The organism is Microlunatus capsulatus (assembly GCF_017876495.1).
GTDB classification, from domain to species: domain Bacteria; phylum Actinomycetota; class Actinomycetes; order Propionibacteriales; family Propionibacteriaceae; genus Microlunatus; species Microlunatus capsulatus.
In genome coordinates this window covers 3,689,599-3,803,549 of record NZ_JAGIOB010000001.1, presented here as the reverse complement: position 1 = coordinate 3,803,549, position 113,951 = coordinate 3,689,599, and the positions used below count along the sequence as shown (strand labels likewise).

The 113,951-nt window shown below is 74.2% G+C and carries 107 protein-coding genes and 1 pseudogene (2 of these 108 only partly in view); 50 read left to right on the top strand and 58 right to left on the bottom strand.

What is annotated here, in order from left to right; genetic code table 11:
• From infB to rimP, 4 genes are all read right to left on the bottom strand, one after another.
• Window positions 1-2,163: the 5' portion of a translation initiation factor IF-2 gene (infB, locus tag JOF54_RS17670; RefSeq protein WP_210058198.1), read on the bottom strand. 849 nt of this gene lie to the left of the window's left edge; 2,163 of the gene's 3,012 nt are visible here — the first part of the coding sequence; it begins with the start codon at window positions 2,161-2,163; its stop codon lies beyond the left edge, outside the window.
• A gap of 222 nt (window positions 2,164-2,385) precedes the next feature.
• Window positions 2,386-2,649: a YlxR family protein gene (locus JOF54_RS17665; RefSeq protein WP_307804329.1), complete on the bottom strand. Its 264-nt coding sequence runs from the start codon at window positions 2,647-2,649 to the stop codon at window positions 2,386-2,388.
• A gap of 58 nt (window positions 2,650-2,707) precedes the next feature.
• Window positions 2,708-3,691, bottom strand: coding sequence for a transcription termination factor NusA (nusA, locus tag JOF54_RS17660; RefSeq protein WP_210058196.1), 984 nt, complete (start codon window positions 3,689-3,691; stop codon window positions 2,708-2,710).
• Complete coding sequence (gene rimP / locus JOF54_RS17655; RefSeq protein ID WP_210058194.1) at window positions 3,691-4,245, bottom strand: ribosome maturation factor RimP; 555 nt, start codon at window positions 4,243-4,245, stop codon at window positions 3,691-3,693. Before rimP ends, nusA begins: the two co-directional genes overlap by 1 nt.
• A gap of 117 nt (window positions 4,246-4,362) precedes the next feature.
• On the opposite strand from rimP, the gene JOF54_RS22040 reads away from it, so the two are divergent.
• The gene (locus tag JOF54_RS22040; protein WP_210058192.1) at window positions 4,363-5,394 is read left to right on the top strand and encodes a DUF4439 domain-containing protein; all 1,032 of its coding nucleotides are present in this window, start codon (window positions 4,363-4,365) and stop codon (window positions 5,392-5,394) included.
• A gap of 13 nt (window positions 5,395-5,407) precedes the next feature.
• Here JOF54_RS22040 and JOF54_RS17645 read toward each other — a convergent pair whose 3' ends face one another.
• From JOF54_RS17645 to dxr, 6 genes are all read right to left on the bottom strand, one after another.
• The gene (locus JOF54_RS17645; protein ID WP_245360588.1) at window positions 5,408-6,190 is read right to left on the bottom strand and encodes a sulfite exporter TauE/SafE family protein; all 783 of its coding nucleotides are present in this window, start codon (window positions 6,188-6,190) and stop codon (window positions 5,408-5,410) included.
• Between the two features lie 30 nt (window positions 6,191-6,220).
• Entirely contained in the window at window positions 6,221-8,032 is a 1,812-nt protein-coding gene (locus JOF54_RS17640; protein WP_210059680.1) for a proline--tRNA ligase, read from the bottom strand.
• 141 nt (window positions 8,033-8,173) lie between these two features.
• Window positions 8,174-9,052, bottom strand: coding sequence for a GNAT family N-acetyltransferase (locus JOF54_RS17635; protein ID WP_210058188.1), 879 nt, complete (start codon window positions 9,050-9,052; stop codon window positions 8,174-8,176).
• Window positions 9,053-9,063: 11 nt separating this feature from the next.
• Window positions 9,064-10,233 carry a flavodoxin-dependent (E)-4-hydroxy-3-methylbut-2-enyl-diphosphate synthase gene (ispG, locus tag JOF54_RS17630; protein ID WP_210058186.1) on the bottom strand — a complete coding sequence of 390 codons (1,170 nt, stop codon included), beginning with the start codon at window positions 10,231-10,233 and terminating at the stop codon, window positions 9,064-9,066.
• A 40-nt stretch (window positions 10,234-10,273) separates the two neighbouring features.
• A complete protein-coding gene (locus tag JOF54_RS17625) occupies window positions 10,274-11,572 on the bottom strand; it encodes a M50 family metallopeptidase (protein WP_210058184.1) in 1,299 nt (432 codons plus the stop codon).
• Window positions 11,573-11,583: 11 nt separating this feature from the next.
• A complete protein-coding gene (dxr, locus tag JOF54_RS17620) occupies window positions 11,584-12,840 on the bottom strand; it encodes a 1-deoxy-D-xylulose-5-phosphate reductoisomerase (protein WP_210058182.1) in 1,257 nt (418 codons plus the stop codon).
• A 95-nt stretch (window positions 12,841-12,935) separates the two neighbouring features.
• Between dxr and JOF54_RS17615 the strand changes: the two genes are divergently transcribed.
• The 3 genes from JOF54_RS17615 (at window position 12,936) to JOF54_RS17605 (ending at window position 16,677) form a co-directional block, all read left to right on the top strand.
• On the top strand, window positions 12,936-14,333 hold the full coding sequence (locus JOF54_RS17615; protein WP_210058180.1) for a serine hydrolase domain-containing protein: 1,398 nt from the start codon (window positions 12,936-12,938) through the stop codon (window positions 14,331-14,333).
• A 115-nt stretch (window positions 14,334-14,448) separates the two neighbouring features.
• Window positions 14,449-15,369 (top strand): DUF805 domain-containing protein, encoded by a 921-nt coding sequence (locus JOF54_RS21620; protein ID WP_210058178.1) that lies wholly within the window; start codon window positions 14,449-14,451, stop codon window positions 15,367-15,369.
• A gap of 102 nt (window positions 15,370-15,471) precedes the next feature.
• Complete coding sequence (locus tag JOF54_RS17605; RefSeq protein WP_210058176.1) at window positions 15,472-16,677, top strand: S1C family serine protease; 1,206 nt, start codon at window positions 15,472-15,474, stop codon at window positions 16,675-16,677.
• 21 nt (window positions 16,678-16,698) lie between these two features.
• Here JOF54_RS17605 and JOF54_RS17600 read toward each other — a convergent pair whose 3' ends face one another.
• Window positions 16,699-17,691: an aldo/keto reductase gene (locus tag JOF54_RS17600; RefSeq protein WP_210058173.1), complete on the bottom strand. Its 993-nt coding sequence runs from the start codon at window positions 17,689-17,691 to the stop codon at window positions 16,699-16,701.
• A gap of 61 nt (window positions 17,692-17,752) precedes the next feature.
• Here JOF54_RS17600 and JOF54_RS17595 point away from each other — a divergent pair, with 61 nt between their 5' ends.
• The 16 genes from JOF54_RS17595 (at window position 17,753) to JOF54_RS17520 (ending at window position 38,917) form a co-directional block, all read left to right on the top strand.
• The gene (locus JOF54_RS17595) at window positions 17,753-18,844 is read left to right on the top strand and encodes an LOG family protein (protein ID WP_210058171.1); all 1,092 of its coding nucleotides are present in this window, start codon (window positions 17,753-17,755) and stop codon (window positions 18,842-18,844) included.
• 158 nt (window positions 18,845-19,002) lie between these two features.
• The gene (locus JOF54_RS17590; RefSeq protein WP_210058169.1) at window positions 19,003-19,599 is read left to right on the top strand and encodes a hypothetical protein; all 597 of its coding nucleotides are present in this window, start codon (window positions 19,003-19,005) and stop codon (window positions 19,597-19,599) included.
• Window positions 19,600-19,760: 161 nt separating this feature from the next.
• On the top strand, window positions 19,761-25,391 hold the full coding sequence (locus JOF54_RS17585; RefSeq protein ID WP_210058167.1) for a DUF4082 domain-containing protein: 5,631 nt from the start codon (window positions 19,761-19,763) through the stop codon (window positions 25,389-25,391).
• Window positions 25,392-25,435: 44 nt separating this feature from the next.
• Window positions 25,436-26,494 carry a Gfo/Idh/MocA family protein gene (locus JOF54_RS17580; protein ID WP_210058165.1) on the top strand — a complete coding sequence of 353 codons (1,059 nt, stop codon included), beginning with the start codon at window positions 25,436-25,438 and terminating at the stop codon, window positions 26,492-26,494.
• Window positions 26,491-27,507: an NAD-dependent epimerase/dehydratase family protein gene (locus JOF54_RS17575; protein ID WP_210058163.1), complete on the top strand. Its 1,017-nt coding sequence runs from the start codon at window positions 26,491-26,493 to the stop codon at window positions 27,505-27,507. Before JOF54_RS17580 ends, JOF54_RS17575 begins: the two co-directional genes overlap by 4 nt.
• On the top strand, window positions 27,504-28,640 hold the full coding sequence (locus tag JOF54_RS17570; RefSeq protein WP_210058161.1) for a DegT/DnrJ/EryC1/StrS family aminotransferase: 1,137 nt from the start codon (window positions 27,504-27,506) through the stop codon (window positions 28,638-28,640). The genes JOF54_RS17575 and JOF54_RS17570 overlap by 4 nt, the downstream gene beginning before the upstream one ends.
• A 1-nt stretch (window position 28,641) precedes the next feature.
• Entirely contained in the window at window positions 28,642-29,286 is a 645-nt protein-coding gene (locus JOF54_RS17565; RefSeq protein ID WP_210058158.1) for a NeuD/PglB/VioB family sugar acetyltransferase, read from the top strand.
• Complete coding sequence (locus tag JOF54_RS17560; protein ID WP_210058150.1) at window positions 29,283-30,335, top strand: glycosyltransferase family 2 protein; 1,053 nt, start codon at window positions 29,283-29,285, stop codon at window positions 30,333-30,335. Before JOF54_RS17565 ends, JOF54_RS17560 begins: the two co-directional genes overlap by 4 nt.
• Complete coding sequence (locus JOF54_RS17555; RefSeq protein WP_210058147.1) at window positions 30,332-31,795, top strand: oligosaccharide flippase family protein; 1,464 nt, start codon at window positions 30,332-30,334, stop codon at window positions 31,793-31,795. Before JOF54_RS17560 ends, JOF54_RS17555 begins: the two co-directional genes overlap by 4 nt.
• On the top strand, window positions 31,792-32,964 hold the full coding sequence (locus JOF54_RS17550) for a DegT/DnrJ/EryC1/StrS family aminotransferase (protein ID WP_210058145.1): 1,173 nt from the start codon (window positions 31,792-31,794) through the stop codon (window positions 32,962-32,964). Before JOF54_RS17555 ends, JOF54_RS17550 begins: the two co-directional genes overlap by 4 nt.
• An 82-nt stretch (window positions 32,965-33,046) precedes the next feature.
• On the top strand, window positions 33,047-34,228 hold the full coding sequence (locus tag JOF54_RS17545; protein ID WP_210058143.1) for a rhamnosyltransferase WsaF family glycosyltransferase: 1,182 nt from the start codon (window positions 33,047-33,049) through the stop codon (window positions 34,226-34,228).
• A 1-nt stretch (window position 34,229) separates the two neighbouring features.
• The gene (locus JOF54_RS17540) at window positions 34,230-34,994 is read left to right on the top strand and encodes a hypothetical protein (RefSeq protein WP_210058142.1); all 765 of its coding nucleotides are present in this window, start codon (window positions 34,230-34,232) and stop codon (window positions 34,992-34,994) included.
• On the top strand, window positions 34,991-36,478 hold the full coding sequence (locus tag JOF54_RS22035) for an O-antigen ligase family protein (protein WP_210058141.1): 1,488 nt from the start codon (window positions 34,991-34,993) through the stop codon (window positions 36,476-36,478). The genes JOF54_RS17540 and JOF54_RS22035 overlap by 4 nt, the downstream gene beginning before the upstream one ends.
• Window positions 36,475-37,428 carry a glycosyltransferase family 2 protein gene (locus JOF54_RS17530; protein ID WP_210058140.1) on the top strand — a complete coding sequence of 318 codons (954 nt, stop codon included), beginning with the start codon at window positions 36,475-36,477 and terminating at the stop codon, window positions 37,426-37,428. The genes JOF54_RS22035 and JOF54_RS17530 overlap by 4 nt, the downstream gene beginning before the upstream one ends.
• Window positions 37,429-37,445: 17 nt before the next feature.
• Window positions 37,446-37,943, top strand: coding sequence for an acyltransferase (locus tag JOF54_RS22030; RefSeq protein WP_210058139.1), 498 nt, complete (start codon window positions 37,446-37,448; stop codon window positions 37,941-37,943).
• 185 nt (window positions 37,944-38,128) lie between these two features.
• A complete protein-coding gene (locus tag JOF54_RS17520; protein ID WP_210058138.1) occupies window positions 38,129-38,917 on the top strand; it encodes a hypothetical protein in 789 nt (262 codons plus the stop codon).
• Window positions 38,918-38,930: 13 nt separating this feature from the next.
• On the opposite strand, the gene JOF54_RS17515 is transcribed toward JOF54_RS17520, so the two are convergent.
• Together JOF54_RS17515 and JOF54_RS17510 are read right to left on the bottom strand one after the other, a co-directional pair.
• On the bottom strand, window positions 38,931-39,593 hold the full coding sequence (locus tag JOF54_RS17515) for a polysaccharide deacetylase family protein (protein ID WP_210058137.1): 663 nt from the start codon (window positions 39,591-39,593) through the stop codon (window positions 38,931-38,933).
• Window positions 39,590-40,453: a glycosyltransferase family 2 protein gene (locus JOF54_RS17510; RefSeq protein WP_210058136.1), complete on the bottom strand. Its 864-nt coding sequence runs from the start codon at window positions 40,451-40,453 to the stop codon at window positions 39,590-39,592. The genes JOF54_RS17515 and JOF54_RS17510 overlap by 4 nt, the downstream gene beginning before the upstream one ends.
• A 148-nt stretch (window positions 40,454-40,601) precedes the next feature.
• On the opposite strand from JOF54_RS17510, the gene JOF54_RS17505 reads away from it, so the two are divergent.
• Complete coding sequence (locus tag JOF54_RS17505) at window positions 40,602-41,477, top strand: hypothetical protein (protein WP_210058135.1); 876 nt, start codon at window positions 40,602-40,604, stop codon at window positions 41,475-41,477.
• Window positions 41,478-41,531: 54 nt separating this feature from the next.
• On the opposite strand, the gene JOF54_RS17500 is transcribed toward JOF54_RS17505, so the two are convergent.
• From JOF54_RS17500 to JOF54_RS17445, 12 genes are all read right to left on the bottom strand, one after another.
• A complete protein-coding gene (locus tag JOF54_RS17500) occupies window positions 41,532-43,052 on the bottom strand; it encodes a DUF4082 domain-containing protein (protein ID WP_210058134.1) in 1,521 nt (506 codons plus the stop codon).
• A gap of 179 nt (window positions 43,053-43,231) precedes the next feature.
• The gene (locus JOF54_RS17495; protein WP_210058132.1) at window positions 43,232-44,971 is read right to left on the bottom strand and encodes an asparagine synthetase B family protein; all 1,740 of its coding nucleotides are present in this window, start codon (window positions 44,969-44,971) and stop codon (window positions 43,232-43,234) included.
• Between the two features lie 33 nt (window positions 44,972-45,004).
• Window positions 45,005-45,268 (bottom strand): acyl carrier protein, encoded by a 264-nt coding sequence (locus tag JOF54_RS17490; RefSeq protein WP_210058130.1) that lies wholly within the window; start codon window positions 45,266-45,268, stop codon window positions 45,005-45,007.
• A gap of 94 nt (window positions 45,269-45,362) precedes the next feature.
• Complete coding sequence (locus JOF54_RS17485; RefSeq protein WP_307804326.1) at window positions 45,363-46,589, bottom strand: pyridoxal-dependent decarboxylase, exosortase A system-associated; 1,227 nt, start codon at window positions 46,587-46,589, stop codon at window positions 45,363-45,365.
• Window positions 46,586-48,163 (bottom strand): acyl-CoA ligase (AMP-forming), exosortase A system-associated, encoded by a 1,578-nt coding sequence (locus tag JOF54_RS17480; RefSeq protein ID WP_210058127.1) that lies wholly within the window; start codon window positions 48,161-48,163, stop codon window positions 46,586-46,588. The genes JOF54_RS17485 and JOF54_RS17480 overlap by 4 nt, the downstream gene beginning before the upstream one ends.
• A 23-nt stretch (window positions 48,164-48,186) precedes the next feature.
• The gene (locus JOF54_RS17475; protein ID WP_210059678.1) at window positions 48,187-49,485 is read right to left on the bottom strand and encodes a UDP-glucose dehydrogenase family protein; all 1,299 of its coding nucleotides are present in this window, start codon (window positions 49,483-49,485) and stop codon (window positions 48,187-48,189) included.
• Window positions 49,486-49,580: 95 nt separating this feature from the next.
• A complete protein-coding gene (locus JOF54_RS17470) occupies window positions 49,581-50,996 on the bottom strand; it encodes a glycosyltransferase family 4 protein (protein ID WP_245358178.1) in 1,416 nt (471 codons plus the stop codon).
• A complete protein-coding gene (locus JOF54_RS17465) occupies window positions 50,996-51,148 on the bottom strand; it encodes a hypothetical protein (protein ID WP_210058125.1) in 153 nt (50 codons plus the stop codon). The genes JOF54_RS17470 and JOF54_RS17465 overlap by 1 nt, the downstream gene beginning before the upstream one ends.
• 71 nt (window positions 51,149-51,219) lie before the next feature.
• A complete protein-coding gene (locus JOF54_RS17460; protein ID WP_210058123.1) occupies window positions 51,220-52,230 on the bottom strand; it encodes a TolB-like translocation protein in 1,011 nt (336 codons plus the stop codon).
• On the bottom strand, window positions 52,227-53,531 hold the full coding sequence (locus JOF54_RS17455; RefSeq protein ID WP_210058121.1) for an MFS transporter: 1,305 nt from the start codon (window positions 53,529-53,531) through the stop codon (window positions 52,227-52,229). Before JOF54_RS17455 ends, JOF54_RS17460 begins: the two co-directional genes overlap by 4 nt.
• Window positions 53,532-53,537: 6 nt before the next feature.
• Window positions 53,538-54,119: an acyltransferase gene (locus tag JOF54_RS17450; protein ID WP_210058119.1), complete on the bottom strand. Its 582-nt coding sequence runs from the start codon at window positions 54,117-54,119 to the stop codon at window positions 53,538-53,540.
• Window positions 54,120-54,333: 214 nt separating this feature from the next.
• Complete coding sequence (locus tag JOF54_RS17445; RefSeq protein ID WP_307804325.1) at window positions 54,334-55,317, bottom strand: cation diffusion facilitator family transporter; 984 nt, start codon at window positions 55,315-55,317, stop codon at window positions 54,334-54,336.
• Between the two features lie 178 nt (window positions 55,318-55,495).
• Here JOF54_RS17445 and JOF54_RS17440 point away from each other — a divergent pair, with 178 nt between their 5' ends.
• Window positions 55,496-56,050, top strand: a complete 555-nt coding sequence (locus JOF54_RS17440; protein WP_210058117.1) for a hypothetical protein — start codon at window positions 55,496-55,498, stop codon at window positions 56,048-56,050.
• An 84-nt stretch (window positions 56,051-56,134) separates the two neighbouring features.
• Here the strand turns inward: JOF54_RS17440 and malQ are convergent, their stop codons facing one another.
• The 7 genes from malQ to JOF54_RS17405 all read right to left on the bottom strand — a co-directional run bounded on the left by malQ (window position 56,135) and on the right by JOF54_RS17405 (window position 62,452).
• Window positions 56,135-58,270, bottom strand: coding sequence for a 4-alpha-glucanotransferase (gene malQ / locus JOF54_RS17435; RefSeq protein WP_210058115.1), 2,136 nt, complete (start codon window positions 58,268-58,270; stop codon window positions 56,135-56,137).
• 63 nt (window positions 58,271-58,333) lie between these two features.
• On the bottom strand, window positions 58,334-59,449 hold the full coding sequence (locus JOF54_RS17430; protein ID WP_210058113.1) for a S24/S26 family peptidase: 1,116 nt from the start codon (window positions 59,447-59,449) through the stop codon (window positions 58,334-58,336).
• A 6-nt stretch (window positions 59,450-59,455) separates the two neighbouring features.
• Complete coding sequence (locus tag JOF54_RS17425) at window positions 59,456-60,019, bottom strand: SipW-dependent-type signal peptide-containing protein (RefSeq protein WP_210058111.1); 564 nt, start codon at window positions 60,017-60,019, stop codon at window positions 59,456-59,458.
• A complete protein-coding gene (locus JOF54_RS17420) occupies window positions 60,009-60,785 on the bottom strand; it encodes a hypothetical protein (protein ID WP_210058109.1) in 777 nt (258 codons plus the stop codon). Before JOF54_RS17420 ends, JOF54_RS17425 begins: the two co-directional genes overlap by 11 nt.
• Entirely contained in the window at window positions 60,782-61,348 is a 567-nt protein-coding gene (locus tag JOF54_RS17415; protein ID WP_210058107.1) for a signal peptidase I, read from the bottom strand. Before JOF54_RS17415 ends, JOF54_RS17420 begins: the two co-directional genes overlap by 4 nt.
• Window positions 61,345-61,914, bottom strand: coding sequence for a hypothetical protein (locus JOF54_RS17410; RefSeq protein ID WP_210058105.1), 570 nt, complete (start codon window positions 61,912-61,914; stop codon window positions 61,345-61,347). Before JOF54_RS17410 ends, JOF54_RS17415 begins: the two co-directional genes overlap by 4 nt.
• Before the next feature lie 7 nt (window positions 61,915-61,921).
• Complete coding sequence (locus tag JOF54_RS17405; RefSeq protein WP_210058102.1) at window positions 61,922-62,452, bottom strand: alternate-type signal peptide domain-containing protein; 531 nt, start codon at window positions 62,450-62,452, stop codon at window positions 61,922-61,924.
• A 250-nt stretch (window positions 62,453-62,702) separates the two neighbouring features.
• On the opposite strand from JOF54_RS17405, the gene JOF54_RS17400 reads away from it, so the two are divergent.
• Together JOF54_RS17400 and JOF54_RS17395 are read left to right on the top strand one after the other, a co-directional pair.
• Window positions 62,703-63,215 carry an EVE domain-containing protein gene (locus tag JOF54_RS17400; protein WP_210058100.1) on the top strand — a complete coding sequence of 171 codons (513 nt, stop codon included), beginning with the start codon at window positions 62,703-62,705 and terminating at the stop codon, window positions 63,213-63,215.
• Between the two features lie 8 nt (window positions 63,216-63,223).
• Window positions 63,224-63,703 (top strand): metallophosphoesterase family protein, encoded by a 480-nt coding sequence (locus tag JOF54_RS17395; protein ID WP_307804324.1) that lies wholly within the window; start codon window positions 63,224-63,226, stop codon window positions 63,701-63,703.
• Between the two features lie 216 nt (window positions 63,704-63,919).
• Here JOF54_RS17395 and rlmN read toward each other — a convergent pair whose 3' ends face one another.
• From rlmN to rpsB, 6 genes are all read right to left on the bottom strand, one after another.
• Complete coding sequence (rlmN, locus tag JOF54_RS17390) at window positions 63,920-65,122, bottom strand: dual-specificity RNA methyltransferase RlmN (protein WP_210058081.1); 1,203 nt, start codon at window positions 65,120-65,122, stop codon at window positions 63,920-63,922.
• The gene (locus JOF54_RS17385; RefSeq protein WP_210058078.1) at window positions 65,119-66,027 is read right to left on the bottom strand and encodes a phosphatidate cytidylyltransferase; all 909 of its coding nucleotides are present in this window, start codon (window positions 66,025-66,027) and stop codon (window positions 65,119-65,121) included. Before JOF54_RS17385 ends, rlmN begins: the two co-directional genes overlap by 4 nt.
• A gap of 41 nt (window positions 66,028-66,068) precedes the next feature.
• Window positions 66,069-66,623 carry a ribosome recycling factor gene (frr, locus tag JOF54_RS17380; protein WP_210059675.1) on the bottom strand — a complete coding sequence of 185 codons (555 nt, stop codon included), beginning with the start codon at window positions 66,621-66,623 and terminating at the stop codon, window positions 66,069-66,071.
• A 76-nt stretch (window positions 66,624-66,699) separates the two neighbouring features.
• On the bottom strand, window positions 66,700-67,452 hold the full coding sequence (pyrH, locus tag JOF54_RS17375; protein WP_210058076.1) for a UMP kinase: 753 nt from the start codon (window positions 67,450-67,452) through the stop codon (window positions 66,700-66,702).
• Between the two features lie 98 nt (window positions 67,453-67,550).
• Window positions 67,551-68,372 (bottom strand): translation elongation factor Ts, encoded by an 822-nt coding sequence (tsf, locus tag JOF54_RS17370; RefSeq protein WP_210058074.1) that lies wholly within the window; start codon window positions 68,370-68,372, stop codon window positions 67,551-67,553.
• A 57-nt stretch (window positions 68,373-68,429) separates the two neighbouring features.
• Window positions 68,430-69,362 carry a 30S ribosomal protein S2 gene (rpsB, locus tag JOF54_RS17365; protein WP_210058072.1) on the bottom strand — a complete coding sequence of 311 codons (933 nt, stop codon included), beginning with the start codon at window positions 69,360-69,362 and terminating at the stop codon, window positions 68,430-68,432.
• Between the two features lie 263 nt (window positions 69,363-69,625).
• Here rpsB and JOF54_RS17360 point away from each other — a divergent pair, with 263 nt between their 5' ends.
• From JOF54_RS17360 to JOF54_RS17330, 7 genes are all read left to right on the top strand, one after another.
• Window positions 69,626-71,470: a glycoside hydrolase family 2 protein gene (locus JOF54_RS17360; RefSeq protein WP_307804323.1), complete on the top strand. Its 1,845-nt coding sequence runs from the start codon at window positions 69,626-69,628 to the stop codon at window positions 71,468-71,470.
• Window positions 71,471-71,531: 61 nt separating this feature from the next.
• A complete protein-coding gene (locus JOF54_RS17355) occupies window positions 71,532-72,527 on the top strand; it encodes a LacI family DNA-binding transcriptional regulator (protein WP_210058070.1) in 996 nt (331 codons plus the stop codon).
• Window positions 72,528-72,683: 156 nt separating this feature from the next.
• On the top strand, window positions 72,684-74,213 hold the full coding sequence (gene arfA / locus JOF54_RS17350) for an arabinosylfuranosidase ArfA (protein WP_210058068.1): 1,530 nt from the start codon (window positions 72,684-72,686) through the stop codon (window positions 74,211-74,213).
• A 186-nt stretch (window positions 74,214-74,399) separates the two neighbouring features.
• Window positions 74,400-75,773, top strand: a complete 1,374-nt coding sequence (locus tag JOF54_RS17345; RefSeq protein ID WP_210058066.1) for an ABC transporter substrate-binding protein — start codon at window positions 74,400-74,402, stop codon at window positions 75,771-75,773.
• Window positions 75,773-76,735, top strand: coding sequence for a carbohydrate ABC transporter permease (locus JOF54_RS17340; protein WP_210058064.1), 963 nt, complete (start codon window positions 75,773-75,775; stop codon window positions 76,733-76,735). The genes JOF54_RS17345 and JOF54_RS17340 overlap by 1 nt, the downstream gene beginning before the upstream one ends.
• Complete coding sequence (locus JOF54_RS17335; RefSeq protein WP_307804321.1) at window positions 76,732-77,631, top strand: carbohydrate ABC transporter permease; 900 nt, start codon at window positions 76,732-76,734, stop codon at window positions 77,629-77,631. The genes JOF54_RS17340 and JOF54_RS17335 overlap by 4 nt, the downstream gene beginning before the upstream one ends.
• A 119-nt stretch (window positions 77,632-77,750) precedes the next feature.
• Window positions 77,751-78,695: a glycoside hydrolase family 43 protein gene (locus tag JOF54_RS17330; protein ID WP_210058061.1), complete on the top strand. Its 945-nt coding sequence runs from the start codon at window positions 77,751-77,753 to the stop codon at window positions 78,693-78,695.
• 52 nt (window positions 78,696-78,747) lie between these two features.
• Here the strand turns inward: JOF54_RS17330 and JOF54_RS17325 are convergent, their stop codons facing one another.
• Window positions 78,748-79,500 carry a metallophosphoesterase family protein gene (locus tag JOF54_RS17325; protein WP_210058059.1) on the bottom strand — a complete coding sequence of 251 codons (753 nt, stop codon included), beginning with the start codon at window positions 79,498-79,500 and terminating at the stop codon, window positions 78,748-78,750.
• Between the two features lie 118 nt (window positions 79,501-79,618).
• Here JOF54_RS17325 and JOF54_RS17320 point away from each other — a divergent pair, with 118 nt between their 5' ends.
• Window positions 79,619-80,635 (top strand): peptidoglycan DD-metalloendopeptidase family protein, encoded by a 1,017-nt coding sequence (locus JOF54_RS17320; protein ID WP_210058057.1) that lies wholly within the window; start codon window positions 79,619-79,621, stop codon window positions 80,633-80,635.
• 17 nt (window positions 80,636-80,652) lie between these two features.
• Here the strand turns inward: JOF54_RS17320 and JOF54_RS17315 are convergent, their stop codons facing one another.
• Window positions 80,653-81,699, bottom strand: coding sequence for a tyrosine recombinase XerC (locus JOF54_RS17315; protein ID WP_307804319.1), 1,047 nt, complete (start codon window positions 81,697-81,699; stop codon window positions 80,653-80,655).
• A 105-nt stretch (window positions 81,700-81,804) separates the two neighbouring features.
• Here JOF54_RS17315 and JOF54_RS17310 point away from each other — a divergent pair, with 105 nt between their 5' ends.
• Entirely contained in the window at window positions 81,805-82,887 is a 1,083-nt protein-coding gene (locus JOF54_RS17310) for a lactonase family protein (RefSeq protein ID WP_210058055.1), read from the top strand.
• 9 nt (window positions 82,888-82,896) lie between these two features.
• Window positions 82,897-83,499 (top strand): peptide deformylase, encoded by a 603-nt coding sequence (def, locus tag JOF54_RS17305; protein WP_210058053.1) that lies wholly within the window; start codon window positions 82,897-82,899, stop codon window positions 83,497-83,499.
• Here def and JOF54_RS17300 read toward each other — a convergent pair.
• Window positions 83,436-84,314, bottom strand: coding sequence for a TrmH family RNA methyltransferase (locus JOF54_RS17300; RefSeq protein ID WP_210058051.1), 879 nt, complete (start codon window positions 84,312-84,314; stop codon window positions 83,436-83,438). The two genes, def and JOF54_RS17300, sit on opposite strands and share 64 nt — an antisense overlap.
• A gap of 1 nt (window position 84,315) precedes the next feature.
• Entirely contained in the window at window positions 84,316-84,801 is a 486-nt protein-coding gene (locus tag JOF54_RS17295) for a precorrin-2 dehydrogenase/sirohydrochlorin ferrochelatase family protein (RefSeq protein WP_210058050.1), read from the bottom strand.
• Window positions 84,802-84,901: 100 nt separating this feature from the next.
• Between JOF54_RS17295 and JOF54_RS17290 the strand changes: the two genes are divergently transcribed.
• The 3 genes from JOF54_RS17290 to JOF54_RS17280 are packed head-to-tail and all read left to right on the top strand — an operon-like array spanning window position 84,902 to window position 86,630.
• Window positions 84,902-85,504 carry a hypothetical protein gene (locus JOF54_RS17290; RefSeq protein ID WP_210058047.1) on the top strand — a complete coding sequence of 201 codons (603 nt, stop codon included), beginning with the start codon at window positions 84,902-84,904 and terminating at the stop codon, window positions 85,502-85,504.
• The gene (locus tag JOF54_RS17285; protein WP_210058045.1) at window positions 85,501-86,058 is read left to right on the top strand and encodes a hypothetical protein; all 558 of its coding nucleotides are present in this window, start codon (window positions 85,501-85,503) and stop codon (window positions 86,056-86,058) included. The genes JOF54_RS17290 and JOF54_RS17285 overlap by 4 nt, the downstream gene beginning before the upstream one ends.
• A gap of 26 nt (window positions 86,059-86,084) precedes the next feature.
• Window positions 86,085-86,630, top strand: a complete 546-nt coding sequence (locus JOF54_RS17280) for a YbaK/EbsC family protein (protein WP_210058042.1) — start codon at window positions 86,085-86,087, stop codon at window positions 86,628-86,630.
• Here the strand turns inward: JOF54_RS17280 and JOF54_RS17275 are convergent.
• The 4 genes and pseudogenes from JOF54_RS17275 to JOF54_RS17260 form a co-directional block, all read right to left on the bottom strand.
• Window positions 86,614-87,375 (bottom strand): annotated as a pseudogene (locus JOF54_RS17275) (sulfite exporter TauE/SafE family protein). The gene JOF54_RS17280 and the pseudogene JOF54_RS17275 sit on opposite strands and share 17 nt — an antisense overlap.
• Window positions 87,376-88,557 (bottom strand): SPFH domain-containing protein, encoded by a 1,182-nt coding sequence (locus tag JOF54_RS17270; protein WP_210058040.1) that lies wholly within the window; start codon window positions 88,555-88,557, stop codon window positions 87,376-87,378.
• Window positions 88,558-88,612: 55 nt separating this feature from the next.
• A complete protein-coding gene (locus JOF54_RS17265; RefSeq protein ID WP_307804318.1) occupies window positions 88,613-89,089 on the bottom strand; it encodes an NfeD family protein in 477 nt (158 codons plus the stop codon).
• A 99-nt stretch (window positions 89,090-89,188) separates the two neighbouring features.
• Window positions 89,189-89,971 carry an ABC transporter ATP-binding protein gene (locus tag JOF54_RS17260; protein ID WP_210058038.1) on the bottom strand — a complete coding sequence of 261 codons (783 nt, stop codon included), beginning with the start codon at window positions 89,969-89,971 and terminating at the stop codon, window positions 89,189-89,191.
• Between the two features lie 97 nt (window positions 89,972-90,068).
• Between JOF54_RS17260 and JOF54_RS17255 the strand changes: the two genes are divergently transcribed.
• From JOF54_RS17255 to cphA, 3 genes are all read left to right on the top strand, one after another.
• On the top strand, window positions 90,069-90,779 hold the full coding sequence (locus JOF54_RS17255) for an Rv1486c family protein (protein WP_210058036.1): 711 nt from the start codon (window positions 90,069-90,071) through the stop codon (window positions 90,777-90,779).
• Between the two features lie 102 nt (window positions 90,780-90,881).
• Entirely contained in the window at window positions 90,882-91,829 is a 948-nt protein-coding gene (locus JOF54_RS17250) for a cyanophycinase (RefSeq protein WP_210058034.1), read from the top strand.
• 85 nt (window positions 91,830-91,914) lie between these two features.
• Window positions 91,915-94,752, top strand: a complete 2,838-nt coding sequence (cphA, locus tag JOF54_RS17245) for a cyanophycin synthetase (RefSeq protein WP_210058032.1) — start codon at window positions 91,915-91,917, stop codon at window positions 94,750-94,752.
• Window positions 94,753-94,921: 169 nt separating this feature from the next.
• Here the strand turns inward: cphA and JOF54_RS17240 are convergent, their stop codons facing one another.
• From JOF54_RS17240 to JOF54_RS17225, 4 genes are read right to left on the bottom strand one after another with little or no spacing between them, the layout of a single operon-like run.
• Entirely contained in the window at window positions 94,922-95,197 is a 276-nt protein-coding gene (locus JOF54_RS17240; protein ID WP_210058030.1) for a DUF4235 domain-containing protein, read from the bottom strand.
• 28 nt (window positions 95,198-95,225) lie between these two features.
• A complete protein-coding gene (locus JOF54_RS17235; protein ID WP_210058028.1) occupies window positions 95,226-95,552 on the bottom strand; it encodes a DUF3618 domain-containing protein in 327 nt (108 codons plus the stop codon).
• A complete protein-coding gene (locus JOF54_RS17230; protein ID WP_210058026.1) occupies window positions 95,549-96,013 on the bottom strand; it encodes a phage holin family protein in 465 nt (154 codons plus the stop codon). The genes JOF54_RS17235 and JOF54_RS17230 overlap by 4 nt, the downstream gene beginning before the upstream one ends.
• Window positions 96,014-96,045: 32 nt before the next feature.
• Window positions 96,046-97,047, bottom strand: a complete 1,002-nt coding sequence (locus tag JOF54_RS17225) for a YihY/virulence factor BrkB family protein (RefSeq protein ID WP_210058024.1) — start codon at window positions 97,045-97,047, stop codon at window positions 96,046-96,048.
• A 200-nt stretch (window positions 97,048-97,247) separates the two neighbouring features.
• Between JOF54_RS17225 and JOF54_RS17220 the strand changes: the two genes are divergently transcribed.
• Complete coding sequence (locus JOF54_RS17220; RefSeq protein ID WP_210058022.1) at window positions 97,248-97,511, top strand: hypothetical protein; 264 nt, start codon at window positions 97,248-97,250, stop codon at window positions 97,509-97,511.
• A gap of 27 nt (window positions 97,512-97,538) precedes the next feature.
• Here JOF54_RS17220 and JOF54_RS17215 read toward each other — a convergent pair whose 3' ends face one another.
• From JOF54_RS17215 to fabG, 3 genes are read right to left on the bottom strand one after another with little or no spacing between them, the layout of a single operon-like run.
• A complete protein-coding gene (locus tag JOF54_RS17215; protein ID WP_307804317.1) occupies window positions 97,539-99,278 on the bottom strand; it encodes a Mur ligase family protein in 1,740 nt (579 codons plus the stop codon).
• A gap of 7 nt (window positions 99,279-99,285) precedes the next feature.
• A complete protein-coding gene (gene fabI, locus JOF54_RS17210; protein WP_210058021.1) occupies window positions 99,286-100,056 on the bottom strand; it encodes an enoyl-ACP reductase FabI in 771 nt (256 codons plus the stop codon).
• 51 nt (window positions 100,057-100,107) lie between these two features.
• Entirely contained in the window at window positions 100,108-100,848 is a 741-nt protein-coding gene (gene fabG / locus JOF54_RS17205; RefSeq protein ID WP_210058019.1) for a 3-oxoacyl-ACP reductase FabG, read from the bottom strand.
• Window positions 100,849-100,903: 55 nt separating this feature from the next.
• Here fabG and JOF54_RS17200 point away from each other — a divergent pair, with 55 nt between their 5' ends.
• The gene (locus JOF54_RS17200; protein ID WP_307804316.1) at window positions 100,904-101,377 is read left to right on the top strand and encodes a DUF3099 domain-containing protein; all 474 of its coding nucleotides are present in this window, start codon (window positions 100,904-100,906) and stop codon (window positions 101,375-101,377) included.
• Window positions 101,370-101,633: an acetone carboxylase gene (locus JOF54_RS17195; protein WP_307804315.1), complete on the top strand. Its 264-nt coding sequence runs from the start codon at window positions 101,370-101,372 to the stop codon at window positions 101,631-101,633. Before JOF54_RS17200 ends, JOF54_RS17195 begins: the two co-directional genes overlap by 8 nt.
• Before the next feature lie 48 nt (window positions 101,634-101,681).
• Here JOF54_RS17195 and moaA read toward each other — a convergent pair whose 3' ends face one another.
• Entirely contained in the window at window positions 101,682-102,734 is a 1,053-nt protein-coding gene (moaA, locus tag JOF54_RS17190) for a GTP 3',8-cyclase MoaA (protein ID WP_210059667.1), read from the bottom strand.
• A gap of 511 nt (window positions 102,735-103,245) precedes the next feature.
• On the opposite strand from moaA, the gene JOF54_RS17185 reads away from it, so the two are divergent.
• The 3 genes from JOF54_RS17185 (at window position 103,246) to JOF54_RS17175 (ending at window position 108,496) form a co-directional block, all read left to right on the top strand.
• Window positions 103,246-105,861, top strand: coding sequence for a right-handed parallel beta-helix repeat-containing protein (locus JOF54_RS17185; protein WP_210058017.1), 2,616 nt, complete (start codon window positions 103,246-103,248; stop codon window positions 105,859-105,861).
• Window positions 105,862-106,055: 194 nt separating this feature from the next.
• Window positions 106,056-107,789, top strand: a complete 1,734-nt coding sequence (locus JOF54_RS17180) for a sensor histidine kinase (protein WP_210058015.1) — start codon at window positions 106,056-106,058, stop codon at window positions 107,787-107,789.
• The gene (locus tag JOF54_RS17175; RefSeq protein WP_210058013.1) at window positions 107,771-108,496 is read left to right on the top strand and encodes a response regulator; all 726 of its coding nucleotides are present in this window, start codon (window positions 107,771-107,773) and stop codon (window positions 108,494-108,496) included. Before JOF54_RS17180 ends, JOF54_RS17175 begins: the two co-directional genes overlap by 19 nt.
• A gap of 45 nt (window positions 108,497-108,541) precedes the next feature.
• On the opposite strand, the gene JOF54_RS17170 is transcribed toward JOF54_RS17175, so the two are convergent.
• Together JOF54_RS17170 and fdhD are read right to left on the bottom strand one after the other, a co-directional pair.
• Entirely contained in the window at window positions 108,542-109,090 is a 549-nt protein-coding gene (locus JOF54_RS17170) for a DoxX family protein (protein ID WP_210058011.1), read from the bottom strand.
• A 53-nt stretch (window positions 109,091-109,143) separates the two neighbouring features.
• A complete protein-coding gene (gene fdhD, locus JOF54_RS17165) occupies window positions 109,144-109,980 on the bottom strand; it encodes a formate dehydrogenase accessory sulfurtransferase FdhD (protein WP_210058010.1) in 837 nt (278 codons plus the stop codon).
• A gap of 92 nt (window positions 109,981-110,072) precedes the next feature.
• On the opposite strand from fdhD, the gene JOF54_RS17160 reads away from it, so the two are divergent.
• The 4 genes from JOF54_RS17160 to JOF54_RS17145 are packed head-to-tail and all read left to right on the top strand — an operon-like array spanning window position 110,073 to window position 112,860.
• Window positions 110,073-110,330 (top strand): DUF6457 domain-containing protein, encoded by a 258-nt coding sequence (locus JOF54_RS17160; protein WP_210058008.1) that lies wholly within the window; start codon window positions 110,073-110,075, stop codon window positions 110,328-110,330.
• A 39-nt stretch (window positions 110,331-110,369) separates the two neighbouring features.
• Window positions 110,370-111,173 (top strand): SURF1 family cytochrome oxidase biogenesis protein, encoded by an 804-nt coding sequence (locus tag JOF54_RS17155; RefSeq protein WP_210058006.1) that lies wholly within the window; start codon window positions 110,370-110,372, stop codon window positions 111,171-111,173.
• A 50-nt stretch (window positions 111,174-111,223) separates the two neighbouring features.
• A complete protein-coding gene (locus JOF54_RS17150) occupies window positions 111,224-112,006 on the top strand; it encodes an SDR family oxidoreductase (RefSeq protein ID WP_210058004.1) in 783 nt (260 codons plus the stop codon).
• Window positions 112,003-112,860 carry a putative RNA methyltransferase gene (locus JOF54_RS17145; protein ID WP_210058002.1) on the top strand — a complete coding sequence of 286 codons (858 nt, stop codon included), beginning with the start codon at window positions 112,003-112,005 and terminating at the stop codon, window positions 112,858-112,860. The genes JOF54_RS17150 and JOF54_RS17145 overlap by 4 nt, the downstream gene beginning before the upstream one ends.
• Before the next feature lie 7 nt (window positions 112,861-112,867).
• Here JOF54_RS17145 and JOF54_RS17140 read toward each other — a convergent pair whose 3' ends face one another.
• A complete protein-coding gene (locus JOF54_RS17140) occupies window positions 112,868-113,617 on the bottom strand; it encodes an enoyl-CoA hydratase/isomerase family protein (RefSeq protein ID WP_307804313.1) in 750 nt (249 codons plus the stop codon).
• Between the two features lie 44 nt (window positions 113,618-113,661).
• A protein-coding gene (locus tag JOF54_RS21225) for a helix-turn-helix domain-containing protein (RefSeq protein ID WP_307804312.1) crosses the window boundary here: on the bottom strand, window positions 113,662-113,951 show its final stretch. The gene runs 322 nt beyond the window's last position; 290 of the gene's 612 nt are visible here — the last part of the coding sequence; its start codon lies off the right edge, out of view — the gene reads right to left on this strand; the stop codon is at window positions 113,662-113,664.

Sequence of the window (113,951 nt, the reverse complement as noted above, 5' to 3'; positions counted from 1 at the left end):
GGCGCGGACACGTCCGTACCCGGTGCCGGCCACGATCGAGTCGCCGACGTGCAGCGTCCCGCGCTGGACCAGGACGGTGGCGACCGGGCCGCGGCCCTTGTCGAGGTGGGCCTCGATGGCCACACCCTGGCCGTCCATGTCCGGGTTCGCCCGCAGGTCGAGCGCCGCGTCGGCGGTCAGGATGACCGCCTCGAGCAGCGCGTCGAGGCCGACGCCGGTGATCGCGGAGACGTCGACGAACATCGTGTCGCCGCCGTACTCCTCGGGCACCAGGCCGTACTCGGTCAGCTGGCCGCGGACCTTGGTCGGGTCGGCGCCCTCGCGGTCGATCTTGTTGACCGCCACGACGATCGGCACCTCCGCCGCCAGCGCGTGGTTCAGGGCCTCGATGGTCTGGGGCATCACGCCGTCGTCGGCCGCGACCACCAGGACCGCGATGTCGGTCGACTTCGCACCACGGGCACGCATGGCGGTGAACGCCTCGTGGCCCGGGGTGTCGATGAAGGTGATCTTGCGCTCCTCGCCGTCCACCTCCGTGGCCACCTGGTAGGCGCCGATCGCCTGGGTGATGCCACCGGCCTCGCCGGCGACCACGTTGGTCTTGCGGATCGCGTCGAGCAGCTTGGTCTTTCCGTGGTCGACGTGACCCATGACGGTGACGACCGGCGGGCGCGCGGCCAGCTCGTCCTCGCCGCCCTCGTTCTCGCCGAACTCGATGTCGAAGCTCTCCAGCAGCTCGCGGTCCTCGTCCTCGGGGGAGACGACCTCGATCTTGTAGTTGAGCTCGGTCGCCAGCACCTGGAGCGTGTCCTCGGACACGGTCTGGGTGGCGGTGACCATCTCGCCCAGGTTGAACAGCACCTGGACGAGGTTCGACACGTCGACGTTGATCTTCTCCGACAGGTCGGTCAGCGACGCGCCACGGGCCAGGCGGACGGTCGACCCGTCGCCCTGGCGGACACGCACGCCACCGATCTCCGGCGCCTGCATCTGGTCGAACTCTTGCCGACGCTGACGCTTCGACTTGCGACCACGACGGACGGGCCCACCGGCGCGCCCGAAGGCACCCTGGGTGCCGCCGCGACCGCCACGGCCACCGCGACCCGCGGGCGGCGGACCGCCACCGGGACCACCGGTACGACCAGGAGGACCACCGCCACCGGGACGGCCACGACCACCCGCGGGTGCGCCGCGGCCACGGGGGCCGGCCGCACCGGGAGCGCTCAGCTGGCCGGAGCTCTGCCGGGGCATCATCGCCGGGTTGGGCCGGGGCATGCCCGGCACACCGGGACGCGCGCCCGGGGTGGGGGCGCCACGGCCGGCCGGGGGCCGGGGACCACCCGGACGAGCGGCCTCAGGAGCACCGGGAGCACCCGGGGCCTGACGCGGCGGACGGGCCTGCCCCATGCCCTGGGAGGGCGAGAAGGGGTTGTTGCCCGGACGGGGGGCACCACCGGGACGCCGGGCGCCGGGAGCGCCCGCACCGGGGAGGCCACCCGTGGAACCCGGGCGGGGACGGGGGCCGGGGGTGCCGGCCTGGCCGTCGGTGCGCGGGGCGGAGGGCTGACCGGTGCGCGGGGCACCGGGCTGGCCGGTGCTCGTGCCACCGGTCTGACCCGCGCCGGGTGCGCCGGACTGCGGGCGGGCCGGCGGCTGGCCGGGTGCCCGCGGCGTGCTCGGACGCGGACCCGGGGCCGGGGTGCGGCTGGCCGGACCGGGGGCGGGCGTGCCGGTGCCCGGACGGGGCGTCGTGCGCGGCGCCTCGGTCGGGGCCGGGGTGGAGGCGGTCGGCGCCGGGGTCGCGGGAGCCGCCGGAGCGGGGGTCGACGCGGTCGGGGCGGCCGGGGCCGGGGTGCTCGGCCGGGCCTGGGCAGCAGGTGCTGTCGAGGCCGGGTTCGGCCGGACGGGGCCCGGGCTGGGCACCGGCGGACGCCGGGTGCCGGCCGGGGCCGGGTTGCGGGTGGCGGCGGGGGCCTGACGGGCAGGCTCCTTGCCGGCGGAGGAGCCGTTGCTCAGCTTCTCCTTGAGCCGCCGCTCCACGGGGGGTTCCACCGTGGAGCTGGCGGAGCGGACGAACTCGCCCATGTCCTTCAACATCGTGAGGACGGTCTTGCTCTCGACTCCGAGCTCTTTCGCGAGCTCATAGACGCGGACCTTGGCCACTGCTCTCCTTGTTGGCGGTCCGGGTCTTGTGTGCGCCGGACCAGTTAGTTGTCTTGCATGCTCATTGAGGGGTTCTCATCGAGTGGTCATGAGCGTGAGCCCACTTTCTGGTTCGGCGCCCCTGGTCGGAGGCGCTTGACTGCGGACCCCACGGAGCGGGCGCGCGGACGCACCCCGACCGTGAAGTCAATGAAGAACTCTATCCTCGTCCGGCCCGATCGCCTAAGCGAGTTGTCCCGCTCCGGCCTCGTCCCAGCGGCGCGCGAGCACCTCGGGGTCGACACCGGTGACCCGCAGGGCGCGGCCCAGGGCCCGTCGCTTGACGGCCAGGGCCACGCAGTCGGGTCCGGGGTGCAGGTAGGCGCCGCGACCGTGCTCCCGCTGGGCGGGGTCGACCACGACGGACTGCTGCCAGACCAGCCGGACGAGCTCGGACTTCCCCGCCTTGCGGCGGCAGCCGACGCACGTGCGCACCGGCTGACTCACGGAGCCAGCCTACCCGCTCGCCGCGGCGGGCCCGACGGCGCCGGCCCCGTCCTCCCGCTCAGGCCTCGACGGGCGCGGCCTCGGTGTCGGAGCGGATGTCGATCCGCCAGCCGGTGAGCCGGGCGGCGAGCCGGGCGTTCTGGCCCTCCCGGCCGATGGCCAGCGAGAGCTGGTAGTCCGGGACGACCACGCGGGCGGCACGGGCGGCGAGGTCCACCACGGTGACCGAGCTGACCTTGGCCGGCGACAGCGCCTGCGCGACGAACCGCGCGGGGTCGGCGTACCAGTCGATGATGTCGATCTTCTCCTCGTTCAGCTCGTGCATCACCGCCCGGACGCGCTGGCCCATCGGGCCGATGCAGGCCCCCTTCGCGCTGACGTCGCCGTTGTGGCTGACGACCGCGATCTTGCTGCGGTGGCCGGCCTCGCGGGCGGTCGCCTTGATCTCGACGGTGCCGTCGGCGATCTCGGGCACCTCGAGCTTGAAGAGCTTCTCGACCAGGCCGGGGTGGGTGCGGGAGACGACGACCTGGGGCCCGCGCAGCTCCTTGCGGACGGCGACGACGTAGACCCGGATCCTCTTCCCGTGCGGGTAGCTCTCCCCCGGCACCTGCTCGGCCAGCGGCATGATCGCCTCGATCTTGCCGAGGTCGACGAGCACGGTGCGGGTGTCCCGGCCCTGCTGGACGACGCCGGAGACGATGTCGCCCTCGACGCCCGCGAAGTGGCCGTACTTCTGCTCGTCCTCGGCGTCGCGCAGCCGCTGCAGGACGACCGAGCGGGCGGTCGAGGCGGCGACCCGGCCGAAGCCCTCGGGGGTCGCGTCGTACTCCCCGATCCGCTGGCCCTCCTCGTCGCGCTCGGGCACCATCACCGCGACGTGCCCGCTCTTGCGGTTGAGCTCCACGCGGGCGCCGGGGACGGCGCCGTCGGTGCGGTCGTAGGCGGCGAGCAGGGCCTCCTCGATGGCGGCGGCGAGCACCTCGAAGGGCAGCTCCTTCTCGCGCTCCAGCAGGCGCAGCACCGAGATGTCGATGTCCATCAGTTCTCGTCCTCGGTCTCGTCGTCGTTCTCGTCGTCTTCGGTGTCGTCGTCGGCGGGGTCCTCGTCGAGGTCCTCGTCCGCAGCGATGGTGCGGGGGCGGTTGAGCTCGACCTGGACGAGGGCCTTGGCCACCTCGGCCAGCGCCAGCTCGCGCGCGCTGCCCTCGACGTCCAGGGTCACGGCCTCCTCGCCGGCGGCGCTGACGCGCCCGGTGAAGGTCTCCCCCGTCGTGGTCGTCACCGCAACCAGCCGGCCGACGTTGCGCCGCCAGTGCCGCGGGAGCTCCAGCGGACGGCTCACGCCCCGGGAGCTGACCTCGAGGGTGTACGGGGCGCTGCCGACGGCCGGCGACTCGTCCAGGGCGACGGAGATCGCCCGGGTCGCCTCGGCGATGTCGTCCAGCAGGGGGCCCTTGCCCTCGGGCCCGTCCCCGTCGACGACGACGCGGAGCAGCCGGCGCTTGCCCGCGGGCAGCACCTCCACGGCGTCGAGGTCCAGCCCGTGCTGGGCCAGGACGGGGCCCAGCAGGCCGACGATCTGGCTCTCTCTCATGGCAGGTCCCTCGATCCGGTTGTGGTGGAGCAGTTGTCGGTGGTGCGGCGCGGCACGGAGGTCGACGACCCCCGGCGCGCACCGTGATCATACCGGCGGCTGGGATACCGTCGGTCCGTGCCCGACCCGACCACCGCCCCCGCGGCGGGGCCGTGGCGCTGGTCGCGCCGGGCCGTCCTGCTGGCCGGTCTGGCCCTCGGCGGGGCGGGCTGCAGCCTCAGCGACCCGGCCGTCCGCGGCCCGGTGCCCGCCGCCGGCGGGTCCCCGCGGCCCACGCCGACCCCGACGCCGCTGCCCCCCGGGCTGGTCCGCGACGTGGCCGCCGAGACCGCGCTGGTGGCCGGCGCCCGCGCCCAGCGCCGTCGCACGGCCGCCGACGACGACCGGCGCCGCGACCTGCTGGAGCTGCTGGAGCGGACCCACGCCGAGCGGGCGACGGCGCTGGCCGCCCCCGACCCGGCGCGGCGGCCGACCACCGGACCCACGACCGGCCCGAGCCCCAGCCCGAGCCCCAGCCCCTCCTCTGGCGCGGCACCCGGCACCGCCCGGCTGGTGGCACAGGAGCGGGCCCTGGCCACGCGCTACCGGACGGCGGCGCTGGCCGCGAGCGGGCCCGAGGCGCTGCTCTGGGGCTCGATGGCGGTCGCCAGCGGCGCGTTCGCGCGGGGGCTGGGCGCCGATCAGCCGCCGCGCACGGCCGCCGTGGCCGCCCACCGCCCGCTCACCGTCGTCAGCGACACCGCGGCCGTCTCTGCGCTGGTCGCGGCGCTGCACGCCGCCGTCTGGGGCTACCAGCTGGCGCTGGGCAAGCTGCCCGCCGACGGCGAGGCCCACGACCGCGCCCTCGCGGGGCTGCGGACCCGGCGCGCGCTGCAGGACCGGCTGGTCGACCGGCTCCGCCGCGCGGGGGCCGACGTCCCCGCCGCCGCCCCGGCCTACGACCCGGACGGCGAGGTGCGCGACGCCGACGACGCCCGGCTGCTGCTGCGCGGGGTGGAGACCCGGCTGCTGCCCTTCGCCGGCCTCTGGCTGGCCGCGGCGGCCCGTCCGGCGGACCGGGCGGCCGCCCTCGACACCCTGGCGGCGACCGCGTCGACCGCGACGGCCTGGGGCGCCCCGCTGCGGGCCTGGCCCGGCTGGCCGGACTGAGCCCGGCCAGCCGTCAGGTGAGCTGGCGCACGGTGTCGTAGGCGAGCTTCACGACGAGCGCGGCGATGACGACGAGGAAGACCTTGCGGACGAAGCCGTTGCCCTGCTCGATCGCGGTGCGGGCGCCGATGAAGCCGCCGACGAGGTTGGCCGCCCCCATGGACAGGCCCAGTGCCCAGAGCACCGAGCCGTGCGCGGCGAAGACCGCCAGCGCGGACAGGTTGGTGACCAGGTTGGCGATCTTGGCCTTGGCGCTGGCTTCGAGGAAGCCGTAGCCCAGCACGCCGACCAGCAGGATGACGAAGAAGGAGCCCGTGCCCGGGCCGAGGAAGCCGTCGTAGGCGCCGACGGCCAGGCCGATCAGCGCGGTGCGGCCGTAGTGCGCCCCGCCCTCGTGCTTGCGCTCGGACACCATCCCCAGCTGGGGCCGGCGCCAGGTGTAGAGCCCGACGACCACCAGGGCCACCAGCACGATCGGGGTGAAGTACTCCTTGGGCAGGAACTTCGCCAGCTGCGCGCCGCCCACCGAGCCGGCGCCGGACGCGACGACCAGGGGCAGCAGCGTCCGCCAGTCGGGCCGGATCCGGCGGGCGTAGGTGACCGAGCTGGTCGCCGTGCCGAAGATCGAGGAGACCTTGTTGGTGCCCAGCACCGCGGCCGGCTCGGCGGTGCTGGGCAAGCCGATCAGGAGAGCGGGCAGCTGCACGAGCCCGCCCCCGCCGACGACGGCGTCCACCCAGCCGGCGGCGAAGGCGGCGAGGACCAGCAGGGCGAGGGTCAGGACCGGCAGGTCCAGGCCGTCCACCGGCTCAGCCGGCCGCGCGCGTCAGAGCTGGTCCGCGCGGTCGAACTCGGGCCGGCCGCGGACGGCGGTGACGACCTCGCCCAGCGCGTCGGCGACGGGCACGTCGGTGCGCACCCCGGTGCGCCGGTCACGGACCTCGACGACGCCGTCGGCCAGGCCGCGGCCGACGACGACGATCGTCGGCATGCCCATGATCTCGGCGTCGGCGAACTTCACCCCGGGGCTGGCCTTGCGGTCGTCGAGCAGGACGGCGACGCCGGCCTCGTCGAGCTGGCGGGCCAGGTCGGTGGCGAACTCGAGCACCTCGGTGCCCTTGCCGGTGGCCAGCACCTGGACGTCGAACGGCGCGAGCTCGCGCGGCCAGACCAGGCCGCGCTCGTCGCAGGTGTTCTCGGCCACGGCGGCGACGGCGCGGGAGACCCCGATGCCGTAAGACCCCATGGTGACGGTGACGAGCTTGCCGTTCTCGTCGAGCACCTTGAGCCCCAGCGCCTCGGCGTACTTGCGGCCCAGCTGGAAGATGTGGCCCATCTCGATGCCCCGGGCGAGCTGCAGCGGACCGCTGCCGTCCGGGGCCGGGTCGCCTGCGCGCACCTCGGCGGCCTCGACCGTGCCGTCGGGGGTGAAGTCGCGGCCGGCGACCAGGTCGAAGACGTGCCGGCCCGGCTCGTTCGCGCCGGTCACCCAGGCGGTGCCGGTGCTGACGCGGGGGTCGACCAGGTAGCGGATGCCGGTGGCGGACTCGGTCCCGAGGGCTGCGGTGGCCTGCTCGCCAGGGCCGCCGCCCAGGAGGGAGGGCCCGATGTAGCCCTTGACCAGCCCCGGGTGGTCGGCGAAGTCCTCCTCGGTGAACGGCTCCACCTCGGCCGGCTCCACCTGGGCGCCCAGCCGCTTGAGGTCGACCTCGCGGTCGCCGGGCAGGCCGATGACCAGCGGCTCCCGGGTGCCGTCGGGCTGGCGCAGCACGACGACGACGTTCTTGAGGGTGTCCGCCGCGGTCCAGGGCCGGTCGGCGCGCGGGACGCGCTCGTTCGCCACGGCGACGAGGGTCTCGATGGTCGGGGTGCCCGGGGTGTCCTCGACGTGCGCGGCCGGCAGGTCGTCGAAGGGGACCGGGTCGGGGGCCGGCGTGCGGACTGCCTCGACGTTGGCCGCGTAGCCGCCCGGGGAGCGGACGAACGTGTCCTCGCCGGTGTCGGAGATCGCGAGGAACTCCTCGCTGCGCGAGCCGCCCATCGCGCCCGACATCGCCGAGACGATGACGTAGGAGAAGCCGAGCCGGTCGAAGACCTTGACGTAGGCGTCGCGGTGCAGGTCGTAGGACTTCTGCAGGCCGGCGTCGCTGACGTCGAAGGAGTAGGAGTCCTTCATGACGAACTCGCGGCCGCGCAGGATGCCGGCGCGCGGACGCGCCTCGTCTCGGTACTTGGTCTGGATCTGGTAGAGCGAGAGCGGCAGGTCCTTGTACGAGCTGTACAGGTCCTTGACCAGCAGCGCGAAGATCTCCTCGTGCGTCGGCCCCAGCAGGTAGTCCCCGCCCCGGCGGTCCTGCAGGCGGAAGAGGTTGGGCCCGTACTCGGTCCAGCGGCCGGTCGCCTCGTAGGGCTCCCGCGGCAGCAGCGCCGGCAGGTGCACCTCCTGCGCGCCGATGGCCTCCATCTCCTCGCGGATGACCCGCTCCACGTTGCGGAGCACCTTGTAGCCCAGCGGCAGCCAGCTGTAGATGCCGGGGGCCACGCGGCGGATGTAGCCCGCCCGGACGAGCCAGCGGTGGCTGGGGACCTCGGCGTCGGCCGGGTCCTCGCGCAGGGTGCGGACGAACAGCTCCGACATACGGGTGATCACTGAGCAGGCCTCTTCCGACGACGACGGCGCCCGCGACGGGCGGGAGCCGCCGCTCACCCTACCGACGCGGGGCCGGTCCCCACGACCCGGAATCGGGCGCGGACCCGGACCGCGGGGGCGGCCGGGTGCTCAGTAGTGGATGGTCGCGAACTCCCCGACCTGGGCGAAGCCGACGCGGGCGTAGGTCGCCCGCGCGGGCCGGTTGTAGTCGTTCACGTAGAGCGAGACCGTGGGCACCACGGACCGCGCCATCTGCACGACCGCCGCCATCGCCGGCGCGGCCAGCCCCTGCCCGCGGAGCTCGGGGTCGAGCCAGACGCCCTGCACCTGGGAGACCGTGCCCGAGACCGAGCCGAGGTCGGCCTTGAACACCGCCCGGCCGCCCTCGAAGATGCCGAAGGCCCGGCCGGAGGTGATGAGCTGGCGGACGTAGAAGCGGTAGCCGGCCGGGTTGCCCTGGACCGGGGAGACGCCGATCTCCTCGGTGTACATCTTCACGGCGGCGTCGGTGTAGGCGTCCCACTGGTCGAGGGTCACCCGGCGGACGCGCGGGTCCGGCGCGACGGCCGGCTCCTGGTCGATGGCCATCACGGGCTGGTGCGGGCGGACGTCGCGGGCCTGGCTCCAGGCCGGCCCCCACCGCTCCCCCAGCCGCTGCCACAGCGACATGGCCACGTCGGACGGGCCGATGATCGACGCGCACATCCGCTGCGGACCGGCGAACTCGGTCCAGGCGGCCAGAGCCTCGGGCCCCGCCCCGACGGGGACGAGGTTCGAGCCGGCGTGGCACAGCGCCCGCAGCACGCCGTCGCGCTCGTAGCCCCAGACGGGGCAGCCGAGGCTGGCCGGGTCGAGACCGGCCGCGCGCACCCGGGAGGCGACGAAGACGTTCTCCACCGGCCGGGCGGACAGCACCCGGATGGCCGCCGGCAGGTCGGCCCGGCCGAGGACGCGGACCGCGCCGTCGTCCCGCAGCCCCGTCCCGGTCCTGCCCGCGGCCTCGGTCACCGTCGGCCCGTTCAGACCCGGGCCGGCACGGGACCGCCGGCCACCGAGACCTCGGGCCCGCCCTCGCCGGCAGGCATGGACTCGGCGAGCCGCAGGGCCTCCTCGATGAGGGTCTCGACGATGTCGGCCTCGCGGACGGTCTTGACGACCTCGCCGCGGACGAAGATCTGGCCCTTGCCGTTGCCGGAGGCGACGCCGAGGTCGGCCTCGCGGGCCTCCCCGGGGCCGTTGACGACGCACCCCATGACGGCGACGCGGAGCGGCACGGTCAGGCCCTCGAGCCCGGCCGTGACCTCCTCGGCCAGCTTGTAGACGTCGACCTGGGCGCGGCCGCAGGAGGGGCAGGAGACGATCTCGAGCTTGCGGGGGCGCAGGTTCAGCGACTGCAGGATCTGGATGCCCACCTTGACCTCTTCGACCGGCGGGGCCGAGAGGGAGACGCGGATCGTGTCGCCGATCCCCTTGGACAGCAGGGCGCCGAAGGCGACGGCGGACTTGATCGTCCCCTGGAACGCCGGGCCCGCCTCGGTGACACCGAGGTGCAGCGGGTAGTCGCAGGCCTCGCTCAGCAGCTCGTAGGCGCGGACCATGATCACCGGGTCGTTGTGCTTGACGCTGATCTTGAAGTCGCGGAAGCCGTGCTCCTCGAACAGGCTGGCCTCCCACAGCGCCGACTCCGCCAGCGCCTCGGGCGTCGCCTTGCCGTACTTGGCCAGCAGCCGCTTGTCGAGGGAGCCGGCGTTGACGCCGATCCGGATCGAGGTGCCGTGGTCGGCCGCCGCGCGGGCGATCTCCTTGACCTGGTCGTCGAACGCGCGGATGTTGCCCGGGTTGACCCGGACGGCCGCGCAGCCCGCCTCGATGGCGGCGAAGACGTACTTGGGCTGGAAGTGGATGTCGGCGATCACCGGGATCTGCGACTTGGCGGCGATGGCCGGGAGCGCGTCGGCGTCGTCCTGGCTGGGGACCGCGACGCGGACGATGTCGCAGCCGGTGGCGGTGAGCTCGGCGATCTGCTGCAGCGTCGCGTTGATGTCGGAGGTCAGCGTGGTGGTCATGGACTGCACGCTGACGGGGGCGTCGCCGCCGACGTCGACCTTGCCGACCTTGATCTTGCGCGTCTTGCGGCGCGGGGCGAGGACGGGCGGGGGCAGGGCGGGCAGGCCCAGGTCGATGCTCATGCGTTCTTCCGGGTTGGGGTGGCGTGCGGGCGTACGGCGGTCAGAAGAGGCGGATCGGGTCGATGATGTCAGCCAGGATCAGCACGACGCCGGAGACCGCGATGACGCTCCCTACAAGATAGGCGACGGGCAACATCTTGGCCGTGTCCACGTGCCCGGGGTCGGGCCGGCGGAACAGCCGGGCGAGGCCGCGGCGCAGCCCCTCGTAGAGCGCGCCGACGATGTGGCCGCCGTCCAGGGGCAGCAGCGGGACGAAGTTGAACAGGGCCACGAACAGGTTGACCGAGCCCAGCACCGTGAACAGGCTGGCCACCTTCGCCGACGCCCCGATCTGGTCGGTGCTGGCGATCTCGCCGGCCGCCCGGCTGGCGCCGAGGATGCTCATCGGCCCGTAGACGTCGCGCGGCTTGCCGGTCACCAGGTTGTAGGCGGTGAAGTAGACCTTGGCCGGGAAGGCGACGAGCGCGACCGCGGTCTGCTTCGTCATCCCCCACATGTCCTGCACGACGGCGACGGGGCCGCCGCGCTGGCGCTCGACCACCGGCTGCACGCCGAAGAACCCGGCGGCGACCCGCTTGCTCGGGTCGTAGCGGTCCGGCACCCCGGTGATGACGGTGGGGACGGGCGTCAGGTCCACCCGCTGGCCGTCGCGCAGCACGGTGATGGCGGCGGTGCGGTCGAGGTTCGCGCGGATGGCGGTGGAGACGTCGTCCCAGCTGCTCACGACGCGGCCGTTGAAGGCGACGATGGTGTCCCCGGGCCGGATGCCCGAGCGGGCCGCCGGGCTGGCCGGCTGGCCGGTGCAGCTGCGGTCGGTGGCGTCGGCGGCCACGATGCACTCCGGCACGCCGGCGACGGTCAGCGTCGAGCGGTTGACGCCGTAGGTGGCGGTGACGCCCAGCAGGATGAGGAAGGCCAGCAGGACGTTCATCAGCGGGCCGCCGGCCATGATCACCAGCTTCTTCCACCACGCCTTCTGGTAGAACAGCCGGCCCTCGTCCTCGGGCAGGATGTCGACGTACTCGGCGGCGCGGGCGTTGTCGGCCATGCTCTGGAAGAGCCCGGTGCGACCGGCCCGGACCTGGCCAGGCCGCTCCTTCGAGGGCGGGAACATGCCGACGAAGCGGACGTAGCCGCCGAGCGGGATGGCCTTGACCCCGTACTCGGTCTCCCCGCGCCGGCGCGACCACAGCGTCCTGCCGAAGCCGACGAAGTACTGGGTGGTCTTGACGCCGAAGAGCTTGCCCGGCACTAGGTGGCCGATCTCGTGCAGGCCGATCGAGGCCATCACCAGGGCGAAGAAGAGGACGGCGCCGCCGAGGTAGATGACCAGGTCCATCGGGGAGCCTCTTACTCGTCGGGGTGCTGCGCGGTCAGGGCCCGGGCGCGGCCGCGCGCCCAGCGGTCCGCGGCCAGCACCAGCTCGAGGCTGAGGTCGGACGACGGGACCAGCGACGAGCCTACGTCGGCGGTGGGAGCAGCGCCGGGCCGTGACCCGGGCGCCGGGGCGACGTGCTCCTCGAGGACGGCCTCGACGATCTCGAGGATGCGCAGGAAGCCGATCCGCCCGTCGTGGAAGGCGTCGACGCACTCCTCGTTGGCGGCGTTGAACACCGCCGGCGCAGTGCCCGCGAGCCGACCGGCCCGCCGCGCGAGCTCGACCGCGGGGAAGGCCTCGTCGTCCAGGGGCTCGAAGGTCCAGTTGGCCGCCTGGGTCCAGTCGCAGGAGGCGGCCGCCCCCGGCGTCCGGTCGGGCCAGCTGAGGCCCAGGGCGATGGGCAGCCGCATGTCGGGCGGGGACACCTGGGCCAGCGTCGAGCCGTCGACGAACTGCACCATCGAGTGCACCACTGACTGCGGGTGCACGACGACGTCGATCCGGTCGAGGTCGACGCCGTAGAGCAGGTGCGCCTCCAGCAGCTCGAGGCCCTTGTTGACCAGGGTCGCGGAGTTGGTGGTGATGACCCGGCCCATGTCCCAGGTGGGGTGGGCGAGCGCCTCCGCCGGGGTGACGTCGGCCATCTGGGCCCGGGTGCGGCCGCGGAAGGGCCCGCCGCTGGCGGTGAGCACCAGCCGGTCGACCTCGGCGGCGGTGCCGCCGCGCAGGCACTGGGCGATGGCGGAGTGCTCGGAGTCGACGGCGACGACCTGGCCGGGCGCGGCGGCACCGGTGACCAGGGCGCCGCCGATGACGAGGGACTCCTTGTTGGCCAGGGCGAGGGTCCGGCCGGTGGCCAGGGTGGCGAGCGTCGGGGCCAGGCCGGCGGAGCCGGTGATGCCGTTGAGGACGACGTCGCAGGGGTGCGCGGCCAGCAGGGTGGCGGCGTCGGGGCCGGCGAGGATCTTGGGCAGCCGGGTGTCGCCGGTGGCCCAGCCGCGGCGGCTGGCCTCGGCGTAGAACGCGAGCTGCAGGTCCTGGACGGCCGTCGCCTGGTGGACGGCGACGACGTCGGCGCCGGTCTCCAGCGCCTGCCGGGCCAGCAGCTGCACCTGGCTCCCGCCCGCGGCGAGCCCCACGACGCGGAACTCCTCCGGCCGGGCGGCGATGACCTCCAGCGCCTGCGTGCCGATGCTGCCGGTACTGCCCAGGATGACCACGTCGCGCACGGGGTCAGTGTGCCCTACCGGGGCCGGCCCGCCCGGTGCCCGCGGCGCCGCACCCGGGCCCCGGCGCTGTCAGCGGCCGCGGCTAGGGTCGCGCCATGCCCGTCGACGACGCCCCGGCCCTCCCCCGCAGCACCCCGAGCGCGCAGGGGGTGTCCAGCGCCGGCATCGGCGCCCTGCTCGACGCCGTCGAGGCTGCGCCCGACCTCGAGCTGCACAGCCTCATGGTGCTGCGGCACGGGCACGTCGTGGCCGAGGGCTGGTGGGCGCCCTACGGCCCCGACGAGGCGCACCTGCTCTACTCGTTGAGCAAGAGCTTCACCGCCACCGCCGCCGGCCTCGCCGCGGCCGAGGGCCTGCTGTCCTTCGACGAGCCGGTCGTGTCCTACTTCCCCGAGCTGGCCGACGCCGCCGTCGACGAGCGGAGCCGCGCGATGCTGGTCCGGCACGTCGCCGCGATGGCCTCGGGCCACGTCGAGGACACCCTGGACCGGGTCGTCACCCTCGACCCGGAGGAGCCGGTCCGCGCGTTCCTCGGGCTCGCGCCGGAGCAGGACCCGGGGTCGGTGTTCTGCTACAACAACGGCGCCACCTACGTGCTGGGCGCGATCGTGCAGCGGGTCACCGGGCAGACGCTGCTCGGCTACCTGCGGCCGCGGCTGCTCGACCCGCTGGGCATCGGCCCCGGCTACTGGCACCAGCGCCCCCAGGGCCGCGAGCTGGGGTTCAGCGGGCTCCACCTGCGGACCGAGGACCTCGCCCGCTTCGGCCAGCTGTACCTCGACGACGGCGTCTGGCGGGGCGAGCGGCTGCTGCCGGAAGGCTGGGTCGCCGACGCCAGCGCCGTGCACACCCCCAACCCGGCCGAGCCGAACCCGGACTGGCAGCAGGGCTACGGCTACCAGCTGTGGCGCTCCCGGCACGGGTACCGGGGCGACGGCGCCTACGGCCAGTTCTGCCTGGTGCTGCCGGAGCAGGACCTCGTCGTCGTCACCACCGCGCAGACCGAGAACATGCAGGGCCTCATCGACACCGTCTGGGACCACCTGCTGCCCGGCGTCGACGCCCCCACCCCCGACGAGGACGCTGCCCTCGCCGACCGCCTCGCCGGGCTGGCCCTGCCGGCCGACGGGGGCGGTCTGCTGGGCACGGCCGCACCCGAGGCGGCGGCCGAGGTGGAGGTCGCCGCGGTCGAGGACGAAGCCGACGGCGGCTGGACGCTGACGCTGGTGGAGGACGGCGCCCGGCTGCCCGTGCGCTGCGGCGACGGCCGGTGGGTCCGGTCCGAGGTCGCCCTGGGCGAGCGCCGGCTGGTCGTGGCCGCCAGCGGATCGCTCGCCGGCGACCGGCTGGTGGTGCAGCTGGTCCTCCTGCAGACCCCGCACCGGCTCGTGGTCGAGGTCGACCGGGCGAGCCTGCGCGCGGAGGGCCGCTGGCTCACGGTGCCCCTGCACCGGCCGGGCTTCGCCGGGCTGTCCACGGGCACCTGGGCCTGACCGCGGAGCGGGAGTCGCGCGCGGATCAGCCCTGCGCGCCCCCGCGGAGCACTACGGTGGGTGGCCGACCGGGCGGCAGGCGCCCGGGCCGACGACGAGGGACAGGACGACGGACGTGAGCCACCCAGGGCACGAGACGCACGACGGTTCGACGGGCGACGGGTCGCCGCAGCCGCAGCAGCCCCAGCAGCCGGGCGACCAGCAGCCGCACGGGGCGTACGACCAGGGCGGGTACGGGGCGCCGGGCGCCGGCCAGGGTGGGTACGCGCAGCCGTCGTCGGGCGCGACCCCCTACGGGCAGCCGGGCTCGGCGTCGTCGGCGTCCGACCCGCAGGCCTGGGGCCAGTCCCCGCAGGGCTACGGGCAGCAGCCGTACCCGGCGCAGGGCGAGCAGGGCGGCTACCCGCAGCAGGGCTACGAGCAGCAGGCCTCCGGTCAGCAGGGGTACGGCCAGCAGGGGTACGGGCAGCAGGCGTACGGGCAGCCGCAGGGCCACGGGCAGGACCCCTACGGCCAGAACCCCTACCAGCAGAACGCCTACGGCCAGCCCGACTACGGCTCCGCCTGGCCCGCGCAGCAGGGCGGCACGCCCACCCTCGACCAGCCCTGGTACGGCATCGGACCGGTTGACGCGGTCAAGCGGGCCTTCCAGAAGTACGCGCGCTTCGACGGCCGCGCCAGCCGCAGCGAGTACTGGTGGTTCACCCTGGCGTACACCATCGTGGGGCTCCTGCTCTACGTGCCGTTCCTGGTGTCGGTCGGCGTGGCCAGCGAGAACGGGAGCTCCGACTTCCCGGCCGGGGCGGCCGTCATCCTGGTGATCGGGATCCTGGTGTTCCTGGCGACGATCGTCCCCAGCATCGCGGTGGCCGTGCGCCGGCTGCACGACGGCGGCTTCAGCGGCTGGCTCTACCTGCTGAGCCTCGTCCCCTCCGTTGGCGGCATCGTGGTCCTCGTGCTCATGGTCCTGCCGTCGAAGCCCGAGGGCGCCCGCTACGACCGGCAGCCGGTCGGCGGGGGCTACTACCAGGGCTGAGGACGCGCGCCGGCTCATGGCCGGCGCACAGGCGACGCCCATCCCTCTCACCGGCGCCCGCGGTTGGCTCGAGACCTCGAGCCGATCAGCGGGAGGAACACCATGGGGCGCAGGTACGGATGGGTACGACGGGTGGCGGCGGCGACCGCCCTGACGGCGACCGTGGGGCTGGGAGGCCTCCCGGTCGCCGCGTCGGCGTCGGGGGCCGCCGCCGCTGCCGTGGTGGCGCCGGCCGGTGTCGTCGTCCCGGTGGCGTGGGGCCGCGGACCGGGCGGCGGCGGCAGCTGGACCGGCCCCGGCTCCGCGGACGGCTCCGGGACGGCTGCGGGGACCACCAGCACCGCGGTCGACTCCGACCCGGCGACCGACGCCGAGTCCACCGGGGTCGTGCTGGTCGACACCGAGCTCGGCGACGAGGGCGCGGCCGGGGCGGGCACGGGCATCGTGCTGACCGCCGACGGCGAGGTCCTCACGAACTACCACGTGGTCGAGGGCGCGACCGCCATCCGGGTCACCGTCGCCAGCACCGGCCGCAGCTATCCCGCCGAGGTGGTGGGCCACAGCGCCGTGGCTGACGTCGCCCTGCTCCGGCTGGACCGCGCCAGCGGCCTGACGACCGCCGCGTTGGACGACGACGCGCTCGCGGTCGGCGACGCCGTCACCGCCGTGGGCAACGCCGGCGGCACCGGCACCCTGACCGCCGCCGACGGCACGGTCACCGCCCTCGACGCCTCGATCACCACCGCCGCCGAGGGCTCCGTGGCCTCGGAGGAGCTCACCGGCCTCGTCGAGACCGACGCCGACGTCGTGCCCGGGGACTCGGGCGGCCCCCTGCTCGACGCCGAGGGCGAGGTCGTCGGCCTCGACACGGCCGCCTCCAGCGGCGGCGAGATCGACGGCTACGCGGTGCCCGTCGAGGACGCGCTGGCCGTCGTCGAGCAGATCACCAGCGGCCGCGCGAGCGCGACCGTGCAGGTCGGGGCCTCGCCCTTCCTCGGCGTCCAGGTCACCGACACCGCGACCGGCTACCCGGGCGCGGCCTGGGGCTGGGGCCGGGGCACCCTGGCCGCGACCGCCGGCGGGGCGTCCGTCGTGGGCGTGGTCGCGGGCTCCCCCGCCGAGGCTGCCGGGCTTGCGGCCGGGGACACCATCACCGCTGTCGACGGCGACGCCGTCGCCTCGGCCGCGGACCTGAGCAGCGCACTCGAGGGCCGCGCCGTCGGTGACCGGGTCGCGGTGACCTGGACCGGGGCCGACGGCACCACCCGCACCGCGGAGGTCACACTGGCGGCGAGCCCGACCGCCTGAGGCGGCCGGGTCCGCCGGAGCTCACCAGCGGGCGTGCACCTGGGCGCGGATCCGCCGGTCGTACAGGTCGGCGACCGCGCCCAGGAACTCCTCGGGCAGCTTCGCGAACGAGCCCGCGGCCGCGTTGCCGCGGGCCTGCTCGACGGTGCGGGCACCGGGGATGACGGTGCTGACGCCCGGCTGCTGGGCCACCCAGGCCAGCGCGGCCTGCGCCGGGGAGACCTCGAACGGCAGCGCCGCGACGAGCTCGGAGAACTCGACGGCGGCGGCCACCCCGGTCTCGTAGTCGACGCCGGAGAAGGTCTCGCCGATGTCGAAGGCCGAGCCGTCGCGGTTGTAGCTGCGGTGGTCGCTCGCGTCGAACTGCGTGTCCGCCGTGTACTTCCCGCTGAGCAGGCCGCTGGCCAGCGGCACCCGGGCGATGATCCCGACGCCGGCCTCCTGCGCCGCGGGCAGCACGTACTCCAGCGGCTTGAGCCGGAAGGCGTTGAGGATGATCTGGACGGTCGCGGTGCCCCGGCGCGAGATCGCGGTGAGCGCCTCGTCGCAGGTCTCGACGCTGACGCCGTAGTGCGCGATGGCGCCGTCGGCGACCAGGGTGTCGAGCGCGTCGTAGACGGCGTCGTGGGAGTAGACCGAGGTGGGCGGGCAGTGCAGCTGGACGAGGTCCAGCTGGTCGACCCCGAGGTTGCGCCGCGAGCGGTCGGTCCAGGCCCGGAAGTTCTCCAGGGTGTAGTTCTCTGGCACCTGGTCGACGCGGCGGCCCATCTTCGTCATCACGGTGAGGTCGAGGTCGGCGTGGTCGCCCAGGAACCGCCCGATCAGCTGCTCGCTGCGCCCGTCGCCGTAGACGTCGGCGGTGTCGAGCACGGTGACGCCCGCCTCCACCGACGCCTCCAGCAGAGCGAGGGCGTCGGACTCGCTCACCTCGCCCCAGTCCCCGCCCAGCTGCCAGGTGCCGAGGCCGATGACCGAGACCGGCCGTTCCGTCTTGCCCAAGATGTTCGTCTCCACCCGGTGAGCGTAGGTCCCGCGCGCCGCGACGGGCCACAGCGGCTGGCAGGATCGGCGCACCATGACGCGCCGCCTCGTCGAGATCGACTCGCTGACCGACTTCGACGCCCGCAGCCGCGCCGCCGCCCGGATGAGCGGCTGGGTGGTGCAGTCCCTCGACCTCACCGGACGCTCGGCGGAGCTGCTGGCGCACGACCCCCGCGGCGCCGTCCTGCTGGGCTGCGCCTTCGCCCCCGGCGTCGAGGAGGAGCTCCGCCGGCGCGGCGCCCTGCTGTTCCCCCGGCTGCCGGACCTCCCCTTCGACCCGTACCGGCCGGCGCTCTACGACGCGGCTGCCCTCTTCGGGGACGGGCCCTACGCCGCCAGCCCGGATGCCGCCGTCTACGCCTGGTCGAAGGTGCCGGCGCCCGCCCCGCTGGACCACACGCTGGCCGCCGCCCTGCACGACCACGCCGTGACCGACGCCCTCGACGAGGCGACGGCGGGCACCGACCCGCGGCGCCTGGTCGGGGTGATGGGCGGCCACGCCCTGCAGCGCGGCGAGCCGGGCTACGCGGCCGCCGCCGCCCTGGGCGCGGAGCTGGCCCGGGCCGGGCTCACCGTGCTGACCGGCGGCGGGCCGGGCGCGATGGAGGCGGCCAACCTCGGCGCCTACCTCAGCCCCTGGCCCGACGCGCTGCCGGCGGCGCTGGACCTGCTGGCCGCGGCGCCCACCTACCGGGCGGCGATGGACCCCTGGCTGTCCGCGGCCCTCGCGGTCCGCGCGCGCTGGCCGGTCGAGGAGGCCGGCCGCAGCCTGTCGGTGCCCACCTGGTTCTACGGCCACGAGCCGACGAACGTCTTCGCCACGGGCATCGCCAAGTACTTCGCCAACGCGCTGCGCGAGGACACCCTCTTGCACCGCTGCCGGGGCGGCATCGTCTACCTGCCCGGCCAGGCCGGCACCGTCCAGGAGATCTTCCAGGCCGTCACCGAGAACTTCTACGCCGCCGACGCCTCGCTCGTCGCGCCGATGGTGCTGGTGGGCGTCGAGTACTGGACGCGCACCTACCCCGCCTGGCCCCTGCTGCGGGCGCTCGGCGAGGGACGGACGATGGGTGCGGTCGTGCACTGCGTCGACACCGTCGAGGAGGCGGCGGCACTGGTGGGGTGAGGTCACCGTCACGGGGTGAAAATCGGCCCGATCACACGGGTCGAGAGTCGCTTTCCACCCCTGCGCACGAGTTTCCCGTAGTTCCGACGGGGCCCCGACGCAGGTCCTAGAGTCTGTCGCGGTCGAGGGATGCGACCGGTTCTCGGGGGGGAATGGCCATGCGCAAGGTTGTCTGTGCCGTGCTGCTGCCGGCCGTCGCCGTGCTGGCCGCCTGCAGCCCCGACCCCGTGACGGTGTCCGGGGCGGCGGAGGCCTCGTCGGCGACCACCCCGACCGCCAGGCCGACCCCGGCCGCAGCCGAGCTCGGGGTGCAGCTCGAGGACCGCCCGGTCGAGCGGAGCTTCAAGTCCGGACGCCTCACCTTCAGCGTGACCTACGCCCCGACCTCGGCTGTGACGGGGTGGACGGCCGAGGGGCCGAAGGCGGTCGAGGTGACCGTCACGGTCAACAACAACGCCGACCCGGGCCAGAAGATCTACCTGACCAGGGTCAGCCTGCGACCCGGCGTGCGCGGCGCCGACGGCGACCTGCCCGGCCCGGACGCCGTGGTGGACACCGCCAACCTCGTGCCGGGTTACCTCGTCACCTTCCCCTACAGCTACCAGCAGACCTTCGCCGTGCCGCCCGTCGACGCCTCCGCCGCCCGCATCACGCTGGGTTTCAAGTACGAGTTCGTGACGCTCGTCGACCCGAAGGCCAAGGACTACACGAAGCAGACCACCTCGGACGCGGTCCAGATCACCTTGGCTGCCTGACCTCGCTCGACGGCTCCACAGGGGCCGGACCGCCTCCACGACGCGTCCGTGCTCACCGCTGACGGCACCCCCGGGTGCCGGCGGCAACGCCAGGTTCGACGGCGGTCCGGTCGGTCCGGACCACCGCACTCCCCGCCTCGGGGAACCAGTTCGGGGGAAGCATGACCGCACAGCTGCACCTGCAGGCCGCATCGCGCCGTTTCCTGGTCGCGATGATCGGGCTCGCGCTGCTCGCCGCCGCCCTGGTCGCCGTGCCGTCGACGGCGCAGGCCGCCTGCACCGGCAACGTCGTCGTGTGCGAGAACGAGCAGCTGGGCACCGACCGCGAGATCTGGGACGTCGACGGCCGCGGCGACGACTCGATCCAGGGCTTCGCGACGAGGATCAGCGTCAACGTCGGCTCCCCCGTCCAGTTCAAGATCGACACCGACTCCCGCGACTACTCCATCTCGATCTACCGGTTGGGCTACTACCAGGGCAAGGGCGCCCGACTCGTCGACACCATCCGGCCCTCGGCACCGCTGCCCCAGAACCAGGTCGCCTGCGCCACGAACGACGCCACGCAGGTCTACGACTGCGGCACGTGGGCCGTGTCGGCCACCTGGAACGTGCCGACCAGCGCTGTGTCCGGGGTGTACATCGCCCACCTCGTCCGGGCCGACGGCAGCCGGGGCAGCTCGCACATCCCCTTCATCGTGCGCAAGGACGGGAACACCTCGCAGGTGCTCTTCCAGACCTCCGACCCGACCTGGCAGGCCTACAACACCTACGGCGGCTCGAACTTCTACTACGGCGGCCCCAACGGCCGGTCGTTCAAGGCGAGCTACAACCGTCCGTTCAGCACGCGGGACGTCGGCGCCGGCCGGGACTTCCTCTTCTCCAACGAGTACCCGACGATCCGCTACCTGGAGCAGAACGGTTTCGACGTCTCCTACGTCTCCGGCCAGGACACCTCCGTCGACCCGGCCCTGATCCCCAAGCACAAGGTGTTCCTCTCAGTCGGGCACGACGAGTACTGGTCAGCGGACCAGCGCAAGAACGTCGAGAACGCCCGTGACGCCAAGGTGAACCTCGCCTTCTTCGGCGGCAACAACGTCTACTGGAAGACCCGCTGGGAGCCGTCGCAGGACGGGAGCGCCACGCCGAACCGCACGCTCGTCTGCTACAAGGACACCTGGGCCAACAAGGACAACGGTCCGGTCACCGCACTGGACCCGGTGACACCGACCGCCACCTGGCGGGACCCGCGCTTCGGCGACCTGGGCGGCGGCCCGGAGAACAGCCTGCTCGGCACGCAGTACCAGGCCAACTCCGTCGACCTCGCCATCAAGGTCAGCGCCGAGGAGGGGAAGCTCCGGCTGTGGCGGAGCACCAGCCTCGCCTCGCTGCCGGCGGGTGATACCGCCACCCTGGCCGCCCACACCGTCGGCTACGAGTCGGACGAGGACGTCGACAACGGCTTCCGACCGGCCGGGCTGATGCGTCTGTCCACCACCACCGGTCCGACCGCAGAGCTGCTCACCGACTTCGGCAACACCGTCGTCGCGGGGACCACGACCCACCACCTGACCCAGTACCGGGCTCCGAGCGGGGCCCTCGTGTTCTCCAGCGGCAGCGTGCAGTGGGCGTGGGGCCTCGACAGCAACCACGACGGCCTCGACATCCAGCCACCCGACCCGCGGATCCGCCAGGCCACGCTGAACCTGCTCGCCGACATGGGCGCGCAGGCGACCACCCGGGCCGGCGACCTGGCCCCGGCGGTGCAGACCACCGACACGACGGCGCCGACCAGCACCATCACCTCGCCCGCGTCGGGCTCGAGCGTCGGCGCTGGAGACCTCGTGACCGTCACCGGCACGGCCAGCGACGTCGGCGGCACCGTCGCCGCCGTGGAGGTCTCGGTCGACGGCGGGGCGACCTTCCACGCCGCCGAGGGCCGGCGGGGCTTCCGCTACACCTCCGTCCAGACCGGCACCGGACCGGACGCCATCCAGGTCCGTGCCGTCGACGACTCCGGCAACATTCAGACCACGCCGACCAGGGTCGCGGTCACCACCAGCTGCCCCTGCTCGGTCTTCGGCGCCATGACGCCCACCACCACGGCCATCGCCGACGGCGGCGCGATGACGCTCGGCACCAAGATCGTGCCGGCCGCCGACGGCTTCATCAGCGGGATCCGTTTCTACAAGGGGTCCGGCAACACCGGGACGCACACCGCCACGCTCTACGACAGCAGCGGTGCCACCCTGGCCACCGCCACCTTCGCCAACGAGACCGCGGCGGGCTGGCAGACCGCCAACTTCCCGAGCGCCGTGCCCGTGCAGGGGGGCGCCACCTACCTCGCCTCCTACTACGCGCCGAACGGGCACTACGCCGCGGACAGCCTCTTCTTCTCCTACCGCGGGTACTCCTCCGGGCGGCTGAGCACCCCCGGCGGCAACAGCACCGCCAACGGGGTGTTCGCCTACAACAGCCAGCGACCCGGTGACAGCTTCCGTCAGACGAACTACTACGTCGACGCGGTCTGGAGCCCGACGGACACCACACCGCTGGCCGTCACCACGACCACGCCTCCAGCGGAGGCGACCTCGGTCCCGGTGACCTCCTCGATCGCGGCGACCTTCACCCGGTCGGTGACCCCGAGCAGCCTGGGATTCACCGTCGTCGACGGCGACGACGTGGCCGTGCCGGGCACGACCACCTACGACGACGCCACCCGGACCGCGACCTTCAACCCCGCGCAGTCGCTCACCAGCGCCACCCGCTACACCGTCTACGTCACCGGTGTCGCCACCTCCGGCGGCGGCATGCCCGCCCCTCACCAGTGGTCCTTCACCTCAGCCAGGGCACCCTCGCCCGACGGCGTCTGCCCCTGCACCGTCTTCGACGACGGCGACCACCCGACGAACCCCCCGGAGACCGAGACCTCGACCCTGCAGCTCGGCATGGCCTTCACGAGCAGCGAGGCCGGCACCATCAGCGGCATCCGCTTCTACAAGGGCCCTGGCAACGGAGGTGCCCACACCGTCAGCCTGTACGACCGCACCGGTCGCCGGCTCGCGACCGCCCCGGTCTTGTCGGAGAGCACGACCGGCTGGCAGCAGGCAGACTTCGACGCTCCGGTGGCCGTGGCCGCCGGCGCCACCTACATCGCGTCCTACCTGGCACCCCAGGGCCGCTACTCCGCCGCCGGTGGCGGCCTCGCGGCCAAGATCACCCGTGGACCGCTCTCCACCCTGGCGAACGGCGGACGCTACGTCTACAGCTCCACGGGTGCGCCGCTCAACGCCTCCTCGGCCAACTACTTCGTCGACCCCGTCTTCAACGTGGCCCCGGGTCAGCCGCCGGAGGTGGTCGACAGCAGCCCGGGGACCGGCGCGACCTCGGTACCGGTGTCGGCCCAGGTGACCGCCGTCTTCAACGGCAGCATCCAGCCAGGGACGGCGCAGATCGCGGTCAAGCGCAGCGCGGACGGACAGCCGGTCACGGGCAACATGGCCAACGAGACGGCCGGCACGACCGCCTCCTTCACCCCGGCCGGCCCCCTCGACGCGGGCACCCGGTACACGGTGACGGTCACCGGTGCCGCGTCGGCCGCGGGCACCGCGATGACGACCCCCTTCACCAGCACCTTCACCACCTCCGGCGCCGCCGCCTGCCCGTGCTCGCTGATGGACACCTCGACGACGCCGGCGCTCAGCGACTCCGGTGACACCAGCGCCGTCACGCTGGGCCTCACCTTCAGCCCGACCGTGAGCGGGTTCGTCAAGGGCCTGCGCTACTACCGCGACGCCGCGAACACCGGGACCCACACGGGACGCCTCTGGGGACCGGACGGAGCCGAGATCGCGAGCCTCACCTTCGTCGACCGCGACCCCGGGTGGCAGACCGCCACCTTCGCCGCGCCCGTGCCGGTGGTAGCCGGTCGCAGCTACACCGCCGGCTACTACGCACCGCGGGGCCACTACTCGGCGGCGAACGGCTACTTCAACGCACCCGTCACCAACGTGCCCTTGGTGGCCCCCGTCGACGGCGGGGTGTACGCGCTCGGCGACAACCGCCCCGTCCAGAGCTACCTGAGCTCGAACTACTACGTCGACGTGGTCTTCACCACGGCCGACGACGACCCGCCCGTGGTCACCACGGTCGCTCCCGCCGCAGGTGCGGCCGCAGTCCCGGCTGACTCCTCGGTCACCGCCGTCTTCGACCGCGCGATCACGGAGAGCTCCCTGGCCGTGACGGTCGCCGACGCGGCGGGCCAGCTCATCGGCGGGCAGGTGTCCTACGACGAGACGAGTCGTCGAGCGACCTTCCTGCCCGCCGCACCTCTCGTCGCAGGCAGCACCTACACCGCCTCGGCCGCCGCCGACAGCTCGTCCGGGGTGTCCATGCCGAGGGCGCGCACGTGGACGTTCAGCACGGCGTCGACGACGCCGACCGTCACGGGTGTCACGCCGGCCGACGCGGCGGTCAACGTCCCGCCCGCCTCCACCGTCACCGCGACCTTCACCGGTGACGTCGCCCCCGCCTCGGTGGCGTTGACGCTCAGGACGCCGGCAGGGGTCGCGGTCGGCGGGACGACCACCTACGACGCCGCCGCCCGCCGGGCGGTGTTCACCCCGGCCGCACCGTTGACCGGCTACACCCGGTACACGGCCACCGCCACGGCCAGCACCCCGAGCGGCGTCGCCATGGCCGCGCCGCGCAGCTGGAGCTTCACGACGGCCGATCCGACCGCCCCGACCACCACCTCCACGAGCCCGGCGGCCGGAGCCACCGGCGTCGCGGTGACTGCTGCCGTCACGGCCACCTTCGCGCGGGACGTCGACCCGGCGTCGGTTCAGGTCCGGGTGACGCGGGCCGGCGTCGTCGTCGCCGGGGCCACGAGCTACTCGGCCAGCCGCGTCGCCACGTTCACCCCGTCCTCGGCCCTGGCGGGTGCGACCACCTACACCGTCAGCGTGACGGCCAACAACACCTCCGGCGTGCCGATGGCGGCACCGCGCACCTGGTCGTTCACCACGGCTGACGTCGATCCGCCCGTGCTCACCGGCCGCTCGCCGGCCGACGGCACCGCCGGCGTCGCCGCCACGACCACGGTGACGGCCACCTTCGCCCGCGCGATCACCACGGGGTCCGCGACCTTGACACTGCGGACGGCGGCGGGCGCCTCGGTGGCCGGGACCACCACCTACAGCACCACGACGCGGACGGTCACCTTCCGTCCGACGGCGGCGCTGACCAGCTCGACCACCTACACGGCCTCGGTCAGCGCCCGGAGCGCCACGGGCGTCGTGATGCCCGCGGCGGCGACCTGGTCCTTCACGACGGCGGCGCAGAGCGTGAGCCTCTACGCCACGACGCGGTTACCCAGTGCCACCAGCGCCTCGAGCGTGCCGACCACACTCGGCGTCTCCTTCTCCTCGAGCCGCGCCGGCCAGGTGACAGCGATCCGCTACTACGCCTCGTCGCTCAACACCGGTCGCACCGTCAAGCTCTGGAACGCCAACGGCACCAGCGTGCTGGCCACCGCCTCCACCGCCCAGACCGGCACCGGTTGGCGGACGGCCACCTTCACGACGCCGGTGGCGATCACCGCCGGCACGAGCTACGTCGCGTCCTACCACGCCCCGGTCGGGCGGTGGTCGACCACGTCGTCCGGCTACGGCAGCACCTACGCCTCCGGCCCGCTGAGCGTCCCGGTCTCCGGTGGCCGGACCGCCAACGGTGACGTGTTCCCGGCCAACCCCAGCTCGACCAACTTCTGGGTCGACGTGCTCGTGCTCGTCTGAGCGCCAGCACACGACCTCTCGTCCTCACAGGAAGAACAACAGCCATGCGTTCGATCGCCGTCATCGGAGCCGGTTACTGGGGCCCCAACCTCGTCCGGAACTTCCGCAACAGCCCGGCCTGGGACCTCGTAGCGGTCTGCGACCTCGACGAGGCGCGCGCCCGCAAGGTCGTCGGGGCCCGGTCCACCGTCGAGGTCGAGACCTCCGTCGAGCGGTTGCTGGCCCGCGACGACGTCGACGCCGTCGCCATCGCCACCCCCGCCCGCACGCACGCACCGCTGGCCCTCGCCGCCTTCGAGGCGGGCAAGCACGTGCTGGTCGAGAAGCCGCTGGCCGACAACGCCGAGACCGCCGCGCTCATGGTGGCGGCGGCCGAGGCGGCCGACCGGGTGCTGATGATCGACCACACCTACTGCTACACCCCGGCGGTCCGCCACATCCAGCAGGTGGTCGCCTCCGGCGAGCTGGGCGAGATCCTCTACGTCGACTCCACCCGGATCAACCTCGGCCTGGTGCAGCCCGACGTCGACGTCTTCTGGGACCTGGCCCCGCACGACCTGTCGATCCTCGACTTCATCCTGCCCGGCGGGCTGGACCCGCTGACGGTGAGCGCGAACGGCGCCGACCCCCTGGGCGCCGGCAAGGCCTGCGTCGGGTACCTCACCATGCCGCTGGCCTCCGGCGGCATCGCCCACATCAACGTCAACTGGCTCTCCCCCACCAAGATCCGCCAGATGGTGGTGGGCGGCAGCCGCCGCACCCTGGTCTGGGACGACCTCAACCCGCAGCAGCGGATCTCGGTCCACGACCGCGGCGTCGACCTCGGCACCCAGGCCGCCGACGCCCAGCAGCGGGCCGCGGTGACGGTGTCCTACCGGATGGGTGACATCACCGTCCCCGCCCTGCCCGAGACCGAGGCGCTGGCGGGGATGGCCGCCGAGTTCGCCGCCGCCATCGAGGAGCGCCGGGCCCCGCGGACCGACGGCCGTGCCGGGCTGCGCGTGCTCTCGGTGCTCGAGGCCGTCAGCACGAGCCTGGCCACCGGTGGCGCGGTGAGCCCGGTGGACCACGCCGGCGCCGACGAGAAGGAGCTGGTGGCGTGAGCGTCGTCGACCTCCGCGGGGCCACCGTCCTGGTGACGGGCGGTGCCGGAACCATCGGCTCGACGATCGTCGACCAGCTGCTGGCCGCCGAGGTGGCCGAGGTGCGCGTGCTCGACAACCTCGTCCGCGGCCGCCGGGCCAACCTGCGCGAGGTGCTCGACGACCCGCGGCTCCGACTGGTGGTGGGCGACCTCCGCGACCGCGACCTCGTGCACGACCTCACCCGAGGCGCGGACCTGGTGCTCCACCAGGCCGCGATCCGGATCACCCAGTGCGCCTCCGAGCCCCGGCTGGCCCTGGAGGTGCTGGTCGACGGGACGTTCAACGTCATCGAGGCCGCCGCCGAGCACCGGGTGACGAAGCTGGTCGCGGCGTCGTCGGCCTCGGTCTACGGGCTGGCGGAGGAGTTCCCGACCCGCGAGGACCACCACCCCTACGCCAACGACACCTTCTACGGCGCCGCCAAGACCTTCAACGAGGGCATGCTGCGCAGCTTCCGGGCCATGAGCGGCCTCGACTACGTGGCGCTGCGCTACTTCAACGTCTACGGGCCGCGGATGGACATCCACGGCCTCTACACCGAGGTCCTGATCCGCTGGATGGAGCGGATCACCGCCGGCCAGCCGCCGCTGATCTTCGGCGACGGGAAGCAGACGATGGACTTCGTCCAGACGACCGACATCGCCCGGGCGAACCTGCTCGCCGCGACCAGCCCGGTGGCCGAGGGCACGTACAACATCGCCAGCGGCGTCGAGACCTCGCTGACGGGCCTCGCGGAGGCGCTGCTCGCGGCCATGGACTCCGACCTGGGCGTCGAGCACGGCCCGGACCGCCCGGTCAACGGGGTCACCCGCCGGCTGGCCAGCACCGAGGCGGCCAGCCGCGACCTGGGCTTCACCGCAACGGTCGGCCTGACCGACGGCCTGCGCGAGCTCGTGGCCTGGTGGCGCGGCGAGCGCGAGCGCGACGCCGCCGAGGCGGCCGGGCGCGAACCGGTCGGGGCTCCGGCATGAGCCGCGTCAACGTCATGCTCCCCTACCTCGGCGAGGAGGAGATCGAGGCGGTCACCGAGGTCCTCCGCTCGGGCTGGGTGGCCCAGGGCCCGCGGGTCGCGGCCTTCGAGAGCGCCTTTGCGACGGCCATGCAGGCCGAGCACGCCGTCGCCGTCTCCTCCTGCACGACGGCGCTGCACCTGGCCCTCGAGGTGGTCGGGGTCCGGGCCGGCGACGAGGTCGTCGTGCCCTCCTTCTCCTTCATCGCCACCACCAACGCCGTCGTCTACCAAGGCGCGACGCCGGTGTTCGCCGACGTCGACCTGACCACCGGCAACCTGACCGCCGAGACGGTGGCCGGGGTCCTGACCGCGCGGACCCGGGCTGTCATCGTCGTGGACCAGGGCGGCGTCCCCGTCGACCTCGACGCCATCCGGGCCGTCTGCGACCCCCGCGGCGTCACCGTCGTCGAGGACGCGGCCTGCGGGGCCGGCTCGACCTACCGCGGCCGGCCGGTGGGCGCCGGCGCCGAGATCGCGGCCTGGTCCTTCCACCCGCGCAAGATCCTCACCACCGGTGAGGGCGGGATGCTGACGACCTCGGTCCCGGCCTGGGCGGCCCGCGCCCGCACCCTGCGCGAGCACGCCATGAGCGTCTCCGCTGCGGACCGGCACGGCCAGGTGCTCGCCCCGGCCGAGAGCTACGACGAGGTCGGCTTCAACTACCGGATGACCGACCTCCAGGCGGCGGTGGGGCTGGTCCAGCTCCAGCGGCTGCCCGGGATCGTCGAGCGCCGCCGCGCGCTGGCCGCCACCTACGCCAAGCACCTCGAGGAGATCCCCGAGCTGCGTGCGGTGGCTGACCCCCCCTGGGGGACGAGCAACTTCCAGTCCTACTGGGTCGAGGTCCATCCCACCTCCCCCGTGGGACGGGACGAGTTGCTGGTCCGGCTGGCGGAGGCCGACATCTCGGCCCGCCGCGGGATCATGTCCACCCACCGTCAGCCACCGCACGCTCACCTGGCCGTCCCGGGCTCGCTGCCGGTCACCGAACGGCTGACCGACGGCACCCTGATCCTCCCCCTGTTCCACCAGATGGACGAGACGCAGCAGGGCCGGGTCATCGACGTCCTCGTGTCGGTCGGGACGGACTGAGGTGTCCGACAGCGTCATCCTCGTCGCGGCGGGAGGCCTCGCCCGCGAGGTCGTCGCCGCGCTCGAGACCAGCACCGACCTGAAGGTCGTCGGCCTGGTCGACGACGACCCGGTTCGGCACGGCACGACGGTCGGAGGACACCCCGTGCTGGGTGGCACGGAGGCCCTGCACGACCACTCGGAGGCGCTGCTGGTGCTGTGCGCCGGCCGCGGGCAGGGCCGCCGCGCCCTGGCCGAGCGGCTGGCCCGGGACGGCGTCTCGGCCGACCGGTGGGCGACGGTCGTCGACCCCTCGGTCCGGGTGCCGGACTCGTGCCGGGTCGGGAGCGGCAGCGTGCTGCTCGCGGGCGTGGTGCTGACGTCGGACGTGGTCGTGGGCCGGCACGTGGTCGTCATGCCGCAGGTGACGCTGACGCACGACGACGAGGTCGAGGACTACGCGACCCTCTGCGCGGGGGTCCGCCTGGGTGGCGGCGTCCGTGTCGGCTCCGCCGCCTACCTGGGGATGAGCAGCAGCGTGCGCCAGGGCGTCGAGGTGGGGGCCGGCGCCACCCTCGGCATGGGCGCCGTCCTGCTCCAGGATCTCCCCGCGGGCCAGACCTGGGCCGGCGTGCCGGCCCGATCTCTCCGGGATGCCGCCGGATGAGGTTCGTGCGCCCCCAGCCGCTGCGCAGCACGCCGACCGTCAGCGTCGTCGTCCCCTGCTACAACTACGGCCGCTACCTGCCTGCCCTGGTGCAGGGCCTGCTCGACCAGCCCCAGGTCGTCGTGGACGTCCTCGTCGTGGACGACGCCTCCCCGGACGGCAGCGGCGAGGTGGCCGAGGAGCTCGCCGCTCGGCACCCCTCCGTCTCGGTGCTGCGGCACCCGGTGAACCGCGGGCACATCCGCACCTACAACGACGGCCTCGAGCAGGTCCGCGGTGACTACGTCGCCCTGCTCTCCGCCGACGACCTGCTCCCCCCGGGCGCGCTGACCCGCGCGGTCGCCCTGATGGAGGCCCACCCGTCGGTCGGGCTCGTCTACGGCTACGCCCGCTCGTTCAGCGGGGAGGCGCCCGCACCGGCGGCCACGGTCCGCAACTGGACGGTCTGGAGCGGCTCCAGCTGGCTGCGCAGCTCGGCCCGGCAGGCGCGGTGCTTCATCTCCAGCCCGGAAGTGGTGATGCGCCGCGCAGCCCTCGACCAGGTCGGTCTCTACGACCCCCGGCTGCCCCACTCCGGCGACCTCGACCTCTGGCTGCGCACGGCCCTGCACTGGGACGTCGGACGCGTCAACGGCCCCGACCAGGCGCTGTACCGCGTGCACGAGGCGAACATGCACCTGACGACCTACAACGGCTGGCTCACCGACCTGGTGGAGCGCCGCACGACGTTCGGGCTGCTGTTCGACGAGCACGCCACCGGGCGGGCGGAGGTGGCTGCGCTGCGGCCCGTGGTCATGCGGCGGCTGGCCGTCGAGGCCCTCCGCCGAGGGCTGCGGACGCACCGCGACGGTGGCGACGCGGAGGCCGTCGCGGACTACCGGCGTTTCGCGCTCGAGACGGACGCCGGGATCGGCCGGACCGTCTGGGGTCGCGCCTTCGACCTCGGGCCGGGTCGTGGAGGGCGTTGGCCGGCGGCGTCGTCGCGCCGCTTCGCGTCCCGCGTGACCCACCACCTGGCCTGGCGCCGTGAACGGCGGTACGGGATATGACCGCCGTCGCGGTCGAGCCCACCACGGGACGCGTGGGTCGGAGCCTCGGCTGGGTGACCGCGGGCAACCTGATGCTGCGGATCGGGAACTTCGGCGTCAGCATCATCATGGCGCGGCTGATCGCTCCTGAGGAGTTCGGCGTCTTCGCGGTGGCGCTGACGGTCTGGGCCGTGCTCGGGACGCTGGCCGAGTTCGGTCTCGGGACGGACCTGGTCCGGGCCGCCGACGTCCAGCGCCGGATCCCGACGGTGACCACCCTGGGCCTGCTGACCAGTGGCACCCTGGCGCTGTCGATGGTCATCGCCGCACCGCTGATCGCGCGGGCGTTCGAGAGCCCGGACTCGACGGGGGTGCTCCGGCTGATGGCGGTCGCCATGGCGGTCTTCGGGCTGTCGATCGCACCCGCGGCGCTGCTCCAGCGGGCGTTCCGGCAGAAGGCGCTGTTCGCCGTCAACGGCACGGCCCTGGTCCTCTCGACCGCGACGATGGCGGCGCTCGCCCTCGCCGGCGCCGGGCCGGTGGCCCTGGCCGTCGGGCAGATCGTCACCCAGGTCGTCTCCGTCGTCGGGCAGCACCTGGCGGCACGCGTGCCGGTCCGCCTCGGCTTCGACCGCACGATCGCCGCCGAGTCCATCCGGTTCTGCCTCCCGCTCGCCGCCGCCAACCTGCTCTCGTGGGTGCTGCTGAGCGTGGACAACCTGCTGGTGGCACGGCTCCTGAGCCCGGTGCAGCTCGGTCTCTACGTGCTGGCCTTCAACGTGTCGTCCTGGCCCATGAGCGCCGTCGGGCAGGCCGTCCGGGTGGTCGCGCTGCCCGCCTTCGCGCGGCTGGACGAGGGACGGCGCCGCAACGACACCCTGCTGCTGGTGCTGGCACCCCTGTGGGCGGTGGCCCTGCTGCTCGGCGCCGGGTTGGCCACCAGCGCCGGCGCCGTGGTGCGCCTGCTCTACGGCGACCGCTGGGCCGCCGCCGGCGCCGCGCTGGCCGGGCTCGCCGTCTTCGGGGGCGTCCGCGTCGTCTTCGACCTCCTGGCCACCTACCTGATCGCGGCCGGCCAGACCCGACCCGTGCTGGTGGTGCAGGCGGTGTGGCTGCTCGCCATGGTGCCGGCGATGGCTGCGGGCATCCTGGTCTTCGGCCTGGCCGGCGCCGGCTGGACCCACCTCGTCGTCGCGCTCGCGGTGACGCTGCCCGCCTACCTCGTGTGCCTCCGACGGCTCGGGATCAGGCCGGCCGCCGTCCTGCGCACGGCCGTCGTGCCCGCCGCCGCCGTGCTGCCGTTCGCGCTGGCCTCCTGGTTCGCCAACGAGCGGATCGGGTCCCCGCTGGGCGCCGTCGCCGTCTCCGGCGGCCTCGCGCTCACCCTCTACGTCCTCCCGATGGCCCGCTGGTGGACACGTCGCGTGCACCAGCTGCGGGCCGCCGAACACCTCACCACCGAAGGAACGGGGAACTCATGACCACCACGACGCTGGCCGACGCCGCCCGGCACGATGACGGGCCCGCCGCCCCCGTGCCGCTGGTCGACCTGGGGCTGCAGCACCGGCGCATCGCCGCGGAGGTCCGGCCGGCCATGGACGCCGTCATGGACACCACGGCGTTCGTCCTCGGGCCCGAGGTGACCGCCTTCGAGCAGGAGTACGCGGCGTTCTGCGGGGCGGCGCACTGCGTCGGCGTCGGCAACGGGACCGACGCCATCGAGCTCGCGCTGCGGGGCGCCGGCATCGGATCGGGCGACGAGGTGCTCATCCCGGCCAACACCTTCGTCGCGACGGCCGAGGCCGTGGTCCGCGCAGGCGCCGTCCCGGTCCTCGCGGACTGCGACGAGCACTACCTGCTCGACCCCGAGGACCTCGCCCACCGGGTGACGTCCCGGACGCGGGCCGTCATCGCGGTCGACCTCTACGGCCAGGTGGCCGAGATCGAGCGCATCAGTGAGGCGGTCGGCCCGGACGTCCTGGTCCTCGAGGACGCCGCCCAGTCCCAGGGAGCCACACGTGCCGGCCGGGTGGCCGGCTCGTTCGGCACGGCAGCGGCGACGAGCTTCTACCCCGGGAAGAACCTCGGCGCCTACGGCGACGCCGGAGCCGTGGTCACCCAGGACAGGGAGACCGCGGAGCGGATCCGAGCGCTCCGCTCGCACGGCGGTCTGCGCCGGTACGAGCACACCCACCTGGGGACCAACTCGCGGCTCGACTCGCTCCAGGCGGCGGTCCTCCGGGTGAAGCTGCGGCACCTCCCGGAGTGGAACGACGAGCGACGGGCGGCAGCTGCCCTGTACACCCACCTGCTCGGCGACCTGGAGACCGTGGTCCTGCCCCGGACCCTGGAGGACAACGAGCACGTGTGGCACCTGTTCGTCGTCCGGGTGGCGGACCGTGACCGGGTGGCCGCTCGGCTGCAGGCCGCGGGCATCGGGGCGGCCATCCACTACCCCGCTCCTGTGCACAGGCTGCCCGCGTTCGCAGGGCTCCTGGCCAGCAGTCGAGGGCTCACCCGGTCCGAGCGGTACGCCGGGGAGATCCTGTCCCTCCCGCTCTACCCGGGCATCACCACCGCGCAGGTCGAGCGCGTGGCGCACGAGCTGCGCGGGGCCATCGGGGGCACGTCGGAGGTGCCTCGTGGCTGAGGGCGTCCGACACCTGCTCACCCGGGGCGCGCGTGTGCTGAGGCGTCAGGGACCTCGTGCAGTTGCACGCAAGGCCGTCACGGTGACGGCTCAGCGCTGGGGTGCCGGCAACGAGCTGACGCTCCACGAGCACCTGGTCGCGGACTCGACCGAGCTGCAGCTGCGGTGGCCCACCCATCCCGCCGCCGCTGACCAGCCCCTGACCATCGGATGGATCTGCACACCACCCACACTCGGCTCCGGCGGTCACACGACGATGTTCCGCATGGTCGAGGGCCTCGAGCGGGCCGGGCACCGCTGCCGCCTCTACCTCTACGACCGGCACGACGGGGACCTGGAGGCGCAGCGGCGCACCGTCCGGGAGGGATGGCCCGGAGTGCGGGCCGAGGTGCTCTCCAGCGACGCGCTCCCGGGAGGGAGCCGCCCGACGGGCGGCAGGCCCCTGGACGCCTGCATCGCCACCTCGTGGGAGTCGGCGCACGTGCTGGCCACCCTCGGTGCGGCTCCCATGCAGCGCTTCTACTTCGTGCAGGACTACGAGCCGTACTTCTACCCGAGGGGCACCGAGTACGCCCTGGCGGAGGACAGCTACCGCTTCGGCTTCCACGTCCTCGCCCTCGGTTCGATGGTGGCGGACTGCCTCCGCAGCCAGCTCGGGGTCCCCTCCACCGTGGTGGACTTCGGCTCGGACACCACGACCTACTTCGTCAAGTCGCCGCCGGCCGAGCGCACCGGGGTCGTCTGCTACGCGCGCCCCGGGAACCCGCGACGGGGCTGGGCCATGGCGGAGCTGAGCCTGACGCGCTTCCACCGGCGTCACCCGGACGTGCCGATCCGGATCTACGGTGCTCACCTGCGCAACCTCCCCTTCCCGGCCGAGATCTACCCCCGGTTGACACCGGCCGAGCTCAACGACCTCTACAACCGTTCCGTCGCCGGGCTCGCCCTCTCCTTCACCAACGTCTCGCTGGTGGCGGAGGAGATGTTGAGCGCCGGCGTGGTCCCGGTCGTGAACGACGCCCCGGAACCCCGCGCGTGCCTGACCAACCCCTCGGTGGTGTGGGCCGCCGGAACGCCGTCCGCCCTCGCCGACGCCTTGGGCGCCACGGTGTCCAGCGGCGCCACCCTGGACCGCCGGGCCACCGCGTCGTCGCCGACGCGAGGAAGCTGGGCCACCACTGCCGGACAGGTGGTGGAAGCAGTGGAACACCACTGCTTCGCCCGCCTGCAGGAGCCGGTGCACGCACCGGCAGGAGCGAGCTGACGTGGACTTCATCGACGCCCTGAGGGTGCTGCTGCGACGCTGGCGGGTGATGGCCGTAGGTGCCGCCGTGGTGCTCGCCGCGGCCGCCGCCGCCGTCGCGCTCGTGCCGACCCAGTACCAGGCCACCGGCCAGTTGGTGATGCTCCTCCCGCCCCAGGCGACGGGCGCCGCGACCCCGACGAACCCCTACCTCAACCTCGAGCCCGGGTTGACGGTCACGGCCTCCCTGATCGCCTCGACGCTGAGCACCAAGGACTCGGCCCGCAGCCTCGAGGCTGCGGGCTTCACCTCCGACTACGCCATCGGCCTCAGTCCCGACGCCGGCCCCGTCCTGGTGATCAGCACGGAGGACACCGACGGCGCCATGGCCGTGCGGACGCGGGACGAGGTCATCCGCAGGCTGCAGGTGGAGCTCGCGCGGATCCAGTCAGCCGTCAACGCTCCGCAGCGTCAGCTGATCGACGCCCGACCCAACAGCGCGCCGTCGGTGGCGGAGCCGCTGCCGGGGAGCAAGATCCGTGCCCTCGCCGTCATCGGCGGCGTGGGGGTGGTCACCACCCTCCTCGTGGCTTTCATCCGTGACCGGCGGCGGCCGGAGGAGGATCGGGAGGAGGTCCGGGCGGCCGCGCCGACGCCGCGCGCGACGCCGCGCTCCCGCGCGGACGAGCGGGTGCGACCTGACGCCGGGGAACGGCTGCGCCCCGCCGAGGACCGCCCGCGGGAGCGGGTGAGCGCATCAGCCGCAGCCCGGTGGTGGGACTCGTGACCGACGCTCTCCGGACGGAGGGGTCCGGTCCCCTCGGCGCCACCGTCTCCTGGGCGGCGGCGCGTCGGGCGGGCCTGGTGCGCTCCTGGAAGGACGGCTCTCTGAGCATCCCGGCCCGCGTGTTCGTGGTCGTGTACGTCTTCCTGCTGTTCTGCATCCCCTCCCAGCTCGTCATCCGGCCGCTGGGCGCCCCCGGCACCCCGGCGAACCTGTGGGGGATCCTGGCGCTCCTCTGGTGGCTGCTCGCCACGCTCGGTGGCCGCAACCCGGTCCGGGGCTTCACCCCCACCCGCGTGAGCGTCGGGCTCCTGGTCGGGGCCGTGCTCGCGAGCTACGTGGCCGGCAACGCCGCCGGCTGGTACTCCCCGGCGGACATCCGCCAGTCCACCGACGAGCTCTGGACGCTGGTCGCGGTGCCAGCGGACCAGCTCAACGCCACGATGATCAGCGCGGCTGACCGCGGGTTGCTCTCGGTCGCCGGCTGGGCCGGTGTCGTGCTGCTGGCCAGCGAAGGACTGCGGACCAGCCACGAGCTGGAGCGGGTGGTCGGATGGGTGGTGGGCTTCGGCACCTTCGTCGCCGCCCTGGGGATCGTCCAGTACTTCACCGCCTACGACATCGCGGCACTGTTCACCATCCCCGGCCTGAGCGCCAACTCCGACTTCGGCGAGGTCGTCTCCCGCTCGGTCCTCAACCGCGTCTCGAGCACAGCAGTCCACCCGATCGAGTTCGGGGTACTGCTCGCCGGGGTTTTCCTCCTCGCGCTGCACCGGAGCCTGTTCGCCGCCAACCGGTCGTGGATCCTGCGGTGGCTTCCCACGCTCGTCATCGGCACCGCGCTCCCCATGTCGGTGTCTCGGTCGGCGATCCTCGCCCTCGCGCTCGCCTGCGCCGTGGTCTTCGTCGGCTGGCCCGCTCGCTGGCGGATCCGGGGGTTGCTGCTGGCCCCGCTGGCCGTCGTCGGCATGCGTCTCGTGGCCCCCGGCCTGGTCGGCACGATCCGCTCGCTCTTCGGCAACCTCGGCGACGACCCCAGCGTGACCGGGCGCACCGCTGACTACAGCGCTGTCCTGGGCCTCTACACCGAGCACCCGCTCCTCGGACGCGGCCTCTTCACCTTCGTCCCCCGCTACTACCGCATCCTCGACAACCAGATGCTGATGACGCTCGTCGAGCTCGGGGCGATCGGCCTCGCGGCCACGCTGGTCTTCCTGGGGACCGGGGTCTACCTGGCCAGGGCGGCCCGGCGTCGGCTGACCTCCGAGCGTGAACGGCACCTGGCGCTCGTGCTCTCGGCGTCGCTCGTCGGCGTCGTGCTCAGCTACCTGACGTTCGACGCCTGGGGCTTCCCGATGGTGGCCGGCTCGACCTTCCTCCTCGTCGGGCTGGCCGGCGCAGCCCACCGCCTCAGCCTCGAGCCGCCGCTCGGAGCGGTCGACGCGCGTCTCCCGTCGCCCGCCGCACCGGTAGGAGGTCCGTCGTGACCCGACCCGACATCGCCATCGTCGTCGTCACGTTCAACAGCGCGGGCCTCGTCGCCGACCTCGTGGCCTCGCTGCCGACGAGCGAAGCCTTCACCTGGCATCTGGTGGTCGCCGACAACGACTCGATGGACGGCACCGTCCAGGAGGTCCGCGCCCAGGCTCCCGCCGCCGACGTGGTGCAGATGGGCCGCAACGCCGGGTACGCAGCGGGCATCAATGCCGCCGTGCTCGCAGCGGGACGCCGTGACGCCTACCTGGTGCTCAACCCGGACGTGCGTCTGCACGCGGGGTGCGTCGAGGGACTGCTCGACGCGCTCGACCAGCCCGGCGTCGGCATCGCCGTCCCGCGGCTCAGCGATGGCCTGGGCCAGCTCATCCTGTCCATGCGCCGCGAGCCCACTGTGGTGCGGGTGCTGGCCGATCTTGCTCTCGGTGCTGAGCGCGCAGGGCGCATCGGGACGCTCGGCGAGGTGGTCAGCGACCCTCGTCGGTACGACCGGTCGACGTCGACCCCCTGGGCGGAGGGCTCGACCCAGCTCGTCAGCCACGCGTGCTGGGAAGCGTGCGGCCCGTGGGACGAGAGCTTCTTCCTCTACTCCGAGGAGGCGGATTTCGACCTGCGGGCGGGCGACCTCGGGTACAGCACCCGCTACGTGCCGGACGCCCGCGCGACCCACCTGGAGGGTGGTTCGGCCGGCTCGCCCCCGCTCTGGGCCCTGCTGCAGGTGAACCGGGTCCGCCTGCACCGCAAGAGGAACGGTCGCGTCGCGGCACTCGCCTTCTGGTCAGCCGTCGTGCTGCGCGAGCTCTCGCGCGCCTGCCTCGGCCGGCCGACGAGTCGAGCGGCTCTCGCCTTCCTCCTCGACCCACGACGCCTGCGCGAGCCGGCGGGTCCCTGGTCGCTCGAGCCCGGGCACGGCCGGTCCCTGCTCCACCCGGCGTCCCGATGAGATCGGCCGGTGAGCTGGTGCGTGACGCCCTCGTCAACACCTGGGGGGCCTCGGTGCTGACCCCGCGGCACCTGCGGTGGGCACTGCTCAAGGCCTACGGCGTCCGGCTCGAGCGGGCCTCGGTCGGGGCGAGGTGCTGGTTCGGCAGCCGGGACGTGACGATCGGTCGGAGCGCCTACGTCAACCGTGGGGTGTTCTTCGACGGCATCGGTCCGATCCGGGTGGGGAAGCGGGTGCACCTGGGCATGGAGGTGATGATCCTCACCGGCTCGCACAGCATCGGCGGACCCGACTGCCGGGCAGGAGCCCTGAGCGCGGCTCCCGTCGTCATCGAGGACGGGGCCTGGATCGGGGCGAGAGCGGTGCTGATGCCCGGTGCCGTCGTGGGGCGAGGATCAGTCGTGGCCGCCGGTTCCGTCGTCACGGGGACCTGCGACCCGGACACCCTCTACGCAGGCGTCCCGGCCCGCAAGATCCGGGTGCTCGGCCCGGAGGACCGCGAGACCGGGCCATGAGCTCGGCCACGCGTCCCGGCGCCCGTCCTCGACCTCGCCGAGGCTTCCTCGCGGTCGTCGCGGTGCTGATCGCACTCCTCGTCCTCGGCCTGGCAGCAGCGCTGGCGGCGCGAGCACTCGGGGGCGCGACGAACCAGCCGCCGGTCGGCCGGCCCGCGGCGAGCGCCGGACAACCACCGGCGTCGATGCCGGACGACACGAACACCGGGGTTCCCGCCGGCACCGTTCTCTCGGACTACAGCGGCCCTCTCGTCCTGGACGAGCCCGGGGCCACCATCGACGCCCGCACGATCCGCGGGAACGTGGTCATCGCCGCCCCCGACATCCGCATCACGAGGAGCCACATCCTCGGAACGGTCAGCAACGAGCTCGCCTCAGCCTCGTTCACCATCACGGACTCGACCGTGGACGCCGGCCCGCTCATGGTGACGGGAATCGGCTCCCTGAACTTCGTCGCCACCCGGGTGCAGGTCACCGGAGGCAATCGCAGCATCCTCTGCGGCTCCGACTGCCTCGTCGAGTACAGCTACGTGCACGGCCAAGCCACCGACAGGACCGGCGTCGCGCACGAGTCCGGGATCCGGATGTCCCAACGTTCCGTCATCCGGTTCAACACCATCGCCTGCGATGCGCCCGACGTACCTCCTGACGCCGGGTGCTCTGCGGCCCTGACCGGGTACGGCGACTTCGAGCCGGTACAGGACAACCTCGTCCAGGGAAACCTCTTCCGGCACGGCAGCGGAGGGTTCTGCGCCTACGGGGGGTCGTCCGGCGCCGACGGCTCCAAGCCGTTCGGCGCCGACGCCTCCGGGATCCGCTTCGTCGACAACGTCTGGGAACGCGGCACCCAGCCGGGAGACCACGGCGAGCCGGTGTGCGGGCACTGGGGACCGGTCACGGACTTCGACCCGAGCCGGCCCGGCAACGACTGGTCGGGGAACACCTGGGACGACGGACGACCCCTCGAGCCCTAGGAGATCGGGATCCTCATCGCCACCGCTTGACGGTCATCCTCGCCCTCTGCAACGTCCGGTGAACGCCATCGGGACGGAGCAGGATGGCGCGGACCGTCGCGCCGCTGTCACCGGCCCGGATGCTGTAGCGCGGCTGCAACCAGCTCGAGCGTCGCGCCGGCGCCCGGTCGCTGGAGTAGACGTGGTCGTACCCCTCCGCTCGAAGCCTGCCCAGCACCTGTCGGTCGTAACGGCCGAGCGGCAGGGCCGCCTCGTCGACCGCTCCACCCGAGGCCTCGACGAGCAGGCGACGCGCCTCGACGAACTCCCGCCGTTGTTGGTCCTCGTCCAGGTGCCGCCACGGGCGGTGGTCGAACCCGTGGCTGCCCACCGTCATGCCGGCTGCTCGGAGTGCCCGCAGCTCCACCTCCCCGAGGCTCCCGGGCTGCTCCAGCCGCCCGGCCAGTGCGAAGAACGTCGCCACCAGGCCCCGCTCGCTCAGACCCGGCAGCCCGTGGGTCACGTCCGACCGGTTGCCGTCGTCGAAGCTCAGGGCCACGTCCTCGCGGCCGACCACCTCGTCGAGGACCTCCGAGAAAAGCTGGGGCGTGATCCAGTAGGCCTCCTCGCCCGGCTCGAGCTGACGCTCGGGGTTCCCGATCCCGTGGAAGCAGATGTTGAACTGCGGGCCTCTCATGCCGCCTCCTCCGCCGCCGAGCCCGGACTCGACCCCCGTGTGCTGTCGTCACGGGCCCAGCCCTTCGCCCCCGGCGTCATGCGCGCCCAGAGAGCAGCGGCGGTCGTGATCCCGACGTAGACCGCTGCTGAGGGCCAGAGCTGAGGTCGCGTCCGCACCACGCCCCACCAGGCCCACCGGTCCGCGGGTCGGATCGTCGCCGTCACCAGGCCCTTGACGCCGGCGCGGCGCATCGCCGCGTTGCCCCGGCGCACGCGTACAAGGCGGCGGAGGAGATCGCGCGAGCGACGAGGTGCCTCCACGACCACCACGACCGAGGTCACCGTGCGCTTCTCCTCGGGACCGAAGAGCGAGTCGAGGAACAGGTCGTCGGCCACCATGCGGGGAAAGCCGGTGAAACGGCTGCGACCACGGTCGGAGACAGCGATGAGCCCACGGCCGAACAATCCATCGCGGTAGGCGGGGAGCCGACCGTTGACGGCGAAATAGGCCCGCACGAGCAGGGGTCGCCCGCTCACGTCGACCCGTCGGGACGGCACGGCGGCCAGGACGCCGTCCGGCTGCCCGAGCGCTGCGACCAGGGCGGCCACCCCGCCGGAGGGGACGACGATGTCCGCGTCGAGGTAGAGGCGTGGGAAGGAGGAGGCGACCGCGTCCCCCGCGTCGAGTGCCGCGGCCTTGCCCGGGGCCGCGAGCTCGAGCACGCGTGCACCGGCCCTGCGCGCCCGGTCGGCCGTGTCGTCCGCGCAGCCGTTCGCCACGACGACGACATCGAGCCCCGGCCCGTTCGCACGGAGACCCTCCAGGCACCTCTCGATGACCGCCGCCTCGTCGTGGGCGGCGATGACGACAGACGTCACCGCTGGTCCTGCTGGCCGGACGTCACGTCCATGGTCCCCCCGGGTCCTCGCGGCTCGCTCCCGAGATCAACCTAGGACAGCAGGAAGCATCCGCGGGGCGTTTGGCTGCAGTTGCCCCCGGACCGGCGGACTGCCGTACGTTACGGCCATGGACGCGCCCGTCTCAGGACACGGAGTCGCCCTGTCCGCCATCCACCCCTCCGACGTGGGGCGGGTGGCCGCCTTCCTGCACCGCGAGCTGAACCCCCGGGTCGCCGCTGCTGACTGGGTTCGCGGGATGCAACCCTCCTGGATGGCCGGAGCACCCAACCACGGCTACATGTTGACCGTCGACTCAGAGGTCGTGGGAGCCAACCTCGCGTTCTACTCCACCCGGTGCGTCGACGGGCGTCCTGAGAGCTTCTGCAACCTGGGCGCCCTCTGCTGCCTCGACTCCTACCGCACCCACGCGCTACGGCTGGTGAGGGCTGTGCTCGCTCAACGGGGGATGACCTTCACCGACCTGTCCCCGAGCGGCAACGTCGTCGCCATGGACCGACGGCTAGGGTTCCGCGATCTCGACACCCGGGTGTCCCTGGTCCCGAACCTGCCCTGGGCCCCGGTCCCCGGGGTCCGGGTGACGTCCGACGTCCAGGCCATCGAGCGACTCGTCCCCGAGCAGCAGCGAGAGCTCTTCGAGGACCACCGGCATGCACCGGCTGTCCAGCACGTGCTCCTGCGGGAAGGGGCGCAGAGCTGCTACGTCATCGTCCGGCGGGACCGGCGGAAGGGGCTGCCGCTGTTCCTGAGCCTGCTCCACATCAGCAACGCCACGCTCTACGCCCGCCGCTCGCGCCTCCTGCACTCCCATCTCCTCCACCGGACCGGAGCACCGTTGGCGCTGGTGGAGCACCGGATCAGCCGGCTACGTCCTCCCGGTGCGCTGTGGCGGGGTGGAGGGCGGCCCAAGCTCTATCGCAGCAGCTCGGTCGAGCAGCGACACGTCGACGACCTCTACAGCGAGCTCACGCAGATCGCCTGGTGAGCTGACGACGGGCGAGGAGGACCAGAGCCGCCCCGCCCGCCGCCAGTTCCGACCTCAGTTCGAGGCGGCGACCGTCCCGCCGTCGGACCAGACGTTGCCGGACCAGATGTTCCCGCTCAGCCGCGTGTCGAACGAGGTGATGGGTCCGTAGAAGCCGCACCGACCTGAGGGGCCACGCTCGAAGACGTTGTCGCGGAACACGATCCCGGACGTCTGCGAGGAGTAGGGCTTGCCCTGCGACGACCCGCCGTAGGCGCAGAAGCCGCCTGTCGTGGCCTTGAACAGGTTCTTCTCGACCACGTTGTTCCGGACCGGGGCGAAGTCGCCGTAGCCGGTCAGGCCCGCCGAGCAGCCGGCGTCCGGCGGCACGTCCGGCGCGTCGCAGGTGATGGAGTTGTGCCGGATCGTCGCGCCCGATCCCATCCTGATGCCGGACTCGTGCATCCGGCCGGTGTCGTCACGGTACTGGCCGTGGACGTAGGAGTCCTGGATGACGCAGTCGCGGTAGCAGTGCATGGACCGGTTGCCGCCGTTGACGTGGACCCGGGTGGCGGTGAAGTTGACCGCGCCGACCCCGGTGCCCTCACGAGCACCGATGCGGACCTCGGAGTCGGAGATGCTGAAGGAGTACCCGGTGGTGTTCTCCCCGGTACCCACCGTGCCGTTGATGAGGGACCGGGTGATCTTCACCCCGGAGGCCCTGATGTCGAGGCTGCAGCTGATGGTCTTGGCGTCGATCACCGTGCCGGCAGCGGTGATGGTGCACGGACCGGTGTAGGGGGACAGCGTGGTCCCTGTCGGCACCCCGGTGTTGGCCGCGGTCGGCCAGCCCGTCATGGCCGGGGCGGTCGTGGGGGTCGGAGTGGTGGGTGCGGTGGTCGGCTTCGGCGTGGCCGTGGGCGCGGCGGTGGTGGGCCGCGCCGCCACCGGGGTGCCCGTGCTGAACGCCACGTCGACGTAGTAGGCCGAGCCCTGGTAGGTCTGGGTGGGGCGGCCCGAGCCGTAGGTGTAGACGCCGGCGGACGCGGTGAGCGATCCGTTGCGCACGGTGCGACCGGAGGAGAAGACGCCGTGGTCTCCGGCGTAGCGGCCCTGGGGGGCCCGGTAGGACACGGTGTAGCCCTGGCCGACGACGAGGTTGACCGGCTTCGACAGCGCGGCCTGCCGCCACCCGCTGCTGGTGGTGGTGGCGAACGTGGCCGTCGCGAGGGCACGTCCCTGGGCGTCCCAGAGCGTTCCGACGTGCGGCCCGACGTTGGCGCTCGTCCCGTAGAAGCGGAGCGCGGTGACCGATCCGGCGGTCGAGGTGGAGAACACGGTGCCGATCTCGACCGAGGAGCGGTCGGCGTCGGCGGGCACCTTCGGAACCGTCGTGGACGACCACATGGTCGTGGTCGTGGTCGCGGCCTGGGAGGTCAGTCCTCCGACGAGACCGGTCATCCCGGCGACCACCGCCGACGCGGCGGCCAGGAAGGCGACGGCGCGACGGAGGGTTCCGGGGCGGGGTGAGGGACGTGCGGCGGCGGAGGGCGGGGCGGCCGTTCCGGTGCGCGGACGGGGGGCTCGAACGGGCATGCAGATCTCCTAGCGATGCGCCCGAGCAAGGGGGAACAGTAGCTCAGGCGGCAGGGTCCCGCTGACGATCTGGCTGATCGGCGTCCTGCGGGTGTCGATGGGGCTGTCGACGCACGCACTGTAGGGAGCGATCGTTGTAGAAACGAAATCAAGAAGGCAGCGCTAACCGCCCTGCTGTGCTAAGAGGGACGGCTGTGACCTGAGGTGACGACGAGCGATGTGAGAAACGCCACAGTGCTCGGCGTCGCCGCGACATCCTTCGTCACCAGATCGTCCACCCACCGCTCGTCCAGGAACCCCGTCTTCCGGGACTCGTCGAGGAGCTGCGGGTTCTGCCGCCAGTGGGTGAGCACCCGCGCGGCGAGCACCTCACCTCCCACGGGGGGTCGCTGGGCTCGACGCAACTTCTGCACGGCCTTCCGGACCAGCTTGTGCCCGGTGCTGCCCACCCGCGCGCCGGCGGTGCGGGCCCCGGGCTGGGCGTAGACGGCTGGAGGCGGCCGACCGTCGAGGGGGATCCGCCCGAGGCCGTCGTCCAACGTCATCTGCAGCCGCGCGAGGAAGACGGAGCCACGCTTGTCCCGCGGGTCGAGCCGTCCCACGAGGTCCAGGAACTCCGGGTCCAGCATCGGGTTGACGATCTCGCGCTCGAGGCACCAGGCGGTCTCGGTCACCCCCGCCCAGCGCTGCATCCGATTCCGGAGGTAGAGGTCATCGGTGGCCTGCAGCCAGGGCAGCCCGGAGGCCGCGAGCTCCCGGTGGACGGCACGCTCTGCCGTCGAGCGCGACCACGAGGCGAACTCCGGCGTCAGGGCCTCCCGCTCCACGGCCTCGTTGACGAAGAGCCGCCAGCCCGCGAGCCGTCGCGATCGGGCGCTGGTCACCGGTCGGGTGCGGCCCGACGCGTCGTAGTAGAAACCCCGGGCGACCTCGCCGCCGAGCCCCGACAGCCGGGGCGACGGGGTGAAACGCTCCTCCGCCCACCCCAAAGCCGCGGTGGCGAGCGGGTCGGCCATCCCGTCCAGCTGCCCGGCGGCCCGCGCGACCCGTCCCCACGCCTGCTCGGGGGTCAGGTCCTCGATGCCGTCGAGACCGTGCACCTCGTGCTCAAGTCCCACCCGCGCGGCGAGCGAGCGGGCGACCTCGACGTCGGGGTCGCCCGGTCGCCCCAGGGTCATCGCGCCGAGGCCACGACGGCGCGCGGGCTCGACCGCGCTCAGCAGGATCCGGGAGTCCTGGCCGCCGGTGAGCTGCAGGACGCCCTCCGGACGCTCGTCGAGGAAGCGGGCCAGGGAGGTCCGCAGCAGCGCGGCCGCTCCCTCGAGGGCCTCCCCCAGGGGGATCGGCCCGTCCGCATGAGCTGCGGCCGGCCGCAGCCGAAGCCCTGCTGGCCCCAGCCGTGCCTCCACGCCGGGCGCCAGCTTCTGCACACCCGCCCAGAGCGTCCTCTGCCCGAGCTGCCAACCCAACCAGCCCTGCACGGCGACGCCCTCGGGGTCGGGTCGTACGCCCAGACAGGCGGCGAGGAGTGCGGCCGAGGTGGAGATCCCGGCCACCCCCTCGTGCTCACCCTGGTACAGCTGCCGCAGCCCCATGCTGTCCGCCTGGACGCTGAGGTCCCCGTCCGGCAGGCAGCGCAGGACCGCAAAGGGCGGGAGCAGGGTCGCGACGCCTCCCGCGTCCAGCACGGTGCCGAGCTCGCCACCGTGCAGGTATCCCTCACGGGTGCGGGCGGTCAGCGTCAGGGGCTGCACCCCGGTCGCGACCGGCTCGGGCAACCCCCAGCGGACGACCAGCGCTGAGCCGTGCCATCCGAGGTCCGCCTCAGCGGGCCCACCGGAGCCCGCCCAGCGTCGCTCCAGCTCCTCCCGACGGCCGGCGGGAGCGGTCAGGGCGACGAGCCCTGCCGGCGGGATCACCGAACGCCCCCTCGCAGCAGCAGGAGCGGCTGCTCAGACGCTGAGGCGCTTGCTCTCGACGAAGTCCGCAAGGCTCCCGACCGTCTCGAACAGCTCGCCGCTGAACTCCTCGTCCTCGATGGTGAGGCCGAGGTCGTCCTCGAGCGCCTGCACGAGCTCGAGGACGGCGAGGGAGTCGAGCTCGGGAAGGCTCCCGAAGAGACCCGTGCTCGCGTCCATCTCCGCCAGACGGTCCTCGATGCCGAGGGTCCGGGCGACGAGAGCGCTGACCTGCTGGACGGTGGCGTCATCGGCCATGGGTGGTCCTCCTGTGGTGTGCGGTGGGCTCGACCGGCCGGGCCGGTGGAGTGGATGCGAGGCCGGGAGCGGGCCGGCGGACCTTCGCCGGTCATCAGACGAGAACTTCGAGCGGGGCCGGGTGGCCGAGGAACGCGGTGGGGCTGGCGGTGAGCCCGTAGGCCCCCGCCTGGAACAGGACGACGAGGTCGCCGACCTCGGCGGGTGGCAGCTCGACGTCGTTGCCGAGCAGGTCCAGCGGGGTGCAGAGGCAGCCGACGACCGACACCGTCTCGGCGGGCGCCTCGTCGGCCCGGCTGCCCACGACGAGCGGGTAGTTGCGCCGGATCACCTGCCCGAAGTTGCCCGACGCGGCGAGCTGGTGGTGCATGCCGCCGTCGACGACGAGGTAGGTCTTGCCGCGGGAGACCTTCCGGTCCACCACCTCGGTGACGTAGACCCCGCTCTCCCCCACCAGGTAGCGCCCCAGCTCGATGACCGGGCGCGCCTGCGGGAACCGCTCGGCGATGACGCCGTCGACGAGCTCGTGGAGGTTCTCGGCCACCCGGGCCAGGTCGAGGTCCTCGTCCGCGGCGAAGTAGGGGATGCCGAAGCCGCCACCCAGGTTGAGGTAGCGCAGGGGCGACGCCAGGTGGTCGGCCAGCTGCAGCACCAGGTCCACGGTCCGGCGCTGGGCCTCGGCGAGGATGTCGGCGCGGAGGTTCTGCGAGCCGGCGAAGACGTGGAAGCCCAGGATGTCGACGTCCGCCCCCGCCAGCTCGCCCAGCAGGGCCGGCACCTGCTCGGCGTCCACGCCGAACTGCTGCGGCCCGCCGCCCATCCGCATGCCGGACCCCTTGACCGCGAAGTCGGGGTTCACCCGGACGGCGACGCTCGCCCGCACACCCAGGGCGTCGCCGGCCGCCAGCACCCGGCGTGCCTCGGTGGCCGACTCGACCTCCAGCACGACCCCGGCCGCGACGGCCCGCCGGATCTCGGCCGGGGTCTTGCCGGGGCCGGCGAAGCTGACGCGCTCAGCAGGCACCCCGGTGTCCAGGGCGACCAGCATCTCCCCGGCCGAGGCCACGTCGAGGGAGTCCACCAACCCGGCGAGGTGCTGCACCACCGCCGGCATCGGGTTGGCCTTGACGGCGTAGGTCAGCTGCAGCCGCTCGGGCAGCACCGAGCGCAGCAGCTGCACGCGCTCGGTGATCAGCCGCCGGTCGTAGGCGAAGAACGGCGTCGACCCGACGCGCGCCGCCAGCAGGCCCAGCGGCAGGCCGCCGACGGACAGCTGCCCCTTGACGGTGCCGAAGGAGCGCAGCAGGTTCTCGGTGCTCACGCGGTCAGCTCCGCCCGGATCAGGCTGCGGTCGTACTTCCCGTTCGGCGAGCGGGGCAGCTCCTCGCGCACCAGCACCGTCGAGGGGACCATGTACAGCGGCAGCTGCTTGCGGAACGCGGCGACCAGCTGGTCGGGCCGCAGCTCGTCGCCGTTGACCGGTGTGGCCACGAGGACGATCCGCTGCCCCAGCCGCTCGTCCTCCACCCCGAGGGCGACGGCGTCGCGGACCAGGCCGGTGTCGTAGGCGACCTCCTCGACCTCGGTCGGGCTCACCCGGTACCCGGAGGTCTTGATCATGTCGTCCGTGCGGCCGACGAAGTAGAGGAAGCCCTCCTCGTCGGCGACGACGTGGTCGCCCGACCAGACGGCCACCTCGGGCGTCCGCCACGCGGCGGCCTCCCCGGGCACCGGCTTGAACCGCTCCGCCGTCTTGACCGGGTCGTCCCAGTAGCCCAGCCCGACCAGCGCGCCGCGGTGCACCAGCTCGCCCTCCTCGCCGGGACCGCAGCGGGTCCCGTCGGGTCGGACGACGAGGATCTCGGCGTTCGGGATCGCCTTGCCGATGGAGTCGGGGCGGCGGTCAACCTCCGCCGGGTCGAGGTAGGTGGACCTGAACGCCTCGGTCAGGCCGTACATGAGGAAGGGCTGCGCGGCAGGGAAGAGCGCCCGCAGCCGCTCCAGGGTCGACTTGGGCATCCGCCCGCCCGTGTTGGCGAAGTAGCGCAGCGACGCCCCGGCGCCCTCGGGCCAGGCGGCGCTGACCACCTGCAGCCACAGCGGCGGCACCCCGGTCAGCCCCGTCACCCGGTGCGCGGCGACCAGCTTGACGATGTCGGCGGCCACCAGGTGGTTGTGCAGCACCACGTGGGCGCCGACCGCGAACGCGGTGGTCACCTGGCTGAAGCCGGCGTCGAAGCTGAGCGGCAGCGCCGAGAGGATGACGTCGTCCGCGGTGTTCGCCAGGTAGCTGCTCACGCTCTCGGCCCCGACCAGCAGGTTCCGGTGGGACAGCACGACGCCCTTGGGCCGGCCGGTGCTGCCCGAGGTGTAGAAGATGGCGGCGACGTCGACGTCGACGGCGGGCGGGGGCACCAGCGGCGCGTCCGCGCCCTGCAGGTCGGCCCAGAGGTGCACCGCGAACCCGCGGCCAGGACGCAGGTCGTCCTGGTCGGCGGACTCGTCGACCAGGACGACCTGCTCGAGCGCGGGCAGGTCGTCGAGGGCCTCGCGGACCAGGGCCAGCCGCTCCCGGGTGGTGACCAGGACGCGGACGCCGCAGTTGCCCAGGATGTACGTGGCCTGGGCCGCCTTGAGCACGTGGTTGACCGGCACCACGACACCGCCGGCCGCCGACGTGGCGAACAGGGCGACGACGGTCTCGACCCGCTTGTCGACGAAGACGGCGACCCGGTCGCCCCGCTGCAGCCCGAGGCCCTGGAGCCCGGCCGCCACCCGCTGCACGGCGGACCAGACGTCGGCGTAGGTCGCGGTGCGGGTGCGGTGGGTCAGGCAGGGCGCGTCCGGTCGCCGGTGCGCGGCCTGCTCGAGCAGGTGGTGCAGGTTCGTGCGCACGGCGGCGCTCCTCACGGTCGTCGTCATCGTCGTCCCAGCGCCCGGTAGCTCCAGCCGGCCGCCCGCCAGGTCTCGGCGTCGAGGGCGTTGCGGCCGTCGAGCACCCGCGGCCGGCGGACCAGCGTGCGGACCCGGGCCGGGTCGAGCGCGACGTACTCGGGCCACTCGGTGAGCAGCAGCACGAGCTCGGCCCCGCGCACCGTCTCCTCGACGGTCTCGGCGAAGACCAGGTCCGGCCACTTCGCCGACGCGTTGGCGATCGCCTGCGGGTCGGTGACCACGACGTCGGCGCCCTGCAGCGACATCTGCGCCGCGACGCTCAGCGCCGGGGAGTCCCGGACGTCGTCGCTGTCGGGCTTGAAGGCCGCGCCGAGGACGGCGACCCGCCGGCCGGCCAGCGAGCCGCCGCACTCCTCGCGGGCCAGGTCGACCATCCGCACCCGGCGCCGCATGTTGATCGCGTCGACCTCGCGGAGGAACGTCAGCGCCTGGTCGACGCCGAGCTCCCCGGCCCGGGCCATGAAGGCCCGGATGTCCTTGGGCAGGCAGCCGCCGCCGAAGCCGAGCCCGGCGTTGAGGAAGCGGCGGCCGATCCGGGCGTCGTACCCGATCGCCTCGGCCAGCTGGACGACGTCGCCGCCGGTGGCCTCGCACAGCTCGGCCATCGCGTTGATGAAGGAGATCTTCGTGGCCAGGAAGGAGTTCGCCGCCACCTTGACCAGCTGGGCGGTGGTCAGGTCGGTCACGACGACGGGGGTGCCCTCCGCGACCGCCTTGCCGTAGACGCGGTTGAGCACGGCCACCGCCCGCTCCCCCGCCGGCCCCTCGGGGACCCCGTAGACCAGCCGGTCGGGGGCCAGGGTGTCCGCGACGGCGTGCCCCTCGCGCAGGAACTCCGGGTTCCAGACCAGCGTCGCCGCCGGCTCCACGGCCCGCACCTGCTCCGCGATCCGCTCGGCGGTCCCCACCGGCACGGTCGACTTGCCGACGACGAGGTCGCCGGGCTTGAGGTGCGGCAGCAGCTGGGCCACCGCGGCGTCCACGTGCCGCAGGTCCGCGGAGTTCTCGCCGCGGCGCTGGGGGGTGCCGACGCAGAGGAAGTGCACCTCGGCCGCGGTCAGCGCGGCGACGTCGCTGGAGAAGTGCAGCTGGCCGCTGCGCGCGCCCTCGGCCAGCAGCTCGCCGAGCCCGGGCTCGAAGAACGGCGCCCGGCCGGCCGCGAGGTCGGCCACCTTGGCCGTGTCCACGTCGAGGCCGACGACGTCGTGGCCGAGGCTGGCCATCGCCGCGGCGTGCACGGCGCCGAGGTAGCCGCAGCCCATCACCGAGATCCGGACGGCGGCCCCGGGGTCCCCGACCTCCTGGTCGGCGGGGCGGTCCTCGAGCGCCCCGTCGTCGGACGTGCTCCAGTCCGGGATCACGCGGAGCTCCGCTGCAGGATGAAGCGGTCGAGCGCCGCGACGTCGCCGAGGTCGACGTAGCGGCGGCCCCGGTGGTCGAGCTCGACCACCGGCTCGGCGGCCACCGCGGCCGCGTCGACGATGACGGTGGCGGGCACCCGGCGCTCGGCGGGCGACCAGGCCGCCACGCGGTCGAAGACCTCGACGTAGCCGGTGGACTGGGTGCGCCAGTCCAGCTCCTCCTGGACGCGGCGGCGGGCGCTGCGGCCCATCGCGCAGCGCAGGTCGTCGTCGTCCAGCAGCGACGCGACGGCGTCGGCGAAGGCGCCCACGTCCCCCGAGGGGACGTACAGCGCGCAGTCCCCGCCGGAGACCCGGGTCTCGGTGAGGTCGAAGGCCACCGAGGGCAGCGCGTAGGCCATGTACTCCATCGTCTTGTTCATCGTGGAGACGTCGTTCAGCGGCGACTTGAGGTCGGGGCAGACGCCCACGTCCGCCGAGCTCAGCTGGTCGGCGATGACGTCGAGGTCGGCCCGGCCGGTGAAGGTGACGACGTCGTCCAGCCCCAGCTCGGTGCAGCGGGCGCGCAGCTCCTCGTAGCAGTCCCCGAAGCCCATCAGGACGGCCCGGACGTCACGACGACCGCGGCGGTGCACGAGGTCGTCCATCACGTCGAGCACGACGTCCACCCCGTCCTGGGGCCCCATCACGCCCAGGTAGACCAGCGTCTTCGGGCGGTCGGCGGCCGCCGGGTCGGCGGCGTAGACGGGCCGCATCCGGCTGGTGTCGGGGCCGCTGCGCACCACGACGACGTCCTCGCCCCGCCGGTGGCCGCGGCCCATCGCGACGGCCCGGTACGACTCGTTGGTCGAGATGACCATCTCCGCCGTGCGGTAGGTCATCCGCTCCAGCCAGCACAGACCCCAGTACTGCAGCCGGGCCGACGGCGTCGTCGGCTCGCCGAAGCGGGACAGGAACAGCTCGGGGTTGAGGTCGTGCTGGTCGAAGACGAAGCGGACGCCCCGCGAGCGCCAGAGGCGGGCGAGCAGCCAGTAGGTGTCCGGCGGGTTGCACGCCTGGATGACCTGGAACGGCTGCGCGGCCCAGACCCGCGTCGAGAGCCAGGCCGTCCGGAGCCAGCTGTAGGCGAACTCCAGGACGAAGCCGGCCACGCCGCCGGCCTCCGGCGCCGGGCGGTACTTGTGGATGGTGATCCCGTCGATGACCTGGAGACCGGGGTCGCCGGGGCCCTTCGGGCAGATGACGGTGACCGCGTAGCCGGCGGCGGCCAGCGTCTGGCACTCCAGCCAGACGCGGCGGTCCAGCGGCACCGGCAGGTTCTGGACGATGACCAGGATGTGGGGACGGCTGTCCCAGGCGCGCTGCTGGCGGCGGCTCGGCTTGCGGGGCCGCATCTTCAGCATGCTGGCCATCAGCGCCGGCCCGGGTCGGCGGCGGTGTCGGGGGTGGGGTCGGCCGACGCCGGGAGGCTGCGGGTGACGGGGACCTGGGGCAGGGTCGGCAGCGCCGGGCCGGCGTCACCCGGGTGGGGACCGGCGATCCGGTGGTGCACGGTGGTGGTCATCGTTGACAGCTCCTTCGTGGGGACAAGCCGTGGGGGTGCAGGAGAGTGCGCGGGGGTGGGCGGGTCGCCGGTCAGCCGGTGCGGACCACCGCCGGGGAGGAGGCCTGCGGGATGAGCACGACCGGCGTGCCCCCGCCGTCGGCGGGGACGCTCCAGACGTCGGTGGTGGTGGCCTCGGTCCCCTCGCGGGGCAGGGCGTAGAGGAGCGAGCTGTCGTCCAGCCACTCCACCTGGTCGTCGACGCTGCGGGTCTCGGCCAGCAGCGTCTCGGTGCCCGAGGCGAGGTCGAGGACGGCGAGCCGCCACACCCCCGGGCGGGCGTCGTCGGGGCGGGTCTTGTAGGCGACCCGGAGGCCGTCGGGTGAGAGGGACGGGCACTCGGCGTTGGTGCGGAGCGCCGTCATGGACCGGTCCGCGAGGCTGCCGCGGACCAGCCACGTGGTGCCGCCCGAGGCGGCCGTGGCGTAGAAGGTGTCGTCGTCGGGGGCGAAGGTGACGCCCCAGTAGTTGCGGTCGACGGCGTCGAGCCGCTGGCCGTCCGGCAGCGTGGTGCGCCAGCCCTCGAGGCTGCCCAGGCTCTCGCCGTCGCGGCGGACCACCGTCTCGGTGGAGAACGAGGTGGAGGCGTAGGAGTGGCCGGTGACGAAGGTGGTGGTGGACACCAGCCGGCCGTCGCGCGACATCCGGGCCCGGCTGGGCTGGCCGACCAGCGCGGTCGACGACGTCGGCCGCAGGTCCGGGCCCAGCGCCGAGACGCCGTAGCTGGCGGCCATCCCGCGGGTCGCGGTCACGCAGACGCCGTCCGTCGCGGTCGCGTAGAGCCGCTCGCAGCTGACGTCGGTGACCGCCCGCGGTCCCCCGGGGTCGGCGAGCGGGACCAGGGCCAGCCGGGAGTAGTCGGCGCCCAGCGCCGCGTTGCGGAAGACGATCCGCGGCCCGGCCAGCACGGCGGCGACGGGCAGCGTGGCGACCGCGGGACCGGTGGCGCTGGCCTGCTGGCGGGCGTCGAGGAAGTACCCCGAGGCCACGGCCAGGCTGGCCACCAGGACGAGGACCAGCAGCCCGACGCGGGTCCGGGTCACCTCGTCACCGCCGTCCGCGGGGCGCGGAGCAGCGCGGCGGCGACCGGCAGCACCAGCGTCATCCCGACGCCGACGACGAGCAGCGCGGTCGAGCGGCCCGTCAGCTGCCAGAGCAGGCCGAAGCCGACGGAGGCGCCGAAGCGGCTGAGGGCGACGACGGTCTGGGCGGCGGCGATCCCGCTGGCCCGGCTGGCGGCGGGCACCAGCCGACTGGTCAGCGCGGCCAGCACCCCGTCGGTCGCGGCGTAGAAGACGCCGAGCAGCAGGAGGACGGCGACGACGGCCACCGCCCCGCCCGGCCGGGTCGCCGTCAGCGCGTAGGCCGCCACGAGCAGCACGTGCCCGGCCAGGAACACCCGTCCCCGACCCACCCGGTCGGCCAGCCGGCCGAGCGGGACCGCGGCCAGCAGGTAGGCCGCGTTCGTGCCCACCATGAGCAGCGGGAACCAGCTGGCGCCGAAGCTGCCGGAGGCGGCCAGCACGAGGTAGAGGAAGCCGTCGCCCACCGTGAGCAGGCCCAGGAGGCCCGCCGCGACGAGCACGCGGCGGAGCCGGCGGTCGGTGAGGTCCCGCCAGCGCATCCGCGGTGCGGCGACGGCGGCCGCGGCGACGGCCGGGTCGGCGCGGCGCCGCTGGGGCACGGCGATGACCAGCACCGCGAGCCCGATCACCGCGGCGGCGGCGCTGAGCACGAAGACCGAGCGGTAGCCGCCGACCCCGACGGGGATGGCGACCAGCACGGCGAAGGCCAGCAGCGGGCCGACCAGCGCGCCCGCGGTGTCCATGGCCCGGTGCACCCCGAAGTCGCGCCCCAGCCGGGAGGGGTCGCTGGCGTCGGCGATCATCGCGTCCCGCGGCCCGGTCCGCAGGCCCTTGCCCAGCCGGTCCAGCGCCACCACCCCGGTGAGGGCGGCGAAGCCGGTCACCGGCAGCAGCAGGAAGCGGGACAGGGCGGAGACGCCGTAGCCGGTGACGGCGACCCACTTGGGCTGCCGGCTGCGGTCGGCCCACCACCCGCCGAGGATCCGGACGGCCGCCGAGACCCCCTGGTGCACGCCGTCGAGGAAGCCGTAGGCCACCGGGCTCAGGCCGAGCACGGCGGTGACGTAGAGCGGCAGGACCGCGACGACGGCCTCGGAGGAGATGTCGGTGAAGAAGCTGACCACGCCGAGCGCGAGCACCGTGGCGGGCACCCCGCGGACGAGGCGGCGCGACGGCTCCCCCGGCCCGCCCGGCTCGGGCGCGGAGGAGGCCGGAGCGCTCGCCGTGCTGCCGGGGACCCCCCGGACGGTGACGTACACGGGCGCCTACCCCTGCACCGGGCGCAGGCCGCCGGGCGCCGCGGTCCACGCCCGGCCGCAGCCGCAGCGCAGGTCGGCGGGCAGCCGCTCCCCGCAGGTGCAGGCCCAGCCGATCACCCGGCCGGGATTGCCGACGACGAAGCCGTGGTCGGGCACGTCCCGGGTGACCACGGCGCCGGCGCCGACGAAGGCGTGCCGGCCCACCGTGACCCCGCAGACGACGACGACGCCCGCCCCCAGCGTCGCGCCCTCGCGCACCAGCGTCGGGGCCAGCGCGTCGCCGGTGCGGGTGATGTGCGCCCGGGGGCGGAGGTCGTTGGTGAAGATGACGCCGGGGCCGAGGAAGACGTCGTCCTCGACGGTCACGCCGTCGAAGACCATCACCTGGTTCTTGACGGTGACGCGGTCGCCGATGACCGCGCCGCCCTCGACGAAGGCCCCGCCGCCGACGTTGCAGTCGCGGCCGACGCGGGCGCCGGGCAGGACGTGGGCGAAGGCCCAGACCCTCGTGCCGTCGCCGACGTGCTCGCTCTCGCACAACCCGGCCGGGTGCACGAAGACGGCAGAGATCCCCCCTGTGGCGCGCATGCCTCATCCCCCGATTTCGCCAGCGCAGCGTCTGCGGTTCCCGCCGTGGCCTGAGGAGCAGGCACCGGTGCGGGACGCGTGACCACTATGGCCCGGGGGGCCGGGCGGGGAGCGGAATACCGAGAATTCGGGCACCCCGCAGCAGATTGCTTTGTGACCCCTCTCACGCTGCCGAGGTCAGAAGATCACCGTGCGGTCACGGCGGCGCTCGCGATCAGGGCCGGAGGGCCTTCTCCTCCGGCGTCGCCAGGGTGAGGACGGCCTCCTCGACCAGCTCGTCCTCCTCCAGCAGGCCCTCGAGCCGGCGCAGCCGCACGGCGAGGTGGTGCTCGACGTCGTCACCCGCCATGTCGACCGCCGCCACCAGGTAGAGCCGGCCCGGGCCGAGGAACTCCAGGTGGAGGTAGGTGACCCGGTCGACGTCGTCGCGCTGCAGCAGCTGCTCGAGGACGTGGGTGCGCACCTCGGGCCGGACGGCCTGGCCCACGAGGAAGCGGCGGTTGCGGTCGATGAGCACGACTGCGACCACGCCCAGCAGCAGCCCGACGAGGATCGAGCCGACGGCGTCCGGGACGGGCGAGCCCGTCACCTGGTGCAGCACCACGCCGGTGCCGGCGATGAGGATGCCGAGCAGCGCCGCCGCGTCCTCGAAGAAGACGGCCCGCAGCGTCGGCACGGAGGTGTTGAGGACGTGGTCGGCGAAGCCGCGGTGCAGCCGGCGGGCGCCCCGCCGGGTCTGCACCACCGCCTGGGTGAACGAGACGCCCTCCAGCACGAAGGACAGCGCCAGCACCACGTAGGCGACGGCGAAGTCGGACGCCTCCTCGGGGTTCCGGAGCTCGGTGATCCCGTGGAAGACCGAGACGACCGCGCCGGCGGTGAAGAGCCCGAAGGCGGCGAACATCGACCACACGTAGGCCTCGCGGCCGTACCCCATCGGGTGCCGGGCGTCGCGGCCGCGCCCGGAGCGCCGGTCGGCCACCAGCAGGAAGATCTCGTTGCCCGTGTCGGCCCAGGAGTGGGCCGCCTCGGCCAGCATCGACGCCGAGCCGGTGACCACGGCGGCGAAGGACTTGGCGACCGCGATGAGCAGGTTGGCCAGGAAGGCGATGACCACCGTCCGCAGGCTCTCACCGCCAGCTGGCGCCGCGGCGGGGTCGGTCCCGGTCACCCCGACGGGGGACGTCTGCTCCTGCACGTGCCGAGCCTAACGATGCTCCTGAACCCCTCGTCGGCAGTCCGGCGAAAGGTGCCGGCGGTGGTTGACAGCCTCCTGCCAGGTCCGTCCCAGTCCCGGCCCAGGTCCGGCGGCGAGGCTACGGGCTCACCACCACCGACGTCGCGCCCCACGGGTGCCGCGACACGAAGGAGCCACCATGCCCGGAGTCCGCAGGACCGTCGCCGCCGCCACCGGAGCCCTCGCCCTCGGCGTGGGCCTGGGGGTCGCCGGCCTCGCCTCCGCCGCCCCGACGCCCACCCCGTCCGCCAGCCCGTCCGCCAGCAGCTCGCCCTCGACCGGCACGTCCGGGACGCCGGGCGACCACCGCGGCGGCCCGGGCGGGCGGCACGGCGACCGCGACGGCCTGGCCTCGGGGCTGGCCGGGAAGCTGGGGGTCGAGCAGTCCGCGGTCGAGACCGCGCTGCAGGACTACCGCGAGGCCAACCGCCCGACGACCCCGCCCGAGCCGGGCACGAAGCCGGCCGCGCCGGACGACGCCGCCCTGGCGAAGGCGCTCGCGAAGGCCCTCGACAAGCCCGAGGCCGACGTCACGAAGGCCCTCGCCGACCTCCGCGGCGAGCGCGACGCCGCGCGCGAGAAGGCGGTCGCCGACAGGCTGGCGGAGGCGGTCACGGCCGGGACCCTCACCCAGGCCGAGGCGGACGCCGTGCAGAAGGCCGCCGACGCGGGGATCGTGCACGTCGGGCGCTGACCCCCGCCCTGGTTCTGCAGACGCAGTGGGGCTCCGAGGGCCCCGGACGGGGCCTCTTGGTCCACTGCGTCTGCGTTCTCAGGGTCAGCCCTCGAAGACCGCGGCCAGGGCGGCCGCCCGGGGGCTGGCCAGGACGTCCTCCAGGCTGAGCGGCTCACCCGTCGGACCCGTCAGCGGGACCCGCCAGTTGGGGTACTCGTCCGTCGTCCCGGGCTGGTTCTGCGCCTGCCGGTCGCCGACCAGGTCGGTGAGGGCGACGCAGAGCAGCCGCGCCGGGGTCAGGGTGAGGAAGCGGTGGAGGGCCTCGATCATCTCCTCCTCCCCCGCCCCCTCGGTCATCAGCCCCGTCCGGACCAGCGCCTCGGACCAGGCCCGCCGCTCCTCCGTCGCCGCGGCCAGCTCCTCCTCCAGCGGCCGGGTGAGCACGCCGAGCCGGTCGCGCAGCCGGACGTGGTCCCCGGCCAGGTAGGCCGCCGTCGGGGGCAGGTCGTGGGTGGTGACCGAGGCCAGGCACAGCTCGCGCCAGCGCTGCGGGGGCAGCGGCTTCCCGTCGCCCTCCCAGTCGAACTCGAACCACAGGATCGACGTGCCGAGGATGCCCCGGGCGCTCAGGTGGTCCCGGACCCAGGGCTCGACGGTGCCGAGGTCCTCCCCGACCACCAGGGCCTCGGCGCGGTGCGCCTCCAGCGCGAGGATCCCGATCATCGCCTCGTGGTCGTAGCGCACGTAGGTGCCCTCGGTCGGGCCGAGGCCGGCGGGGATCCACCACAGCCGGAACAGCCCGATGACGTGGTCGACGCGGATCCCGCCCGCGTGCCGCAGGATCGTCGACACCATCGCCCGGAAGGGCGCGTAGGCCGTCTCGGCCAGCCGGTCCGGGCGCCAGGGCGGCTGGCTCCAGTTCTGGCCGTTCTGGTTGTAGGGGTCGGGCGGGGCGCCCACGGTGATGCCGCGGGCGTAGTCGTCCTGCAGGCTCCAGGCGTCCGCCCCGGCCGGGTGCACGCCGACGGCGAGGTCGTGCATGACGCCCAGCGCCATCCCGGCCCGCAGCCCGGCCTGCTGCGCGGCGGCGAGCTGCTCGTCCAGCTGCCACTGCAGCCAGCACTGCAGCTCGACGGCGCGGGCGTGCTCGGCGGCGAACTCCTGGACGGCCGGCGAGCTGGGGTGCCGGTAGCGCTCGGGCCAGCCGTCGACGGTGGCGCCGAGCTGCTCCGACAGGACGGCCCAGGTCGCGAAGTCCTGCAGGCCGCGGCCCTCGCGGCGGCGGTAGGCCTGGAAGGCGAGCTCTCGGCCCGGTGTCCGGGGCACGTCGAAGACCAGCTCGAGCGCCGCGCGCTTGGCCGTCCACGACCGGTCGCGGTCGATCGGCGCCGGTCCCCCGCCATCGACGGCCGGGGCGGCCTCGGCCCGCAGCGCGTCGACGCGGCGGCGGACGTCCTCGTCCGCGGCCGCGTACTCGGGGATCCGCTCCACCCGCAGGTAAAGCGGGTTGGTGAAGCGGCGCGTGGTGGGCAGGTACGGCGAGGGCTCCAGCGGCGCCACGGGCTCGGCGGCGTGCAGGGGGTTGACCAGCACGTAGTCGGCGCCGTGCTCGGCCGCCGCCCAGACGGCGAGGTCCTCGAGGTCGGCCAGGTCGCCGACGCCCCACGACTGCGCCGAGCGGACGCTGTAGAGCTGCGCCGCGACGCCCCAGCCCTGCCCGGCCAGCCGGGCGGGCAGCTCGAGGCGGCGCGGGGTCACGATCAGCGTCATGGCGGACGGGGCGCTCCCCGTGCGGGCGCAGAGCCGGTGGTAGCCCAGCGGCAGGTCGACGGGCAGCGCGACCTCGAGCTCGACGACGGGGCGGCCGTCCACCTGCCGGGTCGCCCCGGACTGGGGCGGGAGGGGCAGGTCGCGGCGGTCCCCGGCCTCCAGCTCGAGCCAGAGGTCGAGCGTCCCGCCCTCCGGCACGTGCACGGCCACCGTCGCCGGCTCGCCCTCGCGCAGCGCCCGGCAGGCGGGCAGCACCCGTCGCCACGGCGCGACCTCCTGCGCGGCCAGGGCGGCGGCCGCGGCCTCCGGCGTGCCGGCGTCGACGCCGAGCGCGGCCAGCACCGCCACCAGCGTCGCCGGGGCCACCGTGACGTGCCGGCCCTGCCAGTCCCAGTACTCGGTGGCGATGGCGAAGGCCTCGGCGAGGGCGTGCAGCGTCGGGTCGGGGGTCGCGTCGTGATCGGCCATGGCTCCATCCTCGCGGGTGCCGGCCGCGGGCTGCGTCCGGGCGGCGGCGCGTCGGCCGACGGCTCAGCTGCAGCCGGAGAGCAGGCCCAGCAGCACGGTAAAGGTGCGCGAGGGACTGCTCAGCGACGTCCAGGTCGTCTCGGGGGCGAGAGCGGGGAAGGACTCGCGGCGCTGCAGCACGGCGGTGCCCGAGCCGGTGCCGAGCAGCCCGGGCGTCAGGACGTAAGAGGTCTGCGTGGCCGGCACGGACACGGTGGCGGTCCGGGTGCCCGCGACGAAGACCAGGTCCAGCGCCCCGCTGCCCGTGGGCCAGGTGAAGGTGACCGTGCCGAGACCGCCCGTGCAGCTGAGCGCCGGCGGCGGCGGCACGGTGTAGGAGGTCAGGCTCGCGCTGGTGGCCGGCGCGGCGTCGGTGAAGGCCGCGGCGGTGTCGGCGGGCCGGAGCGCGGGCAGCAGCACCAGCCCGACCAGCAGGACGGCGAACGGGGGCCCGGCCGACCCGCGGCGCTCGACCGCGCCCGAGCGGGCCTCCGGAGAGCGGCCCGACGGGGCGGGCGGGGCCGGGTCGGCCCGGCGCCGGGCCGCCGTCGGGGCGGCGGCGCGACGGGCGCCACGGCCCGCCCGGACCCGGGGCACCGCGCGAGCGGACGACCCGGTCCCGGCGTCGGCCGGCGAGCGCGCGCCGCGGAAGGCCCAGGCCGCCCCGACGCCCACGAGGAGACCGCCGAGGAAGGTGGCGGGCCGGCTGCTCAGCCAGGCGACGACGTAGCCCGCCCGCGGGACCGAGGCGATGACCCGGTCGGCCTCGGTCACCGGGTAGGCCTGGGCGTCCTCGACGTCGTTGGCGTCCCCGCGCAGCCGCAGCACGGCCGTGTCACCGGCCCGGCTGAGCCCGACGACCCGGTGGGTCACCCGCCGTCCGGCGGCGTCGGTCACGCTCACCACGTCGCCCACCGCGAGCGCGGTCGCCGGCACCGTCCGGGCCAGGGCCAGGGACCCCGTCGGGATCTCGGGCCCCATCGAGCCGGACCGGAAGACCAGCGGGCGCAGGTCGAGCACCGCGCCGGCCAGCACGACGAGCACGCAGAGCACGCCCGCGACGGCCCCGAGCGTGAGCGCGCTCTCCCGCGCGGCGGCGGTGAGCCGTCGGGACGGGGGTGCGGGAGCGGGGAGGACCACGGCGGCTCAGGTGTTGGTGGCGCTGAAGGTGAAGGTGTAGCTGCCGGTCTGGGACTGCAGGCCCGTGCCCGCGCTCGCCGGCAGGGTCGCCCGGAAGCAGAGGGCCTCGCTGGCGCCGGCGGCGAGGGTGCGGGGGCTGGCCAGGCTGGCGCTCGCGACGGTGGACCCGGCGGCCGATACCGTGGCCCCGGTGCCGCAGGTGGCCTCGTGCACCACCAGTCCGAGGGCGGGGCCGAGCGTCGCCGAGCTGCCGGCGACGGTCGCGCTGGAGAGCGTGTAGGTGAAGGGCAGGGTGCCGGCGTTGTACACCTTGAGGGTCCCGTCGACGGTCGAGCCGGGCTTGAGGGACGTCGCGGTGAAGGTGCTGAAGCCGAAGGCGTCCGTGCCCGTCGAGCTCCCGCTCGCGCCCAGCCGGATGTCGATCGAGCCGGTGCTGAAGGGACCGCTCGTCGCCGTCGAGTCGTCGGTCCAGGCGGCCAGCGTGCCCACGGCCCCGAGCCCGAGGACGCCGCCGGCCGCCAGCAGCACGCGGACCCGGTCACGGGTCCGGGGTGGGGTGTCAGCTCTCATGGTCGTGACCTCCAGGATCGGGACGGTGCCGGACGGCCCAGCCGCCCAGCGAGACGGTGAGCAGGGCGAGCAGGACGGCGGCCAGCGGGGCCCCGCCGGTGGTGGCGAGACCGCCGGCCGCCCCACGCGACGGGGCGGGGTCGGCGTCGGGCCGGTCGGCGGGGCGCCCCTGGTCGGTGCGGTCGCCCGGCCCGCCCGGGTCGGCGGGACCGCCGCGGTCGGCGGGCGCGTCGGGCTCCGGCGCCGCGGGATCGGGACCGCCGGGTTCCGGGGGCTGCTCGGCCCCCTCTCCCCCGACGCCGGCGGTGGCGGCCAGCCGCACGTGCAGCACGAGCCGGGCGGCGAGCAGCTGCTGGTCGTTGCCGGTGCTCGCGGGCAGCTCGACCCGGACCCGCACGGGGACGGCCCGGCCCGGCGGCAGCAGGGTCGCGGCGCCCGCCGGGACGGCCCGGCCCTCGACCGCCGTGGAGGTGACCAGCCCGCCGAGCAGCAGGTCGTCCCCCGCGCCGGTGACCGCGAGGTCGAGCCGGGCGGGCTCGGTGCTCTGGTTGCGGGCCCAGAAGCGGGCGTCCACCCGGTCCCCCGGCACCCAGAGCCGCGCCGGGTCCAGCAGCGGCCGGCGCAGCGTGGCCGACCACCGGCGGCCGTCCTCGCTGAGCTCCAGCCCGGGGCCGGACGCCGAGGCCGACGGCACCGGCGTCGCGGCCACCAGCACCGCCGCCAGCGCCAGCAGGGCCAGCACCCGGCGGGCACCGCCCGCGGTCACGACGCTCCCTCCGCCGCCCGGCGGCGGGCGCCGTCGCGCAGCTCCCCGGCGAACATCACGAGGGCGTAGAGGACGAGCAGCCCTGCGCCGGCCCCGACGGCGACCAGCCGCCGGTCGCCAGCCAGCCAGCCGTTCACGTGCCCCAGCCACGGGACGCCGTAGACGACCTCGCCGCGGACCTGCACGGCCCGCACCGGCTCCCGGTCGTCGGCGCCGTTCGCGTCGCCGCGGGTGGTGAAGGTGCGCTCGCCCCGGGTGCTGGTGCCGACCGCGACGACCCGGTGGGTGACGACGGCGCTGCGGCCCGAGGCCACCTGGTAGGTGATGACGCTGCCCAGCCCGATGGCCTCCGGGTCGACGGGGCGGGTGACCACGAGCGACCCCGGCGGGTAGCCCGGGCGCATGGAACCGGTGAGGACGCTCCAGGCCTGGCCGCCGAGCAGCCGCGGCACGACGACGGCGACGGCGAGGACGGCCAGCAGGAGCAGCAGCGCGCACCAGCCGAGGACGGCGCCGAGGAACGACCACCAGCCGGGGCGGGTGGCCGCCGCCGTGCGGCTCACGCGACCTCCGCCCGGAAGGTGAGGACGACGGTGCTGGTCAGGGCCTGCAGGGTCGACGGCGCCTGTGCCGCCAGGCCGACGCGGACGCAGACGACCTCCCGCGCGCCCGGCGCCAGCACCCGAGGCGCGCTCGGGGCGGCGGAGCCCAGCGGGGCGTCGACGAGCGGGGTCCAGGCCGGGGCCGCCGCGTCGGGGCCCGACGGGCAGGCCGCGGTGGTGGGGACGGGGGTGAGGACGAGCCGGAGCGCCGCCCCCAGCCGCGGCTCGCTGGCGGTGGCGCCGGCCAGCACGTGCCGCAGGGGCACCGACCCGGCGTTGGCGAGCACCAGCGGCGCCTGGCCGTGGTGGCCCGGCCGGAGCCGGCCGGCCTGCAGCTGGTCGAACCGGTACGCCGACACCTGCGTCACGGCGTCCCCGGTCAGCAGGGAGAGCTCGCCGCTGCGCACGACCCCGCCGTCGAGGTCGGCGCTGTCCACCCAGGACGCGCCCGTCCCCGCCGTCGACCACCCGGTCACGACGAGGAGGGCGGTCGCGGCGACGACGACCAGGAGGCGGACCCGGCGCACGGTCGGGTCAGCGCGGGCTCTGCTGCAGGACCAGCTCGAGGTCGGCGAGGTCGAGGTCCTGGAGCTGGGTCACGTTGGTCGAGGCCTCGTCGAAGGCGAGGGTGACCACGGTCTGGACCGTCTGCCCGTCGTTCGCCTCCGTGATGGTCGGCACGAGCGCGCCGCCCACCCGCACGGCCGTGGTGATGGCCATGTCGGCGAGCAGCTCGGCGTCGCCGGTGACCGAGGTGGGGTCGGCGGTGAGGGTCGCGCTGAGGTTGTCGCCCTTGGCCAGCACGGTGGCGCCGACGGTGTAGGTCAGGGTGTCCCCGGGGACGACCAGGAAGCCCGCGATGTCGGTGATGACCGTGCCCGCGCCGCCCGCGGAGACGTCGCGCCAGACGCCGGCCGTGGCTCCGGTGATCTTGAGCTCGCCGGAGGCGACGGCCCCGCCGTCGAGGGACTCGGTGTCGTTCCACAGGGCGTAGGTGCCGGCTCCGCCGAGCAGCAGGGCGGCGGCGGCGGCGAGCGCGGCCGCGCCCTTGGCGGTCTTGTTCATGGGTCTCCTCGGAGGTCGTCGTGCTGGTCGATCCCCGAGTGCCGGCCGGGCCGACGGCGCGCGGCTCCCGCGTGCAGTGGGAATGCTAGGCGGGAATTCCTCGCGAAACCAAGCAGAAAAGGGCCTTCTAAATTACTTTCTTCTCCGAATTAGTGATCATTTCTGCGGTCTCAGGAATAACAACCCGAAGGGCCCCGGCACCAGGTCCCGGTGCCCTGGGACGATGGTCCCGACGAGAGAGGGGGCAGGCGTGCGACCTGCTGTGGACCGCGACGACCTGGGGGCCTGGCTGCTCAAGGCCAACCCGGCCGTCTGGGACCTGCGCGGCTTCCTGGACGCCGGGGAGCGACGGCTCACCTCCTGGGCCGTCCGGCCGGGCTACCGCAGCGCGCTCATGCGGCCGGACGACCGGGTGGTCTTCTGGGTGTCCGGCGACGGGCGCAGCGGCTTCGAGCGCGGCATCTGGGGGCTGGGCGCGGTGCTGGCCCCGGCCGAGCCCTGGCACGACGCCGAGCGCGGCTTCTGGACCGACGAGGGCTCCCGGCACGGCGTCCGGGCGCGCGTCGAGGTCGACGTCCGGCTGCTCGAGGAGCCCGTGACGGCCGCGTCGCTGCGGGCCGCGGGGGTCCTCGACCTCGAGGTGCAGCGCCAGCCGTTCGCGGCCAACCCGTCCTTCGTCAGCACCGCCCAGCTGGCCCGGCTCGCCGAGCTGCTGCCCGACTGGCCGGTGCCCGCGACCGGTGCCGGGGCGGTGGAGCGGTGAGGGTGGTCGTGCTGTCGGACACCCACGCGCCGCGGTTCTGGAAGGGCTGCCCGCCCGCGGTCGCGGAGCACCTGGCCGGCGCCGACGTCATCCTGCACGCCGGCGACGTCTGCACCCCCGACGTCCTGGACCTGCTGGCGGGCTACGCCCCGGTGCACGTCGTCCGGGGCAACAACGACGGGGCCGAGATCGCGGCCTGGGGCGCCCCCGAGACCCTGCAGCTGGACCTGGCCGGGGTGCAGGTGGCGATGATCCACGACAGCGGCCCCAAGGACCGCCGGACGGCGCGGATGCGCCGCCGCTTCCCCACCGCCGACCTCGTCGTCTTCGGCCACTCCCACATCCCGATGGACGTCACCGGCGACGGCGTCCGGGTCTTCAACCCCGGCTCCCCCACCGACAAGCGCCGCCAGCCCCACCGCACCCTGGGCCTCCTCGACCTCGCCGACGGCGAGATCCAGAACGCGGAGATCGTCGCCCTCCCCTGACCTGTCAGACGCCCGTTGACCCAGAGGTCAACTCACGTCTGACAACTCGGCCCGGGTGCCCACGTCGGCACCCACCCGACCGACGCAGCACCTCGCGCCGGCGCCTGGACGACCGGAGGGGCAGGACACGCTCTTCGTCCTGCCTCGGAGGGAGGAAGGCGCCCGATCAGAGCGAGGGGCGCGACCGAGCGGAGCGAGGTCCATCAACCACAGAGGTCAGAGACCCTCATCCACCTCGGTCGCCGCCAGCTGCCCGCAGGCCCCGTCGATCTCGCGACCGCGGGTGTCGCGGACGGTGACGGGGACGCCCTTGGACTCCAGCCGGCGGACGAACTCGTCCTCGTCGCGGCGACGGGAGGCGGTCCACTTGGAGCCGGGCGTCGGGTTCAGGGGGATGAGGTTGACGTGCACCCAGCCCCAGTTGCCCCGGCGGCGCAGCACCTTGGCCAGCAGGTCGGCGCGGAAGGCCTGGTCGTTGATGTCGCGGATGAGGATGTACTCGATGGAGACGCGGCGCTTGGTCGTCCGGGCGTACTCCCAGGCGGCGTCGACGACCTCCTCGACGTTCCACCGGGTGTTGATCGGCACCAGCTCGTCGCGCAGCTCGTCGTCGGGCGCGTGCAGCGACAGCGCCAGCGTGACGGGGACGCCCTCCTGGGCCAGCTGCTGCATCCGGGGCACCAGGCCGACGGTGGAGATGGTGATGCCACGGGCGCTCATCCCCAGCCCGTCGGGGGCCGGGGTGGTGAGCTGGCGGACGGCGCCGACGACGGCCTTGTAGTTGGCCAGCGGCTCGCCCATGCCCATGAAGACGACGTTGCTCACGCGGTCGCGCGCACCGGGGTCGGCACCGGGCGGCGGCCCGCCGGCGATCTCGCCGCGGTCGAGGCGGCGGGCGCCGTCGACGACCTGCTCGACGATCTCGGCGGTGCTCATGTTGCGCTGCAGCCCGCCCTGGCCGGTGGCGCAGAAGGGGCAGGCCATGCCGCAGCCGGCCTGGCTGGAGACGCACATCGTCACCCGGTCGGGGTAGCGCATGAGGACGCTCTCCACCAGGGCGCCGTCGTGCAGCCGCCACAGCGTCTTGACGGTGGTGCCGGCGTCGGCGAGGGAGGTCTTGACCGGGTTGAGCAGCGTCGGGAGGAACTTGGTGGCCAGCTGCTCGCGCAGGGCGGGCGGCAGGTCGGTCCACTCGGCGGGGTCGGTCCGCAGGCCCTCGAAGTAGTGCGAGGACAGCTGGCGGGCCCGGTAGGCGCGCTGGCCCTCGGCCTCGAGCGACTCGCGGCGCTCGGCGGGGGTGAGGTCGGCCCAGTGGACCGGGGGCTTGCCCCGGCGGGGCGCGGTCATGACCAGCGGCAGGGTGCGTGCGGGGGACGCGGCGGGAGCGGGGGCTCCCGCGGCGGGGGGCGGGGTGCTCATCCGCCGGGAACCAGTACGTACATGATGAGCCAGGCTACCGGGGCCGAGATGAGGAGCGAGTCCAAGCGGTCCATCACCCCGCCGTGACCGGGCAGGAACGAGCTCATGTCCTTGATGCCGAGGTCGCGCTTGATGAGGGACTCGACGAGGTCGCCGCAGGTGCCGACCGCGACCAGGCAGACGCCGAGCAGCACGCCCACCCAGACCGGGGCCTCGAGGCCGTAGACGGCCATCAGCACGGCGGAGACGATGCCGAACAGCATCGAGCCGGCGAAGCCCTCCCAGGACTTCTTGGGGCTGATCCGCGGCGCCATCGGGTGCTTGCCGAACAGCACGCCGGCCACGTAGCCGCCGGTGTCGTTCATCACGACGACGAGCAGGAAGAGGATCATCCGGGCGACGCCGTCCTCGGGCGCGGCCAGGATGAGGGCGGCGAACGAGCCGAGCAGCGGCACGTAGGCGATGATCAGCATGCTCGCGGCGGTGTCGCGGACGTAGCCCTCGGCCCCGCCGCGCATCCGCCAGACCAGGCTCGCGATCACCGTCAGGGCCAGCGCGGCCAGCAGCACGCTGGTGGTGGAGAACACGACCGGGCTCTGCCGGCCCGCCAGGTAGGAGCCGATGGCGATGGCCACGCTGCCGATGACGATCGGCACGACGGCCGCCCGCATGCCGACCCGGCGCAGCGCGTTGTAGAGCTCGACCGACGCCAGGGCCAGGGCCAGGGCGATCAGCAGGACGAACCCGAAGCGCCAGAAGACCAGGGTGAGCACCACGTAGGCGCCCAGCCCCAGGCCGACGGCGAGGGCCTGCGGCAGGTTCCGCCCGGCCCGGCCGTGTCCGGGCGCGGTGGGTGCGCCGCCACCGCCCCCGGTGGTGGGGGGCGGGGCCGGGGTGCCGGTCACCGCGGTCTGCTGCCGTTCACGAGATCAGGTCCGACGCGCGCTCAGACGGCGAGCAGGTCGGCTTCCTTGTGCTTGAAGAGGTCGTCGACGGCGTCGGTGTGCTTCTTGGTCGAGGCGTCGAGGACCTTCTCGGCCCGCACGACCTCGTCCTCGCCGACCTCCTTGTCCTTGACCATCTTGTCGAGGGCGTCCTTGGCGGTGCGGCGCGCGCCGCGGACCGAGATCCGGGCGTCCTCGGCCTTGGTCTTGGCCAGCTTGATGTACTCCTTGCGCCGCTGTTCGGTGAGCTGGGGCAGGGTGACGCGGATGGTCTTGCCGTCGTTCGACGGGTTGACGCCGAGGTCGGAGTCGCGGATCGACTTCTCGATGGCGTTCACCGACGACTGGTCGTAGGGGGTGATGAGGACGACCCGCGCCTCGGGCACCTGGAAGGTGGCCAGCTGCTGCAGGGGGGTCTGGGCGCCGTAGTAGTCGGCCGTCAGCTTGGCGAACATCGCCGGGTGGGCCCGACCGGTGCGGATGGCCGCGAACTCCTCCTTGGCGTACTCGACCGCGCTGGCCATCTTGGTCTCGGCGTCGCGGATGATGTCGGAGATCACGGGTCTCGCTCCTTCGGTCGTGGCGGGACCCGGCGGCGGGTCCCCGGGCGTGCGGCGTGCGGGGCGTCCGCGCTCAGGCGTGGACGGTCGTACCGATCTTCTCACCCGCGCACACGCTGACGATCGTCCCGTCGGTGTCCAGGCTGAAGAAGATCAGGGGCAGGCGGTAGTCGCGGGCCATGCTGATGGCCGTCGCGTCGGCGACCTTGAGGTCGCGCGCCAGGTAGTCGTCGTAGGTCAGCTCGTCGAACTTGACGGCGTCCTCGTGCCGGTTGGGGTCGGCGGAGTAGACACCGTCGACGCCCTGCTTGCCCATCAGCAGCACCTCGGCGCCGATCTCCAGCGCGCGCTGGGCGGCGACGGTGTCGGTGGAGAAGTAGGGCATCCCGGAGCCGGCGCCGAAGATGACGACGCGGCCCTTCTCCAGGTGCCGCTCGGCCCGGCGGGGGATGTAGGGCTCGGCGACCTGGCCCATGGTGATGGCGGTCTGCACGCGGGTCTGGACGCCCTCCTTCTCGAGGAAGTCCTGCAGCGCCAGGCAGTTCATGACGGTGCCGAGCATGCCCATGTAGTCGGCGCGGTCGCGGTCCATGCCGCCCTGCTGCAGCTCGGCGCCGCGGAAGAAGTTGCCCCCGCCGACGACGATCGCCACCTGCACGCCGCTGCGGACGACGGTGGCGATCTGCCGGGCCACGGAGGAGACGACGATCGGGTCGACGCCCACCTGGCCGCCGCCGAACACCTCCCCGGAGAGCTTGAGCATCACGCGCTTGTACGGGCCGGCCGTCGCGGGCGCGGCGTCGGTCGTGGGAGCGGGGCTGGTCATGGGTCTCCTGGTCGGGTCGGCGGCGGGGGCAGCGAACGGCGCCACGACTGCGGGCAGTCGTGGCGCCGGTCGGTGCTCAGCGGTGGTTCCCGCGGGCGTCAGGCGCCGGCGGCCTCGAAGCGCGCGAAGCGCTTCAGGGTGACCCCGGCGGCGGCGAGCTGCTTGCCGACCGAGGTCTTGTTGTCGGTGACCGACGGCTGGTCGAGCAGCACGACGTCCTTGAAGAACGCGTTCACCCGGCCCTCGACGATCTTGGGCAGCGCCTGCTCGGGCTTGCCCTCCTCCTTGGCGGTGGCCTCGGCGATGCGGCGCTCGTTCTCCACCAGGTCCGCCGGGACCTCCTCGCGGCTCAGGTACTGCGGGCGCATCGCGGCGATCTGCATCGCCGCGGCGCGGGCCGCGGACTCGTCGGTGCCCTCGTACTCGACGAGCACGCCCACCTGGGGCGGCAGGTCGGAGGCCCGGCGGTGCAGGTACACGACGGTCTGGCCGTCGAAGTACGCAGCGTTGGAGACCTCGAGCTTCTCGCCGATCTTGACGGCGAGCTCGCCGACGGCGTCGCCGACGGTCTGGCCCGAGGGCAGCGCGGCGGCGTTGGCGGCGTCGACCGAGTCGGCCTTGGTGGCGGCGACGGCCTGGACCGCGGCGTTGGCCAGGGTCTGGAACTCGTCGTTCTTGGCCACGAAGTCGGTCTCGGCGCCCAGCTGGAGCAGCGCGCCGTCGACCGAGACGACCAGGCCGTTGGTGGCGGAGCGCTCGGCGCCCCGCTTGGCCGCCTTGGCCTGGCCGTTCACCCGCAGGAACTCGACGGCCTTCTCGTAGTCGCCGTCGCTCTCGGTGAGCGCCTTCTTGCAGTCCATCATCCCGGCGCCGGTGGCGTCGCGGAGCTTCTTCACGTCAGCGGCAGCAATGGTTGCCATGCGTTCTCGTTCCTCGTCTTCCGTGTGTGGTGCGGTGGGGACGTCCGGGCCGGTCGCTCAGTTGGCGACGGGCTGGTCGTCCTGCTGCTCGACGTCGACCTGCGCGTCGGCGGAGGCCTCGGCCTCGACGGCCGCCTCGCCGGGCTGCTCGGAAGCGGGCACCGGGGCGGCGTCGTCCGCCGGGGTGGCGTCGGGCTGCGCCGGGGCGGTCTCCTGCGAGGCGCCCAGGAGCTCGCGCTCCCAGTCGGGCATGGGCTCGGCCGGGTTGGTCGCCGCGGCCTCGCCGCCGCCCTGGGCGCCGGAGCGGGCCACGAGGCCCTCGGCCACGGCGTCGGCCAGCACGCGGGTCAGCAGCGCGACCGAGCGGATGGCGTCGTCGTTGCCCGGGATCGCGAAATCGACCAGGTCGGGGTCGCAGTTGGTGTCGAGGATGCCGATGACCGGGATCCGCAGCTTGCGGGCCTCGTCGACGGCGAGGTGCTCCTTGTTGGTGTCGACGATCCAGACCGCCTGCGGGGTCTTGCCCATGTCGCGGATGCCGCCCAGGGTCTTCTCGAGCTTCTCCATCTCGCGACGGAAGCCGAGCAGCTCCTTCTTGGTGAAGCCGGAGCCGGCGACGTCGTCGAAGTCCATGCCCTCCAGCTCCTTGAGCCGCTGGACGCGCTTGATGACCGTCTGGAAGTTGGTGAGCATGCCACCGAGCCAACGCTGGTTGACGTAGGGCATCCCGACCCGGGTCGCCTGCTCGGCGATGGTCTCCTGCGCCTGCTTCTTGGTGCCGACGAACATGACCTGGCCGCCGCGGGCGACGACGTCCTTGACGAACGCGTAGGCGCTGTCGATGTAGGTCAGCGACTGCTGCAGGTCGATGATGTAGATGCCGTTGCGCTCGGTGAAGATGAAGCGACGCATCTTGGGGTTCCAGCGACGGGTCTGGTGCCCGAAGTGGACGCCGCTCTCGAGGAGCTGGCGGGTGGTGACGACGGCCATGGCCGTATTCCTTTCCTTACCGGCCTCCGCTGGGGCCGGCGTGCGGTTGGCTCGGTGCCGAGCTCTTCGGCACCCCTGATGCCCGGCACGGCACCAGCTCGGCGGACCGAGACCGGAGGCGCCGCCCCACCGGTGGCGGGACGCGGGCATGCGAAGTCAGCCCTCGCGGGCTGCTGCCCCGAGTCTACACCGGGCGGGCGGCCCGGCCGGCCCGCTCGCTCCCCGCCTGGACCCGCTCGGAACGGGTGCGCCAGGCTGGGTCCGTGACCACGACGACGACGCCGACCACGACGCCCGCGACCGACCCCGCGCTCCCCCGTCCGGAGTACCCGCGCCCCCAGATGGTGCGCTCCCGCTGGCTCTGCCTCAACGGGAGCTGGGAGTTCGAGGTGGACCGCTCCGACTCCGGCCTGGAGCGCGGCCTGCTCGAGCGCCCGCTCGCCGGTGCGATCACCGTCCCCTTCGCCCCCGAGTCGGAGGCCTCCGGCGTCGGCGACGTCGACTACCTCGGCGCCGTCTGGTACCGCCGGACCGTGGCGGTGCCGGCGGAGTGGGGCGACGCGTCGGTGCTGCTGCACCTCGGCGCCGTCGACCACGACGCGACCGTCTGGGTCGACGGCACCGAGGTCGTCCGGCACCGCGGCGGCTTCACCCCCGTCACCGCCGACCTCACCGGCCTGGCCCGCGGCGGCCAGGAGGTGACGGTCGTCGTCCGCGCCCGCGACCCCAAGGAGGGCCCGCAGGCGCGCGGCAAGCAGTCGGTCCGCTACGCCAACCGCGACTGCCACTACACCCGCACCACCGGCATCTGGCAGACGGTGTGGATGGAGCCGGTCCACCCCGTCCACCTGCGCCGGCCGCGGGTCACCCCGCAGCTGGCCAGCAGCAGCTTCGCCGTGACCACCCCGCTGTCGCGGAACCTGCCCGGCAGCCGGGTCACCGCGGTGCTCTCCGACGCGGACGGCGAGGTGGCCCGCGCCGAGGTCGCCGCCGACCTCGACCTGGCGCCCTCCCTCGTGCTGGCGGTGCCGGAGGACCGCCGGCGCACCTGGTCGCCGGAGGACCCGCACCTCTACGACCTCGAGCTGGTGCTCACCGGGCCCGACGGCGAGCTGGACCGGCTGCAGAGCTACGCCGGCCTGCGCTCGGTCGCCCTCGACGGCGACGCCGTCCTGCTCAACGGCCGGCACGTCTTCCAGCGCCTGGTGCTCGACCAGGGCTACTGGCCGCAGAGCCTGATGACCGCGCCCAGCGACCAGGCCCTGGTCGACGACATCCGGCTGGGGCAGGAGGCCGGCTTCAACGGCGCCCGGCTGCACCAGAAGGTCTTCGAGGAGCGCTACCTGCACCACGCCGACCGGCTGGGCTACCTGGTCTGGGGCGAGTTCGCCGACTGGGGCGCCGGCGGCCACGGCGTGCCAACCGACCACCAGCAGCCGACGGCCAGCTTCGTCACCCAGTGGCTCGAGGCGCTCCAGCGCGACCACAACCACCCGGCGATCATCGGCTGGTGCCCGCTGAACGAGACCTACCAGCCGCTCGGGGACCGGGTCACCCAGCTCGACGACGTCACCCGCGCGATGTTCCTGGCCACCAAGCTCGCCGACCCGTCGCGGCCGGTGCTGGACGCCTCCGGCTACTCCCACCGGGTGCTGGAGACCGACATCTGGGACAGCCACAACTACGAGCAGGACCCGGCGGCCTTCGCCGAGCAGGTCGGCGGGCTGGCGGAGGGCCGCGGCTACACCAACGTCCACGACGGCGCCACGATCTCCCAGCCGCACCGGGGCCAGCCCTACTTCGTCAGCGAGTTCGGCGGCATCTGGTGGAACGCCGAGATGGCCGCGGCCGACGCCGTCCAGCTCGGCCGGGAGACCTCCTGGGGCTACGGCCAGCGGGTGGGCGACGAGGAGGCGTTCTACGTCCGCTTCGCCGGCCTGGTCGACGCGCTGCTCGACGACCCGGGCATGTTCGGCTACTGCTACACCCAGCTCACCGACACCTTCCAGGAGCAGAACGGGATCTACGACGAGCGCCGCCGGCCGAAGTTCGACACGCCGCGGCTGCACGCCGTCCAGACCCGGGCGGCGGCCTACGAGGCGCGCTGAGGGCGCGCCGCACGGCGCAGCGTCGTTGCCGCACCGGGTCGGGCGCGGTTAACCTCCGCCCATGCGAGCAACGGTCCGCGACGTCGCGCGCCGGGCCCAGGTCTCGCCGAAGACGGTGTCGAACGTCGTCAACGGGACGTTCCCGGTCAGCCCGGAGACCCGTCAGCGGGTCGAGGACGCCCTGCGCGAGCTGGACTACGTGCCGAACCTGTCGGCCCGCGGCCTGCGCAACGGGCGGACCGGGGTCATCGCGGTGGCGCTGCCGGACCTCAGCACCCCCTACTCCGCCTCGATCACCCGTGCGTTCGTGCAGGCGGGTGCCGTCCGCGGGTTGACGGTGCAGATCGAGGAGTCGGCGGGCAGCGTCGAGCGGGAGGCCCAGCTGCTCTCCCGCGCCCGCTCCCACCTCATCGACGGGCTCGTGCTCAACCCGGTGCTGCGCGAGACCTCCGCCGTCCAGCCGGGGATCTCGCTGCCGCCGGTGGTGATGATCGGGGAGGTCGAGCAGCCCGCCGTCGACCACCTGTGGACCGACAACGTGGCGGCGCTGCGCGAGCTGACCGGGCTGCTCGTCCAGGAGGGGCACCGCCGGATCGCGCTGCTGGGCGGGATGCCCTCGGCCAGCTACCAGCTGCGGCGGCAGGGCTACCGCGAGGCGCTCACGGAGGCGGGGCTGCCGCTGGACCCGGAGCTGGAGATCCCGGTGCACGGGTGGACCTCCGCGGCCGGGGCCGACGGCGTGCGCGCCCACCTGGCCCGGCACCCGCTGCCCGACGCGCTGGTCTGCTGCACCGACACCCTGGCGATGGGCGTGCTCAGCGCCCTGTGGGCCGACGGCCACCGGGTGCCCGACGACGTCTCGGTGGTCGGCTACGACGACATCCCCGAGGCGGCGTTCACCGTGCCCCCGCTGACCACCGTGCACTTCGACAGGCGGGCGGTGGCCGAGGCCGCGCTCGACCTGCTGGCGCGGCGCATCAACGACCCCGGGCACCCCGCCACGAGCACCGTGCTGCCGCACCGCGTGGTGCGCCGCGCGAGCACCCGGGCACGCTGAGAAACGGCTGGGAAACGATCGAGCGTTTCTCTTGTCGGCGCTAGTACAACGATGTAACGTCCTCCCCACGTCACCGGGGCCCCAGGGGCACCGGCCGGCTGGCACCACACGACGCTCCACCTCCGTCATCGTCGACCCGAGGAGAAACGCCCCCTCATGCCCGCTGCACGACTCGTCCTGGACGCGGCCTTCAGCATCGCCCCCGTCCCCCGCCGGCTCTTCGGCTCGTTCGTCGAGCACATGGGCCGGTGCGTCTACACCGGGATCTACGAACCCGGCCACCCGAGCGCCGACGACCAGGGCCTGCGCACCGACGTCCTGGAGCTGACCCGCCGGGTCGGCCCCACCGTCGTCCGCTACCCCGGTGGCAACTTCGTCTCCAACTACCGCTGGGAGGACGGCATCGGGCCCCGCGAGGACCGGCCCCGCCGGCTCGACCTCGCCTGGCACTCGGTCGAGACCAACCAGTTCGGCCTGCACGAGTTCGACGCCTGGGCCCAGAAGGCCGGCACCGAGGTGATGATGGCGGTCAACCTCGGCACCCGCGGCCTCCAGGAGGCCTGCGACCTCCTGGAGTACACCAACCACCCCGGCGGCACCTACTGGTCGGACCGGCGGATCGCCAACGGCGCGCAGCAGCCCTTCGACTACAAGCTGTGGTGCCTGGGCAACGAGATGGACGGGCCGTGGCAGGTCGGGCACAAGACCCCGGCCGAGTACGGCCGGCTCGCCAACGAGACCGGCAAGGCGATGCGGCTCATCGACTCCGAGATCGAGCTGGTGGCCTGCGGCTCGTCCAACTCCCGGATGCCGACCTTCGGGCGCTGGGAGTCCGAGGTCCTCGAGCTCTGCTACGACACGGTCGACTACGTCTCCTGCCACGCCTACTACGAGGAGCGCGACGACGACCCGCTGAGCTTCCTCGCCTCCGCGGTGGACATGGACTACTTCATCGACAGCGTGGTCGCCACCGCCGACGCCGTGAAGGCCCGCGGCCGGCACACGAAGACGCTCAACCTCTCCTTCGACGAGTGGAACGTCTGGTACCAGAGCCGCTTCAACGGCGACGGGCCCAAGCCGAAGACGGCCGAGTGGCGCGCGAACCCGCGGCTGATCGAGGACGAGTACACCGTCACCGACGCCGTGGTGGTGGGCACGCTGCTCAACTCCCTGCTGCGGCACGGCGACCGCGTCACCATCGCCAACCAGGCCCAGCTGGTCAACGTCATCGGCCTGATCCGCTCCGAGGAGGGCGGGGAGGCCTGGCTGCAGACCATCGCCCACCCCTTCGAGCAGGTCCGCCGGCTGGCGACGGGGCAGATCATCCAGGTCGTCGCCAGCAGCGACCTCTACGACTCCCCCACCTACACCGACGTCCCGGTCGTCGACGCGGCCGCCACCCACGACGCCGAGACCGGCCGCGCGGCGCTCTTCGTCGCCAACCGCAGCCTGACCGAGAGCGCCACGCTCGACGTGGACCTCCGGGGCCTGGGCAGCACCCGCGTGCTGGCCGCCACCACCCTGCACGCCCGCGGCGACCAGGACCGCCACACCACCAACCTCGAGGACCACGGGGCCGTCGCCCCGGTGGCCTTCGACGACCACGCGGTCGACGCCGGCCGGCTCACCGCGACCCTCCCGGCGCTGTCCTGGACCGTCTTCGAGCTCGACGCCGCCCGCGGCTGAGATGTCGGCGACGACCCGGGGGCGAGCCTCCCTCCCGCGGACGGCGGGCGTGTGTGACGATCGCCACACCCACGTCCGCCCGACTGACCGCACCATCCCGCTCGACCCCTGCCCGGGCGACCCGTCCTCACCGCGAGGCGGGCACCGGCAGGCGCTCACCACCCACCACACCGGAAGGACCACGCCATGACAAAGACGTTCAGCGCAGCAGGTACCGGAGGCTCCTTCGCGGGGAGCGCCATCACCCGACGAGGACTCCTCGGCGGAGCACTCGGCACGGCCGTGGCCGCCGGCCTCGCGGGCTGCAGCCCCGGCTCGGCGGGTGCCCCCGGTACCCAGCAGTCGGTCGCCGGCGGCGGCGGGTCGCAGGGCTACGACGGCCCCAACGTCGAGCTGGCCTACTGGAACGGCCTCACCGGCGGTGACGGGCCGATCATGCGGAAGCTGGTCTCCAACTTCAACAAGGAGCACCCCAACATCAAGGTCACCATGACCGCGATCGCGTGGGCGGAGTTCTTCCAGAAGGTGCCGGCGGCGGTCAGCAACGGCAAGGCGCCGAACATCGGCATCATGCACAACGACGACCTGGGCACGAACGCCGCCCGCCGGGTCATCGACCCCCTCGACGACGTCGCGACGGCGCTCAACCTGACCGAGGCCGACTTCGCCCCGCTCGCCTGGAACGGCGGCCTCTACAACGGCCAGCGCTACGGCATCCCGCTGGACATCCACCCCGCCGGCTTCTTCTACAACAAGACCGTGATGGAGAAAGCGGGCCTCGACCCGACGAAGCCGCCGACCACCGGCGACGAGCTGATGACCCAGCTGGAGACCCTGAAGTCCAAGGGCATCCAGGGCATGTGGACCTCGGCGCTCAGCGTCTACAACGGCCCGACCGCGCACATGCTGACCTACCAGTTCGGCGGCAAGATGGTCAACGACGACGGCCTCACCGTCGGCTGGGCCGAGGAGCCGGGCGTCAAGGCCATCCAGTGGTTCAAGGACCTCATCGACCAGGGCTACAGCCCGAAGAACGCCGCCGGCGACGGGGACTTCGTCTCCATCAGCAACGGCAAGTCGGCCTTCATGTTCAACGGCCCCTGGATGACGACGCCGATGGACGCGGTCAAGGGCCTGGAGTGGGGCGCCTCGCCGGTGCCGAACGTCGGCGGCCAGCAGGTCACCTGGGCCGGCTCGCACCAGTTCGTGCTCCCCCGCCAGATCAAGGCCGACGAGAACAAGGCCATCGCCAGCCGTGTCTTCGTCAACTGGATCTCCCAGCAGTCGCTGGGCTGGGCCGACGCCGGCATGGTGCCCGCTCGCAACGAGGTGCGCGAGTCCCCCGAGTTCGCTTCGAAGGGCCCCGTCACCGAGTTCGCCAAGGAGCTCGACTACATCCGCTTCGTGCCCTCGGTCCCCGGCGTCACCGACGTCTTCACCGAGTACAACCAGGCGGTCAGCAGCGCGATGCTGGGCAAGCAGCCCGTCGCCGACGCCCTGGGCCAGGCGGCCGAGCGGGCGAACAAGATCCTGGCCGCCAACAAGAAGAAGTACGGCTGATGAGCACCACCACCACTCCGGCCCCGGCGACGACCGCGTCGTTGCCGGGGGCGGGTGGTGCCCGCGGCGCCGGGAAGCTGCGGTTGCACCACCCGCTGACGCCGTACGTGATGTGCGCCCCGTACCTGATCCTGCTGTGCATGTTCGTGCTGGGCCCGGCGGTCTACGGCATCTGGATCAGCCTGCACGACTGGGACTTCATGCTGCCGCAGAAGCCCTTCGTCGGCCTGCAGAACTACGTCGACCTGACCGACCCGTCGTCGGTGATCTTCCAGGACTTCTGGCACGGCATGCGGGCGACGGCGATCTTCACCGTGGCCAGCGTGCCGTTCCTGGTGCTGATCCCGCTCGGCATCGCGATCATGCTGAACCGGCGGTTCAAGGGCCGCTCGTTCTTCCGGGCGGTGATTTTCGCGCCGTTCGTGCTGGGCATCGCCGTCATCGGCGTGCTGTTCACCTACCTGCTGGACGCGCAGTTCGGCCTGGTCAACGGGTTCCTCGGGCTCTTCGGCATCCCGCCGGTCGGCTGGGCGCAGACCCAGCCCTGGGCCTGGGTGGCGCTGGTCGGCATGACGGTGTGGTGGACGCTCGGCTTCAACACCGTCATCTACCTCGCCGGGCTGCAGGAGATCCCGCAGCAGAACTACGAGGCGGCCTCGCTGGACGGCGCGGGCGGCTGGGGGAAGTTCGTGCACATCACGATCCCCGGGCTGCGCAACGTGCTCGTCTTCACGATCACCACGACGGTGCTGGCCAGCGCCAACATGTTCGGCCAGTCCTACCTGGTGACCAAGGGCGGACCGGGTGACAGCACCCGCACCGCGATCATGGTGATGACCGAGGAGGGCCTGCGGAACTTCAAGATGGGGACCGCCTCGGCCATGAGCTACGTGCTCGCGGTCTTCCTCGGTCTCGTCTCCGTGATCATCTTCCTGGCGCTGCGCGAGAGGAACCCGAAGTGACGACCCTGCAGGACCCGGCCGTCGACGTCGACGCCCCGAAGACCGAGGACCGCAAGCACCGCAAGGCCTACAACCAGCACCGCAACGGGCCGATCTTCTGGGTCGGGATCGTGCTGCTCGCCCTGGTCTTCGTCGTCCCCATCCTGTGGATGTACCTGACCTCGGTGCGCCCGGTGGACGACGCCCGGCGGATCCCGATCTCGATCATCCCGGAGCGGTTCACACTGCGGGCCTACGAGCTGATCTTCGCCGACGCCGAGAACCCGGTGCTCCAGTGGGCGCTGAACTCCCTGCTGGCGGCCACGGCGCACGCGTTCCTGGTCATCGTCGTGGCGGCGCTGGCGGCCTACCCGCTGGCCCGGATGGAGTTCCGCGGGCGGAACCTGATCTTCAGCGTCATCATCGCGACGCTGCTGGTCCCGTCCTTCATCTTCCTGATGCCCAACTACCTGCTGATGAGCCGGCTGGGCTGGCTGGACACGCTGCTGGCCCTGATCGTGCCGGGCGCGGCCGGGGCGTTCAGCGTCTTCTTCCTGCGCCAGTTCTTCCTGGCCATGCCGAAGGAGCTCGAGGAGAGCGCCCTGATCGACGGGGCCAACACGTGGCACATCCTCACCCGGATCGTGCTGCCGATCTCCAAGCCGGCGCTGGTGACGCTGGGCACGCTGACGTTCCTCGGCAACTGGAACGACTTCATCTGGCCGGTGTTCGTGCTGTTCTCCCCGGAACGGCTCACCCTGCCGGCCGGGCTGGCCACCCTCCAGGGGTCGTACAACATCGACTACCCCGTGGTGATGGCGGGCGCGACCATCGCCTCGATCCCGGTGATGATCCTGTACATCTTCGTGCAGCGCTACGTCATCGAGGGCGTCGCCACCAGCGGCCTCAAGGGCTGACCCACCACCCCACCTGCAGCACCGGACCGCCGGCTCCCCACGGGGCCGGCGGTCCGCTGCTCCCCGACCCCGACGGAGGCCCCGATGGGCGCCACCCCACCCGCTCCCCCGGAGCAGCCGTGACGCGGCGGCGGACCTACACCAACCCGGTGTGGCCCGAGTACTTCGCCGACCCCTTCGTGCTGCGCTGGGAGGACCGCTACGTCGCCTACGGCACGGGCCCCTGGGTCGACGGCCGCGCCTTCCGGGTGCTGACGTCCACCGACCTGGTCAGCTGGTCCTCCGTCGGCGGGGCCCTGCAGCCGCTGCCGCCGGAGCAGGGCAGCGACTACTGGGCGCCAGAGGTCGTCGCCGCGGAGGGCCGCTGGTGGATGTACTACTCCGTCGGCTTCGAGGACCGCGGGCACTCGCTGCGGGTGGCCTCGGCCGGGTCCCCGCTGGGGCCCTTCGTCGACTGCGGCGTCGACCTCACCCCCGACGAGGTGTTCGCCATCGACCCGCACCCCTTCCGCGACGTCGACGGCCGCTGGTACCTCTACTACGCCCGCGACGTGCTGGACGCCGCCCGGGTCGGCACCCACCTCGCGGTGGCGGAGCTGGACGGGATGACCGCGCTGGCCGGGCCCGGGCGGTCCGTGCTGGAGCCGACGGCGGACTGGCAGATCTTCCAGCGGCAGCGCTCCCTGCACGGCCGGGTCAGCGACTGGCACACCCTCGAGGGGCCGGTCGTCCGCCGCCACGACGGGCGCTACCACCTGCTCTACTCCGGCGGCTCCTACCTCGGCGAGGGCTACGGCGTGGCCTGGGCGCACGCCGACCACCCCCTCGGGCCCTGGACCGAGCCCGCGGGTGCGGGGCGGCTGCTGGCCACGGTGCCCGGGCACGTGCGCGGGCCGGGGCACAACAGCGTGGTCACCACCCCGGCCGGGCACGACGTGCTCGTCTACCACGCCTGGGACGAGACGATGACCCGCCGCTGCCTCTGCATCGACCCCCTGCTGTGGGAGGACGGCGAGCCGCGCACCCCCGGTCCCACCTGGACCGAGCAGCCGCGCCCGCTGTGACCCGTCCGGCCTGAGCCGTGACCGCGGGCCGGACGAACACCCCGGTCACGGCTCAGACGGGGCGGCCGTCCCGCGGTCCGAAGGCCCGGAGCGCGTCGGCGTCGCTGGCGGTGGCCCGGAGGTACTCAGCGGCCCAGGCCGCCCGGTCGGGGTAGCTCGAGCCGGCCACCACCGCCGCCACCGCCGCGTCCAGGTCCACCGGGGTGTGCCGCAGGCTCACCTGTCCCCCGCGGAGCAGCGCCCACGCACCCCCGGGCCGCCCGTAGGGCATGCCGACGCTGCCCGGGTTCACCACCAGCCGCCGGTCGACGAGGCGGACGAACGGCATGTGGGTGTGGCCGCAGACGACGGTCCGCTCGTCGGCCGCCAGCCCGGCGAAGGCCTCCGCCCAGCGCTCGAGCCGGGTGTCGACGAGGACGACCTCCTCGTCGTCGCGGGGGGTGCCGTGGCAGAACACGACGGGGCCGAAGCCGTCCACCTCGAGCCGCACCGGGTGCGGCAGGCCGTCCAGGAGCTCCACCTGGTCGGGCCGGAGCTGCCCGGCCGCCCAGACCGACTCCGGGTAGGGGGCGGTGCCGCCGCGGGCCAGCGCGACCAGCTCGCGGTCGGCGTTGCCGCGGACCAGCAGGACCCGCGACCCGAGGCCGGTGAGCCGGTCGAGCACCTCCACCGGCATCGGGCCGGCGGCGTGGTCCCCGGTCACCACCACCCGGTCGGCCGCGCGCACGTCCGGCTCGGCCAGCACGGCGTCGAGCACGGGCAGCACCCCGTGCACGTCGGACAGAACGGCGACGCTGGCAGGCACGTCCCGACCCTACGACCGTCCCCAGGCGGCGGGAGCCGCCGCCGGTCGTCCACAGGGTCGGACCTGGACGGCCGGGACCGGTCCCGCCTCCGGAGGGTGCCGTCATGGGAGAGACGTCGTGAGGACCACCGCGGCCGGGCGGGCCGCTCTCGTCACCGCCGTGCTGCTCGTGCTGGCCGCCCTGCTGGGCCGCGCCCAGCCGGCGGCGGGCGCCCCGCGGGAGCCGGCGGTGCCGGGCGGCGGCTGGCCGCTCGCGGGTGCCCCGCGGGTGCTGCGCCCGTTCGAGGCCCCGGCCCACCGCTACGGACCGGGGCACCGGGGCGCCGACCTCGCCGCCCGGGTCGGCACGCCGGTCCTGGCGGCGCTGCCCGGGCGGGTGGCCTTCGCCGGGCTCGTGGCCGGGCGGGACGTCGTCAGCGTGGACACGGGCGGGCTGCGGACCACCTACGAGCCGGTCGCCGCCCAGGTGGTGGCCGGCGACGTGGTGGCGGCCGGCGACCCGCTCGGTGTCCTCACCACCGGCTCCCACTGCCGGGAGCCGTGCCTGCACTGGGGCCTGCGCAGCGGCGAGGACTACCTGGACCCGCTGCGGACGCTGCGGGCCGGCGACGGGGTGGCCCTGGTCGCGGCGGACCGCCGAGCCGGCGTGGCCGAGGCCGCGGCGGAGCGCGCCCGGCTGGGCGAGGCGTCGACGGCCGGGCTGGGGGCCGGCTGGGTGGCCCTCCCCGGCGGCGCGCACGGCTTCGCCCGGCCGGCGGCCGGCGCGGTGACCTCACCGTTCGGGCTGCGGCTGCACCCCGTGCTGCACGTGTGGAAGCTGCACGACGGGACCGACCTGGGCGCCGCCTGCGGCTCCCCCGTCCGGGCACCCGCGGACGGAGTGGTGACGGCTGTCGGGCCGGCCGGCGGCTACGGGAACCGGCTGCTGCTGGAGCACGGCCGGGTCGACGGGGTCGCCGTGCGGACCGGGTACAACCACGCGTCGCGCTACGTCGTGCGGCCCGGCCAGCGGGTGGTGCGGGGGCAGCTGCTGGGCCAGGTCGGCAGCACCGGCTACTCCACGGGGTGCCACCTGCACCTGCAGGTCTGGCTCGGCGGCCGGCTCGCCGACCCGCGCCGGTGGTTCACCCTGTGACGGCAGGACGCCGCGGCTCAGGCGCGGGGGTGGGCACGGGCGAAGGCCTCGCGCAGCCGCTCGTCGGTGACGTGGGTGTAGATCTGCGTCGTCGCCAGCGAGGCGTGGCCCAGCATCTCCTGGACGCTGCGCAGGTCGGCCCCGCCCTCCAGCAGGTGGGTGGCCATGGCGTGCCGCAGGCCGTGGGGGCCGAGGTCGGGGGCGCCGTCCACCCGGCCGAGGGCGGTGTGCACCACCCGGCGGACGACGCGGGGGTCCACCCGGCCGCCCCGGCTGCCCAGGAACACGGCCGGTCCCGAGGCAGGGGTGGCCAGCGCCGGGCGGCCCTCGGCGAGGTAGCGCTCGACGGCCCGCAGGGCGGGCAGGCCGACGGGCACGGAACGCTCCTTGTCACCCTTCCCTACGACCCGGACCAGCCGCCGCTCGGTGTCGACGTCGTCCAGGTCCAGCCCGCACAGCTCGGCGACCCGCACCCCTGTCGCGTACAGCACCTCGAGCAGGGCGAGGTCGCGCAGCCCGAGCGCCGGGTCATCCGTCCGCGGCGGGGCGGCGTCGGCGGGGCCCGGCGGTGGGGTCTCGGGGTCCGCGGCGGCGGTGGTCGCGGTGGGCGGGTCCGGCGCGGCCGGGGTGGGCTGCGGCCGGGCGGCGTCGAGCATCGCGGCGGCCTCGGCCCGGGCCAGGTGGGGCGGCAGCGACCGCTCCTTGCGGGGCGACCGCAGGCCGGCGGCGGGGTTGGTCGGCACCCGTCCGGTGCCCTGGGCCCAGGTGAAGAACACCCGGACGGCGGCCGAGCGCCGCTGCAGGGTGGACCGGGCCTGGCCGCGGGTCTGCTCCCGGGCCAACCAGCTGCGCAGCGACCGGACGGTGACGGCGTCCAGGGACGTCAGCCCCAGCCGCTGGAGGTGGCGCAGCAGCCCGGTGACGTCGCCGGTGTAGGCGCGGACGGTGTGCGCGGACAGCTCGCGCTGCAGCCGCAGGTGGCGGCCGTAGTCCTCCACCAGCGCGCGGAACCCGGCGCCCAGGGGCTCCTCGCCGTCGGCGGCGCTCGGGTCCTGGGTGGTCACGTCTCACCCTCGCCCGGCCCGCCGGTCCGGGCAAGCCGCCACTCCGCCCGTCCCTGCGGACCCGCGACCCCCGGTGCGGCGCAGGAGCTGTGGTATCCAGGGGCGATGCAGCCCGCGGTGGGGACCACGCTCCCCGGTCAGGTCGTCATCGGCGGCTACACCCCCGGGCCGGACGGGGACGCCGTCGGGCTCACCTCGCTGCGCCCCGGCCCGGACGGCGACGGGCTGGCCGTCGTCGGCTCCCTGGCGCTGCCGAGCCCCACCTACCTCGTGGCCCACCCCGAACAGCCCTGGCTGTTCGTGGTCGGCGAGGCCGAGGACGGCCAGGTGAGCAGCGTGCGGCTGGAGGACGACGGCGGGCTGACCCTGCTCTCCACGCAGGCCACCGGCGGCAGCGGGAGCTGCCACGTCGCCCTCACCGCCGACGGCCGGCACGTGCTGGTGGCCGACTACGGCTCGGGCACCGTGTGCTGCGTCCCCGTCGGTGACGACGGCCGGCTCGCCGCGCGGACCGGCTTCTGGCGCTCCGAGGGCTCCGGGCCCGACGCCGAGCGGCAGGAGAGCCCGCACGCGCACCAGGTCGTCGTCGACGGCGACGAGGTGCTGGTGGCCGACCTCGGCACCGACCAGGTCCTCCGGCTCCGCGTCGGGGCCGACGGCGACCTCCAGGAGGCCGGCCCCGCCGTGCCGCTGCCGGCCGGCTCGGGACCTCGGCACCTCGTCGTGCTCGGGGACCACCTCGTCGTCGCCACCGAGCTCAGCGGGGAGCTCTGGCTGGGCCGTCGCGCCTCCGACGGCGGCTGGACCGAGGTGGACCGGGTGCCCTGCACGGCCACCACCGGCGACGGCGAGCTCTACCCGTCCGCCCTGCGCGCCGATGGCGACACCGTGCTGGTGGCCAACCGCGGACCGGGCACCGTCGCGACGTTCGCGCTGGACGCCGAGGCCGGCACGCTGCGACTGCTCGAGGAGCGCTCGGGCGGCGGCCGCTGGCCCCGGGACCTCGTCGTCAGCGACGACCTGCTGTGGGTGGCGAACCAGACCGACGACGTCGTCACCGTGCTGCGCCGCGGCGGTGACGACGGCGGGGGCGACGGCGGTGGGGACGGCGAGGGCGAGCCGGTCCTCCTCCTCGCCACCCCGGCGCCGGCCTGCATCCTGCTGGGACCCGCGGGCGTCGATGGATAACCTGGGCCGGTGACCACTACCGACGTGACGACCGGCGGCACCGTGCTGCCGATCGCCCGGTGGGGTGAGCCCGTCATGCACGCGCGCACCCGGCCGGTGACCGAGTTCGACGACCGCCTCCAGAGCCTGGTGGCCGACATGTTCGCCACCATGTACGCCGCGGAGGGGGTCGGGCTGGCCGCCACCCAGGTCGGCGTCGACCTGGCGGTGTTCGTGTTCGACTGCCCCGACGACGACCACGTCCGGCACTCCGGGGTCATCTGCAACCCGGTCGTCGAGCTGCCCGAGGGCAAGGACCGCGTGCTCGAGGCCGCCGACGAGGGCTGCCTGTCCCTGCCGGGCGCCTACATCGAGCTGGCCCGGCCCGACCACGCCGTCTGCCGCGGTCAGGACGTCGAGGGGAACCCGGTCGAGGTCACCGGCACCGGGCTGCTGTCGCGCTGCCTGCAGCACGAGACCGACCACCTCAACGGCACGGTCTTCGGGGACCGGCTCTCGGGCCGCGCCCGCAAGAAGCTGTACCGGCTGCACGAGGACCGCGCCGACGGCTACCCCGACGACTGGCCGGTCTCGCCGCGGGTGCGCGACGACGACGAGGACGACGAGGACTGACGCGGGCCCTGGCCCAGCACGTAGCAGGCGATCGCCGCGGCCGCGGCGACGTTGAGCGAGTCGATGCCCGCGGCCATCGGGATGGTGACGCGGGTGGTGGCCTGGCTGCTCCAGCGCTCCGACAGCCCGGCGCCCTCGGTGCCCAGCAGCACCGCGACCTTCCGCGGCGTCCGGGCCAGGTCGGCGGCCACCTCGGCGAGGTCGACGGCGTCGGGCGCCAGGGTCAGCGCGAGCGTGGTGAAGCCGGCGTCGGCCAGCTGCGCCGGAGCGGCGTGCCAGTCGGGCAGCCGCGCCCAGGGCAACGAGAAGACGGCCCCCATGCTGACCTTGACGGCGCGCCGGTAGAGCGGGTCCGCCGCCCGCGGTGAGAGCAGGACGCCGTCCCAGCCGAGGCCGGCGGCGTTGCGGAGCAGGGCCCCGACGTTGGTGTGGTCGACGACGTCCTCGCAGACGACCAGCCGCTCGCGGGCCAGCAGGTCGGCGACGTCGTGCCGCTGCTCGCGGTGCAGCGACGCCAGCGCCCCGCGGTGCACGTGGAAGCCGGTGACCTCCTCGGCCAGCTGCTCGCTGACCACGTGCACCGGCACGTCCGGCCAGCGCTCCAGGACGTCCTGCAGGCTGTCCAGCCAGCGCGGCGCCAGCAGGAAGGACCGCGGCCGGTAGCCGGCCTCGACGGCCCGCCGGATGACCTTCTCCCCCTCGGCGATGAACAGCCCCTGCGCGGACTCGAGCGAGCGGCGCAGCGACGTCTCGCGCAGCCGGACGTAGTCGGCCAGCCGGTCGTCGTCGGCGCGCTCGACGGGGACGAGCGGCACCTCAGGCCGCCCGTCGCCGGAGCCGGTCCAGCACCCCGACGAGCAGGTCGCGGACCCTGGCCGCCTCGCGCGGGCGCCGGCCCGCGAGCACGGCGACCTGCACGCCGTCGACCTCGCCGGTGGCCGGGGTCCAGGCCGTGGCCTCCTCGGCGCGGTCGGCCCGGACGCAGAACACCCGCAGCCGCTCCGCCTCGGCCGAGACGGCCCGGTTGGCCTCCGCGTCGTCGGTGGCGGCGAGCACGTACCAGGCCCCCTCGAGGTCGCCGGTGCGGAAGGTCCGCGGCCACCACGTCAGCTCCCCCGCCTCGGCGGCCCGGGCCAGGGCGGGGCTGACGGTCGGGGCCACGACGCAGACGCGGGCACCGGCCTCGACCAGCCGGGGCAGCCGCCGGCTGGCGACCTGGCCGCCGCCCACCACGACGACCCGCCGGCCGGTCAGCCGCAGGCCGGTCAGGTAGGGGGCCGCGAGCCCGCCGTCGCTGTCCACAGGTCCATGATGACCCACGCCCCCGCCGCTCGGGCCGCCGTCCAGGCCCGTCAAGCCTGAAGTCTTTCGTCGTGCGTGCGCAAGGCTCTAGACTTGCCCGGTGTTCGTGCTCACCGTCGACCAGGCCGGCTCCCGCCGTCATCCCGACCTCGTGCCGTCGACGACGGAGGCCCTGGCCCCGCTGCGCCCCCGGCTCCCGTTCACCCGCACCGTCGGGGACGAGTTCCAGGGTGTGCTGGAGGACCCGGTGTCGGTGGTCGATGCCATCCTGACGCTCATGCGCAGCAGGACCTGGCACGTCGGCCTCGGCATCGGCGCCGTGGAGGAGCCGTTGCCCGACGACCCCCGGGCGGCCCGCGGGACGGCGTTCCTCGCCGCCCGCCGCGCCGTCGAGCTCGCCAAGCGGGCGCCGGGCCTCGTGCACGTCGTCGCCCCGGACGCGCCCGCCGAGGCCGAGGACGCGGCCGTCGTGCTGCAGCTCCTCGCCGACCTCCGCGAGCGCCGGACCGACGCCGGCTGGGAGGCGGTCGACGCGATGGCGGCCAGCGGCCAGCAGGCCGAGGTCGCCGAGCGCCTCGGCGTCACCCGGCAGGCCGTCGGCCAGCGGCTGCGGGCCGCGGGCTGGGCGCTGGAGCAGCGGACGCTGCCCACCCTGGCGCGGCTGCTGGCCCGGGCTGAAGTCGTCGCCGGCGGCCGGCCGTGACGCTGCTGACCGGGCTGGCCGCCCTGCTCTGGCTGGTGCTGACCGCGCTCAGCGTCCTCGCCTGGCGGGACCCGGGGCGCCGCCGGCCCCGGCTGACCCGGACGCCGGCCCTGGTGGGCGTGCTGGCCGCGGAGGTGCTGGGCACCGGGGCCGTCGCCCTGCTCGGGGCGCTGGGCAGCCCGCTGCCCGCCCCGTGGTCGTGGTTCGCGGTCGTCCTCGCCTGCGCCGCCTCGCTGCTGTGCGGCGGGGTGGTGACCAGCTGCGTGCTGGCGCTGGCCGACGCCTCCACCCGGACCGGCGGCCCGCGGGTGCAGCGCACCGTCCTGCGCGGCGGCACCTGGATCGGCGCGCTCGAACGGCTGGCGCTGACCGCGGTGGTCGTCGCCGGCTGGCCGGCGGGGCTGGCCGCGGTCGTGGCCGTCAAGGCGTTCGCGCGCTACCCCGAGCTGCGGGCCAGCCCGGCCACCGGCGCCGTCGAGCGCTTCATCGTCGGCACCTTCACCAGCCTGGGCTGGGCCGCGGTCTGCGCCGGCACCGTCCTGGTCCTCACCTGAGCGGCGGGCCTGCCTAGGCTGGCCCCGTGGACAGCCCCGCTCTCGGCACCCTCGACTGGCGCCCGGCCCTCGACCGGCCCGACCTGCTCGCCGCCCCGGTGGCCGCGGCGCTCGCGGACGCCGGGCCCGGCTGGTTCGTGGCCCCGATCGACGCCGACCTCGCCGACACCGCCGCCTTCTGCGCCACCTACGACGTACCGCTGGCCGCCTCGGCCAACTGCGTCGTCGTCGCGGGCCGGCGGGGCGAGGAGACGACGCTGGCCGCATGCCTGGTGCTGGCCACCGACCGGGCCGACGTCAACAAGGTGGTCCGCCGGCACCTCGACGTCCGCAAGATCTCCTTCGCGCCGATGGAGGAGGCGGTGAGCCGCACCGGCATGGCCCACGGCGGGATCACCCCGGTCGGCCTGCCGGCGGACTGGCCGCTGCTGGTCGACGCCGGCGTCGCCGGGGCCGGCTGGGTGGTGGTCGGCAGCGGCACCCGGGGCGGCAAGCTCGCCGTCCGCGGCGAGGACCTGGCCCGGCTGCCCGGCGCGGAGGTGCTGGCCCTGGCGGTCAGCGCAGCAGGTTGACGATCGCCGCGAGGCCGACGACGATCACCACGCGGTAGACCTTCGGCGGCAGCCGGCGGCCCACCCGCGCCCCGACCTGGGCGCCGAGCACCGAGCCGACGGCGAGCAGCGCGACGACGGTCCAGTCGACCTCGGAGATCAGGATGAACACCACCCCGGCGACGCCGTTGGCGATCCCGGTCAGCACGTTCTTCAGGGCGTTGACCCGCGCCAGCGTCTCGCTGAGCGCCACGCCCATGACCGCGATGACCAGGACGCCCTAGGCGGCGCCGAAGTAGCCGCCGTAGGCGCCCGTGACCACGACCACGGGCCACAGCCACAGCGGGCCGCGCCCGTCGGCGGTCTGGCCGAGACGCTCACGCCGCGCCGCCACCCGGCGCGACAGGGCCGGCCCGACGACCACGAGCACCAGCCCGATCCCGATGAGGACGGGGACGATGGCGTCGAAGGCCGCCGACGGCAGCCGCAGCAGCAGCAGGGCGCCGACGACCGCGCCGAGCAGCGAGGCCGAGCCGTAGCGCAGCACCCGCGCCCGCTGCCCGACCAGCTCCTGGCGGCCGGCCAGGGCCCCGGCGAAGGAGCCCGGGGCCAGGCCGATGCAGTTCGAGACGTTCGCCAGCACCGGCGGCATGCCGAGGGCCAGCAGGGTGGGGAAGGTGATGAGGGTGCCGCTGCCGACCACCGTGTTGATGAGGCCGGCCGCCGCCCCGACGAGGGCGACGAGCAGCAGCTGCCACCACTCCACCTAGCGCAGCTCGGGCTCCGGCCCGGCCGGGACGCTGTCCTCGGCGGCCGGCTTCTCGAAGCCGCTGGTGGCCGCCTCGATGGCCTCGGGCCGGGTGGACAGGGCCGGCTTGCCCGCGGCGGAGCCCTTCTCCAGCTGCTGGGCCGCTGCGATGGCCTCCTGCATGGTCCGCTCGGACGCGGCGGCCTCGGCCGCGTTCTGCTTGCTGATCTCGGCCTGCACGTCGATCTTCGGCGGCGCGCTGAACTCGCCCTTCGCGCTGGCCGGGATGCCGGAGGTGATCTCGCCGACAGCGCTGCCCAGGCCCTTGAGGGCGTCGTTCAGCTCGCTCGGCACGATCCAGACCTTGTTGGCGTCACCCTTGGCCAGGTTCGGCAGCATCTGCATGTACTGGTACGCCAGCAGCGCCTGGTCGGGCTGGCCGGCGTGGATCGCGCCGAAGACGGTGCTGATGGCCTGCGCCTCGCCCTCGGCCCGCAGCATCTGGGCCTGCCGGTCGGCCTGCGCGCGCAGCACGGCGGCCTCGCGGTCACCCTGGGCCCGCAGGATCGCGGACTCCTTCTCACCGCCGGCGGCGAGGATCTGCGACTGGCGCTGGCCCTCGGCGATGAGGATCGAGGCGCGCTTGTCGCGCTCGGCGCGGGCACCCTTCTCCATGGCGTCGCGGATGGTGGCGGGCGGCTCGATGGCCCGCAGCTCGACGCGGTTGACCTTGATCCCCCACTTGCCGGTGGCCTCGTCGAGGACGAGGCGCAGCTTCTGGTTGATCTCCTCGCGGCTGGTCAGGGTCTGCTCGAGGTCGAGCCCGCCGATGATGTTGCGCAGCGTGGTCATGGTCAGCTGCTCGATCGCCTTGATGTAGTCCTGCGCCTCGTAGGCGGCGCGGACCGGGTCGATCACCTGGAAGTAGATGACCGAGTCGATGCTCACCATCAGGTTGTCCTCGGTGATCACGCCCTGCGGCGGGAACGGGACGACGGTCTCGCGCATGTCGAGGTTGATGCGCACCTTGTCGAGCACCGGCACCAGCAGGTGCGGACCGGACTCCAGGGTGCGGTTGAACTTGCCCAGCCGCTCGACCACGCCCACCCGCTGCTGGCGGATGATCTTGATCGAGTTGGCGAGGATGAAGATCGCCGCCAGCGCGATGACGAGGCTGACGATCAGGGTCGTGGGGTCCACGGGTCTGTCCTCCTAGCCCACCCGCAGCCGGGTGGACCTCCAGTCTGCCCCGCGCTCAGGGCAGGGCGTCGTACTTGGGGTAGACGACGGCGATGGCCCCGTCGATCTCGTAGACCTCGATCTCGGTGCCCGCGTCGATGACGAGGTCGGAGGCGTAGGGGCGGGCCGACCAGCTCTGCCCGTCCACCTTGATCTCCCCGCCCGCGCGGTCGATCTGGGACACGGCGACGCCGGAGCTGCCGACCATCTTGGCCGTCGAGGAGCGGTAGCCGGGCATGCTCCGGACCCGGTCGATGAGGGTCGGGCGCAGCAGCGCCAGCATCCCCACGCTGACGCCGGAGGCGACGAGGACCTGCAGCCACCAGAGGTCGGGCGCGGCCACCGCGACGCCGGCGCCCGCGAGGGCGCCGACCGCGAGCATGATCAGCACGAGGTCCAGCGAGACGATCTCGGCCACGGCCAGCAGGAACGCGAGGCTCAGCCAGATCGCCCAGGCGTGGTCACCCAGCCAGTCGGTCAAGTTCACCTCCACGGTGCGCCTCCCGCGGTCGGGTCGACCGGCGGCGGGCCTGCCCCCATGCTGCCAGACCGCCGAAGGCCCGGACCGGACCCGGCGCGGGACCCGCCCCTGCTAGACGGCACGGGCGGCCCAGCGTCCGTCGGTCTCGGTGAGGGCCAGCGGCAGGTCGAACGTCGCGGTGAGGTTCTCCGCGGTCAGCGTCTCGCGCAGCGGGCCCGCGGCGACCACCCGCCCGTGCTTCAGGAGCAGTGCGTGGGTGATGCCGACGGGGATCTCCTCGACGTGGTGGGTGACCAGCACCGAGGCGGGCGCGTGCGGGTCGGTGGCCAGCTCGCTGAGCGTGCGCACCAGCGACTCCCGGCCGGTGAGGTCCAGCCCGGCGGCCGGCTCGTCGAGCAGCAGCAGCTCGGGGTCGGTCATCAGCGCGCGGGCGATCTGGACGCGCTTGCGCTCGCCCTCGCTGAGGGTGCCGAAGGTGCGGTCGGCGAGCTGGTCGATGTGCAGGGAGGCCAGCAGCTCGTCGGCGCGCTCGTGGTCGAGGGCGTCGTACTCCTCGCGCCAGCGGCCCACCACGGCGTAGGAGGCCGAGACGACGACGTCGTGCACCCGCTCCCCGCGCGGCACCCGCTCGGCCAGGACGGCCGAGGTGATCCCGATGCGCGGCCGCAGCTCGAAGACGTCGACGGTGCCCAGCACCTCCCCGAGCAGCCCGGCGACGCCGCTGGAGGGGTGGATCTGGGCGGCGAGCACCTGGAGCAACGTCGTCTTGCCGGCCCCGTTGGGACCGATGACCACCCAGCGGTCGGCCTCGTCCACGGTCCAGTCCACGTCGTCCAGCAGCGTCGCGCCCCCGCGGACGATGCTGACGCCGGCGAGGTCCACGACTGCTGACATGACGACCAACCTAGCGAACGCCGCCGCGGGGGCGGAGCGCCGTCCGCCCGCGCCGGTGCGGACCCCGGCGCGCCGGGGCCGCACGTACGGTGGTCCGGTGCAGTCGCTCCCCTCGCTGCGGCTGACGGCCAACCTCAACGCCGTCCTCCGCTTCCAGGTCGGCGTGCCCGAGGCCGTCGCCGCCGTGGTGGCCGGTGACGTCGCCCACCACGTCGTCGACCCCGACGACCTGCTGGGCCTCGACCCGCTCGCCGCCACCCCGCTGTCGGCCGCTCTGCCCGCCCTCGCCGCGCGCGAGCCGGAGCACTGGGTGCTCGCCCTCCCCGTGCCCGGCGCGCTGACCCCGCTGCGCGGCCCGGCGCCGCTGAACCTGGCGGCGGTCGAGGCCGGCGAGGCCGTCGTCGCCGCGGGCGGCGGGCTGGCCCTGGTCCCCCACGTCGTCGGGCGCGGCGTGCAGTGGCGCGTCCACCGGGCCGAGCGGCCGGCGTCCCCGCCCAGCTCCTACGACGCCGAGCGGGCCCTCGGCGAGACCGTGCTGAGCGCGGCCGAGACGCTGACCCGGCTGGGCGTGGCGGGCGGCAGCCGGCCCGAGGACACCGGCGCGGTGCTGGCGCCCGGCTACAGCCCCCGGCAGCGGCTGGCCGCCGACCGCGCCGCCCGGCTGCTCGTGGCCTGCGACGTGGCCCTGGCCGACGACGGCGGGGCGATCAGCGTGCACGAGGCCGAGGTCCGCGCCCGGGAGCTGCGCCGCCTGCGCCGCGCGGCCGCCGACGCCCTCTGCTCCGCGGTCACCTGGATGCAGCGCTGACCACGACCTGCCCGCCGGCGGAGCGGCCGCCGGTCTCCCGACGGCCGTCCGCCCGCCGTGGCCGCCCCGGCCGGGGCGTCGGCGCCCCGTAGCCTGGGGCCCATGCCGGACCCGTCCCCCACCTCCGTCGGCACCCTCTTCGCGATCGGCGGCGCCGAGGCGAAGCTGCGCCGCCGCACGGTCCTCCGCGCCTTCGTGGCCGCGGCCGGCGGGGCCGACGCCCGGATCGCCGTCGTCCCCACCGCCTCCTCGCTGGGCCCCGAGGTGATCGAGGTGTACCGCGCCGTGTTCGCCTCGCTCGGCGCCGGCGAGGTGGTGGCGCTGCGCCCCGAGAGCCGGGCCGAGGCCCAGGACCCCGCCGTCGCCGCCCCGCTGGCCGACGTCACGGGCGTCTTCATGACCGGCGGCAACCAGCTGAAGCTGAGCGCCTTCATCACCGGCACCGTCTTCGGCGACGCGGTGGTGGCGGCGCACCAGCGGGGCGCGGTCGTCGGCGGCACCTCGGCCGGGGCCAGCATCCTGGCCGAGCACATGATCGCCTTCGGCGGCGCCGGCTCCACCCCGCGGCAGCGGATGAGCCAGCTCTCGGTGGGCCTCGGGCTGCTCCGCGGGGCCGTCGTCGACCAGCACTTCGCCCAGCGCAACCGCTACGGCCGCCTCCTCAGCCTCGTCGCCCAGTCCCCCTCGCTGCTGGGCATCGGCGTGGACGAGGACACCGCCGCCGTGGTCAGCGACGGCACCCGGCTGGAGGTGGTCGGCCGCGGCGCGGTCACCCTGGTCGACGGCCGGCACCTGGTCTCCAACGCCTACACCGCGCAGCCGACGGCCCCGCTGCTCGTCTCCGGGGCGGCGCTGCACGTGCTGCCCGCCGGCAGCAGCTTCGACCTCACCACCCGTACGCTCATCGGCCACCACACCGCCGTGGCCGACGTCGAGGTGCAGGAGACGCGGGCCGCCGAGGCGGACCTGCGGCAGCTGGCCGTCGAGATCGCGGCCGAGGGCGTCTCGCCGACGAACTACCGCCGGCACGTGCGGCGCGGGCAGGCCTAGCCCCGCCCGCCGCCGCGGTCGGCGGCGCGGCCCGGGGGCGGCAGGTGCGAGGATCAGCGCAGCCGACCTCGTGAGGAGTTGCCCTGTGACGTCCGAGCCCGGGCCCACCAGCCCGTCCCCGCGTCCGGACCTGCGGATCCTGTCCAGCCGCGTCTACCGCGGCCCCAACGTCTGGCACTACGAGCCGGCGATCCAGCTGGTCGTCGACCTCGGCGTGCTGGAGGACTTCCCGACGAACCTGCTGCCCGGCTTCGCCGACGGCCTGGTCGAGCGGCTGCCAGGGCTGGCCTCGCACAGCTGCAGCCGCGGCCGCCGCGGCGGCTTCGTCGAGCGCCTGCACGAGGGCACCTGGGTCGGCCACGTCGCCGAGCACGTCGCCCTGCAGCTGCAGCAGTCGGTCGGCCACGACATGCGGCGCGGCAAGACCCGCCAGGTCCGCGGCGAGCGCGGGCGCTACAACGTCATCTACGCCTACGCCGACGAGAACGTCGGCCTGGCGGCGGGCGAGCTGGCCGTCCGGCTGGTCAACGACCTCGTCGAGCACGACCCGGAGTTCGACTTCGAGGCCGAGCTGGAGCACTTCATCGTCCGCGGCGAGCGGACGGCCTTCGGGCCCTCCACCCAGGCGATCGTCGACGAGGCGGTGAGCCGGGACATCCCGTGGCTGCGGCTCAACACGTCCTCGCTGGTGCAGCTGGGCCAGGGCGTCCACCAGCAGCGGATCCGCGCCACCATGACGTCGAAGACCTCCTCGATCGCCGTCGACATCGCCGGCAACAAGGAGCTGACGCTCACCCTGCTGGGCTCGGCGGGCCTGCCGGTCCCCCGTTCGCAGTCGGTGCGCACCGTCGACGAGGCGGTCCGGCTGGCCGAGCGGACGGGCTACCCCGTCGTCCTCAAGCCGCTGGACGGCAACCACGGCCGCGGCGTGATGCTGGACCTGGCCGACGCCGACGCCGTCCGCGCCGCCTTCCCCACGGCGAAGGAGGAGTCGCGCGGCGGTTGGGTGATCGTCGAGAGCTACATCACCGGGCGGGACTACCGCTGCCTGGTCATCGGCGGCCGCATCGCGGCCATCGCCGAGCGGGTGCCGGCGCACGTCGTCGGCGACGGCACGGCCACGGTGGCCGAGCTCGTCGAGCGGACGAACGCCGACCCGCGCCGCGGCGTCGGCCACGAGAAGGTGCTGACCCGGATCAAGGTCGACGACGCCGCGGTGGCGCTGGTGACCGAGCAGGGCCTGGCGATGGACGACGTGCCGCCCGCCGGGACCACCGTCAAGCTGACGCTGACCGGCAACATGTCGACCGGCGGGATCTCCATCGACCGCACCTTCGAGGCGCACCCGGAGAACATCGAGATCGCCGAGGAGGCCGCCCGCGTCGTCGGCCTGGACATCGCCGGCATCGACTTCATCGCCCCCGACATCACCCAGCCGGTCCGCGAGACCGGCGGGGCGATCTGCGAGGTCAACGCCGCCCCGGGCTTCCGCATGCACACCCACCCGACCGTGGGCGACCCGCAGTACGTGGCCAAGCCCGTCGTCGACATGCTCTTCCCGCCGGGCACCCCCAGCCGCATCCCGATCGTCGCGGTGACCGGCACGAACGGCAAGACGACGACCTCGCGGATGATCGCGCACATCTTCAAGGGCATCGGCAAGAAGGTCGGGATGACCTCGACCGACGGCGTCGTCGTCGACGAGCGGCTGATCATCCGGGCCGACGCCTCGGGGCCGCGCTCGGCCAAGATGGTGCTGCAGAACCCCCGCGTGGACTTCGCCGTCTTCGAGGTCGCCCGCGGCGGCATCCTGCGCGAGGGCCTGGGCTACGAGCGCAACGACGTCGGCGTCGTCCTCAACGTGCAGCCGGACCACCTGGGCCTGCGCGGCATCGACACGGTCGAGCAGCTGGCCGACGTCAAGGCCGTCGTCGTGGAGGCGGTGCCCCGCAGCGGTTTCGCGGTCCTCAACGCCGACGACCCGCTGGTCCGGGCGATGCGCCGCAAGTGCTCGGGCCGGGTGGTGTGGTTCACCATGGCCGAGCCGGGCAGCGAGATCCGCGAGTCGGTCGACGACCAGTGCCGCCGCGGCGGCCGCGCCGTCGTCCTCGAGCACAGCGACCTCGGCGACATGATCGTGGTCAAGGAGGGGCGCCGGGCCATGCAGCTGGCCTGGACGCACCTGCTGCCCTCGACGTTCGGGGGCCGGGCCACCATGAACGTCCAGAACGCCATGGCCGCGGCCGCCGCGGCCTTCGCCGCCGGCGCGTCGCTGCACGACATCCGCCAGGGCCTGCGCTCGTTCTCGACGAACTACTACCTCTCCCCGGGCCGCCTCAACGAGGTGCCGGTGGAGGGCCGCACGGTGATCGTCGACTACTGCCACAACGCGCCGGGCATGACCATGCTCGGGGACTTCGTCGACAAGACCGCCGACCAGCTGGCCGGCGCCAGCGACCTCGGCAAGGTCCAGCGGATCGGCGTCATCGCCACCGCCGGCGACCGCCGCGACGACGACATGCGCGAGCTCGGCGCCATCGCCGCCCGGCACTTCGACGTCGTCGTGGTCCGCGAGGACGCCCAGCTGCGGGGCCGCGCCCGCGGCGAGGTGGCCGCGCTGGTGGCCGAGGGCGTGCGCACGGCCATGGACGCCGGCGCCCGCTGCCGGCAGCTGGAGACGGTGCTGGACGAGATCGAGGCCACCCGGCACGCCATCGCCCGCTCCAACCCCGGCGACCTGATCGTCATCTGCGTCGACCAGCACGCCGTGGTGATGGCCGAGCTGGAGTCCTACGGCCGCCAGGCCCAGCCCGGCGCCCGGGGCGACGGCGAGCCCGCCTCCGGCGTCGCCCGGGTCGGCGACCCGGACTTCTCCCCGGCCGCCACCACGGTCGAGCCCGAGGAGACGCTCACCCTCCCCTGACCGCAGACGCACGACACCCCGCCGCAGCAGCGCTGCGACGGGGTGTCGTCACGTCAGGGGCAGGGCACCAGGTGCGGTCCCGACCACCACCGCTCCGCGCGCCGCCGGAGCGAGGAGGAGCCGGCGGACGGGAGCGCGGACCACGTCCGAGCGGAGCGAGGACGAAGACTCAGTTCCCGGGCCAGGATCCCGTCAGCTTCTCGAACCCGCGGGCGCCGCCGCGGTCGATGGCGGCCTTGACGACGGCGAAGATGGCGCCCTGGATGGCGGCGGCCAGCAGCACCTTGCCGAAGGTGTACTCCGACTGGAGGGCGTCGGGCGCGTCGTCCTCGTGCGCCACCCGCTTCCAGATCTGCTTGAAGATCGCGCCGGCGAGGGAGCCGGCGGCGAGGCTGGCCAGCAGCCCCACCGGGCGGTAGGCGAGCTGGGCGGACTTGGAGGGCATCAGTTGTCTCCGATGGTCGCGGGGCGGGTCAGGAACGGATCTTACGGACGACCAGGACGACCAGCAGGACGACCGGGGCGACCGCGAGGGCGATCTGGGCGGGCCGGGGCAGGCCCTGGTAGCGCTCGGTGACCTCGCGGGTGCCGGCGGCGACCTTCTCCCGGCCCTCCTCGGCGCGCGCCTGGGCGGCGACCTTGACGTCCTCGACCTTGTCCTGGGCGCGGCCCTTGACGTCGACCTTGTCGGCCAGGGCGTCGACGTTGTCGGCGAGCCGGGCGCGGGTCGCGGCGATGTCGGCCTCGATCTCCTCGGGGGTGGCGTCGGGACCGGGTCCGGTCTGGGTGGGCTCGCTCATCGCTTCACGCTCTCCTTGATCTCCTGCACGTCGGTCTTGACGCTCTCGACCGCCCGGGTCGGCACCGGCGGCGCCGCCTCCTGGACCTTCTTGCGGCCCACCAGGGCCGCGACGCCGGCCACGAGCAGCACGACGACGCCCACGATCAGCGCCGCGAGCCAGCCCGGCAGGACCGTGCTCAGCCCGAGGACGGCGGCGGCCAGCAGCACGCCGACGGCGTACAGGGCCAGCACGCCGGCGGCGCCGAAGGCACCCACGCCGATGCCGGCCTTCTTGGCCTTGGTGGTGACCTCGGCCTGCGCGAGGCGCATCTCGTCGCGGACGAGCCGGCTGAGGTCGGTGGACAGCGAGCTGACGAGCTCGCCGACGGAGCGGTCGGCCGGGGCGGCGGCGCCGGCCGGGGTGTCCAGCGCGCTGGCCCCGGCGCCGGTCGGCGTCGGGTCGTTCGGGGTGGTGCTCATGCGGTGCTCCTGGGGTGCGGGGGGACGAGCGGTCAACGTGCTCCTCCCGAGCTCGCTGCGGGGTCCGGGTCGCCGGCCTGGGTGTCGGCCTTGACGGCGTCGCGCTCCCCCATCGGCTGGGCCGGGCCCTTCGTGGTGTCGGCCGCGGTCTGCTGCTCGGACTCGGCGTTGATCTCGGCGCCGAGCAGGATCGCGTAGGACGTGATGAACAGCCACAGCAGCAGGATCACGATGCCCGCGAGGGCGCCGTAGGTCTTGGCGTAGCTGCCGAAGTTGGAGACGTAGAGGGACAGCCCGACCGAGGCGACGATCCACAGCACGGTGGCGATGATCGCGCCGACCGAGGTCCAGCGGATCTTCGGGGCGTCGCGGTCCGGGGCGACGCGGTACAGCACGGCGAGGGCGACGGCGATGACCACGACGATGAGCGCCCAGCGGACCACCTGGATGCCGACCGTCACCAGCGTGCTGGTGCCCAGCACCTGCAGGACGCCGGGGAGCACCGCGACGAGGGCGACGACGACGAGCAGGAACACGATGGCGCCGAGGGTCAGCGCGAGGGCGATGGCCCGCTTCTTGACGAAGCCGCGGGTCTCGTCCTCGTCGTAGGCGGTGTTGATGGCCGTCATCATGTTGCCGACCCCGCCGGAGGCGCTGAAGAGGGCGAGCGCGATGGCGACGACGGCACCCCAGCCCGCGCCCCGGCCCTCGGCCAGGGTGATCTGGTCGGTGATCGTCTGGCGGATCTCGGCCGGCAGCGCCGAGCCGAGGTTGTTGACCTGCTCGGCGATGGTGGCCGGGTCGGCGAAGAGCGCGTACAGCAGCACGGCGGCGATCAGCGCGGGGAAGATCGCGAGGAAGGCGTAGTAGGCCATGCCCGCGGCGAGCAGCGGCACGTTGTCGGCCTTGGCCTCGGCCCAGCCGCGCTTGGCGATCTGGACCCAGCCCTTGGCGGGGACCTCGGTCGGCTTCTCAGCGGTGCCGCCGGGGACGCCGTCGGCCTGGGTGGAGGTCTGGGTGGCGCCTGGAGTCATCGTCAGCTTCCTGGGGTGGGGGACGGCGCGCCCGCCCGGTCACGGACGAGCGCGTACAGCGTAAGCGACCGCGCCGCGGCCTGAATCCGGTGGGCCGCACGCGGCCGAAGAGTGGTCGTCGGGTCCAGGTATCCCACCGGCGACCCCGTCAAACCCCGCCCCACCCCCGCCCGTCGCGGCGGGCACGAGAGGATCGACCCATGGACATCTTCGAGCGCATCCGTTTCGCCCGCGACCAGGCCCTCGCGGCCGAGCGCACCGAGCGCCAGCGGCTGGCCGAGGCCGACAACGCCGACCTGCAGCGCGCGGCGTCGGTGCGGCTGGCCACCCGGCAGGCCGTGCGCGAGGCCCTGGACGACGTGCTGGACGAGAAGTCGGACCCCGAGGCCGAGCTGGACGGCGCGGCGGCCGGCGCCGAGGACGGCGACGACCTCGGCGGCCAGGACTCCCCGACCGCCCAGTAGCACCCCTGCGACGCCCCCGGCGCCGGCCTAGGCCGGGTCCGGGGGCGTCGTCGTCCCCGCGGCCGCGCGCACCTTGGCCCGCAGGGTCGTGGGGTCGTCGCGGGTGGCGCCGTGCTCGAGCAGCCAGCGGTCGACGGCCGCGCGGTCCTGGTGCGTCATCAGCCCCACCACGTCCCCGTCACCGGCCTGGCCGGTCAGCGAGACCAGGCAGCCGAGCTCGTCGTCGTGCTCGCGGAGCGACTCCACCCCGGCGTGCCGGGCGCCCTCGGCGATCAGCCGCCCCATCTCCTCCGGCGTCCGGCCGCGGAGGTACTCGCTCTTCCGGGCGACCTCGACGACGTCGGCGCCGACGGCGGCGATCTCGCCCAGCCGGACCAGGATGTCGTCGCCCCGGTCCCCGGCCGTGCCGACGCCGAGCAGCAGCCGGGCCCCCGGCCGGGCGACACCGGCCATGATCTCCAGCAGCGCCTCCAGCCCGGCCTCGTTGTGAGCGAGGTCGACGACCACCGTCGCGGACCCGCCGGCCGGCCGCGGCAGGGTCCACAGGTTCATCCGGCCCGGGTTGTCCTCGCCCGGGCGGAACGAGCGCAGGCCGTCGGCGACCTGCTCGGGGGTGAAGCCCAGCGCCAGGGTGGCGGAGGCGACGGCCAGCGCGTTCTCGACGTTGACCCGGCTGAGCCCGGCCAGCGTCATCGGCACGTCGGCGACCTCGACGACGGCCAGCGGGTCCGCACTCGGCCGCAGCACCGCCACCCAGCCGTCGAGCACGGTGGTCACCCGGCCGCCGGCGTCGAGCACGGCGCGTCCCGAGGGCGAGTCGGGGTCGCGGCTGAAGACCCAGACCCCGGCGCGGGTGCCGGTGCGCATGGCGAAGGTGCGAGGGTCGTCGGCGTTGAGCACGCACCAGCCGCCCGGCCGCGTGATCTTGGTGATGACGGCCTTGACCTCGGCCAGCTGGTCGAGCGTGTCGATCCCGTCCACGCCGAGGTGGTCGGCGCTGATGTTGGTGACCACGGAGACGTCATTCCAGGCGACGCCGACGCCGCGGCGCAGGATGCCGCCCCGGGCGGTCTCGGTGACGGCCAGCTGCACGCCGGGGTGCCGCAGCACCTGGCCGGCTCCGCTGGGGCCGGAGAAGTCCCCGGCCTCCACCAGCACGCCGTCGAGGTAGACCCCGTCGGTGCTGGACCAGCCGACCGACCAGCCGGCCCGCTGGGCGACGTGGCCGATCATCCGTGACGTCGTGGTCTTGCCGTTGGTCCCGGTGACCGCGACGACGGGCACCTGCGGGCGCAGCAGCGCGGGCCCGCGCCCCCGGGGGGCGTCGCGGACCGCGGCACCGGCCCGGGCCAGCACCGGGTCGAGCTGCCCGGGGTCGGTGCCGTCCGCGAGGGCGTCGAGGACGGCGGCCACCGCCCCGCCGAGCGCCTCGGCGCGCCCGGAGCTGCGCCAGGGGTAGGCCACCACGAGCTCCTCGGTCACCGTGCCGGGCCGCGACCGGACGGCGAGCCGGGAGACCCCGGCCTCGGCCGCCAGCCGGCGCACCAGCCGCGCCACCCAGCGGGCGACGGAGCGCTGCCGGAACGACGAGCGGGGCGGCCCGGGCCGCGACCCCGGCAGCCCCAGGGCGGCGGCCACCGCGCGCGCGTCGTCCACCCCGAGCCCCAGCAGGTGGCTGACGTCCAGCGTCAGCTTGGCGGCCGGGCGGGGGAAGTAGAGGTTGGGGCCGACCAGCAGCCGCACCTCGACGAGCGCGGACGGGGGCACGCCGGGCTCAGGCGCCGGTGGAGTGCAGGCCGCCGTCGACGTGCACCATCTCACCCGTCGTCTTGGGGAACCAGTCGCTGAGCAGGGCGACGACGGCGCGGGCCGTCGGCTCCATGTCCTTCGGGTCCCAGCCGAGCGGGGCGCGCTGGCCCCAGACCTCGTTGAAGGTGTCGGCGCCGCCGATCGCCCGCTTGGCCAGCGTCTCCAGCGGACCCGCGGCGACGAGGTTCACCCGGACGCCCTCGGGACCGAGGTAGCGGGCCAGGTAGCGGCTGGTGCTCTCCAGGGCCGACTTGGAGACGCCCATCCAGTCGTAGACGGGCCAGGAGACCTGGGCGTCGAAGGTCATCCCGACCACCGAGGCGGACGGCGCCAGTAGCGGCTTGCACGCCATCGTGAGCGAGGCCAGGGAGTAGGCCGAGACCTGGAGCGCGGTGGCGACGTCGGCCCACGGGGTGCTGAGGAACTTGCCGCCCAGCGCGGTCTCGGGGTTGGCGAAGGCGAGGGAGTGGACGACGCCGTCCAGCCGGTCGACGTGCTCGCCGAGCTTCTCGGCCAGCCCGCCCAGGTGCTCCTCGTTCGTGACGTCGACCTCGAGCAGCGGCGGCACCGGGTCCAGCTTCTTGATCACCCGGCCCGTCAGGCTCATCGCCCGCCCGAAGTTGGACACGACGACCGTGGCGCCCTCGGCCTGCGCGATGCGCGCGACGTGGAAGCCGATCGAGGTGTCGAGGGTGACACCGGCCACCAGGATGTTCTTGCCTTCGAGGATTCCCACGTGCTGCTGCTCCTGCTCTTGACGGTGTGACGACGCCGGTCGGACGGTCCGTCAGTGTCCCATGCCCAGCCCGCCGTCGACCGGGAGCAGCGCCCCGGTGACGTAGCCCGCCGCGTCGGAGGCGAGGAACTCCACGGCCGCAGCCACGTCGTCGACGGCGCCGAGCCGGCCCAGCGGGATCTGCGCGGCGTACTTCTGCACGGTCTCCTCCCCCAGCTCGGCGGTCATGTCGGTCTCGACGAACCCCGGGGCGACGACGTTGGCGGTGATCCCGCGGGAGCCCAGCTCGCGGGCCACGGACCGGGCCAGGCCGACGAGGCCGGACTTGGAGGCGGCGTAGTTCACCTGGCCGGCCGAGCCCAGCTGGCCGACGACGGAGGAGATGAAGACCAGCCGGCCGAACCGGGCCCGGACCATCGGGCGCGCCGCCCGCCGGGCCAGCCGGAAGGCGCCGGTGAGGTTGGTGGCCAGCACCGCGTCCCAGTCCTCGTCGGTCATCCGCATCAGGAGCGTGTCGCGGGTGATGCCGGCGTTGGCCACCAGCACCTCGACGGGACCCAGCTCGGCCTCGACGCGGGCGAAGGCGGCCTCGACCTGCTCGCCGTCGGTGACGTCGGCCTGCACGCCCAGCACGCCCTCGGGGACCCCACCGCTGCGGTAGGTGGCCGCCACCCGGTGGCCCGAGGCCGCCATCCGCTCGGCGATGCCGCGGCCGATGCCCCGGCTGCCGCCCGTGACCAGGACGGTCCGGGGGGTGGGGGCGGGCGCGGCGGGGCTGGCGGTGGTGGTCACGGCCACACGGTAGCGAGCCCGCGAGGGCTCTGGCGACCAGGCGTACGCTGGCGCGGTGGCCGACCCCGAGCAGGACGCCGACCCGGGCCGCCGCCCTCCGCAGCGCCCGTCCGGCCCCGGATCCCGGGCCCGCAGCCGACCCGTCCCCGCCGCCGTCATCACCGACGCGCGCGGCGCCTCGAGCCGTGAGCTGTCCGGCCGGATGCGGCGCTACACGATCACCATGGCGTTCCGGATGGCCTGCTTCGTCAGCATGATCTGGGTGCAGGGCTGGTTGCGGTGGGTGCTGCTGGCCTGCGCCGTCTTCCTGCCCTACGTCGCCGTCGTGCTGGCCAACCAGGCCGACGAGCGCACCAAGGGCAGCGAGGTCGAGCACGGGGCCCCCGAGGACGCCCCGCAGCTGACGACGGGCGTGGTCGTCGTCGAGGGCGATGTCGTCGAGGGTGACGTCGTCGCGGAGGGCCCGGTGGAGGGGTCCGTCGTGGACGGGCCCGAGGACGAGGACGAGCGGAGGGATCGCGTTGCCTGAGCCGGGAGCGGACCCCGGGTCGGTGCTGCGCGGGGTCGACCCGCTGCCGGTCGGGCCGGACGGCCTGGTCTGCTCGGCGAAGGGCTGCCGCGAGCCGGCGACCACCGACCTGCGGTGGAACAACCCGAAGATCCACCCCGAGGACCGGCGCAAGCACTGGCTGGCCTGCGACGCGCACCGCGAGCAGCTGCGCTGCTTCCTGGCCTCGCGCGGCTTCCTCCGCGAGGTCGAGCCGCTGGGGGCCGAGAGCGCCTGAGCCCGGGCACCGGGCCCTCGCGCCCGTCAGGCCGGGGCGGACGAGGTCTCAGCCGCCGATGGCGGACATCGGCCGGTCGGGCTGCAGGAAGGACGGGTCGTCGATGCCGTGCCCGGCCTGCTTGCCGGCCACGGCGACCAGCCAGCGGTCGGCGATCGTCGCGTCGTCGGCGCCGGCCCGCAGCGCCCCGCGCAGGTCGGACTCGGTGCGGGAGAACAGGCACGTGCGGATCTGGCCGTCGGCGGTCAGCCGGACCCGGTCGCAGCTGCCGCAGAACGGCTTGGAGACCGCGGCGATGATCCCGACGCTGTGCTCGGTGCCCGCCACCCGGAAGAGCTCGGCGGGCGCGCTGCCGCGGGCCAGGGCGTCGGCCGGGTCCTCCACGAGGGGCAGGTGGGGCTCGATGCGGGCGCGGATCTCGGCCGCGGTCACCATCGTCTCCCGCTCCCAGGCGTGCTGGGCGTCCAGCGGCATCTGCTCGATGAAGCGGAGCTGGACGCCCTCCTCCATCGCCCAGCGCAGCAGCGGCACGGCCTCGTGGTCGTTGACCCCGCGCATCAGCACGGTGTTGATCTTGACCGGGTCCAGCCCCGCGCGGCGAGCCGCCCGCACGCCGGCCAGCACGTCGTCCAGCCGGCGGCGGCGGGTCAGCTTCGTGAAGGTGTCCGCCTGCAGCGTGTCCAAGGAGACGTTGATCCGGTCCAGGCCCGCGGCGGCCAGCGCGTCGGCCCGGCGGGCCAGCCCGATGCCGTTGGTCGTCAGGGCCACGACCGGCCGGGGCCGGAGAGCCGTGAGCTCGGCGACCAGGTGCTCGAGGTCCTTGCGCAGCAGCGGCTCGCCGCCGGTCAGCCGCAGCGTGGTGATGCCGAGCCGCTCGACGCCGATCCGGGCCAGCCGGACCACCTCGGCGTCGTCGAGCACCTCCTCGTGCGGCATCCAGTCGAGGCCCTCGGCAGGCATGCAGTAGGTGCAGCGCAGGTTGCACCGGTCGGTGAGCGAGATCCGCAGGTCGGTGGCCACCCGGCCGTACCGGTCGCGGAGCGCTCCCGCGCCGGGTCCGGGCGCGGGAGCCGGCTCGTCGCCGGGTCGCACGCTCGGCATCGCCAGGTCGGTGGTCACCACGGCCCGAGTCTAGGTCCCGCCGCCGGGTCCGGGGGCGCGGCCGCCGGGACACCCGACCCGGGCCGGGTGCGGCCCAGGCCCGGGACCGAGGTCCCGGAGGTCCCGGGGAGGGGCCCGGGACGGCCCGGGCGGACCGGGACCTCAGGGCCGTCGCAGAGGGTGCTTTGTCCTCTGCACCCGCCCGCGGGGCCTCGGCAGGATGAGGTCATCAGCTTCTGCTCGGGGGGCAGGAACCGTGTTCCACCACCGAGGAGAGCCATGTCCCCCACCACCACCCGCCGCGGCAGCACCTCGCGGGTGGGCGCCGTCAGCCAGGTCGACGACGCCGGTGGTCAGGGGACGCGCCCCTTCCGGGCCCTCCTCCGGTAAGCCGCCCCGCGGTCCCCGCCCCCGGCGCCACCTCCCCGGCGCCACCCCTCCCCCGGCCGACGACGGCCCTCCCCACCCGTCCGGGCGCTGCCCTGCGCCCTCACCCCCTGGAGCCTGCGCCATGACCATCCCCCGCCCCACCCCCGACCAGCCGGCCCCCGCCGGCCCGAGCGCCTTCCGGCGCGCCACCCGGATCATCGTCTCCGCGGCCCTGACGCTGGCCGCCGGCGCGGCCCCGCTGCTCCTCCCGGGCACCGCCGCGGCCGCCACCAACCTCGTCGTCGACGGCTTCGACCGCTCGGTCACCAGCGGCTGGGGCAAGGCCGACGCCGGGAGCGCCTGGGCCGACATGATCGGCGGCAGCTCCACCTCGGTCTCGGGCAGCGAGGGCAGGGTGACGAACATCCTCGGCGGGCGCAGCTTCCGCGCCTACCAGAAGGCGGTCGCCGCCGAGGACACCGAGGTGCGCGCCGAGTTCACCGTGCCGGCCGCGAAGGACTTCATCTACACGATCGAGGCGCGCAAGCAGGCGGACCTCTCCGCCTACCTGGCTCGCGGCCGGATCGACTCCGCCGGCAAGCTGCACATCGAGGTCCTGCGGACCCAGGGCGCCGCGCTCACCATGCTCAAGGAGATGACGCTGGAGACCCCGGTCGTCGTGGGCCAGAAGCTGACCCTCAAGCTCTCCACCACCGGCGAGGCGCCCGTCATCGTGCGGGGCAAGGTCTTCGTCAGCGGCACGACCGAGCCGGGGTGGCAGGTCACCTTCCTGGACTCCGCCGCCGCCGCGCTCAAGACGCCGGGCTACGCCGGCCTGCAGGCCTACAACGGCGGCGCCAACGCCGCCATCAACCTGGCCACGCAGGCCTTCACCGTCACCGACACCACCCCCGAGCCCGACCCCGAGCCGTCGGTCGAGCCGGGGGGCTCCACCTCCCCGGCCCCCGGTGGCGGCACCACGAGCCCCACCCCCGGCGGCGGCACCACCAGCCCGACGCCCGGCGGCGGCACGCCGACCATCGCCCCGCCGCCGCCCCCGCCGGTCAAGCTGGCCACGAGGCACGGCGCGGACCCGGTCGGCAGCGCCACCTACCCGGTCCCGTCCAACGCGCTGTTCGTCTCCCCGACCGCCGGTGACGACACCTTCCCCGGCACCCAGGACAAGCCGTTCCGGACGCTCAACAAGGCGCTGACCAAGAACTGGTCCGGCCAGACCATCGTGCTGCGGGCCGGCACCTACCACGAGTCCGTGCTGGTCGCCCCGGGTCGCGCCGCCACGATCCAGCCCTACCCGGGCGAGAAGGTCTGGTTCGACGGCACCCGCCCCGTCACCGGCTTCACCAAGAGCGGCCCCGGCGTCGTCGCCGGCGGCTGGACCACCGAGTTCGACCACAGCCCCACCTACACCAAGGGCCAGCCGGACGGCACGGCCGTCGGCTGGACCTGGCTGGACCCGAAGTACCCGCTGGCGGCCAACCCCGACATGGTCTGGATCGGTGACGAGGAGCAGACGCAGGTGGGCAGCGTCGCGGCCCTGGTGCCGGGCACCTTCTACGTCGACTACGCCGCCGACAAGCTCTACCTGGGCAGCGACCCGGGCGACCGCGAGGTGCGCGCCTCAGACCTGCAGGTGGCGTTCTCCCTCCGCGCCCCCGGCACCGTGCTGCGCGGCTTCGGCATCCAGCGCTACGCCGACTCGGTGTGGCAGCAGGGCGTGATCAGCAGCTACTGGGAGCGGATGACCCTGGACAACATGACGGTGCTGGACAGCGCCACCGGCGGCGTCGGCTTCTTCAAGCAGGGCTCGGTGATCAAGAACACCACCATCGACGGCTCCGGCCAGATCGCCCTGCACGCCAACCAGGCCGACGACCTGGTGCTCGACAACCTCTCGATCACCGACAGCAACGACGAGCACTTCAACCCGGCTCCCAGCTCGGGCGGGATCAAGATCACCCAGACCCGCGGCGTGACGCTGAAGAACAGCGAGCTGCTGCGGACCTACGGCAGCCAGTTCTGGACCGACCAGTCGACCTTCAACATCAACGTCTTCGGCAACGAGATCCTCGACGGCTCCCGCTACGGGGTGGTCCTGGAGATCTCCTCCACCGCCACGGTCGCCGACAACATCATCGCCGGCAACGCCTTCGACGGCGTCCTGGTCGCCAACACCGACAAGGTGCACATCTGGAACAACACCCTGGTGGGCAACCGCAAGGCCATCGCCTTCGCCCAGGACTCCCGCCGCATCGAGCAGCTGGCGGTCTCCGGCCACGACCCGCGGCGCACCCAGCCCGACCTGTCGATGCCCTGGGTGATCGGGAACAGCACGATCGGCAACAACGTGATGTCGGCCGGCTCCACCTCCGGCGCCCTGGTGGCCTACGAGGTCTACGAGCTGATCTCCAACGCCAGCGACCTCGGGATCTCCACCAACGGCAACGTCTACTCCCAGACCGCGCTGGGGGTGCCGAACGCGACGGCGGTCTGGGCCCGCAAGGGTAGCCAGCCCTACCACTTCATCATGCTCGACGACTTCCGCGACAACACCGGCCAGGAGCGCACCAGCATCAACCCGATGCTCTCGACGCCGGTGGACGGCGCCTACCGCCCGGTCAGCTCGGTCGCGAGCAAGGTGGGGGCCGTGGCCCAGCCGCTGCCCTCGGAGGTCGCCGACCGGATCGGCAAGCCGACCGGTGAGAAGTACCTCGGGGCGTGGACCCGGCCGACCGCCTGAGCCCGGTCGCACCACCCACCCGCACCAGCCACCCACCCGCACCACCCGCGCACCCGCTCCGGCGTCGAGGACCCCCTCGGCGCCGGAGCCGCGCCCGTCCCGGTCGCCCCGGCAGCGCCGGGGTCACGAATTCCCCCCGGTTTGCCCGATCGGTGACGTGCAGCCGGTGTTTCCGTCATATCGTGTCCGCCAGGATGAGCTCCCCCGATAGCTTTCGAGATATCGGCACGCTCGCTGGCGGGGGACAGCCAGACGCGCCGCACCTGCCGATCAGCACGCTGGTCGAGCAGCTGGTCCAGCACGCCGCTGACGTCGGCGCCGCCCAGGACCGCCTCCGCACGTTCCAGGACGGCAACCGGCGGATCATCGGCGAGCTCGGCCTCCCCGCGCTGCTGCAGTCGGTCCCCGACGTCGCCCGGGAGGTCGTCGGGACCCGCTACGCCGCGCTCGCCGTGCTCGGGCCCACCGGGCACGTCGAGCAGCTGCTGCACAGCGGGCTGTCGCCGGCCGAGCTGCTGGCCGCGGGCGAGCCGCCGAAGGGCCGGGGCGTGCTGGCGCTGGTCGTCGAGGACCCGGTGCCCACCCGCCTGACCAGCGTCGCCGCCCACCCGCAGTCCGGGGGCTTCCCCGTCGGGCACCCGGCTCTGGACACCCTGCTCAGCGTGCCGGTGCGCAGCCGCGACGGGCTGCACGCCGTCCTCCACCTGGCCGAGCGGACGGACGGCCGCGCCTTCACCGAGGAGGACGAGGACCTCGCCGAGGCCCTCGCCGTCACGGCCGGCATCGCGGTCGACAACGCCCTCGTGCACGAGGACTCCCGGCGCCGGCAGGAGTGGCTGCGGGCCGCCGCCGGGCTGACCCGGCTGCTGCTCGCGGGCGACCTGGACCGTGCGGGCGCGCTCGCCCACACCGCCGACGTCGTCCGCCGGCTGCTCGGCGCCGACGACGTGGCCGTCCTGGTGCCGGGACCGGGCCGCACCCACCTCGAGGTCGTCGCGGCCACCGGCCCGAGCGGGCCCGACCTCGTCGGCCTCTCGCTGCCGACCGCGACCAGCCTGGCCGGGCGGTGCCTGCGGCACGGCCAGGGGCTGCACGTCGACCTGGAGCGCGCACAGCACGTCGCGGAGACGGCGCTGGCCGCCGTGGCGCCGGCCGGACCGGCCCTGGTGCTGCCGCTGCGCGCCGACGGACCCGGCGCGGGCGTGCTGCTGGCGGTCCGCCGACCGCGCCGCGCCCCCTTCACCCAGTCCGAGCTCGACATGGCCGAGACCTTCGCCGGCCAGGCCGCCGTCGCCCTGCAGCTGGCGGAGCGCCTCTCCGGCACCCAGCGCCTGGACGGCCTGGAGCAGCGGGACGGCATCGCCCGCGAGCTGCACGAGCAGGTCGTCCAGCGGCTGTTCGCCCTCCGGGCCGACCTGCAGGAGACCGCCGCGGGCGTTACGGACCCACCGGTGCGCGACCGGCTGCTGCGCTGCGCCGAGCAGGTCGAGGAGACCGTCCGCCAGATCCGGGCCTCGGTCTTCACCCTGGCGGCCGACGCCCCCACGACCACGACGGTCGGCGAGGCCGTCCTCGCCGTCGTCGAGGAGCTCGTGCCCGTCCTCGGCCTCCGGCCGCAGGTGGAGCTGGTGGGGCCGCTGGCCTGGCCGGCGAGCGCCCCGCTGGTGCGGGACGTCGAGGCGGTGGTCCGCGAGTCGCTGACCAACGTCAGCAAGTACGCCGGCGCCTCGCGCGTCGGGGTCCGCGTCGTCACCGACGGGAGCCGGCTGGAGCTGGCGGTCGTCGACGACGGCGTCGGGCTGCAGGGAACGACCCGGCGCAGCGGTCTGGACAACCTCCGCCGCCGCGCCGAACGCCACGGGGGACATCTCGACATCGACAACTCAACTGAAGGTGGCCTCAGACTGCTATGGGCAATTCCCCTCTGATCACGACCCCGCCGCTCGAGCCCGGCACGTCGACCATCCGGGTGTTCCTGATGGACGACCACGAGCTGGTCCGGCGGGGCCTCGTCGACCTCCTCAAGTCCGAGCCCGACATCACCGTGGTGGGCGAGGCGGGCACGGCGGCCGAGGCGCTGCGCCGGATCCCCGGCGCGCGACCCGACGTCGCCCTGCTCGACGGGCGGCTGCCCGACGGCAGCGGCATCGACGTCTGCCGCGACATCCGTTCCGGCCACCCGAGCATCCGCTGCGTCATCCTCACGTCCTTCGACGACGACGAGGCCCTGTTCTCGGCGATCATGGCCGGCGCGTCGGGCTACCTGCTCAAGGAGGTCGGCGGCTCGAACCTCATCGCCGGCATCCGGCAGGTGGCGGCCGGGCACTCGCTGATCGACCCGGCCGTCACCCAGAAGCTGCTCGACCGGCTGCGCAACCCGGTCAAGGAGTCCTCGAAGCTCGACCAGCTGACGCCGCGGGAGCGGGAGATCCTCGACCTGATCACCGACGGCTACACCAACCGGCAGATCGGCGACACCCTGTTCCTGGCCGAGAAGACGGTCAAGAACTACGTCTCCATCCTGCTGACCAAGCTGGGCATGCAGCGCCGCACCCAGGCCGCGGTCTACGGGTCGCAGCTGCGCAACACCGCCAACGGCGGTACGAACGGCCCCACCACCGGCTCGGGGCGCTGAAGCCGACGGTCCCGGGCCCGTCCTCGGACGGGCCCGGGTCCGGGGTCAGCCCTCGGCGTGCGGGTCGCCGGTGTCCTCGGCGGCGGTGTCGTCGCCTCGCTCGGCGAGGACGCGGGCCCGCTCGCTGATGAGGTAGGCGGCCGAGGCCACCGCCCCGACCAGGGCGACCGCCCGCAGCCAGGGCTTGTTCAGCGCGTCGCCGGTGAGGGCGTCGAGGGAGTAGCGGCCCGGGCCGCCGGCCGCGACCGCGGCACCCACCAGGCCGAACGTGGCGGGCAGCTCGTAGCCGCCGCCGGTGTTGAAGAAGCCGGTGTGGGTCGAGCTCGCCACCACCATGTTGCCGGCGACGGCAGCACCCGCCGGGCCGCTGGCCAGGCCGAGCGCGAGCAGCGCGCCGCCCCCGGCCTCCGCCAGGCCCGCGGCGATGGCGTTGCGCTCGCCCGGCACGAAGCCGACGGACTCGAACCAGCCCCCGGTGCCCTTGATGCCGTAGCCCCCGAAGGAGCCGAACAGCTTCTGGGCGCCGTGGGCGACGCAGGCGGCTCCGACGCCGACCCGGACCAACAGCAGACCGAAGTCACTTCCCTTGCTCATCTGGCACACCTTCCGCTGGGAGAACCTGTGGGGCGACGCTACCGGTTGTGGGTTCAACCGACGGGTGCGGGGGTGAGCACGCGCCCGGGGTGGGAGTAGACGTTCATCCGGTCGCCCCGCACGAACCCGACCAGGGTCAGGCCGGCCTCGGTGGCCAGCTCCGCGGCCAGCGAGCTCGGGGCCGAGACCGCGACCATCATCGGCAGCCCGGCGAGCACCGCCTTCTGCGTCAGCTCGAACGACGCCCGCCCCGAGACGACGAGCACGAGGTCGGACAGCGGCAGCCGGCCCTGGCGCAGCGCCCAGCCGACCACCTTGTCGACGGCGTTGTGCCGGCCGACGTCCTCCCGGGCGCAGACGATCGTGCCGTCGGCCGTCATCAGCCCGGCGGCGTGCAGCCCGCCGGTCTTGTCGAAGGCCTTCTGGTGCTCGCGCAGCCGGTCCGGGGCGGCCGAGACGAGGGCGGCCGGCAGGGCCAGCCCCTCCCCCAGCGCGTGGGAGGTCTGCTTGACCACCTGGTCGATGCTCGTCGTCCCGCAGACCCCGCACGCGCTCGTGGTCGTCACCCGGCGGAGCTGCTCGGGGGCGGGGGGCCGCGCCGTCGGCGCCAGGGCGACGTCGAGCACGTTGTAGGTGTTGGCGCCGTCGGGCCCGACGCCGTCGCAGTACCGCGCGCCCACCAGGTCCTCGGCGCAGGAGATGACGCCCTCGCTGTGCAGCAGGCCGTGGACGAGGTCGACGTCGTCGCCCGGGGTCCGCATGGTGACCTGGAAGGACTCGCCGTCCAGCCGGATCTCCAGCGGCTCCTCGACGGCGAGGGTGTCGGTGCGGCGCACGGCCGGACCGGGTCCGAGCTTGAGCACCGGGTGCAGGCGGGTGACACGTCCCATGCCATCATCCTGGCACCGGCCACCTGACCGGTCACGACCACGGGCCCGCCCGCGGTCGTCGCGGACGTCGCGCAGCGGCGGAGGAGGACACCGTGGAGCTCCCGGAGTGGCTCGAGGCGGTCGCCCAGCGGCTGGACCTGCCGGGCGGCCCGCTGTCCGAGACCGAGGTGTCGGTGCTGCTGGACCTGGCCCGCGACGCCGCGCACGAGGTCGAGCGGGTCGCCGCCCCGCTGACCACCTTCCTGGCCGGGGTGGCCGTCGGCCGGGGCCTCTCCCTGGAGGACGCCGCCCGCACCCTCACCAACCTGCTGGCCGAGCCCGGTCCGCAGGCCGAGGACAGCCCGGGCTGAGCCCGGCCGGGCGCCGGGGCCGGCGCGTACGCTGGGGCGGTGCGTCCTCTGTGGGTCCGCTGGACCTTGCTCGTGGTGTTCGTGGCCGTGCTGGGCACGGTCTTCGTCAACCTCGGGGAGTGGCAGCTGGACCGGCTGGACCAGCGCCAGCAGCGCAACCGCGACACCCTGGCCAACGAGGCCAACCCGGTCGTCCCGTACGAGCAGGTGTTCACCCGCCCCATCGCCGAGGCCGACCAGTGGCAGCGGGTGGAGGCCCGGGGAACCTTCGACGCCGAGCACCAGTTCGTGCTCCGCTACCGCAGCAACGGCGGGGCGAACGGCTACGAGGTGGTCACCCCGCTGCGGACCTCCGCCGGCGCAGTCCTCGTGGACCGCGGGTTCGTGCGGCTCGAGAAGGGCCAGCCCATCCCCTCCGCCGCGCCGGCGCCGCCCGCCGGCGAGGTCACCGTGACGGGCCACGTCCGCCGCGACGAGCGCGGCCGCGGGGCCGCCACCCGCCCCGTCGACGGCCAGATGCGCCTGGTCAGCTCCACCGCGATCGCGCCGACCCTCCCCTACCCCGTCGCCAACGGCTACATCGGCCTGCTGAGCGTCGACCCGGCCCAGTCCGGGGGCTTCGAGACGGTGCAGCTGCCGGAGATCTCCGACGGACCGCACTTCTGGTACGCCGTCCAGTGGTTCATGTTCACCGCCATCGGCCTGGCCGGGGTCGTCGTCTTCATCCGCGGCGACCTGCGCGCCCGCCGAGAGGAGCGCGCGGCCGCGGCGGCCGCAGGGGCCGCACCGGGGCCCGGGGCCGGCGCGGACGCCGACGAGCCGAAGGTCCCCTCCGCCTCCTGAGGGCCGGACCGCCGCACGCTGCCGCCCGGCCGCACCCCTACTCTTCGGGCATGGACCTCGGCCTGACCGGACGCACCTTCGTCGTGACCGCCGCGAGCAGCGGCCTGGGCCGGGCGAGCGCAGCCGCGCTCGTCGCCGAGGGGGCCCGCGTGGTCGTGGTGGCTCGGCGCGGAGCGGTGCTCGCCGACGTCGTCGACGAGCTCGGGACGGGCGCCCCCGCCGCCGACGGGCCCGTCGCGGTGGCCCTGACCGCCGACGTCGCCGACCCCGGCACCGGCCCGGCGGCCGCGGCGCTGGCCCTGGAGACCTTCGGCCGGCTCGACGGCGCCCTGGTGAGCGTCGGCGGCCCCCCGGCCGGCAGCGTCCGCGGCACGACGGCGGAGCAGTGGCGCAGCGCGTTCGACAGCGTCTTCCTGGCCGCGCTCGGCGTCAGCGAGGCCGTGCTGGCGGCCGGCACGGCGCCCGACCTGGCCCTCGCCTGGGTGCTGTCCACCTCGGTGAAGTCACCCGTGGGCGGGCTGGCGGCCTCGAACGGCCTGCGGCCGGGCCTCGGCCTGCTGGTCAAGCAGCTGGCCGACGAGGTCGGGCCGGACGGACACCGCGTCGTCGGGCTGATGCCGGGACGCGTGGACACCGAGCGGGTGCAGCACCTCGACGGCCTGGCCGACGACCCCGCCGCGGCCCGCCGCGCGTCCGAGGCGGGCATCCCGCTGCGCCGCTACGGCCGGCCGGAGGAGTTCGGCCGGGTGGCCGCCTTCGTGCTCTCTCCCGCCGCCTCCTACCTCACCGGCTGCGTCGTGCCCGTCGAGGGCGGGGCCCTGCGCTCGCTGTGAGCGTCCCCGCGGTCCTCGACCTGCTGCGCTGCCCGCTGTGCGGGCAGGGCTTCGCCGACGACGGCGGCGGCGTGCGCTGCGCCACCGGGCACCGCTTCGACCTCGCCCGTCAGGGCTACCTCAACCTGCTGGGCTCCCGGCCGCCGGCGCACGCGGACACCGCCGCCATGGTCGCCGCGCGCGCGCGGTTCCTGGCCAGCGGCGCCTACTCCCCCGTCGCCGACGCCCTGGTCGCCGCCGCCCGGGCCGGGCTCGCGGCCGCCCGGAGCTCCCGGACCGCCGCACCCGCGCTGCTGGAGGCCGGGGCCGGCACCGGCTACTACACCGCCGCGCTGCTCGAGGGCCTGGGCGGCCGGGCCGTCGCCCTCGACATCTCCGTGGCCGCCGCGCGCCGGGCGGCCCGGGCGCACCCGGCCGCCGCCGCCGTCGTGGCCGACGCCTGGGCGGGCCTGCCGCTGGGCGACGGCGTCGTCGACGTGGTGGCCAGCGTCTTCGCCCCGCGCAACCCGGCCGAGTTCGCCCGCGTGCTCCGTCCCGACGGGGTGCTGGTGGTGGTCACGCCCCGGTCCGCGCACCTGCAGGAGCTGCGGGCGGCGCTCGGGCTGCTCGACGTCGACCCGGTGAAGCAGGAGCGGCTGGCCGCCGGCCTGGCCGACGGCTTCACCCCGGCGGGCGAGGTCGACGTCCGGTTCGAGGCGGCCTGGTCCCGCGCGCGGGTGGTGGACCTGGTGGCGATGGGCCCCAACGCCTTCCACCTCGACGACGCGGCGGTGCGGGAGCGGGCGGCCGGGCTGCCGGACCCGGTGACGACGACGGTCGCCGTGGCCGTCTCGACCTGGCGGCCGCGCGGCTGAGCGACGCTCAGCCCGGCCGGGCCGCCGCCCGCAGCAAGGGCACCTGGGCGGTCCGCTCGGCGCGGCGCTGCTCGTCGGCGGTGCGCCCCACCGCGCCGGCGACCAGCTGCTTGGTGGCCGCCAGCACAGGAGCGGGCAGGGCCAGCAGGGCGGCGACGAGGGCGTCGACGGCCGCGTCCAGCCCCTCCTCGCCCGCGACAGCGGTGACGAGACCCCAGGCCAGCGCCTCCGCGGCCCCCACGGGCCGGGCCAGCAGGCAGAGCTCCAGCGCCCGGGCGTAGCCCACCAGCTCGACGAGCACCGCGGTGCCGCCGAGGTCGGGGACCAGGCCCAGCCGGGCCTCCGCCACCACGAGCTGGGCGTCCGCGGCGAGGACGCGGAGGTCGGCGGCCAGCGCCAGCTGGGCCCCCGCCCCCAGCGCCCGGCCCTGCACGACGGCGACGACGACGGCCGGCAGCGCCCGCCAGGGCGTGAACGCCTCCTGGAAGCCGGCGATCGCCGCCGCCACCTCGGCGTCGCTGCCCGGCAGCAGGGCCTCGACCGAGCCCTCGGCGGTCCCGCCCGGCCGGAGCTGGCGCAGGTCCAGGCCCGCGCTGAAGTCCGGGCCGGTGGCGCGCAGGAGGACGACGCGGACATCGGGCGGCAGCAGGCCCGGCACCCGGGCCAGCGAGGACCACGTGGCGAAGGTCTGGGCGTTGCGCACCTCGGGCCGGTCCAGCCACACCGTCGCGACGGGGCCGTCGACGGCGAGCCGCACACCGCCGGGCAGCAGCTCCCCGGCGGCCGACGGGACGGCCGCGGTCAGCGCGCGCCCTTCGTGCCCGACTTCTTCGTCCCGGACTTCTTCCCGGCGCCCGTCTTCTTCGCCGCCTTCGCGAGCTTCTCCGCCTTCTCGGCCGCCTTCGCGAGCTTCTCCTGCGCCTTCGCCGTCGCCTTCTTCCCGCTCCCGGCCCCGTCCTCCTTCTTCCCGGCCTTCCCGGCCTTCCCGGGCTTCGCGGCCTTCCCGACCTTCCCGGCCTTCGCGGTCCCCATCCCCGCGCCGGCCGGGGCGTCGTCGGCTCGGACGGCCTCGACGGTGGGACCGGTGCGGT

Coding starts and splice junctions, on each gene's coding strand:
- nusA (WP_210058196.1), bottom strand. CDS start 3,691: ATGGACATCGACATCTCGGTGCTGCGCCTGCTGGAGCGCGAGAAGGAG.
- rimP (WP_210058194.1), bottom strand. CDS start 4,245: ATGAGAGAGAGCCAGATCGTCGGCCTGCTGGGCCCCGTCCTGGCCCAG.
- JOF54_RS17640 (WP_210059680.1), bottom strand. CDS start 8,032: ATGTCGGAGCTGTTCGTCCGCACCCTGCGCGAGGACCCGGCCGACGCC.
- ispG (WP_210058186.1), bottom strand. CDS start 10,233: ATGAGCATCGACCTGGGCCTGCCCGCCCTGCCCCCGCCCGTCCTCGCC.
- JOF54_RS17625 (WP_210058184.1), bottom strand. CDS start 11,572: ATGGACCTGGTCATCTACCTCGGCGGCGCCGTCCTCTTCTTCGCCCTG.
- JOF54_RS17615 (WP_210058180.1), top strand. CDS start 12,936: ATGCCCGTCGACGACGCCCCGGCCCTCCCCCGCAGCACCCCGAGCGCG.
- JOF54_RS17605 (WP_210058176.1), top strand. CDS start 15,472: ATGGGGCGCAGGTACGGATGGGTACGACGGGTGGCGGCGGCGACCGCC.
- JOF54_RS17595 (WP_210058171.1), top strand. CDS start 17,753: ATGACGCGCCGCCTCGTCGAGATCGACTCGCTGACCGACTTCGACGCC.
- JOF54_RS17590 (WP_210058169.1), top strand. CDS start 19,003: ATGCGCAAGGTTGTCTGTGCCGTGCTGCTGCCGGCCGTCGCCGTGCTG.
- JOF54_RS17585 (WP_210058167.1), top strand. CDS start 19,761: ATGACCGCACAGCTGCACCTGCAGGCCGCATCGCGCCGTTTCCTGGTC.
- JOF54_RS17580 (WP_210058165.1), top strand. CDS start 25,436: ATGCGTTCGATCGCCGTCATCGGAGCCGGTTACTGGGGCCCCAACCTC.
- JOF54_RS17570 (WP_210058161.1), top strand. CDS start 27,504: ATGAGCCGCGTCAACGTCATGCTCCCCTACCTCGGCGAGGAGGAGATC.
- JOF54_RS17560 (WP_210058150.1), top strand. CDS start 29,283: ATGAGGTTCGTGCGCCCCCAGCCGCTGCGCAGCACGCCGACCGTCAGC.
- JOF54_RS17555 (WP_210058147.1), top strand. CDS start 30,332: ATGACCGCCGTCGCGGTCGAGCCCACCACGGGACGCGTGGGTCGGAGC.
- JOF54_RS17550 (WP_210058145.1), top strand. CDS start 31,792: ATGACCACCACGACGCTGGCCGACGCCGCCCGGCACGATGACGGGCCC.
- JOF54_RS17520 (WP_210058138.1), top strand. CDS start 38,129: ATGCCGGACGACACGAACACCGGGGTTCCCGCCGGCACCGTTCTCTCG.
- JOF54_RS17515 (WP_210058137.1), bottom strand. CDS start 39,593: ATGAGAGGCCCGCAGTTCAACATCTGCTTCCACGGGATCGGGAACCCC.
- JOF54_RS17505 (WP_210058135.1), top strand. CDS start 40,602: ATGGACGCGCCCGTCTCAGGACACGGAGTCGCCCTGTCCGCCATCCAC.
- JOF54_RS17500 (WP_210058134.1), bottom strand. CDS start 43,052: ATGCCCGTTCGAGCCCCCCGTCCGCGCACCGGAACGGCCGCCCCGCCC.
- JOF54_RS17490 (WP_210058130.1), bottom strand. CDS start 45,268: ATGGCCGATGACGCCACCGTCCAGCAGGTCAGCGCTCTCGTCGCCCGG.
- JOF54_RS17475 (WP_210059678.1), bottom strand. CDS start 49,485: ATGGGCTGCGGCTACCTCGGCGCCGTGCACGCCGCGGCGATGGCCAGC.
- JOF54_RS17470 (WP_245358178.1), bottom strand. CDS start 50,996: ATGGCCAGCATGCTGAAGATGCGGCCCCGCAAGCCGAGCCGCCGCCAG.
- JOF54_RS17465 (WP_210058125.1), bottom strand. CDS start 51,148: ATGACCACCACCGTGCACCACCGGATCGCCGGTCCCCACCCGGGTGAC.
- JOF54_RS17450 (WP_210058119.1), bottom strand. CDS start 54,119: ATGCGCGCCACAGGGGGGATCTCTGCCGTCTTCGTGCACCCGGCCGGG.
- JOF54_RS17440 (WP_210058117.1), top strand. CDS start 55,496: ATGCCCGGAGTCCGCAGGACCGTCGCCGCCGCCACCGGAGCCCTCGCC.
- malQ (WP_210058115.1), bottom strand. CDS start 58,270: ATGGCCGATCACGACGCGACCCCCGACCCGACGCTGCACGCCCTCGCC.
- JOF54_RS17425 (WP_210058111.1), bottom strand. CDS start 60,019: ATGAGAGCTGACACCCCACCCCGGACCCGTGACCGGGTCCGCGTGCTG.
- JOF54_RS17405 (WP_210058102.1), bottom strand. CDS start 62,452: ATGAACAAGACCGCCAAGGGCGCGGCCGCGCTCGCCGCCGCCGCCGCC.
- rlmN (WP_210058081.1), bottom strand. CDS start 65,122: ATGAGCACCCCGCCCCCCGCCGCGGGAGCCCCCGCTCCCGCCGCGTCC.
- pyrH (WP_210058076.1), bottom strand. CDS start 67,452: ATGACCAGCCCCGCTCCCACGACCGACGCCGCGCCCGCGACGGCCGGC.
- tsf (WP_210058074.1), bottom strand. CDS start 68,372: ATGGCAACCATTGCTGCCGCTGACGTGAAGAAGCTCCGCGACGCCACC.
- rpsB (WP_210058072.1), bottom strand. CDS start 69,362: ATGGCCGTCGTCACCACCCGCCAGCTCCTCGAGAGCGGCGTCCACTTC.
- JOF54_RS17355 (WP_210058070.1), top strand. CDS start 71,532: ATGCGAGCAACGGTCCGCGACGTCGCGCGCCGGGCCCAGGTCTCGCCG.
- arfA (WP_210058068.1), top strand. CDS start 72,684: ATGCCCGCTGCACGACTCGTCCTGGACGCGGCCTTCAGCATCGCCCCC.
- JOF54_RS17345 (WP_210058066.1), top strand. CDS start 74,400: ATGACAAAGACGTTCAGCGCAGCAGGTACCGGAGGCTCCTTCGCGGGG.
- JOF54_RS17340 (WP_210058064.1), top strand. CDS start 75,773: ATGAGCACCACCACCACTCCGGCCCCGGCGACGACCGCGTCGTTGCCG.
- JOF54_RS17310 (WP_210058055.1), top strand. CDS start 81,805: ATGCAGCCCGCGGTGGGGACCACGCTCCCCGGTCAGGTCGTCATCGGC.
- JOF54_RS17260 (WP_210058038.1), bottom strand. CDS start 89,971: ATGTCAGCAGTCGTGGACCTCGCCGGCGTCAGCATCGTCCGCGGGGGC.
- JOF54_RS17250 (WP_210058034.1), top strand. CDS start 90,882: ATGCCGGACCCGTCCCCCACCTCCGTCGGCACCCTCTTCGCGATCGGC.
- JOF54_RS17240 (WP_210058030.1), bottom strand. CDS start 95,197: ATGCCCTCCAAGTCCGCCCAGCTCGCCTACCGCCCGGTGGGGCTGCTG.
- JOF54_RS17235 (WP_210058028.1), bottom strand. CDS start 95,552: ATGAGCGAGCCCACCCAGACCGGACCCGGTCCCGACGCCACCCCCGAG.
- JOF54_RS17230 (WP_210058026.1), bottom strand. CDS start 96,013: ATGAGCACCACCCCGAACGACCCGACGCCGACCGGCGCCGGGGCCAGC.
- JOF54_RS17225 (WP_210058024.1), bottom strand. CDS start 97,047: ATGACTCCAGGCGCCACCCAGACCTCCACCCAGGCCGACGGCGTCCCC.
- JOF54_RS17220 (WP_210058022.1), top strand. CDS start 97,248: ATGGACATCTTCGAGCGCATCCGTTTCGCCCGCGACCAGGCCCTCGCG.
- moaA (WP_210059667.1), bottom strand. CDS start 102,734: ATGCCGAGCGTGCGACCCGGCGACGAGCCGGCTCCCGCGCCCGGACCC.
- JOF54_RS17185 (WP_210058017.1), top strand. CDS start 103,246: ATGACCATCCCCCGCCCCACCCCCGACCAGCCGGCCCCCGCCGGCCCG.
- JOF54_RS17180 (WP_210058015.1), top strand. CDS start 106,056: ATGAGCTCCCCCGATAGCTTTCGAGATATCGGCACGCTCGCTGGCGGG.
- JOF54_RS17175 (WP_210058013.1), top strand. CDS start 107,771: ATGGGCAATTCCCCTCTGATCACGACCCCGCCGCTCGAGCCCGGCACG.
- JOF54_RS17170 (WP_210058011.1), bottom strand. CDS start 109,090: ATGAGCAAGGGAAGTGACTTCGGTCTGCTGTTGGTCCGGGTCGGCGTC.
- fdhD (WP_210058010.1), bottom strand. CDS start 109,980: ATGGGACGTGTCACCCGCCTGCACCCGGTGCTCAAGCTCGGACCCGGT.
- JOF54_RS17150 (WP_210058004.1), top strand. CDS start 111,224: ATGGACCTCGGCCTGACCGGACGCACCTTCGTCGTGACCGCCGCGAGC.